Annotated in this window: 99 protein-coding genes, 7 tRNA genes, 3 rRNA genes, 1 other RNA gene and 1 pseudogene (2 of these 111 cut by a window edge); 46 read left to right on the top strand and 65 right to left on the bottom strand. The window is 62.7% G+C overall.

Annotated elements, in window-relative coordinates:
• Positions 1–1,209, top strand: the 3' portion of a protein-coding gene (speA, locus tag F8A90_RS01075; RefSeq protein ID WP_200018496.1) for a biosynthetic arginine decarboxylase. The gene continues 690 nt to the left of window position 1, outside the view; 1,209 of the gene's 1,899 nt are visible here — the last part of the coding sequence; the start codon falls outside the window, past its left edge; it ends in the stop codon at positions 1,207–1,209.
• A gap of 158 nt (positions 1,210–1,367) precedes the next feature.
• On the opposite strand, the gene F8A90_RS01070 is transcribed toward speA, so the two are convergent.
• On the bottom strand, positions 1,368–2,102 hold the full coding sequence (locus F8A90_RS01070) for a fumarylacetoacetate hydrolase family protein (protein ID WP_200018494.1): 735 nt from the start codon (positions 2,100–2,102) through the stop codon (positions 1,368–1,370).
• Between the two features lie 229 nt (positions 2,103–2,331).
• Positions 2,332–3,438: an ectoine hydroxylase gene (gene thpD / locus F8A90_RS01065; RefSeq protein ID WP_325096934.1), complete on the bottom strand. Its 1,107-nt coding sequence runs from the start codon at positions 3,436–3,438 to the stop codon at positions 2,332–2,334.
• Between the two features lie 588 nt (positions 3,439–4,026).
• Between thpD and F8A90_RS01060 the strand changes: the two genes are divergently transcribed.
• The 4 genes from F8A90_RS01060 (at position 4,027) to F8A90_RS01045 (ending at position 7,757) form a co-directional block, all read left to right on the top strand.
• Positions 4,027–4,941 (top strand): CsgG/HfaB family protein, encoded by a 915-nt coding sequence (locus F8A90_RS01060; RefSeq protein WP_233593387.1) that lies wholly within the window; start codon positions 4,027–4,029, stop codon positions 4,939–4,941.
• A gap of 19 nt (positions 4,942–4,960) precedes the next feature.
• Positions 4,961–5,824 carry a hypothetical protein gene (locus F8A90_RS01055; RefSeq protein WP_200018490.1) on the top strand — a complete coding sequence of 288 codons (864 nt, stop codon included), beginning with the start codon at positions 4,961–4,963 and terminating at the stop codon, positions 5,822–5,824.
• A 117-nt stretch (positions 5,825–5,941) separates the two neighbouring features.
• On the top strand, positions 5,942–6,325 hold the full coding sequence (locus F8A90_RS01050) for a hypothetical protein (protein WP_200018488.1): 384 nt from the start codon (positions 5,942–5,944) through the stop codon (positions 6,323–6,325).
• A 154-nt stretch (positions 6,326–6,479) separates the two neighbouring features.
• The gene (locus tag F8A90_RS01045) at positions 6,480–7,757 is read left to right on the top strand and encodes a sigma-54 interaction domain-containing protein (protein WP_325096933.1); all 1,278 of its coding nucleotides are present in this window, start codon (positions 6,480–6,482) and stop codon (positions 7,755–7,757) included.
• A 131-nt stretch (positions 7,758–7,888) separates the two neighbouring features.
• Here the strand turns inward: F8A90_RS01045 and F8A90_RS01040 are convergent.
• The 9 genes from F8A90_RS01040 to F8A90_RS01000 all read right to left on the bottom strand — a co-directional run bounded on the left by F8A90_RS01040 (position 7,889) and on the right by F8A90_RS01000 (position 13,355).
• A tRNA-Gln gene (locus F8A90_RS01040) sits at positions 7,889–7,963 on the bottom strand.
• A gap of 3 nt (positions 7,964–7,966) precedes the next feature.
• Positions 7,967–8,042 (bottom strand) — tRNA-Phe (locus tag F8A90_RS01035).
• Between the two features lie 77 nt (positions 8,043–8,119).
• Positions 8,120–8,195: transfer RNA gene (locus F8A90_RS01030), tRNA-Thr, on the bottom strand.
• A 49-nt stretch (positions 8,196–8,244) separates the two neighbouring features.
• A tRNA-Gln gene (locus tag F8A90_RS01025) sits at positions 8,245–8,319 on the bottom strand.
• A gap of 5 nt (positions 8,320–8,324) precedes the next feature.
• Positions 8,325–8,400: transfer RNA gene (locus F8A90_RS01020), tRNA-Phe, on the bottom strand.
• Between the two features lie 104 nt (positions 8,401–8,504).
• Complete coding sequence (locus F8A90_RS01015; protein WP_166019622.1) at positions 8,505–8,816, bottom strand: oxidative damage protection protein; 312 nt, start codon at positions 8,814–8,816, stop codon at positions 8,505–8,507.
• Between the two features lie 138 nt (positions 8,817–8,954).
• On the bottom strand, positions 8,955–10,124 hold the full coding sequence (mutY, locus tag F8A90_RS01010) for an A/G-specific adenine glycosylase (protein ID WP_200018485.1): 1,170 nt from the start codon (positions 10,122–10,124) through the stop codon (positions 8,955–8,957).
• 110 nt (positions 10,125–10,234) lie between these two features.
• A complete protein-coding gene (locus F8A90_RS01005; RefSeq protein ID WP_200018483.1) occupies positions 10,235–12,628 on the bottom strand; it encodes an AsmA family protein in 2,394 nt (797 codons plus the stop codon).
• A 241-nt stretch (positions 12,629–12,869) separates the two neighbouring features.
• The gene (locus F8A90_RS01000) at positions 12,870–13,355 is read right to left on the bottom strand and encodes an acetyl-CoA sensor PanZ family protein (protein WP_233593386.1); all 486 of its coding nucleotides are present in this window, start codon (positions 13,353–13,355) and stop codon (positions 12,870–12,872) included.
• 260 nt (positions 13,356–13,615) lie between these two features.
• On the opposite strand from F8A90_RS01000, the gene hisB reads away from it, so the two are divergent.
• From hisB to hisF, 4 genes are all read left to right on the top strand, one after another.
• Complete coding sequence (hisB, locus tag F8A90_RS00995) at positions 13,616–14,209, top strand: imidazoleglycerol-phosphate dehydratase HisB (RefSeq protein WP_043336716.1); 594 nt, start codon at positions 13,616–13,618, stop codon at positions 14,207–14,209.
• A gap of 85 nt (positions 14,210–14,294) precedes the next feature.
• Positions 14,295–14,936, top strand: coding sequence for an imidazole glycerol phosphate synthase subunit HisH (hisH, locus tag F8A90_RS00990; RefSeq protein ID WP_200018480.1), 642 nt, complete (start codon positions 14,295–14,297; stop codon positions 14,934–14,936).
• Between the two features lie 115 nt (positions 14,937–15,051).
• Positions 15,052–15,798: a 1-(5-phosphoribosyl)-5-[(5-phosphoribosylamino)methylideneamino]imidazole-4-carboxamide isomerase gene (gene hisA, locus F8A90_RS00985; RefSeq protein ID WP_043336722.1), complete on the top strand. Its 747-nt coding sequence runs from the start codon at positions 15,052–15,054 to the stop codon at positions 15,796–15,798.
• Positions 15,799–15,809: 11 nt separating this feature from the next.
• Entirely contained in the window at positions 15,810–16,583 is a 774-nt protein-coding gene (gene hisF / locus F8A90_RS00980) for an imidazole glycerol phosphate synthase subunit HisF (protein WP_166019618.1), read from the top strand.
• A 112-nt stretch (positions 16,584–16,695) separates the two neighbouring features.
• On the opposite strand, the gene F8A90_RS00975 is transcribed toward hisF, so the two are convergent.
• The 3 genes from F8A90_RS00975 to F8A90_RS00965 all read right to left on the bottom strand — a co-directional run bounded on the left by F8A90_RS00975 (position 16,696) and on the right by F8A90_RS00965 (position 18,693).
• Complete coding sequence (locus tag F8A90_RS00975) at positions 16,696–17,544, bottom strand: CHAD domain-containing protein (protein ID WP_200018479.1); 849 nt, start codon at positions 17,542–17,544, stop codon at positions 16,696–16,698.
• Between the two features lie 62 nt (positions 17,545–17,606).
• The gene (locus F8A90_RS00970) at positions 17,607–18,218 is read right to left on the bottom strand and encodes a YjaG family protein (RefSeq protein WP_200018478.1); all 612 of its coding nucleotides are present in this window, start codon (positions 18,216–18,218) and stop codon (positions 17,607–17,609) included.
• Positions 18,219–18,399: 181 nt separating this feature from the next.
• Positions 18,400–18,693, bottom strand: coding sequence for an MGMT family protein (locus F8A90_RS00965; RefSeq protein ID WP_200018477.1), 294 nt, complete (start codon positions 18,691–18,693; stop codon positions 18,400–18,402).
• A gap of 160 nt (positions 18,694–18,853) precedes the next feature.
• On the opposite strand from F8A90_RS00965, the gene F8A90_RS00960 reads away from it, so the two are divergent.
• Positions 18,854–19,603 carry a type 1 glutamine amidotransferase gene (locus F8A90_RS00960; RefSeq protein ID WP_200018470.1) on the top strand — a complete coding sequence of 250 codons (750 nt, stop codon included), beginning with the start codon at positions 18,854–18,856 and terminating at the stop codon, positions 19,601–19,603.
• A gap of 26 nt (positions 19,604–19,629) precedes the next feature.
• Here F8A90_RS00960 and mnmH read toward each other — a convergent pair whose 3' ends face one another.
• Both mnmH and F8A90_RS00950 read right to left on the bottom strand, forming a co-directional pair.
• Complete coding sequence (gene mnmH, locus F8A90_RS00955) at positions 19,630–20,736, bottom strand: tRNA 2-selenouridine(34) synthase MnmH (RefSeq protein WP_166019615.1); 1,107 nt, start codon at positions 20,734–20,736, stop codon at positions 19,630–19,632.
• 118 nt (positions 20,737–20,854) lie between these two features.
• Entirely contained in the window at positions 20,855–22,726 is a 1,872-nt protein-coding gene (locus F8A90_RS00950) for a SulP family inorganic anion transporter (RefSeq protein ID WP_200018468.1), read from the bottom strand.
• Between the two features lie 292 nt (positions 22,727–23,018).
• Here F8A90_RS00950 and F8A90_RS00945 point away from each other — a divergent pair, with 292 nt between their 5' ends.
• On the top strand, positions 23,019–23,663 hold the full coding sequence (locus tag F8A90_RS00945; RefSeq protein ID WP_166019613.1) for a DUF1415 domain-containing protein: 645 nt from the start codon (positions 23,019–23,021) through the stop codon (positions 23,661–23,663).
• Between the two features lie 138 nt (positions 23,664–23,801).
• Here the strand turns inward: F8A90_RS00945 and radA are convergent, their stop codons facing one another.
• The 4 genes from radA to F8A90_RS00925 form a co-directional block, all read right to left on the bottom strand.
• Positions 23,802–25,214, bottom strand: a complete 1,413-nt coding sequence (gene radA / locus F8A90_RS00940; RefSeq protein ID WP_054555212.1) for a DNA repair protein RadA — start codon at positions 25,212–25,214, stop codon at positions 23,802–23,804.
• 141 nt (positions 25,215–25,355) lie between these two features.
• A complete protein-coding gene (locus F8A90_RS00935; RefSeq protein WP_043336742.1) occupies positions 25,356–25,823 on the bottom strand; it encodes a copper resistance protein NlpE N-terminal domain-containing protein in 468 nt (155 codons plus the stop codon).
• Between the two features lie 183 nt (positions 25,824–26,006).
• Positions 26,007–27,146: an alkene reductase gene (locus F8A90_RS00930; protein ID WP_200018465.1), complete on the bottom strand. Its 1,140-nt coding sequence runs from the start codon at positions 27,144–27,146 to the stop codon at positions 26,007–26,009.
• Positions 27,143–27,403, bottom strand: a complete 261-nt coding sequence (locus tag F8A90_RS00925) for a hypothetical protein (RefSeq protein ID WP_200018463.1) — start codon at positions 27,401–27,403, stop codon at positions 27,143–27,145. Before F8A90_RS00925 ends, F8A90_RS00930 begins: the two co-directional genes overlap by 4 nt.
• 25 nt (positions 27,404–27,428) lie before the next feature.
• Here F8A90_RS00925 and hisC point away from each other — a divergent pair, with 25 nt between their 5' ends.
• Positions 27,429–28,484 carry a histidinol-phosphate transaminase gene (hisC, locus tag F8A90_RS00920; RefSeq protein ID WP_200018461.1) on the top strand — a complete coding sequence of 352 codons (1,056 nt, stop codon included), beginning with the start codon at positions 27,429–27,431 and terminating at the stop codon, positions 28,482–28,484.
• A gap of 167 nt (positions 28,485–28,651) precedes the next feature.
• Positions 28,652–29,095, top strand: coding sequence for an SMU1112c/YaeR family gloxylase I-like metalloprotein (gene gloA2, locus F8A90_RS00915; RefSeq protein ID WP_233593385.1), 444 nt, complete (start codon positions 28,652–28,654; stop codon positions 29,093–29,095).
• A 242-nt stretch (positions 29,096–29,337) separates the two neighbouring features.
• Here the strand turns inward: gloA2 and rrf are convergent.
• From rrf to tyrS, 4 genes are all read right to left on the bottom strand, one after another.
• A 5S ribosomal RNA gene (gene rrf, locus F8A90_RS00910) occupies positions 29,338–29,453 on the bottom strand.
• A gap of 137 nt (positions 29,454–29,590) precedes the next feature.
• A 23S ribosomal RNA gene (locus F8A90_RS00905) occupies positions 29,591–32,476 on the bottom strand.
• A 242-nt stretch (positions 32,477–32,718) separates the two neighbouring features.
• Positions 32,719–34,259, bottom strand: a 16S ribosomal RNA gene (locus F8A90_RS00900).
• The 16S, 23S and 5S rRNA genes sit together here, the layout of an rRNA operon.
• Positions 34,260–34,826: 567 nt before the next feature.
• A complete protein-coding gene (gene tyrS, locus F8A90_RS00895; RefSeq protein ID WP_200018459.1) occupies positions 34,827–36,035 on the bottom strand; it encodes a tyrosine--tRNA ligase in 1,209 nt (402 codons plus the stop codon).
• A 155-nt stretch (positions 36,036–36,190) separates the two neighbouring features.
• Between tyrS and F8A90_RS00890 the strand changes: the two genes are divergently transcribed.
• Positions 36,191–37,339, top strand: a complete 1,149-nt coding sequence (locus F8A90_RS00890) for an anhydro-N-acetylmuramic acid kinase (RefSeq protein ID WP_200018457.1) — start codon at positions 36,191–36,193, stop codon at positions 37,337–37,339.
• A 106-nt stretch (positions 37,340–37,445) separates the two neighbouring features.
• Here the strand turns inward: F8A90_RS00890 and F8A90_RS00885 are convergent, their stop codons facing one another.
• Both F8A90_RS00885 and F8A90_RS00880 read right to left on the bottom strand, forming a co-directional pair.
• Complete coding sequence (locus F8A90_RS00885; RefSeq protein WP_166019002.1) at positions 37,446–38,600, bottom strand: PilT/PilU family type 4a pilus ATPase; 1,155 nt, start codon at positions 38,598–38,600, stop codon at positions 37,446–37,448.
• Between the two features lie 139 nt (positions 38,601–38,739).
• Complete coding sequence (locus F8A90_RS00880) at positions 38,740–39,771, bottom strand: type IV pilus twitching motility protein PilT (RefSeq protein ID WP_166019003.1); 1,032 nt, start codon at positions 39,769–39,771, stop codon at positions 38,740–38,742.
• A gap of 195 nt (positions 39,772–39,966) precedes the next feature.
• Here F8A90_RS00880 and F8A90_RS00875 point away from each other — a divergent pair, with 195 nt between their 5' ends.
• From F8A90_RS00875 to F8A90_RS00850, 6 genes are all read left to right on the top strand, one after another.
• Positions 39,967–40,719: a YggS family pyridoxal phosphate-dependent enzyme gene (locus F8A90_RS00875; protein WP_200018455.1), complete on the top strand. Its 753-nt coding sequence runs from the start codon at positions 39,967–39,969 to the stop codon at positions 40,717–40,719.
• A gap of 88 nt (positions 40,720–40,807) precedes the next feature.
• Positions 40,808–41,650 (top strand): pyrroline-5-carboxylate reductase, encoded by an 843-nt coding sequence (gene proC, locus F8A90_RS00870; RefSeq protein WP_200018449.1) that lies wholly within the window; start codon positions 40,808–40,810, stop codon positions 41,648–41,650.
• Between the two features lie 149 nt (positions 41,651–41,799).
• Positions 41,800–42,381 (top strand): YggT family protein, encoded by a 582-nt coding sequence (locus F8A90_RS00865; protein WP_043333437.1) that lies wholly within the window; start codon positions 41,800–41,802, stop codon positions 42,379–42,381.
• A gap of 283 nt (positions 42,382–42,664) precedes the next feature.
• The gene (gene metX, locus F8A90_RS00860; protein ID WP_200018448.1) at positions 42,665–43,861 is read left to right on the top strand and encodes a homoserine O-succinyltransferase MetX; all 1,197 of its coding nucleotides are present in this window, start codon (positions 42,665–42,667) and stop codon (positions 43,859–43,861) included.
• Positions 43,854–44,468: a methionine biosynthesis protein MetW gene (gene metW, locus F8A90_RS00855; protein ID WP_200018447.1), complete on the top strand. Its 615-nt coding sequence runs from the start codon at positions 43,854–43,856 to the stop codon at positions 44,466–44,468. Before metX ends, metW begins: the two co-directional genes overlap by 8 nt.
• A 237-nt stretch (positions 44,469–44,705) precedes the next feature.
• A complete protein-coding gene (locus F8A90_RS00850; RefSeq protein WP_200018446.1) occupies positions 44,706–45,197 on the top strand; it encodes an acyl-CoA thioesterase in 492 nt (163 codons plus the stop codon).
• A 114-nt stretch (positions 45,198–45,311) separates the two neighbouring features.
• Here F8A90_RS00850 and F8A90_RS00845 read toward each other — a convergent pair whose 3' ends face one another.
• Complete coding sequence (locus tag F8A90_RS00845) at positions 45,312–46,394, bottom strand: ChaN family lipoprotein (protein ID WP_200018445.1); 1,083 nt, start codon at positions 46,392–46,394, stop codon at positions 45,312–45,314.
• A 146-nt stretch (positions 46,395–46,540) separates the two neighbouring features.
• On the opposite strand from F8A90_RS00845, the gene F8A90_RS00840 reads away from it, so the two are divergent.
• A complete protein-coding gene (locus F8A90_RS00840) occupies positions 46,541–46,912 on the top strand; it encodes a Rieske (2Fe-2S) protein (protein WP_166019010.1) in 372 nt (123 codons plus the stop codon).
• Positions 46,913–46,980: 68 nt separating this feature from the next.
• On the opposite strand, the gene sfsA is transcribed toward F8A90_RS00840, so the two are convergent.
• Together sfsA and F8A90_RS00830 are read right to left on the bottom strand one after the other, a co-directional pair.
• Positions 46,981–47,823 (bottom strand): DNA/RNA nuclease SfsA, encoded by an 843-nt coding sequence (gene sfsA / locus F8A90_RS00835; protein WP_200019814.1) that lies wholly within the window; start codon positions 47,821–47,823, stop codon positions 46,981–46,983.
• On the bottom strand, positions 47,823–49,007 hold the full coding sequence (locus F8A90_RS00830; RefSeq protein ID WP_200018443.1) for an aminotransferase class I/II-fold pyridoxal phosphate-dependent enzyme: 1,185 nt from the start codon (positions 49,005–49,007) through the stop codon (positions 47,823–47,825). Before F8A90_RS00830 ends, sfsA begins: the two co-directional genes overlap by 1 nt.
• Before the next feature lie 275 nt (positions 49,008–49,282).
• Between F8A90_RS00830 and dksA the strand changes: the two genes are divergently transcribed.
• From dksA to F8A90_RS00775, 10 genes are all read left to right on the top strand, one after another.
• Positions 49,283–49,720 carry an RNA polymerase-binding protein DksA gene (gene dksA, locus F8A90_RS00825; RefSeq protein ID WP_166019012.1) on the top strand — a complete coding sequence of 146 codons (438 nt, stop codon included), beginning with the start codon at positions 49,283–49,285 and terminating at the stop codon, positions 49,718–49,720.
• Positions 49,721–49,854: 134 nt separating this feature from the next.
• A complete protein-coding gene (gluQRS, locus tag F8A90_RS00820; RefSeq protein WP_200018441.1) occupies positions 49,855–50,790 on the top strand; it encodes a tRNA glutamyl-Q(34) synthetase GluQRS in 936 nt (311 codons plus the stop codon).
• Between the two features lie 132 nt (positions 50,791–50,922).
• Positions 50,923–52,530: a sigma-54-dependent transcriptional regulator gene (locus tag F8A90_RS00815; protein WP_233593384.1), complete on the top strand. Its 1,608-nt coding sequence runs from the start codon at positions 50,923–50,925 to the stop codon at positions 52,528–52,530.
• Between the two features lie 502 nt (positions 52,531–53,032).
• Positions 53,033–53,539 carry a hypothetical protein gene (locus tag F8A90_RS00805; protein ID WP_152965404.1) on the top strand — a complete coding sequence of 169 codons (507 nt, stop codon included), beginning with the start codon at positions 53,033–53,035 and terminating at the stop codon, positions 53,537–53,539.
• A 129-nt stretch (positions 53,540–53,668) separates the two neighbouring features.
• Positions 53,669–55,069: a polynucleotide adenylyltransferase PcnB gene (pcnB, locus tag F8A90_RS00800; RefSeq protein ID WP_043333418.1), complete on the top strand. Its 1,401-nt coding sequence runs from the start codon at positions 53,669–53,671 to the stop codon at positions 55,067–55,069.
• A gap of 46 nt (positions 55,070–55,115) precedes the next feature.
• On the top strand, positions 55,116–55,613 hold the full coding sequence (folK, locus tag F8A90_RS00795; RefSeq protein WP_200018439.1) for a 2-amino-4-hydroxy-6-hydroxymethyldihydropteridine diphosphokinase: 498 nt from the start codon (positions 55,116–55,118) through the stop codon (positions 55,611–55,613).
• 169 nt (positions 55,614–55,782) lie between these two features.
• On the top strand, positions 55,783–56,574 hold the full coding sequence (gene panB, locus F8A90_RS00790; protein WP_054556449.1) for a 3-methyl-2-oxobutanoate hydroxymethyltransferase: 792 nt from the start codon (positions 55,783–55,785) through the stop codon (positions 56,572–56,574).
• Positions 56,574–57,428 carry a pantoate--beta-alanine ligase gene (gene panC, locus F8A90_RS00785; protein WP_200018438.1) on the top strand — a complete coding sequence of 285 codons (855 nt, stop codon included), beginning with the start codon at positions 56,574–56,576 and terminating at the stop codon, positions 57,426–57,428. The genes panB and panC overlap by 1 nt, the downstream gene beginning before the upstream one ends.
• Positions 57,429–57,550: 122 nt before the next feature.
• On the top strand, positions 57,551–57,931 hold the full coding sequence (panD, locus tag F8A90_RS00780) for an aspartate 1-decarboxylase (RefSeq protein ID WP_043333409.1): 381 nt from the start codon (positions 57,551–57,553) through the stop codon (positions 57,929–57,931).
• Between the two features lie 306 nt (positions 57,932–58,237).
• The gene (locus tag F8A90_RS00775; protein WP_200018437.1) at positions 58,238–59,419 is read left to right on the top strand and encodes an acetyl-CoA C-acetyltransferase; all 1,182 of its coding nucleotides are present in this window, start codon (positions 58,238–58,240) and stop codon (positions 59,417–59,419) included.
• A 171-nt stretch (positions 59,420–59,590) separates the two neighbouring features.
• Here F8A90_RS00775 and pnp read toward each other — a convergent pair whose 3' ends face one another.
• The 15 genes from pnp to rlmE form a co-directional block, all read right to left on the bottom strand.
• Positions 59,591–61,732 (bottom strand): polyribonucleotide nucleotidyltransferase, encoded by a 2,142-nt coding sequence (pnp, locus tag F8A90_RS00770; protein WP_200018436.1) that lies wholly within the window; start codon positions 61,730–61,732, stop codon positions 59,591–59,593.
• A 248-nt stretch (positions 61,733–61,980) separates the two neighbouring features.
• Complete coding sequence (rpsO, locus tag F8A90_RS00765) at positions 61,981–62,250, bottom strand: 30S ribosomal protein S15 (RefSeq protein ID WP_024952154.1); 270 nt, start codon at positions 62,248–62,250, stop codon at positions 61,981–61,983.
• Between the two features lie 98 nt (positions 62,251–62,348).
• Complete coding sequence (truB, locus tag F8A90_RS00760; RefSeq protein WP_200018435.1) at positions 62,349–63,278, bottom strand: tRNA pseudouridine(55) synthase TruB; 930 nt, start codon at positions 63,276–63,278, stop codon at positions 62,349–62,351.
• A complete protein-coding gene (gene rbfA / locus F8A90_RS00755; protein ID WP_065392581.1) occupies positions 63,278–63,703 on the bottom strand; it encodes a 30S ribosome-binding factor RbfA in 426 nt (141 codons plus the stop codon). Before rbfA ends, truB begins: the two co-directional genes overlap by 1 nt.
• 27 nt (positions 63,704–63,730) lie before the next feature.
• A complete protein-coding gene (gene infB / locus F8A90_RS00750) occupies positions 63,731–66,175 on the bottom strand; it encodes a translation initiation factor IF-2 (protein ID WP_166019020.1) in 2,445 nt (814 codons plus the stop codon).
• 28 nt (positions 66,176–66,203) lie between these two features.
• Entirely contained in the window at positions 66,204–67,697 is a 1,494-nt protein-coding gene (nusA, locus tag F8A90_RS00745) for a transcription termination factor NusA (protein WP_054556444.1), read from the bottom strand.
• Positions 67,698–67,773: 76 nt separating this feature from the next.
• Positions 67,774–68,232: a ribosome maturation factor RimP gene (rimP, locus tag F8A90_RS00740; RefSeq protein ID WP_043333393.1), complete on the bottom strand. Its 459-nt coding sequence runs from the start codon at positions 68,230–68,232 to the stop codon at positions 67,774–67,776.
• Between the two features lie 123 nt (positions 68,233–68,355).
• Positions 68,356–68,432 (bottom strand) — tRNA-Met (locus F8A90_RS00735).
• Between the two features lie 103 nt (positions 68,433–68,535).
• Positions 68,536–68,622: transfer RNA gene (locus F8A90_RS00730), tRNA-Leu, on the bottom strand.
• A 62-nt stretch (positions 68,623–68,684) separates the two neighbouring features.
• A complete protein-coding gene (gene secG / locus F8A90_RS00725; protein WP_043333391.1) occupies positions 68,685–69,071 on the bottom strand; it encodes a preprotein translocase subunit SecG in 387 nt (128 codons plus the stop codon).
• Between the two features lie 5 nt (positions 69,072–69,076).
• A complete protein-coding gene (gene tpiA / locus F8A90_RS00720; RefSeq protein WP_200018434.1) occupies positions 69,077–69,823 on the bottom strand; it encodes a triose-phosphate isomerase in 747 nt (248 codons plus the stop codon).
• A 215-nt stretch (positions 69,824–70,038) separates the two neighbouring features.
• Complete coding sequence (glmM, locus tag F8A90_RS00715) at positions 70,039–71,388, bottom strand: phosphoglucosamine mutase (protein WP_043333386.1); 1,350 nt, start codon at positions 71,386–71,388, stop codon at positions 70,039–70,041.
• Entirely contained in the window at positions 71,385–72,227 is an 843-nt protein-coding gene (gene folP, locus F8A90_RS00710; RefSeq protein ID WP_233593383.1) for a dihydropteroate synthase, read from the bottom strand. The genes glmM and folP overlap by 4 nt, the downstream gene beginning before the upstream one ends.
• Positions 72,228–72,705: 478 nt before the next feature.
• Positions 72,706–74,706: an ATP-dependent zinc metalloprotease FtsH gene (gene ftsH / locus F8A90_RS00705; protein WP_200018433.1), complete on the bottom strand. Its 2,001-nt coding sequence runs from the start codon at positions 74,704–74,706 to the stop codon at positions 72,706–72,708.
• Positions 74,707–75,188: 482 nt separating this feature from the next.
• A complete protein-coding gene (gene rlmE / locus F8A90_RS00700; protein ID WP_225347478.1) occupies positions 75,189–75,812 on the bottom strand; it encodes a 23S rRNA (uridine(2552)-2'-O)-methyltransferase RlmE in 624 nt (207 codons plus the stop codon).
• A gap of 279 nt (positions 75,813–76,091) precedes the next feature.
• On the opposite strand from rlmE, the gene yhbY reads away from it, so the two are divergent.
• Positions 76,092–76,406, top strand: a complete 315-nt coding sequence (yhbY, locus tag F8A90_RS00695; protein ID WP_043333380.1) for a ribosome assembly RNA-binding protein YhbY — start codon at positions 76,092–76,094, stop codon at positions 76,404–76,406.
• A 106-nt stretch (positions 76,407–76,512) separates the two neighbouring features.
• Here the strand turns inward: yhbY and F8A90_RS00690 are convergent, their stop codons facing one another.
• From F8A90_RS00690 to dapB, 5 genes are all read right to left on the bottom strand, one after another.
• Entirely contained in the window at positions 76,513–76,965 is a 453-nt protein-coding gene (locus F8A90_RS00690) for a hypothetical protein (RefSeq protein ID WP_200018431.1), read from the bottom strand.
• Between the two features lie 125 nt (positions 76,966–77,090).
• Positions 77,091–77,567 (bottom strand): transcription elongation factor GreA, encoded by a 477-nt coding sequence (greA, locus tag F8A90_RS00685; RefSeq protein WP_043333374.1) that lies wholly within the window; start codon positions 77,565–77,567, stop codon positions 77,091–77,093.
• A complete protein-coding gene (gene carB / locus F8A90_RS00680; RefSeq protein ID WP_166019024.1) occupies positions 77,564–80,794 on the bottom strand; it encodes a carbamoyl-phosphate synthase large subunit in 3,231 nt (1,076 codons plus the stop codon). Before carB ends, greA begins: the two co-directional genes overlap by 4 nt.
• Before the next feature lie 67 nt (positions 80,795–80,861).
• Positions 80,862–82,007, bottom strand: coding sequence for a glutamine-hydrolyzing carbamoyl-phosphate synthase small subunit (gene carA / locus F8A90_RS00675; protein ID WP_200018429.1), 1,146 nt, complete (start codon positions 82,005–82,007; stop codon positions 80,862–80,864).
• Positions 82,008–82,608: 601 nt separating this feature from the next.
• A complete protein-coding gene (gene dapB / locus F8A90_RS00670) occupies positions 82,609–83,415 on the bottom strand; it encodes a 4-hydroxy-tetrahydrodipicolinate reductase (protein ID WP_200018427.1) in 807 nt (268 codons plus the stop codon).
• A gap of 211 nt (positions 83,416–83,626) precedes the next feature.
• Here dapB and F8A90_RS00665 point away from each other — a divergent pair, with 211 nt between their 5' ends.
• Entirely contained in the window at positions 83,627–84,655 is a 1,029-nt protein-coding gene (locus F8A90_RS00665; RefSeq protein WP_200018426.1) for an esterase-like activity of phytase family protein, read from the top strand.
• A gap of 123 nt (positions 84,656–84,778) precedes the next feature.
• Here the strand turns inward: F8A90_RS00665 and dnaJ are convergent, their stop codons facing one another.
• From dnaJ to grpE, 3 genes are all read right to left on the bottom strand, one after another.
• On the bottom strand, positions 84,779–85,930 hold the full coding sequence (gene dnaJ, locus F8A90_RS00660; protein ID WP_166019028.1) for a molecular chaperone DnaJ: 1,152 nt from the start codon (positions 85,928–85,930) through the stop codon (positions 84,779–84,781).
• 169 nt (positions 85,931–86,099) lie between these two features.
• Positions 86,100–88,022 (bottom strand): molecular chaperone DnaK, encoded by a 1,923-nt coding sequence (gene dnaK, locus F8A90_RS00655; RefSeq protein WP_166019029.1) that lies wholly within the window; start codon positions 88,020–88,022, stop codon positions 86,100–86,102.
• 204 nt (positions 88,023–88,226) lie between these two features.
• Positions 88,227–88,850: a nucleotide exchange factor GrpE gene (gene grpE, locus F8A90_RS00650; protein WP_166019030.1), complete on the bottom strand. Its 624-nt coding sequence runs from the start codon at positions 88,848–88,850 to the stop codon at positions 88,227–88,229.
• Positions 88,851–89,227: 377 nt separating this feature from the next.
• Between grpE and recN the strand changes: the two genes are divergently transcribed.
• A complete protein-coding gene (recN, locus tag F8A90_RS00645; protein ID WP_200018425.1) occupies positions 89,228–90,898 on the top strand; it encodes a DNA repair protein RecN in 1,671 nt (556 codons plus the stop codon).
• Between the two features lie 200 nt (positions 90,899–91,098).
• On the opposite strand, the gene fur is transcribed toward recN, so the two are convergent.
• Positions 91,099–91,521: a ferric iron uptake transcriptional regulator gene (fur, locus tag F8A90_RS00640; RefSeq protein ID WP_043333352.1), complete on the bottom strand. Its 423-nt coding sequence runs from the start codon at positions 91,519–91,521 to the stop codon at positions 91,099–91,101.
• A gap of 78 nt (positions 91,522–91,599) precedes the next feature.
• On the opposite strand from fur, the gene F8A90_RS00635 reads away from it, so the two are divergent.
• Complete coding sequence (locus tag F8A90_RS00635) at positions 91,600–92,028, top strand: outer membrane protein assembly factor BamE (protein ID WP_200018424.1); 429 nt, start codon at positions 91,600–91,602, stop codon at positions 92,026–92,028.
• 92 nt (positions 92,029–92,120) lie between these two features.
• Here the strand turns inward: F8A90_RS00635 and F8A90_RS00630 are convergent, their stop codons facing one another.
• Together F8A90_RS00630 and F8A90_RS00625 are read right to left on the bottom strand one after the other, a co-directional pair.
• Positions 92,121–92,432, bottom strand: coding sequence for an RnfH family protein (locus F8A90_RS00630; RefSeq protein ID WP_200018422.1), 312 nt, complete (start codon positions 92,430–92,432; stop codon positions 92,121–92,123).
• Positions 92,433–92,501: 69 nt separating this feature from the next.
• A complete protein-coding gene (locus tag F8A90_RS00625; protein WP_043333347.1) occupies positions 92,502–92,939 on the bottom strand; it encodes a type II toxin-antitoxin system RatA family toxin in 438 nt (145 codons plus the stop codon).
• 162 nt (positions 92,940–93,101) lie between these two features.
• Between F8A90_RS00625 and smpB the strand changes: the two genes are divergently transcribed.
• Positions 93,102–93,578: an SsrA-binding protein SmpB gene (gene smpB / locus F8A90_RS00620; protein WP_043333345.1), complete on the top strand. Its 477-nt coding sequence runs from the start codon at positions 93,102–93,104 to the stop codon at positions 93,576–93,578.
• A gap of 135 nt (positions 93,579–93,713) precedes the next feature.
• Positions 93,714–94,068, top strand: a transfer-messenger RNA (tmRNA) gene (gene ssrA, locus F8A90_RS00615).
• 165 nt (positions 94,069–94,233) lie between these two features.
• On the opposite strand, the gene F8A90_RS00610 is transcribed toward ssrA, so the two are convergent.
• The 4 genes from F8A90_RS00610 to F8A90_RS00595 form a co-directional block, all read right to left on the bottom strand.
• A complete protein-coding gene (locus F8A90_RS00610; protein WP_200019812.1) occupies positions 94,234–95,091 on the bottom strand; it encodes an ABC transporter ATP-binding protein in 858 nt (285 codons plus the stop codon).
• Between the two features lie 152 nt (positions 95,092–95,243).
• Positions 95,244–96,302, bottom strand: a complete 1,059-nt coding sequence (locus F8A90_RS00605; RefSeq protein ID WP_166019034.1) for a FecCD family ABC transporter permease — start codon at positions 96,300–96,302, stop codon at positions 95,244–95,246.
• A gap of 138 nt (positions 96,303–96,440) precedes the next feature.
• A complete protein-coding gene (locus tag F8A90_RS00600) occupies positions 96,441–97,409 on the bottom strand; it encodes a FecCD family ABC transporter permease (RefSeq protein ID WP_233593618.1) in 969 nt (322 codons plus the stop codon).
• Between the two features lie 176 nt (positions 97,410–97,585).
• Positions 97,586–98,551 carry an ABC transporter substrate-binding protein gene (locus tag F8A90_RS00595; RefSeq protein ID WP_233593382.1) on the bottom strand — a complete coding sequence of 322 codons (966 nt, stop codon included), beginning with the start codon at positions 98,549–98,551 and terminating at the stop codon, positions 97,586–97,588.
• Positions 98,552–99,063: 512 nt separating this feature from the next.
• Here F8A90_RS00595 and ybiO point away from each other — a divergent pair.
• Positions 99,064–101,541 carry a mechanosensitive channel protein gene (gene ybiO / locus F8A90_RS00590; RefSeq protein ID WP_200018418.1) on the top strand — a complete coding sequence of 826 codons (2,478 nt, stop codon included), beginning with the start codon at positions 99,064–99,066 and terminating at the stop codon, positions 101,539–101,541.
• A gap of 139 nt (positions 101,542–101,680) precedes the next feature.
• Here ybiO and F8A90_RS00585 read toward each other — a convergent pair whose 3' ends face one another.
• From F8A90_RS00585 to hemC, 5 genes are all read right to left on the bottom strand, one after another.
• Positions 101,681–102,265 carry a DUF2780 domain-containing protein gene (locus F8A90_RS00585; RefSeq protein ID WP_166019036.1) on the bottom strand — a complete coding sequence of 195 codons (585 nt, stop codon included), beginning with the start codon at positions 102,263–102,265 and terminating at the stop codon, positions 101,681–101,683.
• Positions 102,266–102,765: 500 nt separating this feature from the next.
• Positions 102,766–103,989, bottom strand: coding sequence for a heme biosynthesis HemY N-terminal domain-containing protein (locus F8A90_RS00580; protein ID WP_043333341.1), 1,224 nt, complete (start codon positions 103,987–103,989; stop codon positions 102,766–102,768).
• Positions 103,986–105,572, bottom strand: coding sequence for a uroporphyrinogen-III C-methyltransferase (locus F8A90_RS00575; protein WP_233593381.1), 1,587 nt, complete (start codon positions 105,570–105,572; stop codon positions 103,986–103,988). The genes F8A90_RS00580 and F8A90_RS00575 overlap by 4 nt, the downstream gene beginning before the upstream one ends.
• Positions 105,573–106,457, bottom strand: coding sequence for a uroporphyrinogen-III synthase (locus F8A90_RS00570; RefSeq protein ID WP_166019086.1), 885 nt, complete (start codon positions 106,455–106,457; stop codon positions 105,573–105,575).
• Between the two features lie 10 nt (positions 106,458–106,467).
• Entirely contained in the window at positions 106,468–107,415 is a 948-nt protein-coding gene (gene hemC / locus F8A90_RS00565; RefSeq protein WP_043333340.1) for a hydroxymethylbilane synthase, read from the bottom strand.
• Positions 107,416–107,689: 274 nt separating this feature from the next.
• Between hemC and argH the strand changes: the two genes are divergently transcribed.
• From argH to F8A90_RS00525, 8 genes and pseudogenes are all read left to right on the top strand, one after another.
• On the top strand, positions 107,690–109,084 hold the full coding sequence (gene argH, locus F8A90_RS00560) for an argininosuccinate lyase (protein ID WP_166019037.1): 1,395 nt from the start codon (positions 107,690–107,692) through the stop codon (positions 109,082–109,084).
• A 91-nt stretch (positions 109,085–109,175) separates the two neighbouring features.
• Positions 109,176–109,310 (top strand): annotated as a pseudogene (lptM, locus tag F8A90_RS17730) (LPS translocon maturation chaperone LptM); the annotation flags it as partial.
• A 138-nt stretch (positions 109,311–109,448) separates the two neighbouring features.
• The gene (gene lysA, locus F8A90_RS00550; RefSeq protein ID WP_200018414.1) at positions 109,449–110,720 is read left to right on the top strand and encodes a diaminopimelate decarboxylase; all 1,272 of its coding nucleotides are present in this window, start codon (positions 109,449–109,451) and stop codon (positions 110,718–110,720) included.
• Positions 110,720–111,550 carry a diaminopimelate epimerase gene (gene dapF / locus F8A90_RS00545; protein ID WP_200018412.1) on the top strand — a complete coding sequence of 277 codons (831 nt, stop codon included), beginning with the start codon at positions 110,720–110,722 and terminating at the stop codon, positions 111,548–111,550. The genes lysA and dapF overlap by 1 nt, the downstream gene beginning before the upstream one ends.
• 80 nt (positions 111,551–111,630) lie before the next feature.
• Complete coding sequence (locus tag F8A90_RS00540; protein ID WP_200018409.1) at positions 111,631–112,422, top strand: DUF484 family protein; 792 nt, start codon at positions 111,631–111,633, stop codon at positions 112,420–112,422.
• Complete coding sequence (locus tag F8A90_RS00535) at positions 112,419–113,513, top strand: tyrosine recombinase XerC (protein WP_200018408.1); 1,095 nt, start codon at positions 112,419–112,421, stop codon at positions 113,511–113,513. Before F8A90_RS00540 ends, F8A90_RS00535 begins: the two co-directional genes overlap by 4 nt.
• Complete coding sequence (locus tag F8A90_RS00530) at positions 113,510–114,229, top strand: HAD family hydrolase (protein ID WP_200018407.1); 720 nt, start codon at positions 113,510–113,512, stop codon at positions 114,227–114,229. Before F8A90_RS00535 ends, F8A90_RS00530 begins: the two co-directional genes overlap by 4 nt.
• A gap of 224 nt (positions 114,230–114,453) precedes the next feature.
• On the top strand, positions 114,454–114,864 hold the full coding sequence (locus F8A90_RS00525) for a hypothetical protein (protein ID WP_200018406.1): 411 nt from the start codon (positions 114,454–114,456) through the stop codon (positions 114,862–114,864).
• 138 nt (positions 114,865–115,002) lie between these two features.
• On the opposite strand, the gene yihA is transcribed toward F8A90_RS00525, so the two are convergent.
• On the bottom strand, positions 115,003–115,343 hold the 3' portion of the coding sequence (gene yihA / locus F8A90_RS00520) for a ribosome biogenesis GTP-binding protein YihA/YsxC (RefSeq protein ID WP_200018404.1). It continues 349 nt past the right edge of the window; 341 of the gene's 690 nt are visible here — the last part of the coding sequence; its start codon lies beyond the right edge, outside the window — the gene reads right to left on this strand; it ends in the stop codon at positions 115,003–115,005.

Here is a 115,343-nt window from a genome sequence, read left to right as displayed (position 1 = left end):
GTCGAGCGCCTGCGCGACGTGGATGCGCTGGATTGCCTCAAGCTGGTCCACTTCCACCTCGGCTCCCAGATCGCGGACATCAGCGACATCCAGCGCGGCCTGGCCGAGTGCGCACGCTTCTATCAGGGGCTGCATGAAGCCGGTGCCGGCGTGGAAATCGTCGATGTCGGCGGTGGCCTGGGCGTGGACTACGAAGGCACGCGCTCGGAAAGCGCCTGCTCGCTCAACTACTCGATGCGCGAATACGCCGACTATGTGGTCGGGGCGTTCCACGCGGTGTGCGAGGCGCATGATCTGCCGCATCCGCACATCATCTCCGAATCCGGCCGCGCCCTGACCGCACATCACGCGGTACTGGTGACGGACGTGATCGGCGAGGAACGTGTCGACCTGCCGCTGCCCGCACTGCGCGAGGATGATACCCAGATCGCCGCACTGTGGGCCCAGGCCGCGCGACTGGAAGGTGCGCTCGAGCCACGTGAGCTGGTGGAGATCTACCACGCCGTGGTGCATGCCCAGCATCAGGTGCAGGAGCGCTTCGTGATGGGGCTGGCGAGCATCGCCATCCGTGCCGAGGCCGAGGCCATCTACACCAACGTGTGCCGCAGCCTCGCCGGACGTCTCGATGCCCGCCAGCGTTCGCACCGCGCGGTGCTCGATGAGCTCAACGAGAAGCTGGCCGACAAGCTGTTCGTCAACTTCTCGCTGTTCCAGTCGCTGCCGGACATCTGGGGTATCGAGCAGATCTTCCCGATCCTGCCGCTGACCGGTCTCGACCGCGCGCCGACACGGCGTGGCGTGATCCAGGACATCACCTGTGACAGCGATGGCCGCATCGATACCTATGTGGATGATCAAGGCCTGGATGCCACCCTGCCGCTGCCGGAGTGGCATGCCGATGAAGAGAAGCTGCTCGGCTTCTTCATGGTCGGCGCCTATCAGGAAATCCTCGGCGATCTGCACAACCTGTTCGGCGATACCGATTCCGTGGATGCCAGCCTCGATGACGACGGCCAGTGGCAGCTGTCCCATGCCATCCAGGGCGATAGCGTGGCGCAGGTGCTGCGCTACGTGAACTTCGACCCGGAGCAGTTGGCGGCCCGCCTCGCACGTCAGCTCAAGTCATCCAATCTGAATGCGCTGGAACAGGCGGATCTGCTCGAGGACCTGAAGGCAGGCCTCGACGGCTACACCTATCTGGAGAGCTGAGCTAGAGACTCGCCTGCAAAAGAAAAGCCCCTGCCGATCTCCCGGCAGGGGCTTTTTCGTGTCTTGCACAAGCGCCTTCAGTCACTCATCGCGACTCATGGCACTTTCACTGAGCATTTGTCTACGAGTGCTGGTCGACGAGCACTTTTGACCAGGCGTCAGGCCACGCTGCGAGTGCGTGTCTCGACACGCAACATCTCACCGCTGCCATCCGGGGCGTCCAGCGCGAGTGCCAGCACCTGATCCGGATTCAACTCGCCGACGCCTTCCGGCGTGCCGGTCAGCACCACGTCGCCGGGCAACAGGGTGAAGCTGTGACTGATCTCGCTGAGCAGACGCGCAATCGGGAACAGCATCAGGCTGGTATCCGCCTGCTGGCGCTGCTCACCGTCGATGCTGAAGCGGTAATGCAGTGCCTGGAAATCGACATCGTGCAGCGCACCATCCGCATCACGCCAGCGCGGCCCTTCCAGCGCCACGAAGGCGGAGAGCGGGCAGCTGCCATCGAAGGCCTTGGCCAGCTCCCATGGCTGGCCCTTGGCCTTGAGCTTGCTCTGGCGCTCACGCAGGGTGAGGTCCAGCGCCAGCCCCATGCCGGCCAGTGCTTCCAGTGCCTCTGCTTCGCTGGCTTCGCACAATGGCTTGCCGATCAGCAGTGCCAGCTCCGCCTCGTAGTGATACTGACCACGGCGCTTCGAGATCGCCAACGGCTTATCCATCGGAGCCACGCTAGTGGCGGGCTTGATGAACAACAGCGGCTCGTTGGGCACTTCATTGCCTAGCTCCGCGGCGTGGGCTGCGTAATTGCGGCCAACACAGACCACCTTGCCGAGGTCATGAGCGAAGACGCGACCATCGCTGAAACGCGGGGTGAAACGCTGAGCAAGCGGCATGCAGAACTCCTGTCGGGGCGTGATGGAGGATCAATGAAAGATGATCGGTGAGAGATGTCTCAATCTTACGTCGCCCCGCCAGCCTGCCACTACCACACCAACGTCCGAGATTTCGCCGCCTGAGCGCAACCTGGCGTTGTGCAATTCAGTCCACTGACCTGCTCAATCCTGCGGTCTTTGGGTCTTTCGGCCTTTCGCTCGCTCACATCAGCGATCTGTCACGCGCGGCTCATTTCTCCAGTTCATCCCAGCCACCATCGAGACGGTGCGCGAGAAATTCCGGGCGCGGACGCGCGGCGGCAAAAGGCGCCTGCATCGCGTTGTCGACACGATTGTAGACGAAGAAGGCGTTGCTTCGCGGATCCGGCGACATGTTGGCATTGGAGCCATGCAGCGTATTGCAGTCGAACATCAACAGACCACCGGCGGCACCGGTCGGTGCTTCGATACCACGCTCGGCGATCAGCTCACTCAGTGCTTCGCGCGAGGGCACGCCGACCTTCTGGGTCTGCAGGGATGACTTGTGGTTGTCATCCGGCGTCTCGCCCAGGCAATGCACGAAGACTTCATGCGAGCCGGGAATCAGCATCAGCGGACCATTGAAGTGGTGATTGTCGGTCAGGATGATCGAGGCGCTGACCGCGCGCATTTCCGGCATGCCATCCTCAGCGTGCCAGGTCTCGAAGTCCGAGTGCCAGTTGAAGCCCTTGCCCTCGAAGCCCGGCTTGTAGTTGATGCGCGACTGGTGGACATAGACATCACCACCGAGAATCTGGCTCGCGCGGCTGGTCAGGCGCGGATCTTCCGCCAGCTTTCGGAAGCGCTCGGACAGGAAGTGCACGGCGAAGATGGAGCGAATCTCGCGGCTCTTGGGCTCGGTGATGGTGAAATCACGACCCTGCCACTCTTCGTTGTCGAGCAGCGCTGCCAGCTCGGTCTTCAGCGCCTCGACTTCCTCCGGTGCCAGGAATTCCGGCTCGAACAGGAAGCCATCGCGCTCGAAGCGCTTGAGCTGCTCGGCGCCCAGCGGCCCCTCATCGGCACGCGAGTGCACGACGGGCTCGCGGCGCTTCTGCCACAGGTGCTGCGGCGGCTGGCTCAGGCGCGTCGGATAGGCGTCTCGCGAGTGATCGGACCCTCGATCACTGCCCGACTTGTCGAGATAGGCTTCCGGCGCCTGATCACGGTCGGCATTGGTCTGACGGGCGTCCAGCTGCTGATTGGAGGCTTCTGCAGCGGCGCTGACGTTGCCACCATCGGTCTGCTCATGTTGGCGTTGCTTGGACGAAAGAGCAGAAGCGGCGTTGTACGAGGTCATATGGCGTGAAGCTGTCATCATGCTCTCCTTAAGGCATCAATGTCTTGCATTGAGGAAAGTGGAATCTGGCGTTCTAGCATGCGGCTTGCCCGCACTGTCCCACCTATGGGCCATACAAGAGACTTCAACCCCAAGATTCATGAAATAAGCATAGAGATCTGATCCGCAAGATCGTTAAAAGACCATCCAATCTCATATCACTCCCGCCATCACCCTTCTCAAGAAAACATGAGGCTGCCTGTGCCTCGCGGATGACAAATTCCTTCAGTCATCACCTCTCGCCAGTCCCGACTCATCCTGTCGCCACAAATGCTCATCTTCCGTGAGACAACCGGCTTAATCAGCGACTCATCACTGGCACCACGCCCGTGGTATTCCCCCTCACTTCGCTTCGCCATTTGCAAAACGCATCGCACGCAACATTGCGCATTAATGCGTAAGTGTCTGTGAAATATTGTGAAATTGTTTGGCACGTTTCGTGCCCCTTTGAAAGCACGGCAGAACAACTGATAGAGACATATCAGAGAAAAATAACGGCGCAGGATCATGCGTCACACCAGGGGAACTTCCAGCATGTTTAAGCCACGGATATGCATGGCCGCTTGCATGGCCACAGTGCTGGGGGGCTGCGCAGCTGTCGAACCGAAATTCGACAATGTCGAACCGGTCGTAGGGCCACCAGTCACCTCAAACAATACGCCATATAGCGAATGCCTCGTATCACTCAGCCGGGTGCAAGGTGCCACCAACCTGCCTGTCATCGCAGTGGGCCAGGTGACGGACAAGACAGGCCAACGCAGCTACTCCACCGTGACAGAGAGCGCTGCCGTGACCCAGGGCGTATCCGAGATGCTGATCAGTGCCCTCTACAAGACTCGCAAGGTACATCTTACCGAGCGTCTCGATGTACGAGTCCCGCTGGCAGAGCAGCAACTTTTCGAGCAGAAGGCGCTGGCTTACGCCCCCCGAAACCTCGCGGTACTGCCTTCGCATTTCGTGGTTCTCGGTGCACTGACAGAACTCAATTACAACATTTCAAGCGGCGGTTCCCGCCTGTTCGTCAGCGGAATCGGGGCCGGACTGCGCACTGCGGTCATCAACGTCGGCCTGGACCTGCGCATGGTCGATATCCGCACCTTCCGCACCGTCTATGTCACCAGCCTGCAGAAGCAGGTGGTCGGTTACGAAGTCGAAGCCGGCATCTACCGCTTCTTCGGCAATCAGTTGATCGAGTTTGATTCCGGCGCAGTGCGCAATGAGCCATTGCAGCTGGGCGTGAGATCAGTCGTGGAGATGGGCGCGTACCAGCTTCTGACTGAAGGCCTGGGACTTCCTGTACCTGCGGGACAGGAATGTGCATTGCACCCGGGACAGCATGTTGCAGATGACAATAGCAACACGCAGCAAGTGGCCGCAGCCAATACCAGCAGCAATACAGCAAGTGGCAATGAAGCAGTCGCAACACCGTTGCAAGCAGCACCCGCATCAGAAGTACCGGCAGCATCCAGCGCAGCACAATAAGTCAACATTCATGAGGAACATGACAATGACTACCTATAACAAGCTCGCAGTCGCCATCGGTCTCGTAAGCGGCATGATGATGGCAAGCCAGGCGCAGGCCTTCGATAAAGTGGACTGGGACTGGGATGGACAGGTAAATACCGATGTGGATATTGATGTCTATATTGATCCGAAAATCAAAGATCCAGGTGGCTTGGTGATGATCGAGAGCTTCCAGAAGCAGATCGGAGATGTCAGCTCCGAAGCCATCGTCAGTGATGTCAGCTACGGCGCTGCAGAAGCAGGAACGCCGAGCATCGATCTGCTCGACAGTACGAGCTCCAGCTCCTTCGCCATTTCAGGTGCCCACTCAAGCAAGCATGGCTCCAGTGCTTCCGCCGCGGCAGCAGCAGCGGCAGAGGCCAGCGTCGATGTCTACGTGACCTATGAAGGCTCGACCCCCAATCCTGACATCACCAAGCTCGAGTCCCTGGAGAATGCCGCCACTTCGGTGGGCAACAATGTCTCGGTGGATAGTGATGCCATGGTCAACCTGCACAATGAGCAGTTCTTGGCAGGCTCTGGTGGCTATTTCTTCTACCCGGGCACGGCTGAAGTCGAATCCTTGGCCAAGGTCGACAACATTCTCAACCTGAGCGTGGACAATGCCGCGACCTCCGTGGGCAACAATATGTCGGTCACTCTGGATAGCACAGATATCGATAGCGCCCTGATTGCCGACAATACCCAGATGAGCTTCGCCAACATCAGCTCAACTGCCAAAGTCAGCAACATCACTCTGGATCTGCCGCCGGCAGGCAGCTTCGATGGCCCGGTCATCAACAATGCTGCGACCTCAGTGGGTAACAACATGTCCGTCTCCGTCGGCCCCGTTACTCCGTAAATCCTCAGCAGGCAACCAACACACGCGGGGCGACCCGCGTGTGTTTCAGTACCTGCCGACGAAAGACATCTTCACGCATCAGACACTGCATCTTTCACAGATCGAAAGGAGCAAGACATGAATGCTTTTACACGTATCAGCCTGGGGGTCGTCAGCGCGGGATGCCTGCTGGCCACGACTGCCAGCGCCAACTCGCTGATGGGGCCCTTCCCCTACGACTTTCCGGCACGCAGCGCAGAAACCGCCCTGATCCTCTACGAGAGCAAGAAGGCCGGCAGCCTGGGGGAAGGGTCCGATACCAATATCGGGGAATATACCCTCAATACCGGCAGCAGCACCTCGATCGGCAACTGGCAACAGATTCAGCAGACGCTCAGCGATGGCTCTACCGGCACCATCGATGGCACTGCGGATCAATCCGCGGATGGCAGCTCTCAGACGTCGTCAACTGACTTCACCATTACCCACAACAACGAAGATGAGGAGGAAGACGCCCAATGATGCACTGCTCGGGACAGTCATCAGCGGGAAGACAGACCGTCAGATACCAGAACTCACCCTTTCAGCGTGAGTAGAGAGTTGGTCAGCCAGGCAAGCGTCGAGACTGAGAAGTCTGCCACTCAGGGGGAGCGGAAAAAACGCACTAAAAGCCGCCATGATCATCTCGCACAAGTCATTAACCTCTATATGGGTACTCGATAAACCCCCAAAACGAACACTCAACGCTGGAGAATCCAGACTCTCCGGTGAGGCTGTCACCAGAAGCAGCCCGACAATTATTCTTTCGCAGCCCGCCCGCACGAAGCGCAGGCAATGCAGAAAGACCAGCAGCAAGGGAACAACACTCATGACCGCACTGAAAGCTCATCAGGCTGCATCATCGGCTACTGCATTGAATCTGGCTGACGATATCTCCACTACCTCGCGGGTAAGGGAACTACCGGTAAAGCGACCTCGCGGTTTTGGGGAGTTTATCGGAGACTCATCGGCCATGCAGACGCTCTATCGCACTCTCATCCAGGTCGCCCACTCGGACGCTCCCATCTTCATCACCGGCGAAAGCGGCAGCGGCAAGGAATTGTGTGCCACTGCCATTCACCGCCATAGCCCGGTACGTGACGGCCCGTTCATCGCCGTCAATTGTGCCGCCATTCCGGCAGAGCTGCTGGAGTCGCAATTGTTCGGGCATGTGCGTGGGGCCTTCACGGGGGCCGTGAGCGCCCAGCAAGGGCTCGCCGTGGCGGCAGATGGGGGGACGCTGTTTCTCGATGAGATCGCGGAGCTGCCGCTGCCCTTGCAGAGCAAGCTGCTGCGCTTCCTGCAGACGGGGCAGGTAATGCCGGTGGGCGCCACGCGCACGGTAGAGGTCAATTGCCGCATCGTGTGCGCCACGCATCAGAACCCGCGGGTACTGGTCGATACCCACCGCTTCCGGGAAGACCTCTTCTATCGTCTGCACGTCATCCCGCTGAAGGTGCCGCCGCTGCGCGAGCGCGGTCAGGATATCCTGGAGATCGCCACCGGACTGTTGGGGCGCATGGCAGGCCACGAGGGCAAGCGCTTCACACGACTCAGTGCGTGCGCCGAACGTCAGCTGCTGGCCCATGACTGGCCCGGCAACGTGCGAGAGCTGGAAAACACGCTGCGGCGCGCCATCATCCTCAATGATGGTGAGGTGCTGACGGCCGACATGCTGGATCTGCCCTCCAGCACGGCGCATCGCACGTCGGTCAGCACCAACGCGTCGGAGGACAGCGAGACAACGTTGCGCCCGCTGTGGATGGTGGAACGCGAGGCGATCGAGAGCGTCATCAGCGCCTGTGATGGCAGTATCCCCCGCGCTGCGGCGATACTGGAGATCGCGCCCTCCACCATCTATCGCAAGCGCCTGAGCTGGCTGGCGATGCACCCGGAAGAGCCCACCTCGCACTGAGATGAGCGCTGGCTTGCGGTATACCAAGCCGCCGTCCAGACCTTTACTCCAGACGCAGAAAAGCCACCCCGAAGGGTGGCTTTTCTGTTGGCTGCCGAATTCATCCTGCGACTTCATCAACTAGCCAGAATTGGCTGGGGTACCAGGACTCGAACCTGGGAATGCCGATACCAAAAACCGGTGCCTTACCACTTGGCTATACCCCAATTTGGTGGCCAGAGACGGAATCGAACCGCCGACACGGGGATTTTCAATCCCCTGCTCTACCAACTGAGCTATCTGGCCAACCTGAAGACACAAAAAAAGCCGCCAAGGCGACCTCTATATCGTGTGTTCTTCGCTCATCTACAGAAGCCTGAAGATGGTGCCGGCTAAAGGAGTCGAACCCTCGACCTACTGATTACAAGTCAGTTGCTCTACCAACTGAGCTAAGCCGGCACAAAGAACTCATGATATGAGTCTTCTTACTACGTTACTGCATGTCAGCTGGCTGGGGTACCAGGACTCGAACCTGGGAATGCCGATACCAAAAACCGGTGCCTTACCACTTGGCTATACCCCAACACTTGGTGGCCAGAGACGGAATCGAACCGCCGACACGGGGATTTTCAATCCCCTGCTCTACCAACTGAGCTATCTGGCCCTTGCCAACGAGGACGTATTAAATAGAAAACCTTTCCCGACGTCAACCCTTGCTTATCAAGAATTTGGCGTCGTAATTCGCCTTCCGCCGTCCTCGCCGTCCACTCAGACTTCGTAGCCCTGTCCGCCCTGCGATTCACCCTTGGCGGCGGCATCCGTCGGCACGAAACCTTCGGCCTGGTCCGTCTCTTCGTTGTTGAAGAAGCGGTCCATCTGCTCCATCAGATAGCGACGGCTGTCGGCATCCATCATGTTGAGGTGCTTCTCGTTGATCAGACGCGTCTGCAGTGCCTGCCACTCTTCCCATGCCTGCTTCGAGACGTTGGACCAGATGTCCTGGCCCTTCTCGCCTGGCAGCGGCGGAAAATCGAGACCCGGCAGGTCCTGGTCATACTTGCGGCAATGTACGGTGCGCATGGGTAACTCCGTAAGAGAACTGGATGTCAGTGCGGATGAGCGTCGAGCCTTCGCCAGACGCCTTTACTGTTGCCTCATTCTCGCACGCCTGGACCGCTTTGCCCCAGACGTACGGCCGATGCCGACACCGACAAGGCCTCACAGGCCGAACAGATCATCCGTGCAGCGCGCCAGTAGCGCCTTGACCGGCGCCGGCAGGCCCACGGCATCCGGCGCGGCGGGGTCGACGAAACGACGGTCTGCTCCGTGTTCGCTGACGCCAGCCTCTGCCGACGGCGTCAGTTCCGCCGCTCCCAGCTGGACCGGCTGTGGCGTGATGGTCAGCCGGAAGTGGCTGAAGACATGCTCGAAACTCGCCAGTGGCGCCTCCAGATGCGCGCCGCGGGCTTCGCGGGCGACCCATTCGCGCGCGGCCTCACGGTCCTCGACCAGTGGCGGCGCCCACAGGCCGCCCCAGACCCCCGTCGGCGGACGGCGCTCCAGCAGGATCCTCCCCGCTTCATCGCTGACCAGCAACATCAGCGTCTGACGCGTCGGAATGGTCTTCTTCGGCTTGCTCTCGGGGAAGCGCTTCTCTTCGCCACGCGCATGCGCCACGCAGACTTCCTCGAAGGGGCAACGCGCGCAATCCGGCTTGCTGCCGCGCGTGCACAGGGTGGCGCCGAGATCCATCATCGCCTGGGTCCAGTCCGCCAGCCGCACCTGCGGCGTGTAGCGCTCCGCCAGCGTCCACAGTTTGCGCTCCACCGCCGGACGCCCCGGCCAGCCTTCCACGGCATGCAGGCGTGCCAGCACGCGCTTGACGTTGCCATCGAGAATCGGCGCCCGCTGTCCGGTGCTGATGCTGATGATCGCCCCGGCGGTCGAACGCCCGATGCCCGGCAAGGCCGATAGTGCCTCGACACTCTCGACCGGGAAGGCACCGTCGTGCTCATCCACGACCTGCTGAGCGGCCTTGTGCAGATTGCGCGCCCGCGCGTAGTAGCCAAGGCCCGTCCACAGGTGCAGCACGTCATCGATATCCGCCGCCGCCAGCGCCGCGACATCCGGGAAGCGCTCCATGAAGCGGGCATAGTACGGCAGCACCGTCGCGACCTGGGTCTGCTGGAGCATGATCTCCGAGACCCACACGCGGTACGGCGTGGTGTTCTCCTGCCAGGGAAGATGCTTGCGGCCATGCTCATCGAACCAGTCGAACACGCGCGCCTGAAACGCCTCGGGGCTCAGGGCGATATCTTCGAAGCCGGGCGTGGCGTGGCTCTCGGGAGCTGTCACGTCTGGCGTGGCAGCAGTGTCAGGTCGCGCCATCAAAACTTCCTCTGCTCGCGCCATGGTCGACGCCATGGCCTGGGCTCAAACGGCAGCACGCCAGCCCCGAGGAGCTGGCGTGCCGGTCTTGCTGCGAAGGGAGCGCGTGATCAGTTGAACAGCCCCTGAATCGCGCCCTTCAGCTTGTCGCTGGCGCCTTCGCCCAGCTTTTCATCAATCTTCTTGCGGGTATCTTCGTCGAGCTTTTCATCCAGCTTCTCGTTGACCTTCTCGCCCGCCTTGCGCTTGGCTTCATCCTTGGCCAGATCCGCTGCGGCACTCTGGAAGCCTTTCTGATCGAAGCCACACCACTCGCCCGGCTCACCGCTCAGGTTGCCCTGACACTGGACCGGGAAGCGCAGCTTGATCAGACGCGGATTGACCTCACAGGCCGCGTCATCCGCGCCCTCGATGAAGCGCGCCGCCACGTTGTAGTCGAAGGCCTCGGTCGGCAGGTTGAGCTGACCCTTGCCGTCCAGCGCGATGCCCGGAATCGCCAGCGCCAGATCCTGATTGCTGATCACGCCATTGGTGACCGTGAAGCTGCCCTGCGCGCGTTCCAGCGGCGTATTCGCCTTCCACTCCCGCGAGGAGGTCTTGCCACTCAGCGTCGCCACGGCAGTGCACATCTCCCTGGAGATATTGACGTCGAGCACCTCGCCATTGCGAATCTCGAAGTTGCCCTTGCCGTTCAGATTGCGCTTGATGCTGTCGATCTGATTGGTGCTGGTGGTGTAATCACCATTGAGTGTCAGGCGGCCGCGCAGGATGTCCTGCTGCTCCGGTGCCAGCGCCTTGAGGAACGGCGCGATATCCAGGTTGGTCAATTTCTCACCGAAGCTCATGCTCAGCGGCGTCTTGCGGCTGTCGATGCGCGCATTGGCCGCCAGCGAGCCGCCATAGAGGCTGGCCGTCAGGCTATCGAGCTGCTGTACACCCGGCTGGCCGGACAGCTTGGCGGTCACCTTGCTCATCTCGAGCCCCGAGGCGATCAGCGTGCCGATATCCAGTTGCCCCTGAAGACCCAACGTCTTGAGCAGTGCCACCGGCAGCAGCTCCGCGTCACCATCGGCCGCGTAGACCGGCGCGATCACGCCCGCCGTGAGTGCCTCACCCAGGCTTGCCGTCTTCTCGTCTGCGCCTGCCGGTGCCAGGTAGTCATCGAGATTGAGCGCGTCGACATCCAGATCGAAGGTGATCTGCGAGGCATCGAAGGACGAGCCGAGGCGCCCATTGATCGTGGTGTCATCCAGTGCCATCACCAGGTTGGTCAACTGCACCTGCGACATGTCGCCCTTGAACGGACTGGAGAAGGCCAGCGAGGTCAGCGCGCTGCTCTTGGCGGTCTGCGGCGCCTGTATGCCGACACGCGTCATCCACGCCTTGGGCGACAGCGGGGCCAGCTTGAACTGGCCGGTATAGCTGAGCGCATCGCCGGTGATGTCCTTGGCCTTGAGCGCCCCGCTGAGGCGCAGGTCACTGCCGGAGGTCAGCAGCAGGTTCTCGAGATTCGCCGTGCCCGCCGCCAGGTCCGCTTCGGCAGCGAAGGTGGCTTTCAGCGGCAGGGCCTTGTCACCCAGCGCGGCCTGATGGAGCGTCGCGTCAAGCTCGGCACCATCGGCCAGATACAGCTGCTTGTCGGTATCCAGCGTCAGGGTGTCGATGTCCAGCGCCACGCTCTGGTCCTTGTCACCCAGCGACGGCATGCGCGTGGTGGTATCCAGACTTACGCCAGTCAGCACATGACGGCCGCCCTGCAGGTCCAGCGCCACCTTGCCATCGAGGCTGACGGTGCTCTGAAGCTCCGGTTCACGCCCATCGGCCACGAACGACAGCTCGACCGGGAAGGCCTTGTCGGGGCTGACGTTGGAGGACGTCAACGCCACGTCGTTGAGCGTCATGTCGAGCCCGCTAGCCGCGTCCTGATAGGCGATCTGACCATTGGTGACCTGCACCGAGGCGATATCGAGATTGACCGCCATGCTGCCGGCGCCATTCTGCACCGACGGCGTCGTGTCATCCGCCAGCGCCACACCGGCGCTCTTGGCCGGCGGCAGCGCTTCATCCGCCGCGCCGCTGTCGGCGGCCGTCGCCGCATGATCGAGCAGGCTTTCCCAGTTGCCACGCCCCTGTGCATCACGCTCGAGTGCCAGCTTGAGGCCATCGAGGAAGACGCCTTCGACTTCGACTTCACCACTCAGCAGTGGCGTGAAGGACACGCCGACTTCCGCGCGGGTAAAGGAGGCAAACGGTGACTGATCACGCTCCTGCTCCGGCAGCCAGGCTTCGGCGTCCTCGACGCTGACGCCGAGACGGGGATAGAAGGACCAGTCCAGCGGGCCGTTCAGGGCCAGTTCCAGCCCCGCCTGGTCCTTGACCGCCTTGACCAGTCGCGGCTTGAGATCATTCGGATCGAGGAAGGTGGTGACATAGATCACCCCCGCCACGACCACCAACGCCAGTACCCCGACGATGGCCAGCAAGGCTCTGAACAGTGCTTTCATCTGCGTCCTCCCTTTGACACGATGAGAATTGCTGCGCTGCCCTCACTCCAGAGGGCAGCACATGGAATGGCGCTGGGGATTCGTGGCATCAGGCGATGCCCTTTCTCCCGCGTATCATCAAGTCCGAGCGCTGCGCGCCATCCTGCCGCACAGCATGACAGACTCAAGACAGAAATGATGATGACACAGCCGGTGGACAGGTCGCGTTGACGTCAGTTCCGCATCCGGCAACGCCTGGGGTTCACTCCTGCGCCAGCACGAAGCCGTCGCGGGCGGGGTCACGCACATAGCCGAGACGTGATACCAGCAGCTCGTCGGCCAGGGTCAATCCCTGACTCGGCACGACCAGCAAACGCTGGGCACTGGCCGCTTCCAGCGACAGCAGCGCCATCAGACGCGTACCGACACCGCGTCGGCGCGTGCTCCTGCGCACGCAGCAATGGCTGATCTTCCAGGCATCGCCTTCATCCTCGCAGAGTAGCGCGCCGATATGACGATCGTTGAAGAAGGCACTGCAGAAGCGGTGTCCCGCGGCGAGATTGGCCTGAATGAAGTCATCCGGGGCAAGCGGGAGGCGCTCACTGGGGGCTTCGTGATAGATACGCGACAGATCGATACGGACTTGCTCATCGGTTTGCCAGCGTGCGTGATCGATCATCTGAAGAGTGACCGGCATGGTGAGATCCTCGCCCGCGATATGAATGCCCGCCATTGTAGCGGATGCCATTGTCCTTTCTCTATAATGACGGGTCGGGCAGGCACGAAGACGACGCGTCTGCCACCGATCAAGCACCCCGCCGACGGCCCTGCGCCGTCGTCAATGCCCTGATCACGATTTCGATTGCGACATCACATGACAATAACCACATGATGCGCACTTCCCGGCCGGACTGGACACACGCCTCTCTTACCAAAGGCCCCAGACTGCGCCCAGACCCCATCGGCCTCGAAGCCGCTGATGGTGTCACCGACCGCTGGAGAGACATCATGGTAGAGCGTATCGCCGAAGTTCATCGCAACACCTCGGAAACCAAGATCCGGGTCCGCATCAATCTGGACGGTGAAGGCAAGCTGAGCGCCAACACTGGCGTGCCCTTCCTCGAACACATGATGGACCAGATCGCCCGTCACGGCGTGATCGACATCGAGGTCGACTGCGATGGCGACCTGCATATCGATGACCACCACACCGTCGAGGACATCGGTATCACCCTGGGCCAGGCCTTCGCGCAGGCGCTGGGCAACAAGGCCGGCATCCGCCGTTACGGCCATGCCTATGTGCCGCTGGATGAAGCCCTGTCTCGCGTGGTGATCGACTTCTCCGGTCGTCCGGGCCTGTTCATGCAGTGCGAGTTCACCCGCGGCAACATCGGTCGCTTCGATACCCAGCTGTTCTGGGAGTTCTTCCAGGGCTTCGTCAATCATGCCGGCGCCACCCTGCATATCGACAACCTCAAGGGCTTCAACGCCCACCACCAGGCCGAGACCATCTTCAAGGCCTTCGGTCGTGCCGTACGCATGGCGGTGGAAGAGGACGAGCGCATGGGAGGCCGTATCGCCTCCACCAAGGGCTCATTGTAAACAGGGCTCGCTGTAAACGAATGATCCGGGCGCCAGACGCCTGACATCCAGCGCCGGAGCCTGCTCCGGCCTTCGGGAGAAAGACATGACGATTGCCGTCATCGACTATGGCATGGGCAACCTGCACTCCGTCGCCAAGGCGCTTGAGCACGTGGCCGACGAGAATGTCGTGATCACCAGTGACCCGCGTGCCATCCGCGGCGCCACCCGCGTGGTGCTGCCCGGCCAGGGCGCCATCCGTGATTGCATGGGCGAGCTGGAACGCGCCGAGCTGCGCGGTCTGGTCGGCGAGCTGCTGAGCAACCACAGCAAGCCGCTGCTGGGCGTGTGTGTCGGTCAGCAGATGCTGATGGAGCGCAGCGAAGAGAACGGTGGCATCGATTGCCTCGCCTACTTCAAGGGCGACGTGAAACGCTTCGATGACCAGCAGCTGGACGAGCACGGCCAGCGTCTCAAGGTGCCGCACATGGGCTGGAACCATGTCGTGCACACCCAGGGCCACGCCCTGTGGGAAGGTATCGAGGACAACTCGCGCTTCTACTTCGTACACAGCTTCTATGTGTCGGCCAGCGAACGCTCCAAGGTCTACGGCGCGACGCACTACGCCGGTGCCGAGGCGCACGTCGCCATTGGTGAGGGCAGCCTGTTCGCGGTGCAGTTCCATCCGGAGAAGAGCGCGGCCGCCGGCCTCAAGCTGCTCGAGAACTTTGTCCGCTGGCAGCCCTGAAGGCTCGCCCGCGTGACCCTCGGCGTCTGTCTCGCGTGACGGACGCCGATACATCCGCCTTCGATATACCGACGACAATTCAGGCGTGCCGAGACACGCCGAGAGGACACCCGACATGCTGGTAATCCCCGCGATCGATCTCAAGGACGGTCAGTGCGTACGCCTGAAGCAAGGCCGCATGGAAGACTCCACCAACTACGGCGATGACCCGCTGGCGATGGCCGCGCGCTGGGTCGAGGCCGGTGGCCGTCGTCTGCATCTGGTCGATCTCAACGGTGCCTTCGAAGGCAAGCCGGTCAATGGCGACGCCGTGACACGCATCGCCCGCGCCTACCCGGAGCTGCCGATCCAGATCGGTGGTGGCATCCGTGATGCCGCGACCATCGAGCACTACCTGGAAGCCGGCGTCGGTCAGGTCATCATCGGCACCAAGGCCGTGAAGGAACCGGCCTTCGTCGCCGAGATGTGCCGCGCCTTCCCGGGCCGCATCATCGTCGGTCTCGATGCGCGTGACGGCTTCGTGGCCACCGATGGCTGGGCCGAGGTCTCCACCATCAAGGCCACCGAGCTTGCCAAGCGCTTCGCCAACGACGGCGTGTCCTCCATCGTCTACACCGACATCGCCCGCGACGGCATGATGCAGGGCGTCAACATCGAAGCCACCGTGGCGCTGGCCCGCGAAGGTGGCATCCCGGTGATCGCCTCCGGTGGCGTGACCAATCTGGATGACATCCGTGGTCTGGCCGAAGTGGCCGATCAGGGCATCCTCGGTGCCATCACCGGCCGCGCCATCTATGAAGGCAGCCTGGATATCGCCGAAGCGCAGGCGCTGTCCGACTCCATCACCGGCCGCAAGGCCTGAGGGGAGCGATCATGGCACTCGCCAAACGCATCATCCCGTGTCTGGACGTCGACGCCGGTCGTGTCGTGAAGGGCGTCAACTTCGTCGGTATCCGCGATGCCGGTGACCCGGTCGAGGTCGCCAAGCGCTACAACGAGCAAGGCGCCGACGAGATCACCTTCCTCGACATCACCGCCAGCGTCGACAACCGTGGCACTACGGTCGACATGGTCTCGCGCATCGCCGGTGAGGTGTTCATCCCGCTGACGGTGGGTGGCGGCATCCGCACCTGTGAAGACATTCGCACCATGCTGAATGCCGGCGCGGACAAGGTCTCGATCAACACCGCGGCCGTGTTCAACCCGGACTTCGTTCGTGAAGCCGCAGAACGCTTCGGCAGCCAGTGCATCGTGGTCGCCATCGATGCCAAGCGCGTCAGCGAAGAAGGCGAAGCACCGCGCTGGGAGATCTTCACCCACGGCGGCCGCAAGCCGACCGGGCTCGACGCCGTCGAGTGGGCGAAGAAGATGGTCGAGCTGGGCGCCGGCGAGCTGCTGCTGACCAGCATGGACCGCGATGGCACCAAGGCCGGTTTCGATCTCGGCGTGACGCGTGCGATCTCCGACGCCGTCAGCGTGCCGGTGATCGCCTCCGGCGGTGTCGGCACCCTCGACCATCTGGTGGATGGCGTGCTCGAAGGCGGTGCGGATGCGGTGTTGGCCGCCAGCATCTTCCACTTCGCCGAGTACACGATTCCCCAGGCCAAGGCGCACATGGCCGCACGCGGTATCGAGATGCGCCTGTAAGCACAGCCGCAGGATAATCGTTCAGGCAGAAACGCGAACGCCGCCATTTCTTCAAGGAATGGCGGCGTTCGTGTCTGTAGAGAAGCCACGTCGGTTCAGGCGAGAACAGCGCTCAGACGTAGCCCAGCTTCGCGAGCGGCTTGAGCGCCTGCGCGAGTCGCTGGTCGGCAAGCGTCATGATGTCCGCGACCAGGTGCTTCTCGGCGGCAGGCAGCATCACGCGCTCCCCGACCCACAGCGCCAGCTCAGCCAGATCATGCTGATTGCCCAGCCGTGATGCGGCCTTGTCGAGCAATTCCGGCTCACGCCGGCGCCCATGACTCGGCAACTCGAGTTCACCTGCTGCCGTCTCACCCAGTGCCTCGTGTGCCAGCGCCAGCTGGAACATGCGGTACTTGACCCATTTGCGCAGCCGATGAGATGTCTCGATCTCACGCTTGCTGACCACCTTCGCGGCCAGCTTGCTGATGCGATGACGGCTGAATTCCAGCCCGGCTCTGAGCTCCTCCACCGTCAGCGGTGCCGCCTGCCAGGCCGCTCGCTCTTCGCTCAGCAGCGTCTCGAGTGGCGCGTGATCCAGCTCGCCTTCTGGCTCGCTCAGCGAGGCACTGGTCAAGCCCGGGCGCAGCGCATCCAGCAGACGCTGACTGCGTTCATCCACCCAGGCGTAGGCGCGACCATGCGTCTTGCGCAGCATGTGCGCCTCACGCGGCCCGGCCAATGCCTTGGCGACAGCGCGTGGACGCGCCTGATGCTCACTCACCGCCGCCTTGCCCAGTGACTCACGGCGCAGTTGCCACCAGCCGCGCAGCTGCTTGCAGTCGACACGCAGTGCATGCACATCCGCCGCACTCAGCGTCGGCTGCGCGAGACGCTCACGCATGGCGTCTAGACGCGCCTGGATCACGCCATTCAGCGCTGCGTTCATCGGAGAAGAATCCTGCTGACGGGTGTCGCTCATCTGTCTCTCCAACAACGGCTGGCCAGTCATCACTGGCACCAGGATGGCCCGACTCGGGCCGCTCAATCCTGCAAGGATAGCCCTAGGTTGCTGACATCTTCATTGCGGCCCAATTGCTTGAGCGCACGCCAGTCATCGCGGGACAGCTGCGGGGCTTCGACGCTCTCGAGCACGGCATCCTGGAAATCGCGCTCATCGATCATCAACGGATGTTCGCGAATCATGGTTTCCAGCGCTTCCTGTTCGATGCCCTCACCGGCCTGCAGGTCGATCAACGCGCGCACGCCATCAGCGGACAGACGGCTGATCTTGAGCGCGGCTTCCGGCTCTTCGCTGATCAGCACATCGATGCAGGCGGTCAGCGCCATCACGGCTTCCAGGGCGCGGCGCGCGCCGAAGCTGTCATCGTCCTCGGCGGGTTCGAAGGCGGTGACCTTCTCGGCCTGCAGCGAGAAATCGATCTTGGCATCGCGCACGCGCAGCTGCTCCCAGACGAGGTCCAGCAGCTTGCGCAGCTCACGCGTGGTATCCAGCGCGCTGGCCGTGCCATTGGCTTCGGCGTAGAAACCGGCATTGGGCAGGAGTCGCTCGGTCAGCGCCGCCATGAAGGCAGTACGGCGCACGGGGGCCAGCGCATCAAGGCGCGCACGGAAACCGGATACAGGCTGAGTCATGACGGCTCTATTCTCACTTCACTATTCAATATGCGGCGTTCGCGCTGGCGTCTTGCCTGTGCCAGCCGCGATGTCACCGGAGGTCGCTATAGGGTATGCGATAGGATAGGCGAAAGGGTAGCGCCCGCGCGTGGCCGGATGAACGCGCCCCTGCTCGAGCGCTGCCATGCCGGGGCATGTCTCAAGGCCACAGGCACTCCGTCGGCACGCGGCCGGCACCATCGAACAGGATGCCTTCGCTGCGCAGCTTTTCCCGCTGGCACACCGCCCCGCCGTGCTCGGTGACCTTGAGCGAGGCATTGATCACGCGGTGCCACGGCAACTGGTGGCCATCCGGCAGGTGACGCATCGCCGAGCCGACCATGCGCGCGCTGGCGCCATCGGTCATCTTGGCGATACGCCCGTAGGTGGTGATGCGCCCTTCGGGAATCTGCGCCACCACGGTGTAGATCTGTTCGAGCAGTTCGGCCCGCATGCGGTTCTCTCCTTGTCGTGTCGCGGCTGGTTCACCGGGTGCAGGTACTAAGACATAGGGACTGAGACATAGGTGCTGAGACATAGGCACTGAGACGTAGGTAATGAGGTGCAGATACTGGGGCCTTTACGCTGACATGGCGCTCACGCATGATGAAGCCATGCACCTTTATTTCATACATCAGGGGCAACTCCCTGACACTGAACCAGATTCAGCCGCCGACACCTCAACGCTAGCGCATGACTGGCAGAGTCCGCTACGCCTCAAGGACTGGCTTTCCGGCATGGGGCACAGCTTCAACACCAGCTTCCCGCTGGCAGGCGAAGCATTGCCGGGCATCGATGACTTCCATGCGCTGGTGGTGCTGGATGGTCCGCAACGCCTGTCGAGCGCCGCACAGCCCGCCTCGCCCGCCGAACAGCAGTCGCTGCGCCTGCAGCGCAAGTTGATTCGGCGCACGCTGAACAGCAATCGCCCGCTGCTGGGGATTGGCCTGGGGGCGCGACTGATCGCCGAGCAGATGGGGGCGATCGTCTCGTCCGCCGTGGTGCCGCAGCGTCGCTGGGCCACGCTGACGCGCAGCAACGAGTGCCCGCTGGGGCTACCCGCCGAGTTCGAGGCATTGATGTGGCATGAGGAGATCTGCGGTCTGCCGGAAGACTGCGAGCTGCTGGCCAGCAGCGAGCATACGCCAGTGGCCGGCTTCAGCTGGGATGAGGGTCGCGTGGTGGCACTCAACTTCCATCCGCACATGGATGCGGCGGCCACGCAGGACCGCCTGGCCCACCATCCCGCGCCCCTGGAGGGCAATGGCGTGCAGTCACGCGAGGCGTTGCTGGAGGCCCCGAAGCGCTTTGATCGTCAGGCGGCCCTGCTGGACCGCCTACTGGTGGACTGGCTGAATGCATGAGCGCTGACCGGCGCTCGTGAAAGATGTCAGCGCTGCCAGCGGTGATTGGCGCTCCACTCACGCGCGAAGGCAAGGCTATTGTCCCAGTCGCCGACGTGCAGGAAGGTGCGCTCGTGCTTCTCGAGCTGATAGCGGTACATCGGGTCGTAATACTCGCTGAGCAGCGGTGCCAGCCAGCCTTCATGGGCAATGGGATTGCCGCGCTTGTGCTCCTGGAAGGCGATGTCCTGCATGCGCACCAGACGAGCAAGGCGCGCACTGCCCAGGCGCTTGCGCAGACGCAGCAGCGCCTGACGCAGCTGGCGCTGCATCAGGGTCCAGCCGAGAAAGTCACCATAGTGACGACTGTAGGTGGACCACAGCCCCTCGATATAGTCCTTCTGGATCTGGACCACTCGCCAATCCAGCGGCATCTCGACTCGGATCAACGGTGCCTGCTCCATCGCGCGCCAGGTGGCGAGCGGAATGTTGACGCTGCCGATGAAGCGCGACTCGTCTTCCATGATGGTCGGCGCTTCATCCTCAAGCGTGAGCATCTCGGCGGCGATGCGGTGCTCGAAGTCGATCTGGCTCGGCGCCGGGAAGGGATGGCGGCCGAAGGCCGACCCCTTGTGGCGCGCACAGCCTTCCAGGTCGATGCCATTGTCCAGCGCATGGATCAGCTCGGTCTTGGCGCAACCGGTCAGCCCGCCGATCAACAGCATCGGGGCCTGCTCGGCACGCTCATCGATATGCTGACAGAGCTGCTGACGCATGGCCTTCCAGCCGCCTTCGATACGTGGACGCTCGATCCCTGCTTCCATGAGCCACTGCTGACTGAGCTGAGAACGCATGCCGCCGCGGAAGCAGTAGAGAATCGCGTCAGGGTGCCGCTCGACGTGCTCGACCCAGGCGCGGATACGCGCGCGCTTGATCCCCCCGCTGACCAGTTGATGGCCAAGATGCACCGCCGATTCCGGGCCGACCTGCTTGTACTGCAGCCCGACGCGATGACGCTCCTCATCATCCATCAGCGGCAGATTGACGGCACCCGGCAAGGCACCAGCGGCGAACTCGACCGGCGCGCGCACATCGATCAACGGACGGCCGTCGCGAATCAGGTCGCAGCTGGCCGCCACGGTGGGCAAACTCATGGGCATCTCTCGGCAGACAGAACAGGATTGAGGCAATGGGCGGCGGCTAGCTGACTGGCCGCACCATCAAGGGGCCATATTCTATCGCAAGCGTGCAGCCGCCCCCAGCCTTGTGCTTTCACGCCAACGGTGGCGTCAGGCGCACCCCCTGCCCCGGCCCGATCCCGGCCGGACCGAACAGCTGACAATCTGGGCAGGCAGCGGGTTGATCACCGTGGGCGCGATGCGCTTCGGCGACCGAGTCGCGCAGCGAGGCGATCGCCGCCTCGGCGGTATGGAAGTAGTTCTCACGTCCCATGCGCTCGAGGAAGCCACCGCGCTCCATCACCTCCAGCGCGTACATGCGAAAGCCGCACATGCTGAGACTGCCGCCGGCATCGCGCAGGCGACGCTGCTCGATCTCGAGCATCTCGGCGCCCGCGATATCGATGAAGTTGCAGCCGGTGCCCAGCAGAATGACGTGCTTGCCGGTATAGCGCGCCAGCTTGCGCTGGACATGGTCGACCGCCCCGAAGAACAGCGATCCATCCACACGCAGAATCACCACTTCCCGGCACTGGGCCAGCTGATAACGCTCGGCATTGCGCACGCCAAGCTCCGGATGCTCCGGGTCTGGGGCCATCTCGACCAGCCGTGGCCGTGAGGTGCGGTTCAGATACAGCACCAGCGAGACCAGCACCCCGGCGAAGATGGCGAACTCCAGCGGCAACAGCAGAGTGGCGAGGAAGGTGATCACCAGCACCACCGCCTCTTCGCGGCTGACGGCCAGAATCTGGCGGATATGAGCGACTTCGACCAGGTTGGCGGCGATCACCATGATCAGGCCCGCCATCGCAGGCAACGGCAGCCAGGCGGTCACGTCAGGCACCAGCAACAGCACCGCCAGCACGATCAGCGCCGCCACCACCACCGACAGCGGGGTGCGGGCGCCGGCATCATAGTTGGCGCCGGAGCGCGTGAAGGAGCCGGAGCCGGCAAAGCACGAGAAGAAACTGCCCGCCAGATTCGACAAGCCCTGGCCGATGAACTCCTGGTTGCCATCGATACGCTGATGCGAGCGCACGCCGATGGCGCGCGCGATGGAGACCGCCTCGATCAAGCCGAGCACCGCCAGCGCGAAGGCCGCCCCGCCCAGCGAGCGCAGGGTATCAAAGCCCAGCGGTGGCAGGGAAAACGGCGGCAGGCTGCCGGACAGGGCGCCGACCATCGGGATGCCTGCCGCGCTGCCGCCGAGCAATGCCGCGACACCACAGCCGACAGCCATCGCCACCAGCATCCACGGCAGCTTGCGATTCAGCCGCCGAACCAGCACCGCCGTGAGCAAGGTGCTGAGCCCCGTGATCAGCGTGGCCCACGAGGTATCGCCAAGATGCCCGAGCAGCGCCCACCAGGTACCGAGAAAGCTCGAGGCATCGCCAAGCGCGATGCCGAACAGGTGCTTGAGCTGACTGGTGGCGATCAAGACCCCGGCACCGGCGGTAAAGCCGATCACCACCGTATGCGAGATGAGGTTGACCAGCGCCCCCATGCGCATCAGCCCCAACGACAGCTGGATGATGCCGACCATGCAGGTCAGCGCCAGCACCAGCGGCAGGTATTCAGGACTGCCCGGCGCCGCCAGGGTCGAGACGGTGCCGAACACCACCATCGAGATCGCCGCGGCCGGGCCACTGACCATATGCCGCGAACTGCCGAACAGGCCGGCGATGATCGCCACCACGATGGCGGCATACAGCCCATGCGCGGGTGGCAAGCCGGCGATCAACGCATAGGCCACCCCCTGAGGCAGCACCAGCACCGCGCCACTCAGGCCCGCGATCAGGTCAGAACGCGCATCCCCGGGCGACAGCTGACGCATCCAGCCGAGAAAGGGCAACAGTCGTAACAGACGATAGGCCGCGGCACTGGTGTGCTCAGGCCCCTCTACTCTCTCGGTAGATTCGGGAGATTCGGAGGGCGGCGAGGAAGGAGGCGGAGTATCAGCGGACAAGAAGTATCTCCGTGGCGAGGCAGGAAAGAAATCGTCAGCCGGCAGCCGCAATGCCCCTGAGCGTAGTCGGGGGGAGCTTGAAACCAGCGGTGATAAGTCTATCGCTGAAATCACTAATGAAACAGGGCTGCCACATGCCCGACAACGACCTGCGGCCCTGCAGCCCTTTCACCATGAAGACATACGTTGAAGAGAGACGATGACGAGGCATGGCGACGAGACACGGCGCTGGCCATGCCGCGCCCGAGCAGTGACAATACCCTTTCCTGACACCGCTGCGGACCCTGACGCCATGACCACCGACGCTACGCCGACCGATACCACGACTCCCGAGACGGCGGGCGGCTACACCCCGCCGCTGGATGCCAGCGAAGCCGAGGCCATCGACGCCACGCGCCAGTGGGTCGAGACGCACATCATCGCCGACAATCTGTGCCCGTTTGCCGCACGCGAGATGGCACGCAACAGCATCCAGTATGCCGTGGTGCCCGGCGCAGGGCTCGAGCGCTGCCTGCAGGCACTCGGCGATGAGCTGCTGAACCTGGACGCCAATCGCGACGCCGAGACGACGCTGGTGATCTTCAAGGACGGCTTCCGCGACTTCGATACCTACCTTGAACTGCTCGACTATGCCGAGGCGCTGCTCGAGATGCAGGGCTACGAAGGCATCTATCAGCTGGCCAGCTTCCACCCGGAATACGTGTTCGAGGATACCGAGGAAGATGACGCGGCCAACTACACCAACCGCTCGCCCTACCCGATGCTGCACCTGCTGCGCGAGAGCTCGGTCGAAGCCGCCATCAATGCCTACGCAGGCGATGTCGAAGAGGTACCGGGGCGCAATGAGGAGCTGATGCGCGAGCGCGGTGTCGAGCTTCTGGTATCACGCCTCAAGGCCTGTGCTCATGCCGCCCGCCAGGCTGACAAACAGGACTGACAAGACAAGCTGCTGAGCTTCGTGCTCGGAGAAAACCCCATACGAACAAGGCCAGCCGCGAGGCTGGCCTTGTTCGTTGTACGTAGCATCACACCACGACATACCCGTGCGGATGGTTCCCACGGAAGGCGCAAGCTGTCACAGGGCTTCCAGCGCCTGGGACAGCTTGTCGACCGCCACGATGGTCATGCCCTTGGGCGGATTCTTGGGGGCATTACCCTTGGGCACGATGGCCCGCGTGAAGCCATGCTTGGCGGCCTCGACGATGCGCTCCTGACCACTCGGCACCGGACGGATCTCACCGGACAGCCCCACCTCGCCGAACACCACCAGCTCACGCGGCAGCGGCCGGTTCTGCAGGCTCGAGACCACCGCACACAGCACGGCGAGATCCGCGCTGGTCTCGAGTACCTTGACCCCGCCGACCACGTTCAGGAAGACATCCTGATCGCCGGTGAACAGGCCGCCATGCTTGTTGAGCACTGCCAGCAGCATCGACAGACGATTGCCATCCAGGCCCACCGCGACACGTCTCGGGTTGCCCAGCGGTGAGTCATCCAGCAAGGCCTGCACTTCGATCAGGATCGGCCGCGTGCCCTCCCAGACCACCATCACCAGGCTGCCAGAGGACTGCTCCTCGCTGCGCGACAGGAAGATCGCGCTGGGGTTCTTCACCTCCTTCAAACCCAGCTCGACCATGGCGAACACGCCCAGCTCATTGACCGCGCCGAAGCGGTTCTTCTGGCCACGCAGCGTGCGGAAGCGCGAATCGCCATCGCCCTCCAGCAGCAGGGAGGCGTCGATCATGTGCTCCAGTACCTTGGGCCCGGCCAGCGAGCCGTCCTTGGTCACGTGGCCGACCAGCAGCAGCACAGTGTTGGTTCGCTTGGCGAAGCGGGTCAGCGCGGCGGCGGACTCACGCACCTGCGAGACCCCCCCCGGCGCGGATGACAGATCCTCCAGATGCATGGTCTGGATGGAGTCGATGATCAGCACCTCCGGCTTCTCGCGCTCGGCGGTGGCCAGAATAGTCTCGACGCTGGTCTCGGCCAGCATCTTGAGCCCCTGGGTCGGCAACTGCAGACGATGGGCGCGCATCGCCACCTGCGACAGCGACTCCTCGCCAGTGACGTAGAGTGAGCGCTTCTGCTGGGCAAGCTTGCAGGCGGTCTGCAGCAGCAGCGTCGACTTGCCGGCCCCCGGGTGGCCACCGAGCAACACGGCGGAACCCGGTACCAGCCCGCCGCCCAGCACGCGGTCGAACTCACCGAAGGTCGAGGAAAAACGCGGCACCTCGGCCAGCGAGACATTGGAAAGATCGGTCACGTTGTCGCTGAGCGTGCCGGCGTAGCCGCCCCGCCCATTGCTGGCGCTACGGGCAGCTCCACCAGCGACGGCACCCGCAGCGGGGGCGGCGCCGGGCAATACCGTGGCGCCGACGCGGATTTCCTGCAGGGTGTTCCACTCGCGGCAGCCGCTGCACTGGCCCTGCCACTTCGAGAATTCGCTACCGCATTCGGTACATACGAAGGCGCTCTTTGCTTTCGCCATCAGACAATCCTGTCGGGAAGAAGTGATTCTCGGCGTCGTGATGCAGTGTCGTCAGCCGCGGATTGCCAACAGCCAGACACAAGGAAGGCGGCTTGCGCCGCCCTCCTTGTGCTCACGGTCGCCTTATGGCGCACGGCACGCTTACTGGCGCTTGAGTCGCAGTGTCTCACCGTTCTGGAAACGACGCTTCTGCGGGTCGACCAGCTCCAGGGTCTGGGCATCCAGACGCAGGAAGTAGTAGGTCTGGCCTTCGCCGTCCGGCGTCAGCTCATAGACAGTCGCGTTCGGGTCCGTCACGGTACCGGACAGCACATCCCACTGACCTTCGTAATGTTCTGGATCCGGCTGCTGCGGATGATCACGATAGGTGGCATCGAGGCTGAAGGTACGCTCATCCTGGGCTGCCTCTTCGGCGCCCTTGAGGCGTACATCGAGGTCAATGCCCGTGCAACGACGACACGGCAGGGTGCCCTTGTAGACGGCAACCTGCTCGCTGGCTGTCTCGGTGGCGCTGTTGTCAGCGGCACCGTCATTGGTCTGGGCCGTTGATGCGCACCCGGCGAGACCGACCATCAGCGCGGCTCCCACCATCAGAGTCCTGATCTGCATTGAATCCTCCTTAAGGCGATGACTCGATAGCAGCATCAGCGCTATCGACGGCGAGCGGTCTACCCGCCTTGGCAGACAGGCAGACCGCTCACAAGCTTCCACGCTCAAGAATAGCGGGTATCCGCCCCGAGAGGCCACCCCCGATGGCGTTTATCGAACACCATTCGCTAAATCGTGTCGGCCTCAGCCACGGCGATCATGGCCATTGTCGAGAAACGGATAGTCGGTGTAGCCCTTGGCGCCGCCACCATAGAAGGTATCCGGATCCTGCTCGTTGAGCTCAGCCCCGAGGCGAATGCGCTCAACCAGGTCCGGGTTGGCGATATACGGGCGCCCGATGGCCACCGCATCCGCGATGCCCTCATTGATGACGCGTGCCGCGCTCTCAGCGTCATAATGGCCGCAGAAGATCAGCGCGCCCGTGACGCGCTCGCGCAGGGCACGACGGAAGTCATCGCTGAACTTGATGTCGCCACCGGCCCAGTCCGGCTCGTTGACATGCACATAGGCGATGCCACGGCTGGAGAGCTGCTCGGCCATGTAGAAGGCCATCTCTTCCGGCTCGTCATCGGTCAGGCCGAAGATCTCGATGAAGGGCGTCAGGCGGATGCCGGTACGCTCGGGGCCGAAGACTTCAGCGACGGCATCGACGACTTCCAGCGTCAGACGCGCACGGTTCTCGACCGAGCCACCGTACTGGTCAGTGCGCTGATTGGTGCCGGTGGCCATGAACTGGTTGAGCAGATAGGCATTGGCGGCATGCACCTCGATCATATCAAAACCGGCACGCTTGGCACGCACGGCGGCCTGACGATAATCCTCGATCAGCTGGGGAATCTCGTCCGTCTCCAGGGCGCGCGGCGTACTGGTAGGGTGACGTCCGCTGGAGCCATCCTCGAACTCGACGAAGCACTGGGCACCTTCACCGCGCAGGGCGCTCGGCGCGACCGGCTGCTGGCCATCCGGCTGCACCATCTCATGCGAGACACGCCCGACATGCCACAGCTGCAGCGCCATGCGCCCGCCCTTGGCATGCACCGCCTGGACGACGCCCTTCCAGCCCGCTTCCTGCTCATCGGTCCAGATACCCGGCGTGTACACATAGCCACGCGCGGTGGGCGAAATGTTGGTCGCCTCGCTGATGATCAGGCCGGCACCGGCACGCTGACCGTAATAGGCCTGCTGCAGCTCACCGGGAATGCTGTCGGGGGTACGAGCACGTGTCAGCGGTGCCATCAGGATGCGATGGGGCAGGGTCAGATCACCGATCTTGACCGGATCGAGCAGGGTGTCAGCGTAGGGGGCATTGGTGTTGGCTGTCATCGGGACTCCTTGAATTGCAGGTCTTCGCCCAGCATCCTCATCGCACGAAGTCGCGCGAGCTGGGCAAGCATGCCTGTGACATGCGGCACACCACTCGCTGCTTCAAGCACACGCATCGCACGAGAATAATGCTGGCATGGCAACAATGTGGAAATCCGCACCAGTCGCCACACTTCAGACTCAGGCGGAGAGCCTGCTGATGCTTGTACCGCGACGATCCAGCGGGCAACATGAAAAGCATCCATGACACGGGTCATGCACTGTCACCAGCGGCGAGAAATCATGAGCAAGTACTGGAGCCCACAGGTCCACGACCTGACCCCCTACGTTCCCGGCGAGCAACCGCGTGAGCAGCTGATCAAGCTGAACACCAACGAGAACCCCTATCCACCGGCACCCGCCGTGGAGCAGACGCTGCGTGAGTTCAATGCCTCTGACCTGCGCCGCTACCCGGATCCGAGCTCCAGCTCGCTGCGCGCTGCCCTGGCCGATACCTTCCATGTGGGCGCCGAGGAAGTCTTCGTCGGCAATGGCTCCGATGAGGTGCTGGCGCTGGCATTCCAGGCCTTCTTCCGTCAAGACAAGCCGCTGCTGCTACCGTCCATCAGCTACAGCTTCTACCCGGTCTATTGCCGCATGTATGGCATCGAGTCGCGCAGCATCGCGCTGACCGACAGCTGGGAAGTCGACCTGGAAGCCTTCGGCAACGACAATGGCGGCATCATCTTCGCCAACCCCAACGCCCCGACAGGCCATGGCCATGGCCGCAAGGCGATTGCCGCGCTGCTGGAGCGCAATCCGCACAGTGTCGTGCTGGTCGACGAGGCTTATGTGGACTTCGGCGGCGAAAGCGCCATCCCGCTGATCCATCAGTATCCGAATCTGGTCGTGACAGGCACTTTCTCGAAGTCGCGCAGCCTGGCGGGAATTCGTCTTGGCTATGCCGTGGCCTCGCGTGAGCTGATCGAGGGTCTGGAGCGCGTGAAGGACTCCTTCAACTCCTACCCCATCGATCGCCTGGCCGAACAGGTCGGCGTCGCCGCGCTCAGTGATCCCGACTATTTCGATGAGTGCCGCACACGGGTCATCACCACTCGCGAGCAGACGCGCGATCGCATGGCCGCACTGGGCTTCGAGATCCTGCCGTCACAGACCAACTTCGTGCTGGCGACTCACCCGACCCACGATGCCGGCAAGCTGTTCATCGGCCTTCGCGAGCAGGGCATTCTGGTCCGCCACTTCAATACCGATGCGCTACGTGACTATTTGCGCATCAGCATCGGTACCGATGCCGAGATGGATAGCCTGATCGAAGCCCTGGAAACCCTGTGTCGCTGAGATAGCGCATGGCCTGGCCAGTGATTGCTCCAATCAAAGAAGGCGCCCAGTGGGCGCCTTCTTTCATCAGGATGTCAGTCAGGAGTTCACCGTACGGCCCATCCACACAGCTCATCACACAGTTCGTCGTGCCGTTCATCGCACCGAACACTCTGCAGGAGCACAACATGACAACGGACAGTCTCGCCATGGCTTCAGACGCTACCCCGACACCCCGCCTGCCTCTGACGCGAGTCCATCACGTGGCGCTCATCACCGCTGATTACCCTCGCGCCAGGCGCTTCTATCTCGAGGTCATGGATGCGCAGGTGATCAACGAGGCCTATCGTGAGGCCCGCGACAGCTACAAGCTCGATCTGCGCCTGCCGGGCGGCGTCCAGCTGGAGCTGTTCTCCTTCCCCTCGCCGCCTGAGCGCCCCAGCTATCCGGAAGCCTGTGGGCTTCGTCACCTGGCGCTGGCGACGGAAGACATCGATACCTGTGTCGAGCTGCTGATCGCGCGTGGCGCCACGCCAGAGCCGATACGTGTCGATGAATACACCGGCGCCCGCTTCACCTTCTTGGCAGACCCTGACGGTACGCCCATCGAACTCTACGAAGTCTCGCCCTGATGTGATGGCGCACTGAAACTTCACTGGCCCTGAAGATAAAAGGCCCGAAGACAAAAGGCCCCTGTCGAAAAATCGGCAGGGGCCTTCTTGTGTCATGTGCACGTTGCCTGGGCAGAGCTTTTCTCTCGCCCACAGCTGATTCGCATGCAGGACTCTCTACGCAACTTTTCCTGCGCACATTTTTTCCGTGTACAAAGAGAACCGCCCCTGCAGCAAGGCTACAGGGGCGGTTCAGGATAAGTGCCTGACGATGACCTACTCTCACATGGAGAAACTCCACACTACCATCGGCGCTAAGCGGTTTCACTTCCGAGTTCGGCATGGGATCGGGTGGTTCACGCTCGCTATGGTCGTCAGGCGAAACGGTGGCACCTTGCGGTGCCTGAGTCTCGAGGCTTGTGGCCTCGCGACTCGCAATATGAATCATGCTGACCGATATGTCTCGATCCTGTCGCAATCCCGGCGGTTTGCCTGGGCAAACCCCTTGGGTGTTATATGGTCAAGCCTCACGGGCAATTAGTACTGGTTAGCTCAACACATTGCTGTGCTTCCACACCCAGCCTATCAACCTTGTAGTCTTCAAGGGCCCTTCAGGAGGCGCAAGGCCTCAGGGAAGTCTCATCTTGAAGGGGGCTTCCCGCTTAGATGCTTTCAGCGGTTATCCCGTCCGAACGTAGCTACCGGGCAATGCCATTGGCATGACAACCCGAACACCAGAGGTTCGTCCACTCCGGTCCTCTCGTACTAGGAGCAGCTCTTCTCAAACTTCCGACGCCCACGGCAGATAGGGACCGAACTGTCTCACGACGTTCTAAACCCAGCTCGCGTACCACTTTAAATGGCGAACAGCCATACCCTTGGGACCGACTTCAGCCCCAGGATGTGATGAGCCGACATCGAGGTGCCAAACACCGCCGTCGATGTGAACTCTTGGGCGGTATCAGCCTGTTATCCCCGGAGTACCTTTTATCCGTTGAGCGATGGCCCTTCCATACAGAACCACCGGATCACTAGAACCTACTTTCGTACCTGCTCGACGTGTCTGTCTCGCAGTCAAGCACCCTTATGCTCTTGCACTCAATGCACGATTTCCAACCGTGCTGAGGGTACCTTCGTGCTCCTCCGTTACTCTTTAGGAGGAGACCGCCCCAGTCAAACTACCCACCATACACTGTCCTCGATCCGGATAACGGACCTGAGTTAGAACGCCAATGATGTCAGGCTGGTATTTCAAGGTTGGCTCCACCGCATCTGGCGACGTGGTTTCAAAGCCTCCCAGCTATCCTACACAGACAACATCAGCATCCAGTGTAAAGCTATAGTAAAGGTTCACGGGGTCTTTCCGTCTAGCCGCGGGTACACAGCATCTTCACTGCGATTTCAATTTCACTGAGTCTCGGGTGGAGACAGCGTGGCCATCATTACGCCATTCGTGCAGGTCGGAACTTACCCGACAAGGAATTTCGCTACCTTAGGACCGTTATAGTTACGGCCGCCGTTTACCGGGGCTTCGATCAAGAGCTTCGCGTGAGCTAACCCCATCAATTAACCTTCCGGCACCGGGCAGGCGTCACACCCTATACGTCCGCTTGCGCGTTTGCAGAGTGCTGTGTTTTTAATAAACAGTTGCAGCCACCTGGTATCTTCGACCGGTAAGAGCTTACGGAGCAAGTCCTTCACTCGAACCGGTGCACCTTCTCCCGAAGTTACGGTGCCATTTTGCCTAGTTCCTTCACCCGAGTTCTCTCAAGCGCCTTGGTATTCTCTACCTGACCACCTGTGTCGGTTTGGGGTACGGTCGCATGTGATCTGAAGCTTAGAGGCTTTTCCTGGAAGCGTGGCATCGATGACTTCCTGACCGTGGTCAGTTCGTCTCGCATCTCGACCTCAGAGGAACCGGATTTGCCTGATTCCTCGGCCTACATGCTTTCACCAGGACAACCAACGCCTGGCTCACCTAGCCTTCTTCGTCCCCCCATCGCAACCACATCCGGTACGGGAATATTAACCCGTTTCCCATCGACTACGCGTTTCCGCCTCGCCTTAGGGGCCGACTCACTCTGCTCCGATTAACGTAGAACAGAAAACCTTGGTCTTCCGGCGGGGGAGTTTTTCACTCCCCTTATCGTTACTCATGTCAGCATTCGCACTCGTGATACCTCCAGCAGACTTCTCAATCCACCTTCATTGGCTTACACGACGCTCCTCTACCGCTCATCCATAAGGATGAACCCGTAGCTTCGGTACCTGATTTAGCCCCGTTATATCTTCCGCGCAGGCCGACTCGACTAGTGAGCTATTACGCTTTCTTTAAAGGATGGCTGCTTCTAAGCCAACCTCCTAGCTGTCTGAGCCTTCCCACATCGTTTCCCACTTAATCAGGATTTTGGGACCTTAGCTGACGGTCTGGGTTGTTTCCCTTTTCACAACGGACGTTAGCACCCGCTGTGTGTCTCCCACGCTGCACTCACTGGTATTCGGAGTTTGCCTCGGGTTGGTAAGTCGGGATGACCCCCTAGCCGAAACAGTGCTCTACCCCCAGCGGTGATACGTGAGGCGCTACCTAAATAGCTTTCGAGGAGAACCAGCTATCTCCGGGCTTGATTAGCCTTTCACTCCGATCCACAGCTCATCCCAGCATTTTTCAACATACTTGGGTTCGGGCCTCCAATTGATGTTACTCAATCTTCACCCTGGCCATGGATAGATCGCCCGGTTTCGGGTCTATACCCTGCGACTGGTCGCCCAGTTAAGACTCGGTTTCCCTACGCCTCCCCTATACGGTTAAGCTCGCCACAGAATATAAGTCGCTGACCCATTATACAAAAGGTACGCGGTCACACCACGAAGGTGCTCCCACTGCTTGTACGCATACGGTTTCAGGATCTATTTCACTCCCCTCGCCGGGTTCTTTTCGCCTTTCCCTCACGGTACTGGTTCACTATCGGTCAGCCAGGAGTATTTAGCCTTGGAGGATGGTCCCCCCATGTTCAGTCAAGGTTTCTCGTGCCCCGACCTACTCGATTTCACGTGACTCAGACTTCGACTACGGGACTATCACCCTGTATCGTCAGGCTTCCCAGCCTGTTCGTCTGTCAGTTGTCACGCTTAAGGGCTGGTCCCCGTTCGCTCGCCGCTACTTGGGGAATCTCGGTTGATTTCTTTTCCTCCGGGTACTTAGATGTTTCAGTTCCCCGGGTTTGCCTCTATAGGTTATGTATTGGCCTATAGATACTCACCTGATGGTGAGTGGGTTTCCCCATTCGGAAATCGTTGGGTCGCAGGGTATTTGCCACCTCGCCAACGCTTATCGCAGGCTATCACGTCCTTCATCGCCTCTGGCTGCCAAGGCATCCACCGTATGCGCTTAATCGCTTGACCATATAACCCCAAGGGGTCTGTCAAGGATCACGAATCTGTCGGACCTCTCCGACATATCGTTTTGATGGAGATGTGCTTGGCGCACATTCCATCGTCAGCATGATTCACATTGTTAAAGAGCGGCTGTTCAGAGAACAGTGAGAAGCGCGCTCTGATGAGCACGCTTGCCACTGCCGGCTAAGCCAGCAATAAGATCAGGTAATTCGTTGTGAGCACTTGCCGCGAGCAGTAGACAGTGTCGATAAGGAGGTGATCCAGCCCCAGGTTCCCCTAGGGCTACCTTGTTACGACTTCACCCCAGTCATGAACCACACCGTGGTGATCGCCCTCCCGAAGGTTAGGCTAACCACTTCTGGTGCAGTCCACTCCCATGGTGTGACGGGCGGTGTGTACAAGGCCCGGGAACGTATTCACCGTGGCATTCTGATCCACGATTACTAGCGATTCCGACTTCATGGAGTCGAGTTGCAGACTCCAATCCGGACTGAGGCAAGCTTTATGGGATTGGCTCCACGTCGCCGTATTGCAACCCTTTGTACTTGCCATTGTAGCACGTGTGTAGCCCTACCCGTAAGGGCCATGATGACTTGACGTCGTCCCCACCTTCCTCCGGTTTGTCACCGGCAGTCTCCTTAGAGTTCCCGACATTACTCGCTGGCAAATAAGGATAGGGGTTGCGCTCGTTACGGGACTTAACCCAACATTTCACAACACGAGCTGACGACAGCCATGCAGCACCTGTCTCAGAGTTCCCGAAGGCACCAATCCATCTCTGGAAAGTCCTCTGGATGTCAAGGGTAGGTAAGGTTCTTCGCGTTGCATCGAATTAAACCACATGCTCCACCGCTTGTGCGGGCCCCCGTCAATTCATTTGAGTTTTAACCTTGCGGCCGTACTCCCCAGGCGGTCAACTTATTGCGTTAGCTGCGCCACTAAGTCCTCAAGGGACCCAACGGCTAGTTGACATCGTTTACGGCGTGGACTACCAGGGTATCTAATCCTGTTTGCTACCCACGCTTTCGCACCTCAGTGTCAGTGTCAGTCCAGAAGGCCGCCTTCGCCACTGGTATTCCTCCCGATCTCTACGCATTTCACCGCTACACCGGGAATTCTACCTTCCTCTCCTGCACTCTAGCCAAGCAGTTCCAGATGCCGTTCCCAGGTTGAGCCCGGGGCTTTCACACCTGGCTGACTTAGCCACCTACGCGCGCTTTACGCCCAGTAATTCCGATTAACGCTTGCACCCTCCGTATTACCGCGGCTGCTGGCACGGAGTTAGCCGGTGCTTCTTCTGCGAGTGATGTCTTTCCTCGGGAGTATTAATCCCAAGGCGTTCTTCCTCGCTGAAAGTGCTTTACAACCCGAAGGCCTTCTTCACACACGCGGCATGGCTGGATCAGGCTTTCGCCCATTGTCCAATATTCCCCACTGCTGCCTCCCGTAGGAGTCTGGGCCGTGTCTCAGTCCCAGTGTGGCTGATCATCCTCTCAGACCAGCTACGGATCGTCGCCTTGGTGAGCCATTACCTCACCAACAAGCTAATCCGACATGGGCTCATCCGATAGCGCAAGGTCCGAAGATCCCCTGCTTTCTCCCGTAGGACGTATGCGGTATTAGCCTGAGTTTCCCCAGGTTGTCCCCCACTATCGGGCAGATTCCCATGCATTACTCACCCGTCCGCCGCTCGACGCCTTCTAGCAAGCTAGAATCGTTTCCGCTCGACTTGCATGTGTTAAGCCTGCCGCCAGCGTTCAATCTGAGCCATGATCAAACTCTTCAGTTGAAAGCTTGATAGTCTGTTAAGCAGACCAAACTTGGTTCAGAGTCAAACTTCTCGTGAGAGGCTTGCTCCGATATTTGGTGACCTTGTCACCACTCATCGGCAAGCGCTCACACGAATTACCTGATCAAATTTTTAAAGAGCTTCGCTGTTAAGCGAGGAGGCATATTCTACCCGGAACGCTTGAGAAGTCAAGCACTTGATGATGAGTCAGTCGACTGCCTCTAAGCATCATCAAGCGGTGAGGAGCGTTGCTCGATCACCTGTTCCGTAAGGAGTGCGGCGTATTCTAGCGAATCGCCCGGGATTGTCAATCGATGATTTCGAAGCGGACTTCAAAAACATCAAACAAAACAATCACCTGCAAACCTCTTTCACCGCTGGTAACGCCATGCGTCCCCGGCAGCGGATGCGTACTTTACGCACGAACCGCCGTGAGGGCAAGGGCTTTCTTGAGAGAATCTCACCGCAATGATGTCAGGCGCTCACAACGCGTTCGGCCCCACCTGATATGGTGGGGCCGAACGGGAGTCGACATACGCCAGCGTCTTCTCAGCACCTCTCAATTTCTCAGCGCGTCACGGTCACACGTGCGTAGCGCTTCTTGCCGGCCTGGATGACGATGGCAGTATCGAAAGGAGCCATATAGGAAGGCTCGACCACTTCGCCATCCACTTTCACGCGACCATTCTTGAGCATGTCCTTGGCCTGGGCACTGTTGTTGGCAAGGCCCGCGCGGTTGATGACCGCCGCGATCGGCGCCACCTCGGCGCCCTCCAGGTTGACGGTGACATCCGGCATGTCCGCCGGCAGCTCGCCGTCGGCCAGCTGATTGCCGCTGGAAAGGTGTGCCGTCGCCGCCGCGTCTTCATCGTGGAAGCGTGCCACCAGCTCGCGCGCCAGCTCCATCTTGATATCACGCGGGTTGGCGCCGTTGTCGATGCTGGCCATCAGCGCCTTGACCTCATCGAGGGGGCGCAGCGACAACAGCTCGAAGTAACGCCACATCAGCGAATCCGGCATGGAGACGATCTTGTTGAACATCTCACCCGGGCGGTCGTTGATGCCGATGTAGTTGCCCAGCGACTTGGACATCTTCTGCACGCCATCCAGACCTTCGAGAATCGGCATGGTGATCACGACCTGCGGCTCCTGGCCACGCTGGCGCTGCAGCTCACGCCCCATCAGCAGATTGAACTTCTGATCGGTGCCGCCAAGCTCGATGTCCGCTTCCAGCGCCACGGAGTCATACCCCTGGATCAGCGGGTAGAGGAACTCGTGGATGGAGATCGGCTGATTGCCGGTGTAGCGCTTGTCGAAATCGTCACGCTCGAGCATCCGCGCGACCGTGCTGGAGGCCGCCAGCTCGATCATGTCTCCCGCGGAGAGCTTGCTGATCCATTCGGAGTTGAAGGCGATGCGCGTCTTTTCCTTGTCGAGAATCTTGAAGACCTGCTCCTGATACGTCAGGGCATTGGCCTTCACGTCCTCTTCGGTCAGCGGCTTGCGCGTCACGCTCTTGCCGGTGGGGTCGCCGATACGGCCGGTGAAATCACCGATCAGGAAGATGATCTCGTGACCCAGGTCCTGCAGCTGGCGCAGCTTGTTGATCAGCACCGTATGACCGAGGTGCAGGTCCGGCGCCGTCGGATCAAAGCCCGCCTTGACCTTGAGCTTGCGCCCGGACTCGAGCTTCTTGATCAGCTCTTCCTCGACCAGTACCTCATCGGTACCGCGCTTGATGATCTCCAGCGCTTCCACTACTGACTTGTCGCTCATCCTGCCCTCTCTGACCGTTGCTGCTCCCCTCGTAACGGGGCATGTTGGCCGAGAATGTTAGCATGACGAGCATGGCATGCACCCCCTGCTGCAGGGCGGTGTGCTCACGAGCTTCACACCCCTGTTGCACGCCCCCAATGATCGGGAGACCCCCAATGGCGCTCTACCTTGGCTTGATGACCGGCACCAGCCTGGACGGACTCGATATCGCCTTGCTCGATATCGTCCCCTCCTCGCCAGACCACGAACGGATTCGCTTCATTGATGGGCTCGATCTGCCGCTGCCCGAGACACTGCGGACTCGCCTCTGGCAGCTGATGCATTGCGATGAGGCATGCTTCGCGGATCTCGCCGCCGCCGAGAAGGCGTTGGCCGAACTGGCCGCCAGCGCAGTGACGCGCTTGCTGACCCGCCAACAACTGACTGCAGAAAATGTCGCAGCCATTGGCAGCCATGGCCAGACCATCGAGCATCGTCCCTATGGCTTCAGCGATCAGCCATGCCACACACCCTACACTTTGCAGCTCGACAACCCCAGCCTGCTGGCCGAGCTGTGCGGCATCCCTGTAGTTGCTGACTTCCGCCGCCGTGATCTGGCCGCCGGCGGTCAGGCGGCCCCGCTGGCACCCGCCTTCCACGCAGCCCTGTTCAGCCAGCCAGACCAATGGCATGGGCTGCTCAACCTGGGCGGCATCGCAAACCTGACGCTACTTCCCCCTCAGGACTCCACGGCTGACGTCATCGGCTTCGATACCGGCCCAGCAAACTGCCTGCTGGACGCCTGGCATGCCCGTCATCGTGGTACCGCGGTGGATCAGGATGGTCAATGGGCCGCCAGCGGCAGGGTGATTCCTGACTTGCTCGAGAGATTGCTGTCGGCCGATTACTTTCGCCGACCGCTCCCCAAGAGCACTGGCCGCGAAGACTTCCATCTCGACTGGCTGGCACAGCACCTGACCGGCGACGAGTCACCGGCCGACGTGCAGGCCACACTTCTGAGCCTGACCGTCGAGAGCATCGCGCAGTCACTGGAGCAGACCGGCGTATCACTGGCCGCACTGACTCCCTGCGGTGGCGGGGCACGCAATGGCACCCTGCTCACGCAGCTGGAGCAGCGCCTGGCGCAAGGCGAGCAGGCGACTCCCCTCGTGTCCTGCGCTGACATGGGATGGAACGCAGACCTGCTCGAAGCCAGCGCCTTTGCCTGGCTGGCGGCGCGCAGAGTACTGGAGCGCCCCGGCAACCTGCCCAGCGTCACCGGTGCAAGCGGCCCGAGAGTATTGGGCGGTCTCTACGCTCGCTGATCCTCATCGGATACGAAAAAGCCGCCCTCTTCATCACAAGAAGGGCGGCTTTTGATTGGCCAATCACCATGCTGACATCACCGACAGCTGGCATGACCGACACGCCTCAGTCGTCATCCCCCTGCAGCGAGAAGCGACTGGCGGCATTCAGGACATCCAGCTGGGCTTCCTGGGCGCTATCGGAATCGCCGAACTTGATCATCAGGCGCAGGTCATTGGCGGAATCGGCATGCGCCAATGCCACCTCCTCAGTGATCAAGCCCTGCTGATGCAAGGCATACAACGATTGATCAAATGTCATCATGCCCTGCTGCTGCGAGCGCTTCATGACGTCCTTGATCTCGACCACCGCGCCCTTGCGGATCAGGTCGACGATCAGCGGCGAACGCAGCATCACCTCAATGGCCGGCACGCGCTGGGTGGTATTGCCACTCCTGTGAGGCAACAGCTGCTGGGCCACGATGCCCTTGAGGTTCAGCGATAGATCCATCCACACCTGCTCATGACGCTCCTCCGGGAAGAAGTGGATGATGCGATCCAGGGCCTGGTTGGCATTGTTGGCATGCAACGTCGCAAGACACAGGTGGCCTGTCTCGGCGAAGGTCAGCGCGTGTTCCATGGTCTCACGCGAGCGGATCTCACCGATCATGATCACGTCCGGCGCCTGACGCAGCGTATTGCGCAGTGCCACCTCGAAGGACTCGGTATCGATCCCCACTTCACGCTGCGTCACGATGGAGCGCTGGTGAGGGTGGATATACTCGATCGGGTCTTCGATACAGATGATATGCCCGCTCGAGGTCTGGTTGCGGTGCTGGATCATCGCTGCCAGCGAGGTCGACTTGCCGGCGCCGGTACCGCCGACGAAGATCACCAGACCACGCTTGGTCTCGGAAAGCCCCTTGATGATCTCCGGTAGCCGCAACTCTTCCAGGCTGGGAATTGACAGCTGGATACGGCGAATCACCATGCCCATCTGGCTACGCTGGTAGAAGGCACTGATCCTGAAGCGCCCGACTCCCGGCAGACTATGCGCGAAGTTGGCCTCGCGCTCTTCCTCGAAGCGCTCACGCTGCATGTCACTCATCGGCGCGAGCACCAGCTCTCTCACCTGATCGACACCCAGCTTCTTGTCACCCAGCGCCACCATGCGGCCATTGACCTTCATCTGCGGCGGCGTGCCGGTGGAGATGAACAGGTCCGAGCTGCCCTTGCTGACCATCAACTGCAGAAGTTCATGCAGCCATTCATGAGGAGTCATGAGTTGTATCCCGATATGCGCCTTGAGAGTCGCGCCCAAGGCCTCGCGCTGAAATGCCGTCCCATGAACCTGAAAAGTTGACGTGTTCCGGCCCCTGCCCCACCTACCTGCAACGTGATTGTCGGCCCTCCTGGCGAATTCAGCTCAACAAGCCCTTGGCTTTCGCCTGAGCATCTTCATTGGTCACCAGCCCTTCCGCCAGCAGACGCGTCAGCGCTGCATCCAATGTCTGCATGCCCAGGGCGCCACCGGTCTGGATGGAGGAATACATCTGCGCCACCTTGTCCTCGCGGATCAGGTTACGGATGGCAGGCGTCGCGATCATGATCTCGTGAGCCGCCACCCTGCCACCGCCAACTTTCTTGAGCAGTGTCTGGGCGATGACACCCTGCAAGGACTCGGACAGCATCGAGCGCACCATCGACTTCTCCTCGCCGGGGAAGACATCGATGATACGGTCGACGGTCTTGGTCGCGGAGGTGGTGTGCAGGGTGCCGAACACCAGGTGGCCCGTCTCGGCCGCGGTCAGTGCCAGACGGATGGTCTCGAGATCCCGCAGCTCGCCGACCAGAATGACATCCGGGTCTTCACGCAGCGCCGAACGCAGCGCGGGCGCGAAGCCGTGGGTGTCACGGTGCACTTCACGCTGGTTGACCAGACAGCGCTTGGACTGGTGCACGAATTCCACCGGGTCCTCGATGGTGAGGATGTGGTCGTACTTGTTCTCGTTGATGTAATCGACCATCGCCGCCAGCGTGGTGGATTTACCGGAGCCAGTCGGTCCGGTGACAAGAATCAGGCCACGCGGCAGCATGCACATCTTGCGGAAGGCTTCACCGAGCCCCAGATCCTCCATCGTCAGCACTTCCGAGGGGATGGTACGGAAGACGGCCCCCGCGCCACGCCCCTGATGGAAGGCGTTGACACGAAAGCGCGAGACGCCCGGCACCTCGAAGGAGAAATCGGTCTCGAGGAACTCCTCGAAGTCACGGCGCTGCTTGTCGTTCATGATCTCGTAGATCAGCGCGCGCACCTGCTTGTCATCCATTGACGGCACATTGATGCGCCGCACATCACCGTCGACACGAATCATCGGTGGCAAACCTGCGGACAGGTGAAGATCCGACGCGTTCTGTTTTGCCGAAAAAGCCAGCAGTTCGGTAATATCCATGCAGTTCCCTCGCGAAGACCGAAGCTCTTGTACCAACGAGTCTTGTGTACTCTGGTGAAAGTGTGAAGTGGCTCTTCAGTAGATAGTGCGATGGGCACCATGTCACCAGGCCTGTCACGCTCATGCTATTGATGACACGCCTGATACCGTGCCAGCCATCGCCAGGTTGTTCCGCAAATTCTGGAGCCGAGCCGCATGACCGCAGTCCCCGACGACGAAGCTTGTGTTACCCAGTGTATCCTAGAGGCCCGCGCGCGGCTGGAAAAGGCATTGCAGACAAGTAAACGCAACGCTGATTCGGCGCAAGTGCTGGCCGTCAGCAAGACCAAACCCGCCACGCTGGTGCGCGCAGCCTGGCAATCCGGCCAGCGGGCCTTCGGCGAGAACTACCTGCAGGAAGCGCTGGACAAGCAGCAGGCGCTGTCGGACCTCACCGATATCGAATGGCATTTCATCGGCCCCATCCAGTCCAACAAGACGCGCGCCATTGCCGAGCACTTCGCCTGGGTGCATACCGTGGAACGCGAGAAGATCGCACGTCGCCTGAGCGAGCAGCGCCCCGATGAGCTTGGCGCGCTCGATGTCTGCCTGCAGGTCAATATCTCCGGCGAAGCCTCCAAGGCTGGCGTGGCACCGCAGGAATTGCTGGCGCTGGCCGAGACGGTGATCGCGCTGCCCGGGCTGCGCCTGCGCGGCCTGATGGCGATTCCGGCTCCCTGCGCCGCCGATGCCAGTGAGGCCGAGCGCCGAGCGCCCTTCCGCCAGCTGCGCGAGCTGCTGGAGCGACTGCAGACACGCTTCCCCGCCACCAGCTACCCGCAGGCCCGGCTCGATACGCTCTCGATGGGCATGAGCGCGGATCTTGAGGCCGCCGTCGCCGAAGGTGCGACACTGGTACGCCTCGGCACTGCCATCTTCGGCGCACGTGACTATTCCCACGTCCACTGAGTCCTACGCTCGCTGATGCAAGCCCAACGCTCACGCAAGGCTCTCGGGCTTGCCGCCAGCCCTCCCACTGAATGATCAGGAGCACCGCATGACGCACCAGAGCACCGCTACACCGCGCACCATCGCCTTCATCGGCGCCGGCAACATGGCCAGTGCCATCTTCGGCGGCATGGTCGATGCCGGCTATCCCGCGGACCGCATCATCGCCACGGCTCGCTCGCGCGAGACACTGGATGCCCTCGAGCAGCGCTATGGCGTGAGCACGACCCAGGACAACGCCTACGCCGTCTCGCAAGCCGATGTGGTGGTGCTGGGCGTCAAGCCGCAGATGATGCATGACGTCTGCCAGGCACTGACCCCTGCGGTGCAGAACCGCAAGCCGCTGATCGTCTCGGTCGCGGCCGGCATCACCTGCGACAGCCTCGAGCGCTGGCTGGGCGGCGACCTCACCATCATCCGCTGCATGCCCAACACGCCGTCACTGGTCGGTGTCGGTGCCAGCGGTCTCTATGCCACCGCCCAGGTGACGGAGGAGCAACGCGGCTTGATGGATGAGATGCTGACTGCGGTCGGTATCGTCGAGTGGGTCGAGGAAGAAGGTCTGCTGGAAGCCGTCACCGGCATTTCCGGCTCCGGCCCGGCCTACTTCTTCCTGTTCATCGAGTCACTCGAAGCGGCAGGCATCGAGCTGGGACTGAACGCCGAGACCGCGCGCCGCCTGGCGATCCAGACCGCCCGCGGTGCCGCCGAGATGGCCTTCTCCAGCGAGCATGAGCCTGCCGAGCTGCGCCGTCGCGTGTGCTCGCCGAATGGCACCACGGAGCGCGCCATCAACAGCTTCGAGGAGGATGGGCTGCGCGATATCGTCGAGCGCGCCGCCAAGGCCTCCAGCGTGCGCGCCGCCGAGCTTGCCCGCGAGCTGGATCGCTGACAGCCTCTGCCCCACTGACAACTCCTGCAGGTCGCTGGCAGGCCGAGTCACAACAGGCCATCATGCGCTGTTCATCTGTTGTTGGCATGCTAGCGGCATGACGCGTGCACTATCGCGCGCCCACTTCTCACCGTCTTAAGGAAAGCCCCATGGGTGCTATGGGTAATATCGGACTTCAGCTGGTCACCATCCTGCTGCAACTGTTTGTCTACATTCTGATGCTGCGCTTCCTGCTGCAGCTGTCCCGCGCGGACTTCTACAACCCGGTCACCCAGTCAGTGGTCAAGGCGACCAACCCGCTAGTGGCCCCGTTGCAGGGCATCCTGCGCCCGCTGGGTCGCTTCGACATCGCCACCTTGGCCGCGGCCTTCATCGTCGTCAGCCTGGTGCTGGTCGCGATCGGCGCCCTGTTCGGTGGCGGCATGCTGCCGGTTGGTTTCATCGCGCTGACGGCGCTGGGCACCATTCTCGACAGCATCATCAACATCTACTTCTTCGCGCTGATCGCGATGATCATCCTGTCGTGGGTCGCACCGCAGGCCAACCACCCGGGCGCCATCCTGGTCCACCAGCTGGTCGATCCGATCATGAAGCCGGTGCGCAAGGTGATCCCGTCGATCGGCATGCTCGATCTGTCGCCGATCTTCGTGTTCATCGCACTCAATCTGGTCGGCAGCCTGATCAACCAGACCCTGCCGTCACTGGGCATGCTGCGCAGCGCCTTCAGTTAAGCCGGCGCTCCGCCAGCCAGGATGGCTCGCACGCGCCCAAGGGCACGCGCCCAAGGCGCAGGCCGACGAGATCAGCGCCCGCCACGGACTCCCGTAGCGGGCGCTCTTGCATCGTGTGTCACTGGATCACGCGTGCGCACGCTGTGCTAGAGTGAGCCCTCGGCCGAAGCCAGAACCACGGTGCACGAGACGCCCACAAGGCGCATCACCGCGGCTTCGCGCCCCGGACACGGGCCTTGCCCCGAACACTCTGCTGGACATGATGCTGGAAACCTTCACCACGATGCCTGATTCCCTGCCCCCGGATTCGGTCGGTCTCGTCACGCCTCAGACTGCCCACTTCGATACCCCGCTGGAGCTGGCCTGCGGCAGACGCCTCGAGCAGTACTCGCTGGTCTACGAGACCTACGGCGAGCTGAACGCGGACGCCAGCAACGCCATCCTGATCTGTCACGCCCTCACCGGCCACCATCATGCGGCTGGCTATCACGCCATGAGCGACCGCAAGCCTGGCTGGTGGGACGACTACATCGGCCCCGGCAAGCCCATTGATACCTCGCGCTTCTTCGTCATCGCGCTGAACAACATCGGCGGCTGCCACGGCAGTACCGGCCCGACCTCGATCAACCCGGAGACGGGCGAGCAATGGGGGCCTGACTTCCCATTGGTGACCGTGCCGGACTGGGTCGAGAGCCAGAAGCGCCTCGCCGAGTCTCTCGGCATCACTCGCTTCGCGGCGGTGGTCGGCGGCTCGCTGGGTGGCATGCAGGCGCTGCAGTGGGTGTTGGACCACCCTGATCGCGTCGGTCATGTCGCCATCATCGCCTGTACGCCGAAACTCTCGGCGCAGAACATCGCCTTCAATGAAGTCGCGCGTCAGGCGATTCGCTCTGACCCGGAATTCCATGACGGCTGGTACTCGCGTGTCGATGCCGTACCCAGACGCGGCCTCAAGCTGGCACGCATGGTCGGCCACATCACCTATCTTTCCGAGCATTCGATGGGCACCAAGTTCGGGCGCGACCTGCGTCAGGACCGCCTCAACTTCGGTTACGACGTCGATTTTCAGGTCGAGAGCTATCTGCGCCACCAGGGCGATACCTTCTCCACCGCCTTCGACGCCAATACCTACCTGCTGATGACCAAGGCGCTCGACTACTTCGATCCGGCCGCCACGGCAGGCGATGACCTGTCCGCGGCCATGGCGCCGATCAGCTGCCCGGTACTGGTGGTCAGCTTCACCACCGACTGGCGCTTCGCGCCGTCACGCTCTCGCGAGCTGGTCAATGCCATGATCCATGCCGGCAAGTCGGTCAGCTACGCCAACATCGACTCGCCGCACGGGCATGATGCCTTCCTGCTGCCGGGCGAACGCTACGAGGCGGTACTGGGCAACTTCCTGACTCGCGCTTACGACCACGCCTGTGGCGCGCCAGCCACGCGAAAGCCGAGCAGCACCAAGGAGACCCGCCATGCGTAACGATCTCGCCCAGATTCATGACTGGATACCCGAAGGCGCACGTGTGCTCGACCTCGCCTGTGGTGATGGCACCCTGCTGGCCTCACTGAAGGAAACCAAGCAGGTCTTCGGCTATGGCCTGGAGATCGACCCCGACAACATCAGCGCCTGTGTGGCCCGTGGCGTGAACGTCATCGAGCAGAATGTCGATGACGGCCTGGCCAACTTCGCCGACGATACCTTCGATCGCGTGGTGATGTCCCAGGCATTGCAGGTACTACGTCGCCCGGACCGTGCGCTGGAAGAGATGATGCGCGTCTCGCGTGAAGCCATCATCACCTTCCCCAACTTCGCCTACTGGCGTCACCGCCTGCACCTTGGCCTCAAGGGGCGCATGCCGGTCTCCAAGTCGCTGCCTCACGCCTGGTACGACACGCCGAACATCCACCTGTCGACCTTCGCGGACTTCGAGCGCCTGTGTCGCGCCCAGGGCCTCAAGATCATCGACCGTGCGGTCGGCAATGGCGATCACGAACCGCATCCGGCGGCGACCTGGTGGCCGAACCTGTTCGGAGAAGTGGCCATCTTCCGCGTCTGCCGCGACAACTGCCCGCCCGATCACCGCTGAGTTCAGGCGCCCTACAGCAGTCGCGCCAGGCACCGCAAGAAAACGGCCGACAGGACACTCCTGTCGGCCGTTTCGTGTCATGACACCACCAATTCTTCCGCGCCGCGATAGTGCTGCGCTATCCGGGCCATGCACAGACAGTCGCAACTAAAGTCTATATACTTTCGAGGTAAACGCAGCTGAGGATCACGGCACGCACTTCCGGTGAGGTGCGCCGGCATCCCGAGGAGAGAGTGCATGAACTTCCATACCCGCAAATGGGTCAAGCCCGAAGACCTCAACCCCAACGGCACCCTGTTCGGTGGACGTCTGCTGGCTTGGATCGATGAAGAAGCGGCCATCTACGCCATCGTCCAGCTGGGCACCTCACGCGTGGTCACCAAGTTCATGTCGGAGATCAACTTCGTCTCCAGCGCGCGTCAGGGCGACATCATCGAACTGGGCATCACCGCCAGCGCCTTCGGTCGCACCTCGATCTCGCTGTGCGTCGAGATCCGCAACAAGATCACCCGCGAGCGCATCCTGACCATCGACCGCATCGTGCTGGTCAGTGTCGATGCCGACTTCAAGCCGGTGCCCCACGGCCGCACGCGCATCACCTATATCGAAGACCGCTTCCGTGAGCAGGCCGGCAGCAACGATAGCCATGACGACGGCCACAACGATGAGACGCCGCAGAAGGCGCCGCGACGTCGTGCCGAGAGCGCGTCGGACCTCAAGAACGCCTGATCGCGTCACTGTTCAGGTCGGGCCACGCAGGTAGCACCAACGAAAAAGGCACCTCCGAGAGGTGCCTTTTTTCATGCCGGGCATTCAGCCCGCTGTTGTGTCGCTGGCTGGCCGCTAGCTGACGGTCGTCTGCATCGTTTCCCGCAGGCCTTCACAGGCATCCGCGACTGGCGCCGTCGCCGGCGTGAACCACACCAGATCATAGGCCGGTGCCGCACCGGCACTCTCCGGCAGATAGTCGGTGAGATGTGTCAGCGGTTGACCCGCGTCATCCCAGGCCACCGGCATCAGCGCCACGGACAGCGTGCTGCCATCCAGCCAGCGCGGCACGCCGATATCACGACGGGCATGACCGGAGCCGCACACCAGCAAGCTGGTGGCACCGTCGGCCGCCAGGCCCTCCAGTCGTTCTGCCATCTGCTGATCACGCGCCAGCTGCGCACGCAGCATCGCATCCAGGCGCTCTGCGCCCAGCAGGCCGCAATGGCCTTCATCCAGTGCCTCACGCTGCAGGCGCAGTACCGCTTCCGGCAGCGCCAGCGGCGGCTGTCCTGCTGCCATGCTGGCCTCCAGCTGTGCCGCCGACAGGCTGGCAGACGCCAGTGGCGCACCACTGTCCAGCGCTCCGCGCAGCAGGGGGGCGTAATCGGTGAAAGGCCAACGCGCATTCCAGGCCAGCAGCTGCTGAAGCTCGTCATCCGGCAGTCCCGCGACCGCAAGCGAGGTGCGGTTGGCCAGCGACAAGGCGGCATCCTGGGTCGTGTCCAGCATCTCCAGCGCCACACCGCCCAACTGACGCCGCGCAACCAGCGCATCGATCAACCAGCGTTCCAGCTGGTGATGGTCCGGATTGTCGTGATGCTCGCCCAGCAGCACCATCGAGTGCGCCTGACTCCAATCGACCAGCGCCGCTGGCGACAGACGACGATTGCCCTCCGCGACCAGAATGCTGCCCAGCAACGGGTGGGATGCCTTGGGGTCATGCCAGGCTGGCAGCGGGGGCAAGGGCCCGTTGGCCGGCTGAGCGGCCTGTGCGAGCGGGCTGCTCAGTGCCGTACCCAGCACGGAAAGCCCGCCCGCCGAGGCGACCATGCCGGCCAGCAACTGGCGACGGCTCACCCCGGCCGTGCGCTCAGGCGTCTCGGATTCGTTGCTGGAGCGGAAGCTGGATTTGAGCGAGCGGCGGAATAGCGACATGAAGATGACCCGGCATGGAAGGAAGCGGCAAGACACGGTAAAAGACCACAAGAGAGCGTGCCAACGCTGCCATGATACCCGATGCGAGCCCCCTCATGTCCGAAAGGCCACCAACACTACCGCAAGGGCCTTCATCCAGACTGTGCTTGAGACTGCCGCTGCCATCACTGCCCATCGGCCGCAGCATGGCACTGACACTCGATGATGGCCGTCCGGCCCTGCTGGTGATGCAGCCCGATGGTCTGCGCGCCTTCCTCGACCGCTGCCCGCACCAGGGCAGTCGAATGCTGACCGAGGACGAGACTGGCGATCCCTACATGGACGCGACCGGCGGCCTGATCCTCTGCCACCGCCATCAGGCCTGTTTCGAACCGCATCACGGCACCTGCATCAGCGGCCCCTGCGTCGGCCAACGCTTGACCGCGCTGGACATCGAGCTGGTGCACAACGATGCCTCGCCAGCACTGTTGCTGCTGTGGGAGGCCGCAGGCAGCGGTGGAGAAACGAGGGAGAAATGACGGAGAGATGATAGAGAGATTATAGAGAGAGGCGTGCGCTGACTGACAGGTTAGCGCCAGCGATCTGATCAGCCAGCAAAGCACGCGTCATGCAGTGGCAGCGCGCGCGTCAGGCCCAGTCTTGCTCGCCACAGCGGCTGGCCCGCGTCCGAGAGAGACTCCTCGAGCGTGATCTGCATGCCCAGCGCCAGCACCTCGACACCAGCGGCCTGCGCCTGGGCAAAGGCCTGTGCATAGGCCGGGTCGAGATGCGCCGCCGGTGCGACATCCTCGATCCCTTCATGCGCGACACAGAACACCAGCACGCAGCGGTGGCCTGCTGCGACCAGCGCCGCGAGGCTGGCCAGATGGCGCTGGGCACGCGTACTCACCGAGTCCGGGAAATAGCCGTGACCGTCGGATTCACGCAGCGTCAGTTGCTTGACCTCCAGATAGATCGAGGCCGCGCCCTCCTCCTTCGGCCACATCTGGAAGTCGAGCCGTGAACGCTCCGGCGTGTCATTGCCCGGCAGCAGGACCTCGACACGCGACTCGCGCTTGAGGCGCGCAAAGTCGGCGAGCCCCATGTCATGCAGCACGCTGACGCTGGCCTGCTGCAGCGCCGCCTCGACATGGGCATTGGCACGCCCGGTATGCACCGCAACCAAGGCCTCACGCCGACCGTCAGCGCCGGGCGGGGCCATGGGCAGGCGAATCAGCTCCCAGGTCCAGGCGAGCTTGCGCTTGGGGTTGTCGGACGGCGACAGCCATACCTCACAACCTTCCACGCACACCGCGCGCATCGAGCCGGTATTCGGGCAATGCGCCGTCACCACTTCACCAGCCCGCTCACCCTCGAGCAGCTCCACCTCGGCGAAGAAGCGCTTGTAGCGACGGATCAGGCGACCACGATACAGCCCCTCAAGCTCCATCAAGCCGACACTCCCGCCCGGCTGGCACGCCGCTCAAGGAAGCGCTCCATGCGGGCCAATGCCTCGCACAGACGCGCCTCATCGGCGGTGAAGGCGATACGCACATGGCGACGCCCTTTGGCCAGCGCGAAGTCCGTGCCCGGCGTGATGGCGACATTCTCTTCTTCCAGCAGTGCGCGACAGAAGGCCTCGCTGTCATCACTCAGGTGCGAGATATCCAGCCAGACGTAGAAGGCGCCCTGCGGCGGCACCGACGGCGCCAGCCCCAGGCGTTCGAGCCCGGCCAGCAGCACGCCACGACGGGCTTCCAGCACCTGCCGACGACGCTCGAGCTCTGCTTCGCATTCCGGCGTGAAGGCCGCCAGCGCCGCATGCTGGGCAGGTGTCGACGCGGCCAGGAAGACATTCTGCGCCAGGCGTGACAATGGCTCGACCGCGGCTTCCGGCGCCACCAGCCAGCCCAACCGCCAGCCTGTCATGCCGAAGTATTTCGAGAAGCTGTTGATGACGAAGGCATCGGGGCACTCTGCCAGTGCGGTGTGCGCAGGCACGCCATAGGTCAATCCCTGATAGATCTCATCCACCAGCAGGTGTGCATCTCGCGACTGGCACAGCTCGCCCAGCGCCTTCAATTCCTCGGGCGACAGCACGTGTCCGGTGGGATTGGAGGGCGATGCCACCATCACTGCCCGCGTGTTCTCGCGCCAGAAATCATCGGCAAGTTCGGCAGTCAGCTGCCAGCCACTCTCGGCATTGACGGGCACCACATCCAGCTGGGCATCCACGAGACCCATGAAGTGGCGATTGCAGGGGTAGGTCGGGTCGGCCATCAGGACGCTATCGCCACGCTCGGCGCACAGCAGCGTGGCCAGCAGCAAGGCACCGGAGGCGCCGGGCGTGATGATGATACGGGAGGGAGAGACCGTGACGCCGTGGCGACGCTGATAGTCTGCCGCGATGGCGTCACGCAGGGCCGGCAGGCCGCAGGCAGGGGTGTAGCGCGTCTGACCGGCCGCCAGTGCTGCCTGCCCGGCGGCGATCACCGGCGCAGGGGTCGGGAAGTCAGGCTCCCCCACTTCCAGATGGATGACGTCATGGCCAGCGGCCTCGCGTGCCTGGGCGGCTTCCAGCAGCGTCATCACACGAAAGGCGGCGACGGATTCAAGGCGGCGGGCAAACGGCATGACAACACTCCTCAGGATGGGAGCTTCATTCTAGGCGCCTGCCAAGGCCCATTCCCAGCCCCTTCGTGCAGGAAAATCGGTGTTTTCCGATACGCACCTGACCACTGCCCGCTACAAACTATCGTCGGAGATCGGTTGCAAACTTGTCATTTTTACGCTAAATAAGCTGATCTTCTCGCGAGGGCAGCAGTCAGGACAGCCCCCTCGCCGTGGCCAAGGAGGCAGTGCATCAGGCTGTCGACGGCCCAAGTCACCTTGCGGAATGAGGCGGTCCCATGCCCTTAGCTGAAACCAAGCCAGAAGCGCTTAAGAAATTCACCCCGTATGAGCCGGCTGCGGGTGAAGAGTACATGAACGAGAAGCAGCTAGCGCACTTCCGCCAGATCCTGATGGAGTGGAAACAGGAGCTGATGGAAGAGGTCGATCGCACCGTGCGTCACCTGCAGGAAGATGCCAACAACTATGCAGACCCTGCAGACCGTGCCACTCAGGAAGAAGGCTTCAGCCTCGAACTGAGAACGCGTGATCGCGAGCGCAAGCTGCTGAAGAAGATCAACGAAACCATCGATAACATCGATGAAGACGACTACGGCTTCTGCGAGTCCTGTGGCATCGAGATCGGGATCCGCCGCCTGGAAGCACGTCCGACCGCGACCCAGTGTGTCGACTGCAAGACGCTGGCCGAGTTGAAGGAAAAGCAGCTGGGCCGCTAAGCCCTGCTGTCGATGAAGCGACGTCAGGCCGTCGCCTCATCCCCCCATACGGGCACCCTCCTCGGAGCGGTGCCCGTATGCGTTCAGGCCCTGCTGTCTGCGAATTTCCCACCACGAAGGATGACGGAGCCCACATGCCTACCGCCTACCGTGGCCGCTTTGCCCCCACCCCTTCCGGCCCGCTGCATGCGGGCTCTCTGCTGGCCGCCGTCGCAAGCTACCTCGATGCCCGCCATCACGGCGGCGAGTGGCTGGTGCGTATCGAGGATATCGACCCGCCGCGCTGCCCCGCCGGGAGCGCCGATACCATTCTGCGCCAGCTGGATGCCTTCGGCCTGCAGCGCGATGGCGAACTCCGCCATCAGAGTCAGCGTCACGCCGCCTACGCCGAGGCACTGGAGCAACTGAAGGCCAGTGATATCGCCTACCCGTGTGACTGCTCGCGCAAGCAGTGGCGCGAGCACGCCATCTACCCCGGCTGGTGCCGCGAGCGAGCCGAACCTCCCACGGGCGAGCATGCCTGGCGACTGGATGTGCGTGCCGCAGAGCGCTTCGGCGGCCCCCGGGCCATCGCTGGCTGGCAGGACCGACTGCAGGGCGCGGTCCAGCTGGATCTCGCCGCGCTCGGCGATGTGGTGCTCAAGCGTCGCGATGGCCTGTGGGCCTATCAGCTGGCCGTGGTGGTGGATGATGCCGAGCAGGGCATCACCGATGTCGTGCGCGGGCTCGATCTGCTCGACAACAGCCCCTGGCAACGTCTGCTGCAGGCATCGCTCGACCTGCCGATGCCCCGCCTGACACATCTGCCGCTGATCACGGCCGAGAATGGCCAGAAGCTCTCCAAACAGAATCTGGCGCCGGCCCTGCCAGAAGACGCCAGCGCGATTCGAACGCTGCTGCACCACACCCTGACGCTGCTCGGCCAGGCGCCGCCCTCCGAACTGGCGACCGCCAGCCCCGCGGAGCAACTCGCCCACGCCATTCCTCGCTGGTCACTCGCGGCAGTCGGTACCGCGCCGTCACTCAGTGCGGCCACGGCTCCAATGCCAAGGGCTGCCGAGAGTCGCTGAGAGCCGACATGACATGCACTCGGGACACCTGACAACAGCCACGATTGTCGGATTGCCTCCCCTGTGCGAACAGGACAGACTCGAACGACAGTCATTCCCTCATGCACACCCTCAGGCGAGCGACATCACCCCATGGCCCGGATTCTGATCGTCGAAAAGGAAGGTGCTTCGCGCAACACGCTGCAGCATCTGCTGGAGCGCGAGGGTCACGACGTGGTGCAGGCCAGCGGCCTGGAGGATGCCCGTCTGCAGCACCCCGCCGACTTCGCGCTGGTGATCTGCGACAGCGAACTGGCCGGAGAGCACGCCGACCCGATCCTGCGCGCCAGCCGGCCAACTCCCGTGCTGCTGCTGGCCGACAACCCCAGCCTGCACGCCGCCATCGGCTGCCTGAAGGCGGGGGCAGCCGACTATCTGCCCAAGCCGTTCGATCAGCAGGCCTTCGCGCGCAGCGTGCGAGATGCGCTGTCGCTGCCACGCCAGGGGGTGCCGAGTACCGCGCCTACTCCGCCCCAGGCGCATGCTGGTACGGCCAAGCCGGTGGAGATGATTGGCCATTGTCGCGCCATGCAACAGGTCTACACCCGCATCCGCAAGGTTGCGCCCGCCGATGTCACCGTGCTGGTGCTCGGTGAATCCGGCACCGGCAAGGAGCTGGTCGCGCGCGCCATTCACCGCCAGAGCGAACGCCATCAGGCACCACTGATCTGCGTCAACTGCGCCGCCATTCCCGAAACGCTGATCGAGTCCGAACTGTTCGGCCATGAAAAAGGCGCCTTCACCGGCGCCACCAGCTCGCGCACCGGTCTGATCGAAGCCGCCGACGGTGGCACACTGTTTCTGGATGAGATCGGCGAACTGCCGCTGGATGCCCAGGCGAGACTGTTGCGAGTGCTGCAGGAGGGCGAGATTCGCCGCGTAGGGGCCATCGAGACACGCTACGTCGACATCCGCCTCATCGCCGCGACCCACCGCAACCTGCATCAGCTATCGGCCAGCGGCGAGTTCCGCCTCGACCTCTACTACCGCCTGAACGTGATGGAGATCGACCTGCCGCCTCTGCGTGAGCGCGGCGATGACGTACTGGAACTGGCCGAGCATCTGCTGGCTGGCATCGCACGCAAGCATGGTCGTGATGGCATGCGACTCTCTCAGCGGGCGCGTCAGGAAATCCATCATTACGCCTGGCCCGGCAATGTCCGTGAGCTGGAAAACGCCCTCGAGCGTGGCGTCATCCTGGCGGAGCGCCGCATCATCGCCCCAGAGGACCTCGGCCTGCGCACGCCCGCAGGGCAGCCGCTTCAGACAGCGCCCGCCGCAACGGCAGCCCCAATGGCCCCGCCCACGGCTCCGGCCCCGAAGACAGCGGGCAAAGGGGCGGCGAAAGGAGCAATGCAAGGGTCGATGAACAGCACAGTGAAAGGCGCCGCCAGAGACGCAAGTCCCGAGACGGCCTCAGCGCCTGTCACAGGTCAGCCCGCGACCAGTCAACAAGACACGGGCCAGCCACCGCCTGCGGCCACCCCACGCAGCGGCCTCTCGGTGGTCGGCGATGCCGGCGAGGAGGAAGACCTCTCGCTGGAGGATTACTTCCAGCACTTCGTGCTCGAGCATCAGGACCACATGAGCGAGACCGAGCTCGCACGCCGCCTCGGCATCAGTCGCAAGAACCTCTGGGAGCGACGCCAGCGCCTGGGCATTCCACGTCGCAAGGGCCGCCGCAGCTCTCCCGCAAGCTGACGCTGGCGTACTGAATCCGGAGCGGCGCTGGAGCACGGAAGTCACTGCACTCAAGACCCTGCACTCAAGACCCTGCACTCAAGACCCTGCACTCAAGACCCTGCACTCAAGACCCTGCACCATGCGGGTGCCATCCCGAGCGGGCAACCCGCCTGCGCCGCCATCTTGCCTGCCACGAATCCACGCATCATCGCGGGCATCGCTAGACTTTAGTGTCGAAAAGCCTGCAAAAAATCCAGCTCAATCATTAGCTTGCAAGGCACTTCGTTAGACCTTCGCACCAATTGTTACCATCGACCCCAAATCATGACCCCAACCAGCGCACCAATGGGCACGTCAGGTAACACCTCGCACCTCTCTACACCTCACGTCTCAGCGACCTATGTCTAAATGACTGAATTGCTGGTTTTTTTTAAGCTGTGGCACATCCGATGCAATAACACGGTCAAGAAAAAGAACAACCGGAAATACGAAGCGCGCCCAACAACAACAAGAACGCGCAATGCTTCGAAAACCCTCGACACCAACAAGAACAATACCCGTCGAGCGCGTGACATTGATGATGAACCGCATGCCTCACTACATGAGTGGTGACAGGCAGGAGCCAAAACAAGAACAAACGGCCGCAGTTCATCATCCGCCGATCCAACAACAACAAGATATCGGCAGTCCGGAATCTACTGACCAGGACGCGACGAATCCGGCCTCGAGCACCAACAAGAACAACAGGCTCGACCCCGGATCACCCCCGAAACAACAACAACTCGCGGGGGGAGGCTACTCAGCCGTCGGTGAATGGAAGATTGTTTTGAATACGAGATGGTCACCGAACAGACAGCCAGACAACAACAACATGATCTGCAACACGAAGGATCTGTCTGCATTGATTTGTGACTGTGGTGCGTATTCAGGGCGATGCGCCATCACGAAAAAGAACATCCGCTCAAGGATGCGTGTACCCTACCTGCAAGGGAGACCGAGTGATCGGTCTCCCTTTTTCCTTGTCTGAGAGGTGATTTTCGCCTCGTCAGACGCCTTGAAGTGCAGAGTCGGCCCCTGGATGGCAGACCGGCGCTTTGCCAAGGTATCTGCCCTCGGCTACACTGGGCGGCCTGCCACGCACGAGTCGAATCGCTGCATGCTCAAAGGATTTACCCGCTTTCTACAACGCCCCGGTGACCGCTTGAAGACGCTTTTCAATGCAACTGACGCGCCCGCGGCCCCATTGCCCAGCCTGCGTGTGATACCGCGGGATGAGCATCCCGTGTCCCGCCGCCAGCTCAGCGAGAATGCGCTGAAGGTACTCTATCGCCTGCAAAGCGGTGGATATCAGGCCTATCTGGTCGGTGGCTGTATCCGTGATGCCCTGCTCGGACAACGCCCCAAGGACTTCGACGTGGCCACCAACGCCACGCCGGAACAGGTCCGCGAGCTGTTCCGCAATGCCCGCATCATCGGCCGTCGTTTCCGTATCGTGCACGTGCGCTTCGGTCGTGAGGTGATCGAGGTCACCACCTTCCGCGGCAAGCCGGCCGATAGCACGCCAAGCCAGCATACCCAGCAGTCGGAAGACGGCATGCTGCTGCGCGACAACGTCTTCGGCTCCATCGAGGAGGACGCGCTACGCCGCGACTTCACGATCAATGCCCTCTATTACGACGTGTCCGACTTCACGATCCACGACTGGGCCAATGGCGTACGCGACATCGAAGCGCGCATGATCCGCCTGATCGGTGATCCGGAAACACGCTATCGCGAAGATCCGGTGCGCATGCTGCGTGCCGTCCGCTTCGCCGGCAAGCTGGACTTTGACATCGAGGAGGCCACGGCCGAACCGATGTACGAACTGGCCCCGCTGCTGCTGCAGATTCCGCCGGCGCGCATGTTCGAGGAAGTGCTCAAGCTGTTCATGTCCGGCTATGCACTGGAAACCTTCCATCTCCTGCGTGAGTTTGGTCTGTTCCAGATGCTGTTCCCCGAGACGGAAGAGAGCTTCGCGCATTATCACTGGTCCATGCCGCTGATCGAGAAGGCACTGGCCAGCACGGACGATCGCATCCGCGAAGACAAGCCGGTCACGCCGGCCTTCCTGTATGCCGCCCTGCTGTGGCCGGGCGTCAAGGCGCGTACCGACCAGCTGATCGCCAGTGGCATGCCCGACATTCCGGCAGCCCACCAGGCAGCCCAGCAGGCGATCGCTCGCCAGCTCAACCATACCTCGATCCCGAAGCGCTTCAGCATTCCGATGCGCGAGATCTGGGACATGCAGGCCAAGTTGCCGCGTCGCCGTGGCAAACGCGCCTTCCAGACCCGTGAGCATCCGCGCTTCCGCGCCGCCTACGACTTCCTGCTGCTGCGCGAATTCGCCGGTGAAGTGAAGCCGGGGCTGGGCAAGTGGTGGACCGACTTCCAGGAAGTCGATGCTCGCACCCAGGTCACGATGATCGAAGGTGTCTCCGATGAAGGCCCCGCCGGCAGCAAGCCGGTCGGCACCAAGCGTCGCGGCAAGCGTCGGCGCAATGGCCGCGGCCAGGGCTAAGCAGTGGCTCGCCTGAGCCACTGCCGTCTCCACGCAGGAACTGTGCATGATTTCGACAGCCTTGATTGGCCTCGGTGCCAATCTTGACGATCCGCGCGCTCAACTGGAGCGCGCGCTTGAGGCTCTCGACCGGCTGCCGCTGACCCGCTGCACGCGACATTCTCGCCTGTATGCCAGCAAGCCGGTCGGCCCGCAGGACCAGCCCGACTTCGTCAACGCCGTCGCCGAGCTGACGACCCGCCTGTCTCCCCTCGCCCTGCTTGATCAACTGCAAGCCCTCGAACAGCAGCATCGTCGCGTGCGGCTGCGTCATTGGGGTCCTCGCACGTTGGATCTGGACCTGCTGCTCTTCAATGACAGCAGGATCTCGACATCGCGTCTCGTCGTGCCCCATCGCGAAATGCTCAAACGTGGTTTCGTGATGCGTCCGTTGGCTGACCTGCTGGGCCCGCAGCGCCTCAGCGTACTGGGCGAGGAAAATCTCGAAACACTGGCGTCTCGAGTTGAGGGCGATGACTTGCTCCCCCTCGGACCTCAGGAGTAGAGTTTCGCCATCTTGTTACCGTCGTGCCCACTTTGGCCTATGCGGTAACACTTTCTGGTAACACCGGCCCGTGTCGCCCGCAGTCCGCCCTCGGCGGCCTTCTCGCGATCGCGGCTGCTCGACGCCACGGGCAGCCGCGTCATACGCGCCGCAACGAGTAAGCGTCCCGATGAAAAACGTCACCCTGAGCACCCTGCGCCGCCTCAAGGCCGATGGTGAGACGTTCAGTTGCCTCACCGCCTACGATGCCACCTTTGCTCATCTTGCCAGCGATGCCGGTATTGAAGTGCTGCTGGTCGGCGACTCTCTCGGCATGGTCCTGCAGGGCCATACCAGTACCCTGCCCGTCACCATCGATGACATCTGCTACCACACCGCCGCCGTGGCACGTGGCAAGCAAGGCAGCCTGCTGATGGCCGACCTGCCCTTCATGAGCAATGCCAGCACCGACATCCTGCTCGATCATGCGGCGCGTCTGATGCGGGCCGGTGCCGAGATGGTCAAGGTCGAAGGCGAAGCCTGGCTGGCCGATGCCGTCACCGCGCTCGTCCAGCGTGGCGTGCCGGTCTGCGTGCATATGGGCCTCACACCCCAGCACGTGCATGCCTTCGGCGGCTACAAGGTACAGGGTCGCGACGAGGCACGTGCCGAGCAGATCATCGCCGATGCGCGCACGCTGGAAGCCGCGGGCGCCGCGATCATCCTGCTCGAATGCGTGCCGTCCGAGCTGGCCGCGCGCATTCGTGATGCCGTCGAGGTGCCGGTGATCGGCATCGGGGCCGGCGTGGACGTCGATGGCCAGATTCTGGTCATGCACGACATGCTCGATCTGACGCCCGGCCGCAAGCCGCGCTTCGTCAAGAATTTCATGAGTGATGCCGGCAGCGTGCAGGAGGCCTTCGCGGCCTACCACCAGGCGGTCAAGACGCGCAGCTTCCCGGCGCCGGAGCACGGCTTCTGATGAAAACCGTCTCCCAGATCAACGTCCTGCGCGAGCAACTCGCCCAGGCACGCCGCGATGGCCTGCGTATCGCGCTGGTGCCGACCATGGGCAACCTGCATGCCGGACACCTGTCACTGGTCCATGAAGCGCGTCGCCATGCCGACATGGTCGTCGCGAGCATCTTCGTCAATCCGCTGCAGTTCGGCCCCGGCGAAGACCTCGACAGCTATCCGCGCACCCTCGAAGCCGACCAGAATGCGCTGGCCGCAGAAGGATGTGACCTGCTGTTCGCCCCTTCGACGGCAGAACTCTACCCCGCCGGCCGCGACGGGCTGTGCAACGTGCAGGTGCCGGGTGTTTCCGAAGGCCTGTGCGGCGGCAATCGTCCGGGTCACTTCGATGGCGTCGCCACCGTCGTCAGCATCCTGTTCAATCTGGTACGTCCTGAAGTCGCCTGTTTCGGCGAGAAGGACTTCCAGCAGCTGGCCGTGATCCGCAAGCTCAACCGCGACCTGCACTTCGGCATCGAGATCATCGGCGTGCCCATCGTGCGTGCCGAGGATGGGCTGGCGCTGTCATCACGCAACGGCTACCTGAGTGAGCAGGAGCGCGCCATCGCGCCGCGTCTCAAGCAGTGCCTCGATGCCCTGAAGGCTCGCCTTGAGCAGGGCGTGGCGCGTGATGTGGCGCTGCGCGAGGCACTGGCCGCCATCAGCGAGAGCGGCTTCAAGCCGGACTACCTCGAGCTGCGCCGCGCGGCTGATCTGGGGGCGGTCGAGGATGACACACGCGAGGCGGTGATTCTGGTCGCCGCGCACCTGGGCCGTACGCGCCTGCTCGATAACCTGAAGGTCGCCTTGCCGGTGGCCTGATGCCTGATTAGACTGCGCCGCCTTGCACCCTGGCGTGGCACTGTCCGCCACGCCATACGCGCCAGGGCCCTGGTCCCAGGGCCTTGATCTGCGCCCGGCGGCGCTCAACTGGAGACATCCTGATGCAAGCCATCATGCTCAAGGCCAAGCTGCACATGGCCCGCGTGACTCACGCCGTCCTCAACTACGAGGGCTCCTGCGCCATCGATGGCGACCTGCTCGACATGGCAGGCATTCGTGAGTACGAACAGATCCAGATCTACAACGTGGACAACGGCAAGCGCTTCACCACCTATGCCATTCGCGGCGAAGAAGGCTCGAAGATCATTTCGGTGAACGGTGCCGCAGCCCACCAGGCCGACGTCGGCGACCGCGTGATCATCTGCGCCTTCGCCCATTACGCCGAGAGCGAACTGGACGCGCACAAGCCCTCCATGGTCTATCTGATGGAAGGCAACGAAGTCAGCCATACGGCCAACGCCATCCCGGTCCAGATGGCCTGAGCATCCCTTGCTGCCGGTTGCTCCACGTCCTGAAGGCTTGAGCTTTCAGGTATCGAGCCTTCCGCGAACGCTCCAACACGACGCCAGCCCCTGCCTGCCAGAGCGCTGGCGTCGTGCCGTCTGGACAGGCGATACGTATGGCTAAAGGCTGACACTGGAGATGCCCTTTGGCGATTGCCGCACCGCACAATACTGCCTTATGCTGGAATCTCACCTCAGCAGGACTGCGCCTCGCCCGCTTGATGGTATGGCCATAGTCGCAGCCAATTGACTCAGACAGTCTCGCAAGAGAACAGGAGCGTTCAGATGCAGGATGTGGTGATCGTAGCAGCCCGTCGTACCGCCGTAGGCGCCTTCGGTGGCAGCCTGGCTGGCATTTCCGCCGCGGATCTCGGCGCACATGTCATCAAGGATATCCTCGCCAGCACGGGTGTCAGTGGCGATCAGGTCGATGAAGTACTTCTGGGTCAGGTGCTGACAGCAGGATGCGGTCAGAACCCGGCACGTCAGGCGGTCATCAAGGCAGGCTTGCCGGAAGGCGTACCCGCCATGACCATCAACAAGGTCTGCGGGTCTGGCCTCAAGGCGCTGCACCTGGCCACCCAGGCCATCCGCTGCGGCGATGCCGAGCTGATTCTGGCCGGTGGGCAGGAAAACATGTCCCTGTCTCCGCACGTGCTACCCAACTCGCGTGACGGCAAGCGCATGGGCGACTGGAAGGCGATCGACTCCATGGTCCACGACGGTCTGTGGGATGCCTTCAATGACATCCACATGGGCATCACCGCCGAGAATCTGGCCGAGAAATACGAGATCACTCGTGAAGCCCAGGACGCCTTCGCGGCCGCTTCTCAGCAGAAGGCCTGCGCAGCCATTGAAGCTGGCCGCTTCAAGGGCCAGATCGTTCCGGTCGAGATCCCGCAGCGCAAGGGCGATCCGATCATCTTCGATACCGACGAGAACCCGCGTGCCGGCACCACGGCCGAAAAACTCGCGGGCATGCGCCCGGCCTTCAAGAAGGACGGCACCGTCACCGCCGGCAACGCCTCGGCGCTCAACGATGGCGCTGCCGTGGTCATGCTGTGCTCCGCCGACAAGGCACGCGAGCTGGGCCTGACGCCGCTGGCGACCATCAAGGCTTACTCCAACGCGGGTGTTGATCCGAAGATCATGGGCATCGGGCCGGCGCCGGCGACTCGCCTGTGCCTCAAGAAGGCTGGCTGGAGCCTGGAAGATCTCGATCTGATCGAAGCCAACGAAGCCTTCGCCGCCCAGGCCCTGTCGGTCAACAAGGAGCTGGGCTGGGATGTGGACAAGGTCAACGTCAATGGCGGCGCCATTGCCCTCGGCCACCCGATCGGCGCCTCCGGCTGCCGTGTGCTGGTCTCGCTGGTGCACGAGATGATCGAGCGTGATGCCAAGAAGGGTCTGGCGACCCTGTGCATCGGTGGCGGTCAGGGTGTCGCGCTGGCCATTGAACGCAGCTGATAGCTCACATATCTGCACCCCCGCCTGAAACCTCCCTGCTCGCGCAATCTTGAGCAGGGAGATATGCAAAAGCCCCCACCAGTGAACTGGCGGGGGCTTTTTCTTGCCCAAAGGGCTCACCTCTCATGCAGAGCAGGCAAGACCGGGGCGGGGACTATTCGCGATGATCGGTCAGTCCTGGGCGGCGGCCTCTTCAGCCTGAGCAGCGGCAAAGGCCGCCTTCTCTTCTTCGCTGATCTCTTTCAACGACAGCTTGACGCGATTGCGGTTGTCGATATCGAGCACCTTGACCACCACCTCATCGCCTTCGTTGAGGTAGTCGCGTACGTCATTGACCCGCTCCTCGACGATCTGCGAGATGTGCAGCAGACCATCGGTGCCCGGCATGAAGGTGATGAAGGCACCGAAATCGGCGATGCGTGCCACCTTGCCGGCGTAGAGCTTGCCGATCTCGGCCTCGGCAATGATGCCCTCCACGTACTTGGCAGCCGCCTGCGCCTGCGCCTTGTGCTCGGCATAGATGCGCACGCTGCCATCGTCGTCGAGATCGACATTGGCGCCGGTCTCTTCACAGATCTTGCGGATGGTGGAGCCGCCCTTGCCGATCACGTCACGTACCTTGCTGGGTGCGATCTTCAGCGACAGCATCGCCGGGGCATTGTCCGAGACTTCCTGGCGGCTGGCGGCCAGCACCTCATTCATCTGCGCGAGGATGGTCAGACGTGCCTCGAGGGCCTGCTCCAGTGCCTGCTCAAGAATCTCCTCGTCGATCCCTTCGATCTTGATGTCCATCTGCAGCGCGGTAACGCCTTCCGCGGTACCCGCGACCTTGAAGTCCATGTCGCCGAGGTGGTCCTCATCGCCGAGGATATCGGTCAGTATCGCGACGCCATTGGCGTCCTTGACCAACCCCATGGCGATACCCGCTACCGGTGCCTTGAGCGGCACACCGGCGTCCATCAGCGCGAGCGAAGCCCCACACACGGATGCCATCGAGCTCGAGCCATTGGATTCGGTGATCTCGGAGACGACGCGTATCGCGTAGGGGAAGGCCTGCAGCGACGGCAGCATGGATTCGATGCCCCGACGCGCCAGACGCCCATGACCGATCTCACGCCGCTTGGGCGCGCCGATGAAGCCCGTCTCGCCGACGCAGTAAGGCGGGAAGTTGTAGTGCAGCATGAAGCGGTCCTGCTTCTCGCCGGACAGCCCTTCGATCAGCTGTGAGTCGCGCGTGGTCCCCAGGGTGGCAGTGGCGATCGCCTGGGTCTCGCCGCGGGTGAACAGTGCCGAGCCATGTGCCTTGGGCAACACGCCCACCGCCATATCCAGCGGTCGCACGGTGCGCGTATCACGACCGTCGATACGCGGCTCACCGGCGATCACACGCTGACGCACGATACGCTTCTCTAGCGCCGCGAAGGCCGTGGCGACGGCCTCGACACTGAAGCGTGCATCATCCTCGGCGCCCAGCAGGTCGATGGCCTGCGCCTTGAGCGCCGACAGGCTGTCCTGACGCGCCATCTTGTCACTCAGGCGATAGGCATCACCGATCTGGGTGGCGAAGCTCTGCTCCAGCGCCTCGACCAGCACGCGGTCGAGCTTCTGCGGCACCCACGCCCATTTGGGACGATTGACCTTGGCGGCGAACGTCTCGATCCCCGTGATGGCCTTCTGCATCTCGTGATGACCATAGAGCACGGCGCCGAGCATCTCGTCTTCCAGCAGCTCCTGCGCTTCGGACTCGACCATCAACACGGCCTTCTCGGTGCCCGCCACCACCATGTCCAGCTCGGAATGCGCCAGTTCGCTGTAGCCGGGATTCAAAAAGTAGCCGCGCTGCTCGCTGAAGCCGACGCGCGCCGCGCCCACGGGGCCAGCGAAAGGCACCCCGGAGATGCAAAGCGCTGCAGAGGTGCCGAGCAATGCCGCGATGTCAGGGTCGACATTGCGTTCCGCCGACATCACCGTGCAGACCACCTGCACCTCGTTCATGAAGCCTTCGGGAAACAGCGGGCGCATCGGGCGGTCGATCAAGCGTGAGGTCAGGGTTTCCTTTTCGGTGGGACGCCCTTCGCGCTTGAGGAAGCCGCCGGGGATACGCCCCGCCGCGTAGGCCTTCTCCTGATAGTGGACCGACAACGGAAAGAAGGACTGGCCGGGTTTCGGCGACGCCTTGGCCACCACGGTGCACAACACCGAGGTATTGCCCATGGTCACCATCACGCTACCGGTCGCCTGACGCGCGATGCGGCCGGTCTCGAGGGTGATGGTGTCATTACCGTACTGGAAGCTGTGCGTTACCGGGTTCACGGCGCATGTCCTTTAATCTGATAGTCATCGATGCCAGGCGCTCATGGTAAAGCGCACCATAGGCAATGAAAAGCGGGTTGATCCCACGCGACAAGCGGGCTGCAGCGCGAGTCGAGCCTCTGATCTGAAGCCCGGATCACCTCGGTATCAGGCACAAAAAAACCGACACCGCCCGCAGGCAGTGTCGGTTTTCCTGTGCCCACCGGGGGCCCGCCATGCACCGAAGTGCATGGCGGCAACATCGCTGATCAGCGACGCAGACCCAGACGCTGGATCAGAGCGGTGTAACGCTCGAAGTCCTTGCGCTTGAGGTAGTCAAGCAGCTTGCGGCGCTGGTTGACCATGCGGATCAGACCACGACGGGAGTGGTGATCCTGCTTGTTGGCCTTGAAGTGACCCTGCAGGCCATCAATGTTGGCGCTCAGCAGAGCAACCTGAACTTCCGGGGAACCGGTGTCGTTCTCGCCACGGCCGAATTCGGTAACGATCTCAGCCTTCTTCTCAGCGGTAAGTGCCATCTGTCTCTCCAGTAAGCAATATGCTTGATAGATTAGAAATGTCGAAGACCACGCATATTTGCAGTCTTCATGCGGCTTGCGGCGAGGCCGCAATCAGCTCACCCAGCCGCCGCCTCGACGGCAGAACTGAGCAGTCGGCGAGGAGCGATGACGCCCTCCGCCGCAATCCGGACCAGCCCGAGCAACTGCTGGTCCTGATACACACGAGCCAGGGAGTCCACTTCCAGCGACCCTGTCGTCGTTTCAGCCTGTTGACCACGCAATATCATCCGCGCCATCTCGGCAGTGATGTCGAGACGCGGGAGATGATCGAGCAGGATGTCGACAGGTAACAGGACGCCTTCACGTGCCTGCTGGTCAGCCAGCGCCTCGAGGCGCTCGAAATCCAGCATGGCATCACCCGTGAACGGGCCTGTCTTGAGACGACGCAGTGCCGTGAGGTGGGCTCCACAGCCCAGCGCCTCGCCGATATCCTCGGCCAGACTGCGTATGTAGGTACCCTTACTGACCGCCACTTCGATCTCGATGCCATCGGAGTGCCGCGCAAGAAGCGCCATATTGTAGATGGTAACGCGACGGACTGCACGCTCGATTTCAATCCCCTGGCGCGCCAGCTCATAGAGCGGACGTCCCTGGTGCTTGAGCGCGGAGTACATCGGCGGTACCTGATCTATTTCGCCACGGAACCTGTCCAGCACCGCGTCCAACCTGGCCTGCGCAAGCTCGGGAATCTCCCGCTCGCGAATCACCGTGCCTTCCGCATCACCGGTATCGGTGACCTGGCCAAACTTGATCCGTGCCCGATAGACCTTGTCTGCCTCGAGAAGATGCGAGGAGAACTTGGTCGCTTCCCCGAAGCAGACCGGCAACAAGCCGGTCGCCATCGGGTCGAGCGTGCCGGTATGACCGGCCTTCTGCGCCTGGTAGAGGCGGCGAGCCTTCTGAAGCGCATAGTTGCTGGACATGCCCTTGGGCTTGTCCAGCAACAGAACGCCATCGATCGGCAAGCCGCGACGACGACGCGCCATCAGGCGTCCGGCGTGGTGCCCGGGGCACCATCTTCGCTGTCGTCATCACCACGTTCTGCACTGCGCTTGCGGTCGTCGGCGACCGCCGTATTGATCAGTGAAGACAGGTGATGGCCACGAACGACGCTCTCATCGTAATGAAAGCGCAATTCCGGCACGTGGCGCAGCTGAATGGTGCGCGCCAGCTGGGAGCGCAGGAAACCTGCCGCGCGCTTGAGCACGGCGAGGTTTTCCTTGATGCGTTCCGGGCTGTCGTCACCCAGCAGGGTCACGTAGACATCGGAGTAGGACAGGTCGCGGCTGACCTTGGCGGCGCTGACCGTCAGCATGCCAAGGCGCGGGTCCTTGACCTCACGCTGAATCAGCAGCGCGAGCTCTTGCTGGATCTGGTCCGCCACGCGGTCAGTACGGCTGTATTCACGCATCCGTGATCTCTCCTTGCAGGGGCGCTATCAGAGCGTGCGCTCGACCTGGATCTGGTCGAACACCTCGATCTTGTCGCCAACCTGCACGTCGTTGTAGTTCTTGACGCCGATACCACATTCCATGCCGTTGCGGACTTCGTTGACGTCATCCTTGAAGCGACGCAGGGATTCCAGCTCGCCTTCATAGATGACCACGTTGTCACGCAGCACGCGGATGCGCTTGGAGCGGTACATGTTGCCTTCGACAACCATACAACCGGCGATCGCGCCGATCTTCGGTGCCTTGAAGACATCGCGCACTTCGGCAACACCGACGATCTGCTCGCGGAATTCCGGTGCCAGCATGCCAGTCATGGCCAGCTTGACCTCGTCGATCAGCTGGTAGATGACGCTGTAGTAGCGCAGATCCAGACCTTCACGCTCGACGATCTCACGCGCGGAGGCGTCAGCACGGACGTTGAAGCCGACCAGGATCGCTTCGGAAGCGAGTGCCAAGTTGGCATCGGTACCGGTGATACCACCGACACCGGAAGAGACCACGGCCACCTTGACTTCTTCGGTGGAGAGTTCTTCCAGCGCGCCACGGATGGCTTCCAGAGACCCCTGCACGTCGGCCTTGAGGACGACGTTGACCTTGGCGACTTCGTCCTGACCCATCTGGGAGAACATGTTCTCCAGCTTGGCCTTCTGCTGACGCGCCAGACGCACTTCGCGGTACTTGCCCTGACGGAAGTTGGCGACTTCACGTGCCTTCTTCTCATCCGGGACCACGGTGAACTCTTCACCGGCGTCCGGCGTGCCACCCAGACCCTGGATCTCGACCGGCATGGCCGGACCCGCGGAATCGACCTGCTTGCCGAGTTCGTTGATCAGTGCACGCACACGGCCGTAATGCAGACCGGCGAGGACGATATCGCCCTTCTTCAGCGTACCGTTCTGGACCAGCACGGTCGCGACCGGACCACGGCCCTTGTCGAGACGGGACTCGACCACGACGCCTTTACCCGGCGCGGACGGCACGGCCTGAAGCTCGAGAACTTCGGAAACCAGCAGGACACCTTCGAGCAGCGCGTCGATGTTCTCGCCAGTCTTGGCGGAAACGTGGACGAACTGGGTATCACCACCCCATTCCTCGGAGATGACACCGTGCTGGGACAGCTCATTCTTGACGCGGTCCGGATCAGCACCCGGCTTGTCGATCTTGTTCACCGCCACGACCATCGGGACACCCGCGGCCTTGGAGTGCTCGACAGCCTCGATGGTCTGCGGCATCACGCCATCATCGGCAGCCACCACCAGGATGACGACGTCGGTCGCCTTGGCACCACGAGCACGCATGGCGGTGAACGCCGCGTGGCCCGGGGTATCCAGGAAGGTGATGTCACCGTTGTCGTGTTCGACGTGGTAGGCACCGATGTGCTGGGTGATACCACCCGCTTCACCTGTGGCGACCTTGGTGCGGCGGATGTAATCCAGCAGCGAGGTCTTGCCGTGGTCAACGTGACCCATGACGGTAACGACCGGCGCGCGGGTGATCTGCTCACCTTCGTAGGAGATGCCTTCGAGAACGGCTGTCTCGAGTGCGTCATCCTTGATCAGCTTGGGCGTGTGGCCCATTTCCTCGACCACGATGGTCGCGGTTTCCTGATCGATCGTCTGGTTGATGGTGACCGCAGCGCCCATGTTGAACATGGTCTTGATCACTTCAGACGCCTTGACGGCCATCTTGTCAGCGAGGTCTGCCACTGAGATGGACTCAGGGATGGAGACTTCACGGACGAAGGTCTGGACCGGCTTCGGCGGCTGACGGTTGGCATCACGGCCACCACGACGACCACCGCGACGCTCGGCGCGCTTGACCTTCTTGGCCCCGCCACGCTTGCGTTCGCTACGGTCTTCACGGGCTTCGCGACGATCACGTGATTCATCACGCGGCGCAGCCTTGGCGCGACGCGGTGCATCACCACGCGGCTCCTTCGGCGGCGCGTTGACTTCCGGCGCAGCGTCGGCGGACGGTGCAGCGGCAGCAGCCGGTGCACTCTGACGCGGACGCTCTTCGCGACGGTTGTCATTGCCACGACGCTCTTCGCGCTGCGGTGCCGCAGCCGGCTTGTCCGCAACGGCAGCTGCCGGTGCAGCAGCGGCCGGTGCTTCTGCAGCCTGCTCTTCGCCCTCTTTGACGTAGGTACGCTTCTTGCGCACCTGCACCTCGATGGACTTGCCGCGACCGCTACCCGTGTTGATGCGAGACTTGGTCTTGCGGGTCAGGGTAATGCGGTTCTTGGGCGCTGCCGGAGCGGCGCCACCACCGTGGCTCTTGGTGAGGTGATCAAGCAGCTTCTGCTTGTCGACCTCAGAGACGGCGTCGTTCTCTGACTTGTGCTTCAGACCCGCTTCATGCATCTGTTCCAGTAGGCGGGCTGACTCGCGGCCCACCTTCTTGGCGAATTCTTTGACTGTCATTTCTGACATGTACGACCCTCCTGAGCCCGTGACCTAGTTACTGTTCGCTTGCGAACCAGGGCGCGCGGGCGGTCATGATCAACGCCGCTGCTCGCTCTTCGTCGACGCCTTCGATGTCTTTCAGATCATCGATGGCCTGCTCGGCAAGGTCTTCCATGGTGACGATACCCTTGCTGGCCAGGATGTATGCCAGATGACTCTCCATGCCTTCCATGTTGAGCAGGTCTTCGGCCGGCTGTGCGCCGTCCAGTTGCTCTTCAGTGGCGATGGCGAGATTCAGCAGTTCATCCTTGGCCCGAGCGCGCAGCTCCTCGACCAGATCCTGGTCAAAGCCCTCGACCTCGAGCATTTCCTCGAGCGGGACATAGGCGATTTCCTCGAGTGAGGTGAAGCCCTCGTCCACCAGGACACGGGCTAGATCCTCTTCGATCTCGAGATGAGTGATGAAATATTCGACAAAACTGTCGATTTCCTGCTCGCGCTTGCCCTCGGCTTCCGCCTCGGTCATGACGTTGAGCTGCCAACCGGTCAGCTCACTGGCCAGACGAACGTTCTGACCGCTGCGACCGATGGCCTGAGCCAGGTTGTCCGCAGCGACAGCGACATCCATGGAATGGGTGTCTTCGTCGACCAGAATGGAACCGACATCTGCCGGCGCCATGGCGTTGATGACGAGCTGGGCAGGATTGTCATCCCACAGGATGATATCCACGCGTTCGTTACGCAGTTCATTGGACACGGCCTGCACGCGTGAACCACGCATGCCGACGCAGGCACCGATCGGATCGATGCGCTTGTCGTTGCTCTTGACCGCGATCTTGGCGCGCGAGCCCGGATCACGGGCAGCACCCTTGATCTCGATCAGCTGCTCGGCGATTTCCGGGACTTCGATCTTGAACAACTCGATGATCAGCTCAGGACGCGTACGCGACAGAATCAGCTGAGAACCACGAGCATCCGCGTCGACTTTCCACAGCAGGGCACGCACCCGCTCGTTCAAGCGGTAGCGCTCGCCGTGAATCATCTCACCGCGCGGCAGGAAGCCTTCGGCGTTGTCGCCCAGATCGATGATGAGGCCATCACGTGTCGTCTTCTTGACGATACCCGCGACCAGCTCACCTTCACGCTCGGCGTAAAGGCGCACCACTTCCGCACGCTCGGCCTCGCGCACCTTCTGCACGATGACCTGCTTGGCGGTCTGTGCAGCGATACGACCGAACGCTTCGGATTCGATCTGCTTCTCGACCACGGCACCCAGCGCCAGCGGCTCTTCGCGCTGTTCGGCGATGCTGGCCTTGATCTCGTAGTCCGGCGTCTCGAACTCGTCGTCTTCGACGACGGTCCAGCGACGGTAGGTCGCGTAATCACCGGTGACACGATCGATCTTGACGCGGATATCCGCCTCTTCCTGATCGAAACGCTTGCGTGACGCCGAAGCCAATGCCGCTTCGACGGCTTCGAAAATCACATCCCGCGGCACGCCTTTCTCGTTGGAGATGGCGTCAACGACCAGCAGAATCTCTTTGCTCATGACTTTGCCTCGCCAGAAACCTGTCCTTGCGCATCGACCCGGGCTCGCAACGCGAGCGGTGTGCCGACAACGTCAGTTATTTGAACTGCGGCACAATGCGTGCCTGGTCGATGCTTTCAATGGGAAAGCAGTATTCTTCTTCATCGACCCGGATCACGACATCACCGTCTTCGGTGCCAGTCACCAGCCCCTGGAACTTGCGCTGGCCATCGAAAGCCTGGCGAAGTCGCAGTGCCACCACGTGACCGATGTAGCGCTCGTACTGGTCAAGCGTGAACAACGGACGATCCATGCCTGGAGACGAGACTTCAAGCTGGAACTGACCGGTAATGGGGTCTTCGACATCCAGTACGGCACCCACCTGACGACTGACGTTTGCGCAGTTGTCCACGGTAATGCCATCGGGATGGTCGATATAGATCACCAGACGGGACTGCTTGCCTTGGGAGAGATAGTCGATACCCCAGAGCTCGAAGCCCAGAGCAGAGACGACTGGATCGATAAGCGCGTTAAGCGCAGCGTCCTTGGTTGACACAGACGAGGCTCCTACAGCAGTTGCATCAGGCACCTGACCGGGAGTAGAGAAGAGAGCTAGGTGGCTGATTGGCACTGGTGCTAACAAAAAGCCCCTTCATAGGAAGGGGCCTTTCAAGAAACTTGGTAGCGGGGACCGGATTTGAACCGATGACCTTCGGGTTATGAGCCCGACGAGCTACCAGACTGCTCCACCCCGCAACAATAGTCGGACGATGGTAATGTCACCGAAAAAGGAGGTCAAGGAATGACGTCTTTCCAAGGTGGCAGAGTTGCGTCCAGACTGCCAATCGATCTAACAAGATGGTGCCGAAGGGGGGACTTGAACCCCCACGACCATAAGGTCACTACCCCCTCAAGATAGCGTGTCTACCAATTCCACCACTTCGGCACGGGGGCGGGTATCGCCTGAGACGTTACCCGGAAGAATTCAAAGTTAACGCCTTGAATTCCTTAGAGTGCTGGTTGGTCTGCGTTGCCGCTTTCCTCAAGCACTGGCGACGTATTCTCCACACTTTCCTCGGAGTCGTCAAGTGATGGCAGTGAATTTTTCTGCTGCTCGATCACGCTGGCATTCGGAATGCCCGCTTCGACTGACGGCTGGTTGGCGTTGGACGCGAACCAGGCCAGTGTCAGAGAGGTCGCGAAGAAGCCCGCGGCCAGAACACCCGTGAAGCGCGCGAGGAAGTTGCCGCTACCGCTGGACCCGAAAACGGTCTGGGAAGCACCACCGCCACCAAAGGCAGCGCCAGCTTCGGCCCCCTTGCCCTGCTGGAGAAGGACGAGCACGATCAGCGCGACCGCGAGTACCACATGGACCATCAGAACGGCTACTTGCATGAGATTCAACCTGCAGACTGGCAAATGGCTAGGAATTCGTCGATCTGGAGCGAGGCACCGCCCACGAGACCGCCGTCGATATCCGGCTGCGCAAGCAGCTCGGCGGCATTGGCAGCTTTCATGCTACCGCCGTACAACAATTGCATTGCCTCGGCGAGCGAGGCAGACCACTCGGCCAGGCGCGCGCGAATGGCCGCATGGACCTCCTGCGCCTGCTGTGGCGAAGCGGTGCGTCCGGTACCAATGGCCCAGACGGGCTCATAGGCGACAACCAGACGCGTGCGCGCATCAGCGGAGAGCGAGGAGAACACCGCCTCCAGCTGTCCCAGCACGACGCGCTCCGTGTCACCGGCTTCACGCTCCTCAAGCGTCTCACCGACGCACAGCACCGGTGTGAGGCCTGCAGCAAGCGCTGCCTCGACACGTGCCAGTACCGCCGCATCGTCTTCAGCATACAGGCTTCGACGCTCCGAGTGGCCGACCAGCACCATCGCGGCACCGACATCCTTGAGCATCTGACCCGCCACTTCGCCGGTAAAGGCACCCTCGCTCGCCGGGTTCAGCGTCTGCCCCGCCAGCGCCACGCTCACAGGCATGCTCGCGCGAGCGACGCTCAGATAAGGGAAAGGCACTGCCAGCGCCACCTGAATGCCCTGCGGCAGCGAAGCCGCCTGCAGGCCCCGGGCAAACTCATCGACCAGGGCAAGATCACCATTCATCTTCCAGTTTCCGGCAATCAGCGGTGTACGCATGTGCTTCTCCCTTGTGAGCAGTGCGAGGATGGTAATGGAGCCGCCCTTGACTGACAACCTTCGCGACCCCTGTCAAGCCCCGTGATCCGGCACGATCAGGCTCGGGGCAACTGCCATGAACGACAACAGGCGCACTCGGCGCCTGTTGTCGTTCTGTGCAACCCGCCCACTCGGCGACGTTAACCGTCGCCCCGGCGAGCTGTCCTGTCAGCGCATCACGCCGACATGCTGGATTCGACCGTCGCAGCGATCTGACCCGCCAGCGCATCGACATCGAAGTGCGGACGCCCTTCGACCATGACGCGAATCAGCGGTTCCGTGCCACTGGGACGCAGCAACACGCGACCTTCGTTGCCCAGCGTCTGCTCCACTTCGACCACCGCAGCCTGCACGGCATCCGCCGCCATCAGCGCCTTGTTGTCGCAGCCCGGCGCCAGACGCACATTGATCAGCGCTTGAGGGGCCTTTTCGAAGCCGACCAGCAATTCGCTGAGTGAGCATTCTTCGCGCGCCATGATCGCCAGCACCTGCAGCGCCGAGACGATGCCATCACCGGTGCTCTGGATATGGCTGCAGACGATGTGACCGGAGGATTCGCCACCCAGCTGCCAGCCATTGGCCTCCAGACGCTCGATGACATAGCGGTCACCGACCTTGGCGCGCTCGAAGGGAATTCCCAGGCCTTCCAACGCAGCTGCCAGACCGAAGTTGGACATCAGAGTGCCGACGACACCACCACCCAGCACACCGCGCTCGTGACGATCACGCGCGATCATGTAGAGGATGTCATCGCCATCGATGACCCGGCCATCGGCATCGACCAGGATCAGGCGGTCACCATCACCATCGAAGGCCACACCGAGATCGGCGCCCTGCTCGATGACGGCCGCGCGCAGCGCCTGCGGGTGCGTGGAGCCGACACCCTGATTGATGTTGAGGCCATCCGGCTCGCCCCCGATGACGCTGACCTTGGCACCCAGCTCGCGGAAGACGTTTGGCGCGATGTGATAGGTCGCACCATGCGCGCAATCCAGCACCACCTTCATGCCGTGAAGGCCCAGGCGACCCGGCAGCGTGGACTTGCAGAATTCGATATAGCGGCCGGCCGCATCCTGGATGCGTGACGCCTTGCCCAGGCTGTCCGGGCCGACGATCACGATGTCGCGGTCCAGCTCGGCTTCGATCTCGGCTTCCAGCGCATCATCCAGCTTGGTGCCGGCAGCGGAGAAGAACTTGATGCCGTTGTCCGGATAGGCGTTGTGGGAGGCCGAGATGACGATGCCGGCATCGGCGCGGAAGGTGCGCGTCAGATAGGCGATCCCCGGCGTCGGCATCGGGCCGAGCAGGGAAACATCGACGCCCGCTGCCGAAAGGCCGGACTCGAGCGCGGATTCGAACATGTAGCCCGAGATGCGCGTATCCTTGCCGATCAATACCTTGCCGCGGCCGTGACGGGCAAATACCCGTCCCGCCGCCCAGCCCAGCTTGAGCATGAAGTCTGGCGTGATAGGGAATTCCCCCACCGTGCCGCGAATGCCATCCGTACCAAAATAACGTCGACTCATCGTATCGTGCCTTCCTGTAGCACGGCCCATGCCATGTCGACAGCGTCGACAGTCGGGGCCACGTCGTGAACGCGAAACAGCCTGGCCCCGTCACGAACGGCCAGGGCCGTCAGTGCCAGGTTACCAGCCAAGCGATCCTCCACCGCGCGCCCGAGGGCATTGCCGATCATGCTCTTGCGTGACGTGCCGATCAGCAGCGGGAGGTTGAATTCATGTAACTGCGCCATGCGGTGATACAGGCGCAGATTGTCTTGCAGTGACTTGCCGAAGCCGAAGCCGGGGTCCAGCAGCAGTCGCTCACGCGCGATACCCGCCGCCCCACAGGCCGCGATACGCTCTGCCAGAAACGTCCGGACTTCCTGCTCGATGGACTGAGCGTAATGCGTATCCTGCTGCATGGTGTCCGGCTCGCCGCGCATGTGCATCAGACAGACAGGCAGCCCGCTGTCAGCGGCCGCCTCGAGCGCGCCGTCTCGATTCAGCGCACGCACGTCATTGATCATGCCTGCCCCCAGCCGTGCGGTTTCGCGCATGACGTGCGGGTTGCTGGTATCGATGCTCACCAACGCGCCCAGCTCGCTCACCAGCCGCTCCACCACCGGGCAGACCCGCTCAAGCTCTTCTTCGGTACTGACCGGCGTCGCCCCGGGTCGTGTCGACTCACCGCCGACATCGATCATCGCGGCACCATCGGCCAGCATCTGCTCGGCATTGCGCAGCGCGGCGTCCAGGGTCGCGCTGCGACCGCCATCCGAGAAGGAGTCCGGCGTCACGTTGAGAATCCCCATCACCCGCGGACGCGAGAGATCGAGAAGGTGTCCGGCGCACTCCAATGACATCAGATGACCCACTCGAGGCTCGAGAGGCGTACTCAAGGCAGAATTCGTCATGGCATACCATGCAGGCGAGAGGGGGGACGAAGGTGTCTTCGCAGCCCGGTCAGAAATGATTGCGCACCACTTTAAAGAGCCAGATCATGGCGCGCAAGGCGTGGAATGGCCGCCACACGGGGCGTCAGCAGATGGCAACGCCATTGGCTCAGGCCTTTCACCCCGCGCTCATCACGGCGCTGACAATGCCCGTGCAGAGACATGAGTCAACGCCGCCACGCCACGGCGTAGGCCACTCATCAGCAGCACCTTAACTTTACCAACGTCATTGCTGCAGCGGTTCAAACCACCATTGCTGCAGACAAGAAAACGCCCAACTGGCAAGCCAGTCGGGCGTTCTTCCTTTCAGAGGCGCAGACGTCGCATGTGATATCGGGCGCCCCTTATGCCTACATTGGGCCTAGTTCAGGCCTAGATCAGGCGTACATCAATGACCGCTCGGACCACCCAGCGGATCAGACGGGCGACGGCGATTGCCGTCGTCGTCTTCACTGCCATCAGCGTCATCATCGGCCTTGGGAGCTTCCGGCGCTTCCGCCTTCGGAGTGTCGGCAACCGGGGCCACCAGGCCACCGTCACCACCGCTTGCCGGGCCACCCCAGTCCTTCGGCGGACGCGGCGTACGGCCGGCCATGATGTCCGCCAGCTGCTCGGCATCGATGGTCTCATAGGTCATCAGCGCTTCGGTCATCGCATCCAGCTTGTCGCGATTCTCTTCCAGGATCTGCTGCGCCTTGGCGTAGCACTCGTCGATGATACGACGCACTTCCTTGTCGAGACGCGAGGTGGTGTCACCAGACTTCAGCTTGCCGCCACCCTGACCCGGGCCACCGAGGAACTGATGGGACTCGTCCTCATCGTACATGATCGGGCCCATCTCGCTTGAGAGCCCCCACTTGGCGACCATGTTGTGGGCAAGTTCGGTTGCACGCTTGATGTCATTGGAGGCGCCGGTGGTGACACCGTTCGGCCCCAGCGTCATCTCTTCAGCGATACGACCGCCGAACAGCGAGCAGATCTGGCTGATGATCTGCTGACGCGAGTAGCTGTAGCGATCCTCCTCCGGCAGGAACATCGTCACACCCAGCGCGCGGCCGCGCGGAATGATCGACACCTTGTAGACCGGATCATGCTCGGGCATCACCAGGCCGATGATGGCGTGGCCAGACTCGTGATAGGCCGTGTTGCGCTTCTCCTTCTCGGACATGACCATCGATTTGCGCTCGGCGCCCATCATGATCTTGTCCTTGGCCAGCTCGAGCTCTTCCATGCCGACCAGACGCTTGTTGCGACGCGCGGCAAACAGGGCGGCTTCATTGACCAGGTTGGCGAGATCTGCACCGGAGAAGCCCGGCGTACCACGTGCAATGTTGACCGGCACGACGTCGTCGCCCATCGGCACCTTGCGCAGGTGAACGCCAAGGATGTGTTCGCGACCACGGATATCCGGCAGACCCACCATGACCTGACGGTCGAAGCGACCAGGACGCAGCAGTGCGGGGTCAAGCACGTCAGGACGGTTGGTCGCGGCGATGACGATGATGCCGTCATTCGCCTCGAAGCCATCCATCTCGACCAGCAGCTGGTTCAGTGTCTGCTCACGTTCATCGTGACCACCGCCCATGCCGGAACCACGATGACGACCGACGGCGTCGATCTCATCGATGAAGATGATGCACGGCGCCTGCTTCTTGGCCTGCTCGAACATGTCACGCACACGGGACGCACCGACACCGACGAACATCTCGACGAAGTCAGAACCGGAGATGCTGAAGAACGGCACCTTGGCTTCGCCGGCGATCGCCTTGGCGAGCAGGGTCTTGCCGGTACCCGGCGGGCCCACCATCAGGACACCGCGCGGAATCTGACCGCCAAGACGCTGGAACTTGCTGGGGTCCTTGAGGAAGTCGACCAGCTCCTCGACTTCTTCCTTCGCTTCGTCACAGCCCGCGACGTCGCTGAAGGTGGTCTTGATCTGGTCCTGGCTCAACAGCTTGGCCTTGGACTTGCCGAAGCTCATCGGGCCACCCTTGCCGGCACCGCCGCCCTGCATCTGGCGCATGAAGAACATGAAGATGGCCAGAATGATCAGAATCGGGAAGCTGGCGATCAACAGGCGTGTCCACAGCGACTGCTGCTCAGGCTTCTTGCCGATGACCTCCACCTTGTTGGCAAGCAGGTCATCCATCAGCTTGGGATCGGACGCCGCCGGCCGGATGGTGGTGAAGCTGGAGCCGTCGGCCCGCTCACCCTCAATGGTGTAACCATCGATGGTCACACTCTTGATCCGGTCGTTCTGCACCTGCTGGACGAACTGTGAATAGTTCATCGCCTGCGGCGAGGTATCGACGCTGAAGTTGTTGAACACCGTCAGCAGCACTGCTGCGATGATCAACCAGAGAATCAGGTTCTTCGCCATGTCGTTCAAGGGGACACCCTCATTGCATGAATCTGTCTTGGCATGCCGTGAATACTCCGACTGCCGTCTTGTGGTGGCCTGCCATGCTATCTGATCGTGCCTGCGGGGTATCAAGTCAGCGCAACGCGCCACTTCGCCTACCGAGTCACTCAAAGCTTGCCGTGCATTGTGCTACTTGCCTGCCAGTATCGATAAGGCATTGAAACCCACCGAACTGTCACCGGCCCATCGTACTCAAGACCCAATGATATCGACACTACACCAGATGGGGGCTGGCAACCATTGCTTAAAGCCCGACAATGGACTATTGCGCCGATAGACAGCCTGCATCAGCCAGCGCCTGCGACTCGCCCGGACACATTGGCGCCAGTCTAGGGGAGCATCGCATGGCTCGCCTTAACCCGCGATGAAGCATGCGACCCGCAACGTGGAAATCTCGCCACCGCGAGCCAGTGCCTGCCGCGCGCAGCGGCATGCAAGAACACCGACCGTCAGCCCTTGAAACCCTGACCGAGCAGATAGACTTCGCGTGAGCGTGCACGCGACGCTTCCGGCTTGCGGGTCACGACCTTCTTGAAGCTGCCACGCATGTCCTTCAGATAGGCATCGAAGCCCTCGCCCTGGAAGACCTTGACCAGGAAATTGCCGCCCGGCTTGAGGGTCTGACGCGCCAGATCCAGCGCCAGCTCGACCAGATACATGCCGGCAGGTTGATCGATTGCGCTCATGCCGCTCATGTTGGGCGCCATGTCGGAGATGACGAGGTCTACCGGGCGGTCACCGAGGGTAGCCAGAATCTGGTTCAACACGGCCTCTTCGGTGAAGTCGCCCTGAATGAAGTCGACACCGGCCAGAGCGTCCATCTCGAGAATGTCGGAGGCGATGACCACGCCCTCCATGCCGACGCGGTCAGCGGCGATCTGGCTCCAGCCACCGGGGGCTGCGCCGAGGTCGATGACGGTGGCACCCGGCTTGAGCAGGCGGTCCTTGTCATCGATTTCAATCAACTTGTAGCTGGCACGGGAACGATAACCATCGGCCCAGCTGCGCTGGACATAGGCGTCATCAAAGTGTTCCTTCATCCAGCCAGCACTGCTCTTGCTGGGGTGAGCCACGTTGTCACCTGGAATGTCGGGGAAAAATCGAATACTGGCGGGAGATCGCGCGGGGAATAACGACGACACGAAAGGCGTGGCAGCTTGCGCACGGGTCGTGTCATGAGCGTCGTCATGGAGTAGAATGGCGGGTCCTGCGCGCGGTTCCGCCCGTGGGCACAGACATTGCCTGCGCAACAGACGGGTTCACACCCCTGGATTTCAAGCCCTGGAGTCGACCCTGTCTTTCGCTACGCTCCCCGCTCCCATCGGACGCCAACAGGGAAACTTTACGATACCATGAGCTTGTCACAGTCACAAAAGAAAGCATTTCGCAGCATCGGGCACCATCTTGACCCGATCGTCACCGTCTCGGAAAACGGCCTTTCCGAAGGCGTCGTGACCGAACTGGAGCGCGCACTGCACGATCACGAACTGATCAAGCTGAAGCTGGCGATCAACGATCGCGAAGCCCGCGGCGAGGTGGCTCGCCACCTGTGCAGCGAAACCGGTGCGACCCTGATCCAGAGCATCGGCAAGATCGCCCTGCTGTATCGCCGCAACCCGCAGGCCAAGCCGAAGCTGTCGAACGTACAACGCTTCAGCGAGAAGTAAGCCGCCGGGCCCAGGCCTGACGAGGCTCACCTCGCACGCCACGCCTGTCGCAGACAGAAACGCCGCCCTCATCGAGGGCGGCGTTTCCGTTTTCTGTTGCTGACAATCACGACCTGACGCGCTGATTCAGCTCGAAGGTGATGTCGTCCAGCGCCCGCTGGGTGACCTGATGACGCTTGAGTGTCGTCTGTCTGGACTCCCCCTCACCGTTGCCGGCATCGCGATACTTGATGATCAGCGTCTTCTTGTCGAAGGTGAAATCCTCGATCAGCTCATAATCGATCTTGCGACACCCCATGAGTGGTGACGGCCGCAGATAAAGCGACTGATTGCCGAAGTGCGCCAGCGGCACCACCAGGTGGAAAACTCCCCTCGCCAACAGGGCACTCCCCAGGACCAATGACGGCGTCAACAGCGCCGAGTCCCCGGTGTACCGATAGGCAAACGACTGGGAGACCACATATGCCACCCCGAACAGCATGAACCCGAGCACCATGAAGATGGCCACCATGGAGATTGCCATGACGCGCTTTTCCGGCTGACGTCCCTGTACTTCCATTACTCCCTCCCTGAAGGATTTCGTGCCCGCAGGCAAGAAAACAGCCCTGCCGGGATGACCGGCAGGGCTGTCACGACATCAGGATCTGACGAATCAGAGGCGATGCACTTCAGATGTGACGTGCTTCAGATGTGATGCACTTCGGAGATTTCATACTCCACATCGCCACCCGGGGTACGCACGACCACGACATCCCCTTCTTCCTTGCCGATCAGCGCTCGCGCGATCGGAGAGGTGACGGAGATCTTGCCGTCCTTAATGCTGGCTTCATCTTCGCCAACGATGCGATAGCGCACTTCGCTATCATCATCGAGGTTCATCAGGTCGACCGTGGTGCCGAAGATCACCTTGCCGGTCTTCGGCAACTTGGTGACATCGATCACCTGGGACATGGAGAGCTTGGACTCGATCTCCTGGATACGCCCCTCGATGAAACCCTGCTGTTCACGCGCGGCGTGGTACTCGGCATTCTCCTTGAGATCGCCGTGCTCACGGGCTTCCGCGATGTCAGCGATGACCCGGGGACGCTCAGTGCCCTTTAGGTGCTCGAGCTCCTTGCGAAGGCGATCTTCGCCCTCGACGGTCATCGGACTTCTACTCATATCATGACTCCTGCATGCATATCCTGGAGACGACGGACCTTGACGTCGTTGCCGTAGGCAAGCGCCATGCACACGGCATTGGCACCCGCCAGCGTCGTGGCGTAGGGCACCTTGTGCGCCAGCGCCGTGCGACGGATCACGGACGAGTCATTGATGGCCTGACGTCCCTCTGTGGTGTTGACGATATAGGCGATCTCGCCGTTCTTGATCATGTCGACGATATGCGGCCGCCCTTCGAACACCTTGTTGACGGGTTCAACCTCGAGGCCGGCAGCGGCGATCACCTCTGCCGTGCCACGGGTAGCACAAAGCGTAAAGCCTAATGTTACCAGAGAGCGGGCCACCTCGATAACGCCCGCCTTGTCGAACTCACGCACGGACAGGAAAGCCTTGCGATCGCCAGTCAGGGCCGGGATGGCTTCACCGGCACCCAGCTGCGCCTTGTAGAAGGCTTCCGCGAAGGTATCGCCGGAGCCCATCACTTCGCCGGTGGACTTCATTTCCGGCGACAGGATCGGGTCGACCCCCGGGAACTTGGCGAACGGCAGCACCGCTTCCTTCACACTGTAGAAGGTCGGCACGATTTCCTGGGTAAAGCCGATCTCTTCCAGGGTCTGGCCGGCCATGCAGCGCGCGGCGATCTGCGCCAGCGACTGGCCGATGCACTTGGAGACGAATGGCACGGTACGTGAAGCGCGCGGGTTGACCTCGATGACGTAGATCACGCCATCCTGCCAGGCCAGCTGCACGTTCATCAGGCCGACGACGTTGAGTTCCAGCGCCATGCGCTTGACCTGCTCGCGCATCTCTTCCTGGACGTCTGCCGGCAGCGAGTACGGCGGCAGTGCACACGCGGAATCACCGGAGTGGATACCGGCCTGCTCGATGTGCTGCATGATGGCGCCGATCACGACCTGCTTGCCGTCGGACACCGCGTCGATGTCGACCTCGATGGCCGCGTTCAGGAAGTGGTCCAGCAGCACCGGCGAGTCATTGGAGACCTTGACCGCGTGGGTCATGTAGTTCTCGAGCTCGGCGGCGGAGTAGACGATTTCCATCGCGCGGCCGCCCAGTACGTAGCTCGGGCGCACCACCAGCGGGTAGCCGATGACCTCGGCCTTGACGAAGGCCTCCTCGAAGCTGCGCGCGGTGGCGTTTTCCGGCTGGATGAGACCGAGCTTCTCGATCATCTGCTGGAAACGCTCGCGGTCTTCGGCGCGGTCGATGGCGTCCGGCGTGGTACCGATGATCGGCACACCGGCGGCTTCGAGCTCACGCGCCAGCTTCAGCGGCGTCTGACCACCGAACTGGACGATGACACCGACCGGCTGTTCCTTGTCGGCGATCTCCAGCACGTCTTCCAGGGTGACCGGCTCGAAGTAGAGGCGATCGGAAGTGTCGTAGTCGGTCGAGACCGTTTCCGGATTGCAGTTGACCATGATGGTCTCGTAGCCGTCCGCGCGCATGGCGAGGGAGGCGTGGACACAGCAATAGTCGAACTCGATGCCCTGGCCGATACGGTTCGGACCGCCACCCAGCACCATGATCTTCTTCTTGTCGCTGACTTCCGCCTCGCACTCTTCCTCATAGGTGGAGTACATGTAGGCGGTGTCGGACGCGAATTCGGCGGCACAGGTGTCGACGCGCTTGTAGACCGGACGGATGCCCTGCTTCTGACGGTGCTTGCGGAAGGCCTTCTCGGACACGCCCATCAGACGCGCCAGGCGCGCATCGCTGAAGCCCTTGCGCTTGAGACGGAACAGACGATCGGCGTCCATCTCGCCCAGCGAGCTTGCGGCCACTGCGCCTTCCTGAGCGATCAGGTCGGCCAGCTGCACCAGGTACCAGCGGTCGATGTTGGTGAGGCGGAAGATCTCTTCGATATCGAGACCGGCACGCATGGCATCGGCGATGTAGAAGATACGCTCGGCACCGGCAGCCTGCAGCTCGCCCTTGATACGCGCCATGTTCTCGTCGCTGAAGTTCTCGACGATCGGATCGAGACCATCAACGCCGGTCTCCATGCCACGCAGGGCCTTCTGCAGGGATTCCTGGAAGGTACGGCCGATGGCCATGACTTCGCCGACCGACTTCATCTGCGTGGTCAGGCGGTCATTGGCCTGCGGGAACTTCTCGAAGGTGAAGCGCGGAATCTTGGTGACGACGTAATCGATGGACGGCTCGAAGGACGCCGGCGTCTTGCCACCGGTGATATCGTTCTGCAGCTCGTCCAGGGTGTAGCCGACTGCCAGCTTGGCGGCGATCTTGGCGATCGGGAAACCGGTCGCCTTGGAAGCCAGCGCCGAGGAACGCGACACGCGCGGGTTCATCTCGATCACGACCATGCGACCAGTGTCCGGGCAGATGCCGAACTGGACGTTGGAACCGCCGGTCTCGACGCCGATCTCACGCAGAACGGCCAGCGATGCATCACGCATCAGCTGGTATTCCTTGTCGGTCAGGGTCTGGGCCGGGGCGACAGTGATGGAGTCGCCGGTGTGCACGCCCATCGGGTCGAAGTTCTCAATGGCACAGACGATGATGCAGTTGTCGTTCTTGTCACGAACGACCTCCATCTCATATTCCTTCCAGCCCAGCAGCGATTCGTCGATCAACAGCTCGCGGGTCGGCGACAGCTCGAAGCCGCGATGGCAGATCTCTTCGAATTCTTCACGGTTGTACGCCACGCCGCCGCCGGAGCCGCCCATGGTGAAGCTGGGACGGATGATGGACGGGAAGCCCAGCTCGGCCTGGATTTCCCAGGCCTCTTCCATGGAGTGCGCGACCTTGGCCTTCGGGCACGCCAGACCGATCTTCTTCATCGCCTTGTCGAAGCGATCACGGTCTTCGGCCTTGTCGATGGTGTCGGCGTTGGCACCGATCATCTCGACACCGTACTGCTCGAGCACGCCTTCGCGCTCCAGCGCCAGCGCACAGTTCAGCGCAGTCTGGCCGCCCATGGTCGGCAGGATGGCGTCCGGGCGCTCCTTCTCGATGATGCGCGCCACGGTTTCCCAGGTGATCGGCTCGATATAGGTCGCATCGGCCATCACCGGGTCGGTCATGATGGTTGCCGGGTTGGAGTTGACCAGGATGACCCGGTAACCCTCTTCACGCAGGGCCTTGCAGGCCTGTGCGCCGGAATAGTCGAACTCGCACGCCTGGCCGATGACGATGGGGCCGGCGCCGATGATCAGGATGCTGTTTAGGTCTGTACGTTTCGGCATGTCTCTTCCCGCAATGATCTGGTGACTGAACTCAACGATGGATCAGGCCCTCGGGCCTGCGCTCGGCTCAGCGTCGCGCGCGCATCATCTCGATGAAACGATCGAACAGCGGGGCGACGTCCTGCGGGCCGGGACTGGCTTCCGGGTGACCCTGGAAGCTGAAGGCCGGGCGGTCGGTGCGCTCGATGCCCTGCAGGCTACCGTCAAACAGCGACTTGTGCGTCGCGCGCAGGCTGCTCGGCATGCCCGCTTCATCCACTGCGAAGCCGTGGTTCTGGCTGGTGATCATCACCACACCGCTGTCGAGGTCCTGTACCGGGTGGTTGGCACCGTGATGACCGTGGCCCATCTTGACCGTGGTCGCGCCGGAGGCCAGTGCCAGCAGCTGGTGACCCAGGCAGATGCCGAAGACCGGCGTGTCGGTCTCGAGCACTTCACGAATCGCGGTGATGGCGTAGTCGCAGGGCTCGGGGTCGCCCGGGCCGTTGGACAGGAAGACGCCATCCGGGTTGAGCGCCAGCACCTCAGCGGCAGGCGTCTGAGCCGGCACGACGGTCAGGCGGCAGCCGCGGGATGCCAGCATGCGCAGGATGTTGTGCTTGACGCCGTAGTCGTAGGCGACCACGTGGAAGGGACGCTCGGACTCACGGGTATCAGCGTAGCCTTCGCCCAGTGTCCATTCGCCTTCGTGCCACTCGAACTGCTCGCTGCAGGAGGCTTCCTTGGCCAGGTCCATGCCCTTCAGACCCGGGAAGGCGCGTGCCGCTTCCAGCGCGCGTTCGACGGCATCATCACCCTGGGCATCTTCACCGGCGAGGATGGCACCGTTCAGGGAGCCCTTCTCGCGCAGGATGCGCGTCAGGCGACGCGTATCGATGTCAGCGATGCCGACGACATTCTCGTCGCGCAGGTACTGATCGAGGGAGCGAGTGGAACGGAAGTTGCTGGCCAGCAGCGGGAGGTCGCGGATGACCAGGCCGGCGGCCGCGACATGATCGGACTCGGTATCCTCGTCGTTGATGCCGGTATTGCCGATGTGCGGATACGTCAGAGTGACGATCTGTCGGGTGTAGGAGGGATCGGTCAGGATTTCCTGGTAGCCGGTCATGGCGGTGTTGAACACCACCTCGCCGCTGGTCTGCCCATCAGCACCGATGGCGCTGCCGTGAAATACACTGCCGTCTTCCAAGGCCAGTATCGCGGGTTTGATCAACGCAACGTCCTCCCCATAGTGTCCACTTTCCTGCCCGGAATCCGCGGTCGAACACCGGACATGCTGCTTGATTATCGTGCTCGGCATTCGCCGAGCCTGTGTCCCGCTGCCGACTTCTGCCGAGAGTCTGTCACTGGACAGACGTGCGCCAGAAGCGGCAAATTCAGGTTGCAAAAAAGCGGGACGAAACCGAAAAATCAGGTTTCATCCCGCTTGTTATCATTCTTCGGAATGCTGCTGGCCCGAGCGCTGCCAAAACGGCAACCAATAGGGCGGCCAAGAACGTGGCCAAATTGGGTAGAGATTACCGGAATCCTTGAGTGCTGACCACCCCGCGCATGCCCCGCCAACAGGCGACAAGGCCCACGATACGGTCGTTTCGTCGCTGCGGTCAGCTTGACGAAACCCTTGGCCAAGCCAGGACACTGCACACCGCTTGTAAAGCGAAGCAGTCCAGCGGCACAAGGCGGCCCTGGTGGCTCACACTTGCGCCGCATCCTGCCCACCGAGACAGCTTTCAAGAAATTCTCCTGAATGTCGCCAGACTGTCATCTCAGCGCTTCGCTCTCCATTTCGCTCCCCACGTTGCTCTCCACTTCGCTCACTTGAGCCCCAGCACATCCTGCATGTCATAACGGCCGACTTCACGCCCTGACAACCATTCGGCTGCACGTGCCGCGCCCTTGGCGAACGTCATGCGGCTGGACGCCTTGTGGGTGATCTCGATGCGCTCGCCTTCGGTGGCGAACATCACGGTGTGCTCACCGACGATGTCACCGGCACGCACGGTGGCGAAGCCGATTTCCTTGTCGGTACGCGGGCCGCACTGACCTTCACGCGCGAAGACACCGTGGGTGGCGAGGTCACGCCCGATGGCATGTGCCACGGCTTCGCCCATCGCCAGCGCCGTGCCGGAGGGGGCATCGACCTTGTGACGGTGGTGCGCCTCGATGATCTCGATGTCGTAGCCGGCATCGCCCAAGGCACGCGCGGCGGTCTCCAGCAGCTTGAGGGTCAGGTTGACGCCGGAACTCATGTTGGCCGCGAACACGAAGGGCACGCTGTCACGGTAGCCATCCAGCTGCTCGAGCTGCTCCGGCGTGAAACCGGTCGTGCCGATCACCATGCGCTTGCCGTGCTTGGCACACAGCGCCAGATTGGCCAGCGTCACTTGCGGTGCGGTGAAGTCGATCACCACATCGAAGTCATCCACCACGGCAGCCAGACTGTCGCTGGCGACCACGCCCAGACGGCCTTGACCCGCCAGCTCACCGATGTCGACGCCCGCCAGGGAGCTGCCGGATTCGACGATGCCCGCCGCCAGCGACAGACCTTCCACTGCACCGACGGCCTCGACCAACGTGCGTCCCATGCGTCCGGCGACGCCCATGATTGCGATACGGGTCATGCTGACTCCTGCCTGTTGTGGGTCTTGAGGGTGACAGCCCGCGAGAATGCCCCGAGCGTGCCACCGGTACTGTGCCGACGAGTATATCAGCCGCCTGCAGCGTTGGCTGACGTCATGTATTTGTGCCGGTTACGCGCTAGAGTAGCCTCGTACCAAGTTGTCTCCTGTTGATCGTCATTTTTCTCATCACTGCTCAGTCTCCGGAGTCAGCATGCCTGCACGCCAATCCATCGCCTCGCGCCGCTGGCGCATGCTTCAGACCATCGCTGCCACCACGGCGCTTGCCGGCCTGTTGAGCGCCTGCGGCGTTCACCCGCGCCCCTACACGCTGGCATCGCCGGAACAGAAGAGCGAGTTCCCGGAAATCCAGTGGTGCGGCACGCTCAGGTTGCCGGGCAAGTGGTTGGATGACACTCCCGTCGGTGGCCTGTCGGACATCGGCTGGGATCAGGACGAGTCACTGCTGTATGCCGTGTCGGACCGCGGCTGGCTGCATCGTCTGCGCCTCGCCTTCCGCCATGGTGAGTTGGTCGGGGCCAAGGCGCTCAATACCTACACCCTGCGCGACGAGACCGATGTCTCGCTGCGCGGCACCCTCAGTGACGCCGAAGGCCTGCAGCTGCTACGCGCGAACAATGACCGCCGCGGCGACTCCCGCCTGGTGATCAGCTTCGAGCAGCAGCCACGCGTCGAACACTTCCTGCCCAGCGGCCTTGCCGTCAATGAGCCCTTCACCCCGATGGGCGCGCGTGGTGCGGCACCCAACAACGGCATGGAAGCCCTGACCCTGCATCCGAAATACGGTCTGCTCGCCGGGCTGGAAGCCACGCCGGAGGGCATGAGCGAGGGCATGACGCGCATCTTCAGCCTCGATGACAAGCACGAGTGGAGCTACCCGCTGGCCAGCGATACCGGCTCGAGTCTGACCGCGATGGAGATGCTGCCCGATGGTGACATGCTGATGCTGGAGCGCGCCTTCTCGCCACCCTTCCCACTGGTGATCAGTCTGCGCCGCGCGCACCTCGGCGAACCCGGCACCCAGGCCGAGGTGCGCACCCTGGCACGCCTGTCGAGTGGCGATGGCTGGTCGCTGGACAACTTCGAAGGACTGACGCACCTGGAAGGCAATCGCTTCCTGATGATCTCGGATGACAATTTCAGCAGCTTCCAGACCACGCTGCTGAGCTGCTTTGCCGTCATCGAACCCGAGGCCTTCACGGCTGAAACGGCGCCGGAATAGTCGCATCCCGGACTGAGCTACCAGGCCTGAAACGCGAGAGCCCCGCACTCGATGAATCGAGTGCGGGGCTCTCTTGCATGAAGGCCATCCACGGGACTGGCCCGCGGACGGCAAGGCAGATGCCTAGGGCTTCATGTCTTCGAAGAACTTCTTCACGCCATCGAAGAAGCTGTTCTCCTTCGGTGAATGGCTCTTGCCGGTATCACCGAGGCTCTGCTGGAACTGACGCAGCAGCTCCTTCTGCTCTTCATTCAGGCTGACCGGGGTCTCGATGACCACCTTGCACAACAGGTCCCCGGCGGGGCCGCCGCGCACCGGCTTGACACCCTTGCCGCGCAGACGGAACAGCTTGCCGGTCTGGGTCTCGGCCGGAATCTTCAGCACGACACGTCCGTCGAGAGTAGGCACGTTGAGCTCGCCGCCCAGCGCCGCATCGACGAAGCTGATCGGCACTTCACACTGCAGGTGACGACCATCGCGCTTGAAGATATCGTGCTCGCGCAGGTTGACCTGCACATACAGATCACCTGACGGCCCGCCGTTGACACCGCCCTCGCCTTCGCCGTTCAGACGGATACGATCGCCGGTGTCGACGCCCGGCGGAATCTTGACCGAGAGGGTCTTGGATTCCTGGACGCGGCCTTCGCCGTGACACTTGCGACACGGCACGCTGATCTTCTCGCCACGACCGTGGCAGGTCGGACACGCCTGCTCGACCGCGAAGAAGCCCTGCTGCATGCGCACCTTGCCCATGCCATTGCAGGTCGGGCAGGTTTCCTTGCTGGAACCCGGCTCGGCACCATCGCCATCGCAGTGGCCACAGGCGGCCAGACGCGGCACGCGGATATCGACCGTGGTACCGGCAACCGCCGATTCCAGATCGAGATCCAGGTTGTAACGCAGGTCGCTGCCGCGCTGCGGAGCGTTCGGGTTGCGACGACCACCGCCGCCACCGAAGATGTCACCGAAGACATCGCCGAACACATCGCCGAAGCCGCCGGCACCACCACCGCCAAAGCCGCCGCCACCGAAGCCACCGCCGCCCTGACCATCGACACCGGCATGACCGAACTGGTCATAGGCGGCGCGCTTGTCAGCATCGGACAGCACTTCGTAGGCTTCAGAGACTTCACGGAACTTCTCGGCCGAAGTTTCATCATCCGGGTTACGGTCCGGGTGATGCTTCTGGGCCAGGCGTCGGTACGCCTTCTTGATGTCCTTGGTGTCGGCGCCACGCTCGACACCAAGCACTTCGTAATAATCACGCTTGGACATGGATCAGGTCCGCCTGGATTGCTGGCAGCCTGAGGCTGCCGGTCTGTTCTGGAATGCCGGTTGTCACCGGTGGCTTGCGGCCAGCGCAAGGCGCCACCGATGCAAACGACAACGCGGGACACCTTCACAAGGCTCCCGCGCTGTCATCAGACGTCGTTCAAGAAATCCCTCAGGACTTCTTGTCGTCGTTGACTTCCTCGTACTCGGCGTCAACCACGTCGTCGTCCTGCTTCTTGCCAGCCTGACCTTCGGCAGCCTGCTCACCCTGGGCGCCCTGCTCGGCGTAGAGCTTCTGCGCCAGGTTGCCGGACGCTTCGGTCAGTGCATCCAGCTTGGCCTGGATCGCATCCTTGTCGTCGCCTTTCAGGGCTTCTTCCAGCTCGGAGATCGCCGTCTCGATGGCTTCCTTCTCGCTGGCTTCGGCCTTGTCACCGGCTTCGGTCAGGGTCTTCTTGGTCGCGTGAATCATGCCGTCGGCCTGATTGCGCAGCTGGACCATTTCCTCGAACTTCTTGTCTTCGTCGGCGTTGGCTTCCGCGTCACGCACCATCTGTTCGATCTCTTCGTCGGACAGGCCGCCGGAAGACTTGATGACGATGGACTGTTCCTTGCCGGTCGCCTTGTCCTTGGCGGACACGTTCAGGATACCGTTGGCATCCAGGTCGAAGGCGACTTCGATCTGCGGCACGCCGCGCGGTGCCGGCGGAATGTCGGCCAGGTCGAAGCGACCCAGAGACTTGTTCTGCGCGGCCTGCTTGCGCTCACCCTGCAGGACGTGGATGGTCACCGCGCCCTGGTTGTCGTCAGCGGTGGAGAACACCTGAGACTTCTTGGTCGGGATGGTGGTGTTCTTCTCGATCAGCGGCGTCAGCACGCCACCCATGGTCTCGATACCAAGGGTCAGCGGCGTCACGTCCAGCAGCAGCACGTCCTTGACGTCGCCACCCAGCACGCCGCCCTGGATACCAGCACCGACAGCGACCGCTTCATCCGGGTTGACGTCCTTGCGCGCTTCCTTGCCGAAGAACTCGGCCACCTTGGACTGCACCAGCGGCATACGGGTCTGACCACCGACCAGGATGACGTCGTCGATCTCGGAGGCGGACAGGCCAGCGTCGGACAGTGCGGTCTGGCACGGCTTCAGAGAGCGTGCGACCAGGTCGTCGACCAGAGACTCGAGCTTGGAACGGGTCACCTTGACGTTCAGGTGCTTCGGACCGGTATTGTCAGCCGTGATGTACGGCAGGTTCACGTCGGTCTGCTGCGCGCTGGACAGCTCGATCTTGGCCTTCTCGGCGGCTTCCTTCAGACGCTGCATGGCGAGGTTGTCGCCGGACAGATCGATACCGCTGTCTGCCTTGAACTGGTCAACCAGGTAGTTGATCAGGTGCATGTCGAAATCTTCACCACCCAGGAAGGTGTCGCCGTTGGTGGCGAGCACTTCGAACTGGGTCTCACCGTCGACGTCGGCGACTTCGATGATGGAGATATCGAAGGTACCGCCGCCCAGGTCGTAGACCGCGATGGTCTTGTCGCCACGAGACTTGTCCATGCCGTAGGCGAGGGCTGCGGCAGTCGGCTCGTTGATGATGCGCTTGACGTCGAGACCCGCGATGCGGCCGGCGTCCTTGGTCGCCTGACGCTGGGAGTCGTTGAAGTAGGCCGGCACGGTGATGACGGCTTCGGTGACTTCTTCACCGAGGTAGTCTTCCGCAGTCTTCTTCATCTTCTTGAGGATTTCCGCACTGATCTGCGGCGGTGCCATCTTCTTGTCTTTCACCTGCACCCAGGCGTCGCCGTTGTCGGCTTCGACAATCTTGTACGGCACCATCTTGATGTCTTTCTGAACCACATCATCCTTGAACTTGCGACCGATCAGGCGCTTGACCGCGAAGAGAGTGTTCTCCGGGTTGGTCACTGCCTGACGCTTGGCCGACTGGCCGACCAGAATCTCGTTGTCGTCGGTGTAAGCGATGATGGACGGTGTGGTGCGACCGCCTTCAGCGTTTTCGATGACCTTGGTTTTCTCGCCGTCGAGCACTGCCACACAGGAGTTGGTAGTCCCCAAGTCAATACCGATGATGCGTCCCATAATCGTATACCTCGAATCTGTTGCTAGCCTGAAAGATAAGTCTGGATATCGGCACCTTGTGTCGGTGCCTGAACTTGTTTCTCTAGATGGGGTCGCGTGTCAGGGTTTCAAGACCCGGCCGGGCAAATTTTCCCGGGCCGGATCGCCCTGAGCCCCCCACAGGGCGCGATCCAACGCCGATCGGGCGTCGAGAGCGCGCAGGCCTCAGGAGGCCTTGCTGACTGCCACCATCGCCGGACGCACCAGGCGGCCATTGAGGGTGTAACCCTTCTGCATCACGTCGATGACGCTGTTCGGCTCCGCGTCCGGGGACGGCACCATGGCGACAGCCTGATGGTATTCCGGATCGAAGGGCTCGCCGTGCGGATCCAGCTGCTCGACGCCTGACTTGTTCAGGGCATCCAACTGCATTTTCAAGGTCATCTCGATGCCTTCGACGTGGGTCTTGGCCGCTTCGTCATCGGACATGGATTCCAGCGCCTTCTCGAGGGAATCCACCACCGGCAGCATTTCCTTGACGAACTTCTCCAGCGCGAACTTGCGCGCCTTCTCGGCGTCCTGCTCGGCACGACGGCGCGCGTTCTGCGCATCGGCAGCCGCACGCAGCGCCTGGTCCTTGGCTTCCTTGACGGCCTGCTCAAGCTCTTCGACCTGAGCGGCCAGCATCTCGGCCTCCGGGTTGTCCACCAGAGTGCCTTCGGCGCCGGTATCGTCGGCATCCAGTACGTTGTCGATCACTTCACCTTCCGGCGTTTCCGGCTGCGGCTCGGCATCGCGAGCGGCACGCTGAAGCTCTTCATCCATCGGGGTCTGCGGGTCCTGAGCCATGCTGATCTCCTGCGGGCCGACGTCTGTGCGCCATTGCCCTGATTCGTGGCCTGCTGAGTCTGTCGCGAAGCATCACGCGCACTGGGCTGACAGACAGGCCATGAGTTGCCTTGAGAGGCAGCAAGGCCAGGCCATTGCTGCCGACTGAAAGTGTCAGTGCCTCTATATGGGGACAGCACATCGCTTCTCAAGCCTTGCCGCGGGCTTTTCTCACCACTGAGTCCGGCATGGATTGAAGGCCACCCGAACGTGCTGTATAAAAAGCCATGTTCACTGTATAAACATACTGTATGGCGACACCGTAGCCCGCCCATCGAGTCCGGGTCCGCTGATGTTCTCCCAGCACGGCGTACGTCAAAGCCCCCTCGGAGGTAGTCATGCTGCTGCAACTCGCCATCCAAGATTTTGCCATCGTCGAAACGCTGGAACTCGATTTCCGCCGTGGCATGACCGCCATCACCGGCGAGACCGGTGCCGGCAAGTCCATCCTGCTCGGCGCCCTTGGCCTGTGCCTGGGCGAGCGCGCCGATGCCGGCAGCGTACGGCATGGCGCCGACCGCGCCGACCTCATCGCGCGTTTCGATATCAGTGACCTTGGCGACGCCCGTCAGTGGCTGGATGAGCGCGAACTGGGCAGCGATGACTGCCTGCTGCGTCGTGTCATCACTGCCAGCGGCCGCTCCAAGGCCTGGATCAACGGCACGCCCTGTACCATCGCCGACCTGCGCGAGCTGGGCGAGCACCTGATCGACATCCACTCCCAGCACGCCCACCACTCCCTGCTCAAGGAAGAGACGCATCTGCGTCAGCTCGACGAATATGCGGGCCTGGAGACTCAGGCTGCCCAGTTGCGCGAGGACTTCCGCCACTGGCAGGAGGCGCACCGGCGCCTCAAGCGCATGAGCAATGATGGCGATGAGGTGCGTGCACGTCGCCAGCTGCTGCGCTACCAGGTCGAGGAGCTCGATGAACTGGCGCTGTGCGAAGGGGAACTGGAAGCCCTGGAGCAGGAGCAGGAAACGCTGGCCAATGCCGAGCAGATTCTGGCCGAGGCGCAGTCCGCCGCCGAGTGCTGTGATCACGATGAAGAAGGTGCGTTGTCACGCCTCAATCAGGCCCTGGCCCGCCTGGCGCATCTGCCGGGCAACGAGCACGGCTCACTGGCCAGTGCGCTGGGCATGCTCGAGGAAGCGCGCATCCAGATAGAAGAAGCGGCGCGTGAGCTGCACCGCTTCGTGGAAGTCACCGAACTCGACCCCGAGCGCCTCGCCTTCGTCGATGAGCGCCTGAGCCGCATTCATCAGATCGCGCGCAAGCATCATGTGATGCCGGACGAGCTGCATGGCCTTCATCAGCGCCTGAGCGAAGAACTCGACGGCCTGGGTGGCGATGAGGAAGCCATTGAAGCCTTGCGCGAAGAAGTGGCTCAGCGTCGTGAGGCCTGGAAGGGGCTGGCGAGTGAAGTGAGCGCCAGACGCGCCACCGCCGCCCCGCAGCTGGCCAGCGACATCCAGGACCAGCTGGCCTTCCTTGGCATGGGCAAGGCCACCTTCGAGGTCGCCATCGAGGCGCGGGAGCGCCCGCAGCCGGAAGGCATGGAGCGTATCCACTTCCGCATCAGCGCCAACCCGGGCCAGCCGCCACGTGCGCTGGCCAAGGTCGCCTCCGGCGGTGAGCTGTCGCGTGTGTCGCTCGCCATCCAGGTCGTGGCCGCCAGCCGCTCGACCATCCCCAGCCTGGTCTTCGATGAAGTCGATGTCGGCATCTCCGGCGCCACCGCCGAGATCGTCGGCCAGCTGCTGCGTCGATTGGGCGACAAGGGCCAGGTGCTGACCGTCACGCACCTGCCGCAGGTCGCCGCACAGGCGCATCAGCACCTGCATATAGAGAAGCAGGCCGAGAAGGACACGACCCGCACCCATATGGCACTGCTGGATGAAAGCGGCCGCGTGCGCGAGCTGGCACGCATGCTGGGCGGCATCCACCTCTCCGAGCAGACCCTCGCCCATGCCCGCGAGATGCTCGGCGCTGCCGACAGCCGCCACTGAGCGCTGTCGTCAAAGTCGCCGTTCATGCACTGCCAGCGACGTCCATTCGTCCAATGATGCTCCTCAACAAGACGAACGCCAGAGTCATGGATCGAGAAAACATGAACGCCAGATACACGAACGGCCGCCCTCAGGGGCGGCCGTTCGTGTATCTGGCCGGAGAAGGCTCGCCGGCCACGTCATCCCTGACGCAACCCGCGTCAGCTATCGCTCTTGTCACCCTTGGGGCGCACGTAGAGCACTAGCGCATGTTCGACCAGCTCATAGCCGTGCTCCTCGACGATCTCGCGCTGACGGCGCTCGATCTCGGGATCACAGAACTCTATGATCTCGCCGCTGTCCAGACATACCATGTGGTCATGGTGTTCTTCCTGGGACAGTTCGAAGACGGCGTGACCGCCATCGAAGTTGTGACGCATCACCAGTCCCGCTGTTTCAAACTGGGTGAGCACACGATAAACCGTCGCCAGACCGACATCTTCGCCAGCCTCAAGCAACGCCTTGTACACGTCCTCGGCACTCAGGTGTCGATCCGTCGATTTCTCGAGGATCTGCAGGATCTTGACTCGCGGTAGGGTTACCTTGAGTCCCGCCTTGCGCAGTTCATGGTTCTGATCGGCCATGCTGGGGTACTCTTCGCAGTCGCTTGATGTATCAGGTATGATCGGCCAAGGCAAAACGATAGGGAATCTTCAGGGCAAATGCAAAACTTGATCAAAACAGTCGCCTTTTGCAGCGCCCTGTCGCTGCTCACCGGGTGCAGCTACTTCAGCGTCTACAAGCGCGACCTTCCTCAGGGCAACCTGATCAAGCCGGAAATGGTCGAGCAATTGAAGCCGGGCATGAGCCGCGAACAGGTCATCTACGTGATGGGCTCACCGCTGCTGACCGCCCCCTTCAGTGAGGATAGCTGGGATTACGTCTATCGCCTCAAGAAAGCGGATGGCGAAATCATCAACAAGCGCGTGACGTTGACCTTCGCAGGCGACTCACTCTCCAAAATCGACAAGAGTGGCGACATCGACCAGGAAACCGTCATCGTGCCGGACCTGGACATCGACCCTCGCGCGGCACAGCCTAACCGTGCTGAATCCAAGGCAGGCGCAGCCGACCTGCCTGAAGAGCGTTGATCACTGTCCTCTTCACTCAGTGACAAGCCAGAAAAACAGCGGGGCACCTCTCAAGGTGCCCCGCTGTTTTTGATGCTCACCTGCGCCTCGTCTCATTGACCGGCGCGAGCAGCCTTGTCGGCGCGCCGCTTGCGCGCAAGCTTGGGGTCGGTGATCAAGGCGCGATAGACCTCGACCCTATCCCCCGCGTCCAGCATATGCTCATCGGGCTTGCGCAGCGCCTTGCCGAAGATGCCCAGGTCCGCCTCGAGAAACACCTCGGCGGCAATCGTCGGAAAGTGCTGCTCCAGGCGCGCCATGCGCACGGCCTCGCGTGCCGTGGTGCCGGGGGCGACCGCCAGCGAGACGATCTTCTGCTTGTCGGGCAGCGCATAGGCCACCTCGACCGTGATTCTGTCTGTCATGTCTGCTCCTGTGCTCTCGCCACCTTTATATCACCTGCGCGGCGCTCCACCCTGGCCAACGGCCATGTGTCAGCGCTGGGTGTAGATCTGGTCAGCGCGGCGCGTGAAGGCCTCGACCATCTGAGCGGCGACCTGACTGAACAGCTTGCCGAACGCCATGCCCAGCAGGCGATTGCTGAACTCGAAGTCCATCTCCAGCGAGACCTTGCAGGCATCTTCGCCCAGCGGCGTGAACAGCCAGGTCCCCTGCAGACGCTTGAAGGGGCCATCGACCAGGTTCAGCTCAATCCGCTCGGGGGCATACAGGTCATTGCGCGTGACGAAGCTCTGCTGCATGCCTGCCTTGGACAGGGTGAGCCTGCCCTTGAGATGGTCCTCATCACGTTCCAGCAATTCCGCGTTGCTGCAGCCGGACAGGAATTCGGGATAACGCTCGAAATCATTGACCAGATCGAACATTGCCCGGGCCGAATGCCGCACCAGGGCAGACCGGTTGACCGTAGGCATCTAGCTCTCCGCTGACTTGGATACGCAGCATGCGTATCATGAACAATGGGCCGGCGCATGAAGTGCCGTCTGGCCTTGAATGGTAACACGCCTCCCCCCATCCAGAAGGATGTGCCATATCCACACTGGATGACGGCAGGCGCACACGACAAATGAGGCAACATGGGCAAGAAAAAGAAACCCGAACAGGGCGGCAACCTGATCGCCCAGAACAAGAAGGCACGCCACGAGTACCACATCGAGGAAACCTTCGAAGCGGGTCTGGTACTGGCAGGCTGGGAAGTGAAGGCGCTGCGCGCAGGCAAGGGCCAGCTGACCGACACCTATATCGTGATCAAGAATGCCGAAGCCTGGCTGCTGGGCTGCCACATCCACCCGCTGGAAACCGCCAACACCCACGCGGTGGCGGACCCGCAGCGCACGCGCAAGCTGCTGTTGCACAAGAAGCAGATCGCACGCATCTTCTCGCGCACCCAGGACAAGGGCCACACCTGTGTGCCGGTCAAGCTGTACTGGAAGAATGCGATCGTGAAGTGCGAGATCGCGCTGGTGGAGGGCAAGAAGCTGCACGACAAGCGCGCCACCGAGAAAGACCGTGACTGGAACCGTCAGAAAGCCCGTATCCTGCGCGACCGCTGAGGACAGCGTGAGGAGGCTCACGCCAGCAAGCTACTGTCAGGTCAGAAATTTTCCTGAACGCTTGAACTGGCGTAGCACAGTCCCCACCTGTTATGATGAAGACGTAGCAACGCAGTAAAGTGGTAACACTGTTATGGGGGCGTTCTGGCATTCGACGCTGGTGGCAAACCCTGAGGTGCATGCCGAGATCGTAACGTATCTCGTAAATAAAACGTTGCAAATATATAGTCGCAAACGACGACAACTACGCTCTAGCTGCATAAGCTGCTCATGATACCGTTGCGCCTGTTCAAGGTGGATTGAGAACGAGCCCGTATAAACAGGATCGTCTTGGCCGACGTCTCTAAGGTCGAGATTAAAACTCAGAGAATCGCATTGCTGTAGCCTGTTCATTGGCGGCAGTGGTGTTAAATCAAATAATGAAACTAAGCATGTAGAGCCGAAGGCGGAGTGCCGGCGGACACGGGTTCGACTCCCGTCGCCTCCACCATATCCGTGACAGAAAGGCCTCCCTTCGGGGAGGCCTTTCTGTTTCTGGGCGTTCTATTCCGGCTGGCCTATTCTGCCAGGCAGACCACTCTCTCAGGCCTGCTCAAGGCCAGGCAGCGGCTACGCAGGCGTCACGGCGCCTGCCATAGCCACCGCCTCGGGCTCATCAGGTCGCACTGCCACTCAGACGCTCGCTGGTGCGGCGTACGCCGATCAGCAGCGGTGTGCCGGTGTCCGGATCGGGGATCAAACGACACTCGACGCCATAGAGCTTGCGCACCAGCTCCGGCGTCACCACCTCGGCGGGCGCGCCCTCGGCAATCACGTGGCCGGCGTGCATGGCCACGATGTGGTCGGCATAGCGGCAGGCGCTGGCCAGATCATGCACCACCATCACGATGGTCTTGCCCTCCTCATGGGCCAGACGCTGGATCAGCTCGAAGACCTCGATCTGGTGGCCGAGATCCAGCGCCGAGGTCGGCTCATCCAGCAGCAGCAAGGGTGTCTGCTGTGCCAGCGCCATGGCGATCCAGGCGCGCTGACGCTGCCCACCGGACATCGACGCCAGCTCACGGTCCGCCAGGCGCTCGATATCGGCGGCGGCCATCGCCTCGGCCACCAGGCGCTGATCCTCCTCAGACCACTGACTCAGCGCCCCCTGATAGGGCTGGCGGCCGAAGCGCACCAGCTCATGCACCGTCACCCCCTCGGGCGAGTGCGTCTCCTGGGGCAGCAGGGCGATACGCTGTGCCACTTCACGCCGCTTGTAGGCATGAATGTCCTTGCCCTCCAGCAGCACCGCGCCTGACTCAGGCAATTGCAGGCGAGCCAGCCCTGCCAGCAGTGTCGACTTGCCGCAGCCGTTGGGGCCGACGATCGCGGTCACCTTGCCGTCGGGCAGCCCCAGGGTCAGCGAGTCGATCACGGTGACATGGCGCTGGCGCGCCCCGTAGCCCAGCGACAGCTCTTTCGCTCGCAGGGTATCGGTGGTAGCCGCGGCGTGGCGATCGGCCGGGGAATTCATCGCTCGCGGATCAAGCATCGTCTCAGCGCTCATGGCGCACTCTCCTGATACATCATCGGCCGCTAAAACATCATCAGCCGCTGAAACTTGTCGTACGACGCTGAGCGGCAAGGGTTGGCCCTGGCCGCTCAGCAGGAAAATAGGGGCAACGCCTAGCGTGGGCTGCGCAGCAGTATCCACAGCAGATAAGGGCTGCCGACCACGGCCATCACGATACCCACCGGGATTTCCAGCGGCGACAGCAGGGTGCGACCGGCGAGGTCTGCCAGCACCATCACCAGCGCGCCGGCCAGCGCCGAAGCCAGCAGCGGCACGCCCTTGTGACGCGACAGATAGCGTGCGATCTCGGGCCCCACCAGTGCCACCATGCCTACCGGCCCGGCCACTGCAACGGCCGCCGCCGTCAACACGACCGACAGCCACAGCGTGATCAGGCGCACTCGCGAGACCGGCTGTCCCAGCCCCGTCGCCACGCGGTCAGTGAAACGCAGCGTATTCAGCCCGCGCCCCAGCCACAGCGCGATCGGCACGCCGATCAGCAGTGCCAGCCCCAGCCAGGTGAGCGAATCGGCGTCACGCGCGTTGAGGCTGCCGACCGTCCACGGGTAGGCACTGTTGGCGACATCGATGGAGACTCTTGCCAGCATCAGCTGTGTCCCGGCACCGAACAGCGCTCCGACCCCGATACCGGCCACCAGGAAGCGATAACCGCGCGTGCCGATGCCACCGGAGAGCCCGAAGGCCAGCGCAGTGGCGATCACGGCGCCGCTCAACGCCATCACCGGCGGCGCCAGCGAGATGCCCATCCCCACTACGGAAGCCACCGCGAAGGCGGTCGCACCGTTGTCGATGCCGATGATGCCGGGTGTCGCCAGACGGTTGCCGGCCAGGGTCTGCATCAGACAGCCCGCCAGCGAGAAGGCAGCGCCCGTGGCGATACCAGCCAGCAGGCGCGGCAGACGTAGTTCCTGTACCACGAAGACGGTGGCGAACTCGCCGTGCCCGAAGGCCGCCTTGAAGGCATCCCACGGCCCAAGGCCGGCACTGCCCAGCATCAGCGAGGCGACACTGGCCATCAGCAGCGCCAGCAGCAGTATTCCGGCCGCCAGCAACGGTGCACGCAACAGCAGCAGGGACAGCTTGCCATGTCGCCACCAGAGCGTGCCGGTGGGGGCCGAGCGAAGGGGATCAAGCGGTGAAGGTCTAGACATCATCGATTCCAAACAAGGCCCTGTCAGGACAACGCCTGACAGGGCCGGTCGATTCAAGCAATGAGGCGATGGCGCCGGCATGCGCGCCAACCTGGCCTCCATCATCGTTCACGCCGCAAGCGCCAGAGGCACCAGCCACTACAGGGCGGGCAGACGACGGGCACGCACCACGGCGATCAGCACGGGCGCGCCCATCAGGGTCGTCAGCACCCCCAGCGGCAGCTCCGAAGGCGGCACGACCAGCCGCGAGACCACATCGGCGCTCAGCAGCATGGTCACCCCCAGCGGCAGGCACAGCCACAGCGTGCGCCGCACATCAGCGCCGCAAAGCGCTCGCGCCACATAGGGCACGGCGAGGCCGACGAAGGCCACCGGCCCTGCCAAGGCCGTCGAGGCACCGACCAGCAGCGCCACCACCAGGATCGCGACCTTGCGCACGCGCTTGGGATGATGGCCCAGACCACTGGCGACCTGCTCACCCAGCACCATCGCGGAGAGCGGCCGAGCCAGCCACAGCGTCAGCAGCACCGCGAGCAGGATGCTGGGCAGGCTGCTGTACAGCGCCTCCAGCGAGCGTCCGGCCAGACTGCCGATCACCCAGAAGCGGATCTCGTCGGCCGCGCGCTGGTCGATCAGCAAGGCCAGAGACGTCAGCGCCACCAGCAGGCTCGACAATGCCGCCCCGGCCAGCACCAGGCGCACCGGGTCCTGACGTGCGCCGCTCATCCGCACGGTGCTCATCACGAACAGGCAACCCAGCAGCGCACCACTCTGCGCCACCATCACATGCATGCCGGTCGCTTCCATCCCCAGCAACAAGGCCACGGCCACGGCAAAGGAGGCCCCGGCACTCACGCCCAGCAAGCCCGGCTCCGCCAGCGGATTGCGTGCTACTACCTGCATCAGGGCACCACCACAGGCGAGCATCATGCCGACCACCATGCCGATCAGGGTACGCGGCGCGCGCAGCTCGAGCACCACGAAGCGCGCCTGATCACTGCCCTGTCCGGCCAGCACCTGCAGCGCCTGCCAGGGGCCGACATCGCCAGCCCCCCACAGCAGGCTGGCCAGACAGGTCAGTAGGGCGCTCAGGCAGGCCAGTGGCATCACCTGACGCAACGCAAGACGCCCGGAGACCTTGTGGGTCATCCGGGCGGCATATGCGCGTGGCCTGCGGACCTGGGGAGAGGTCTCTTCAGCCTGCATACCACCTCCCGCGTCGCGGTTGCGGGAGGTCCCCTGCCTGCGCAGGGGTCAAACGTCGTGCACCGACATGACTGCGACTAGCCATCATCGCGCGCCCGATCGATGTCCTTCAGCAGTGCTTCTGCTGCCAGCGGGCCGCTGGCGCTGGTCCACAGCTGGCCATTCACGCCGACCAGACTGTCGCGATCCGCTGTCTCGAGTCGCTGGAAGGCCGGTTCTGCCGCCAAGGCCTCTACCGCCGCATCAGAGGAATCGTCCATGGTGGCGAGGAAGATGGTCTGCGCATCGATGCGCGCCATGTTCTCGTCGCTGAGCGGATCGGAATGCGGGCGTCCCGGCTTGACCAGATCACCACCGACCAGCTCATAGCCGCTGGCCGCTATCAGGCCGGTCGCGAACAGCTGGTCGGACATCGCCATCAGGCCACCCGGCATGCGACGCACCAGGCTGGCGGTTTGCGGGGTGGTCATCTCGGCCTTCAGACGCGCGGCATGCGCGTCGATGGCGGCCAGACGTGTCTCGAGTTCCGCTTCGGCCGTCTCGCCCAGCGCCTCGGCATAGACGCGACTCTGCTCCTTCCAGCCCTGCTGGCTCAGCGCTGAAGCGCTCGGCACGATGGTTGGCGCCAGACGTGACATCAGCTGGTACTGGGTCTTGTCGAGGCCCGGCGGCGCCAGGATCAGGTCCGGCTTGAGCGCGACGATCGCCTCGAGATTGAATTCACGTGGCGTACCGATGATCTTGATGTCCGGCACCTGCGACTGGATATAGCTCGCCACGCCATCACCGCCACGCGTGGTCACGGCACCCAGCGGCGTCACCTGACTGGCGACAGCCACATCCAGCGCGCCTTCGTACAGGGTGACGACACGCTGCGGCGTGCCTTCGATATCCAGCTCACCGTAGGCCGTCTCGACACTGCGTGCCTCGGCAGACAGGGAAGCCCCCATCAGCGCTACCGCCAAGGTCGCCATCAGGCCCTGTTTGAACCATGCAGGCCGGGTCATGCCACGAGCAGTAAAAGCAGTCGACGAGACGGTCATGCAGTACTCCGAAATGAAGGAAATGATCTCGCACTCAAGCGAAGGCAGACGTGGCCCTACGCAGGGCGATACCGCAAGGCCCTCTGTGCGCATGACTATCACACCTGAACAACGAATAATAATCAATCGCAACAATACCGACTCATCCTGCAACTCACCACACCAGTTCATGCAACGCGACATTGCAACATCCTGCGTGGCAGCAAATCCCGGTTCTCCCCCGACCAGCGCCAGAAGACCTTGAAGGATGGCGGCGCCTGCCGCAGGCTGTGCGCAAGAATGTCTCTGGCGGAGGCCCCGCAGGGGTTGGGATAGCACCAAGTGCCCCGATAACTGAGGGATGGACTCTCGCTCGGCGTGCGCGCAGGACGCGCGTGACGCCCCTTCAACATCTACCTGACAGATCCTCGCGTTATCGATGGGACGCTTGCGAGCCTCTGATGCATATCCGGAGCCTGCTCTCGCTTTCTACCCCGACGCCTCACACACTCACCGACATGGAGAAGCCATCTGTGGCGATTCCGACACCCCCGCACTCCCCTCCCGCCCTTGCTGCCTCACGCCAACCGGACTCATGGCTACCTGCCTGGCTGATGTCCGGCATGATGATGCTGTTGATGGTGTTGAGCCTCGGGTTCAGCAGCCTGTCCCATGCCGCCCCGACCGACGATGGCAGCGGCGATGGCAGCGGCGATGGCGCGACATCTTCCTATGAGAGCCTGGCCACGCTGCTGGAAGACCCCAGTCAGCGCGAGGCCCTGATCGAAGGCCTGCGACAGCTGGACAGCAAGGCAAGTGAGCAGGCCGTCGAGGTGGCGGGGGAAGACGTCACCCTGAGCGAGGACTCGCCGTCACTCTCGCGCCAGCTTGCCGAGATCAGCCAGGACCTGGTCGCGGAGCTGTCCGCCACGCTGGACCGGATGATGGAGACACTCAGCGGCATCGGGAGCGAAGACGCCAGCAGTATCGACTGGGAGCACTTCACGACCGAAGCCACCAGTCTGGGACTGGTGGTCATCTCGACCATCGGGCTGTTCCTGATACTGCGTCGGCTGGCCCGTCCGCTCTTCGGGCGCGTCAGCCAGTGGTCACTGGATGGCCAGCATCGCAGCCCGCTGCTGCGCACCCTGCTGGCGGTGCTCATCGCGGCAGTGGTGGACATCGCGGTCATCGGTCTCGCCTTCCTCGGCGGCTATCTGCTCGCCATCTTCGCCTATGGCGAACAGGGCGTGATCGGTCAGCGAGAGTCGATGTTCCTCAACGCCTACCTGGTGATCGAGCTGGTCAAGGCCTTGATGCGCATGCTGTTCTCCTCGGGCTTCAAGGGCCTGCGCCTGTTCCCGATGCGTGATGAGGTCGCACGCTACTGGAATCGCTCGCTGGCGATGCTGGCCGGCTTCATCGGCTATGGCATTCTCGTCGTGGTTCCGATGGTCAACAACAACCTGGCGCCAGCCGTGGGCAGCTTCGTCAACCTGCTGATCATGGCCGTGACACTTGTCTGGGCCATCGTCGTCATCACGCGCAATCGCATCATCTTGCGTGACCGTCTTCTGAATCAGGCACAGGAAACCCGCAACAGCCTGGTCGCGATAGCCCTGCGTATCCTGGCCAGCACCTGGCATCTCTTCGCACTGGCCTACTTCATCACGCTGTTCGTGATCTCGCAGACCACACCGGAAACTGCCCTGCCCTTCATGATGGGGGCGACGCTCAAGACACTGTGTGCCATCGGGGGCGGCTACCTGCTGTCCCAGGTGCTTACCCAGTTGATCGGCAAGCGCATCCAGGTCTCCGACAAGCTGCGCGGTCAGCTGCCGATGCTCGAGAAGCGCCTCAACTCCTACATCCCGACCGCGCTGCGCATCATGCGCGCCATCATCGTCATCGTGGTAATCGGCATGGTGCTGAATGCCTGGCACATCGTGGCACTGGGTGAGTGGCTGGCGACGGATGCCGGTGCCCTGCTGCTGTCACGTATCTTCCATGTGCTGTTCATTCTCGCCTTCGCGGTCGTGATCTGGGTCGGCATCGCCAGCATGATCGAGCACAAGCTCAATCCCGATACCGGCAAGGGCAAGCCGTCCTCACGCGTGGAAACCCTGCTGGCGCTGTTCCGCAATGCCATCGCCATCGCGATGATCGTCTTCACCGCGATGATCGTGCTGTCGGAGATCGGCATCGACATCGCGCCGCTGCTGGCCGGTGCCGGTGTGCTGGGTCTGGCGATCGGTTTCGGCGCCCAGAAAATGGTGCAGGACATCATCACCGGCGTGTTCATCCAGCTGGAGAACGCCATCAACACGGGTGACGTGGTCACCGCCGGCGGCGTGACCGGTACCGCGGAACGCCTGACCATCCGCTCGGTGGGTATCCGCGACCTGTCCGGCACCTTCCATATCGTGCCGTTCTCGTCGGTGGATACCGTCTCCAACTACATGCGTGACTTCGCCTACCATGTCGGCGAATACGGTATCTCCTATCGCGAGAATGTCGACCACGCCATCGTGCACCTGCGTGCGGCCTTCGATGAGCTGCAGGAAGGCAGCTATGGTCCGGAGATTCTCGAGCCGGTCACCATCGCCGGCGTCTCGGCCCTGGCCGACAGCTCGGTCAACATCCGCGTGATGATCAAGACCAGCCCGGGCAACCAGTGGGCCATCGGCCGCGAGTACAACAAGCTCGTGAAGCAGCACTTCGATGCAGCCGGCATCGAGATCCCGTTCCCGCACATGACCATGTACTTCGGTCAGGACAAGGACGGTGGCGCGCCGCCGGCCAACGTGCGCACCATGCAGGCACCGTTCGTGATCGATGGCTCCGCCGCCGGTCAGCCGAAGACCCCCGAGCAGCGCGAGGCCGCCGCCAAGGTTGCCAAGCGTCGCGAGGAGAACCCGCTGACCCGCCATGCCACCAAGGATGGCGAAGTCGTGGATGCCGAGGAACAGCGCATCCGTCAGACCACCCAACCGGATGCCGACGGCGACTGATCAAGCGTAAGCGGTATTCCGACACGGCTGCCTACGAAGGCAGCCGTCCTGAAACGAAAACGCCCCCGAGCCAGTGGCTCGGGGGCGTTTTCATGTGCGGGCATAAAACGCTGCCTCACACCTCATGCGCGAGGCTGGCTCAGGAGCCGGTGCCCCACATGCTGGACAGCGAGCTCAGCAGCGTCGAGCTGACGCCTTCGCCGCCCATGTAGCTGAGCAGCACCGGCGCGAACTGGGAGACCATGCTGCTGTCCATGCCCAGCGCGGAGAAGGCGCTATCCAGAGACGCGCTGTCATCGACATTGCCGACGGTGCTGGCCAAAGCCTTGGCATTGTCGTTGCCGCTCAGGCTCGCCAGGCTGGAGAGCGTGGACAGCGAGCTGCTGCTGGTCAGGCTGGACAGCTGCGGCACTTCGGTGGACAGCTCGGAGGTCGCGCTGGTGCCAAGCTGGGACTGGGCCAGGGCCAGCATGGCAGCAGAGCCACCCAGCGCCTGAGTGGAGGACACACCCAGCTGGGAGGTCAGGCTGGACATCAGGTCGGCTGCCGGCAGGGACTGACCTGTCTGGCTGCTCAGCATGCTGCTGGCGAGGCTCATCATGGAGCTGGACGAGCTGGAGGAGCTGGCGGCGTTGCTGGAAGAGCTGTTACCGGTAGCGGCACAACCGGCCAGTGATACGGCCAGTACAGAGGCGCCCATCAGGGCCAGGGACTTATGCAACATGCAGACTCCATCATCGCTTGGGGAAACGGACCGGACTCGGCCCGTAGATGCACCACGTGCATGGGTGCATCCGACACGCAGAATCATCGCACGGAGGAATCGCTTCCAGCCAGCGCCATACGATCACGCTCTGGCCATGCAGGCCCGGACGCATCGTTGCCGGATCAGCAACGAGAAATCCGGCACCGGCCATGCCCACGCCAATATGCACCCGCCGATACCTCACAGCGGCGTGCTGACAGGAAGTAAGCTTGGGAGAGAATGCCCACAGCGCCCGTCATACGGGCAAAAAGAAGGGCATCCCGTCACACAGCGTGTGAGCCTGGATACCCCGGAGAGAAACCTGCATCACCGGCCGACAACGCGACCGGTGCAATTGGGCAATACCTTTCATCAAACAAGGAAACATCGTGCAAGCCGCCGAGTGTCCTGTCCGCCCGCTCTCATGACGCCTGTCATGCCTTGGTTGGCACGGACTGGCTGGCACTCGGCGCCGCTCCTCAGGCGTTGTCCTTGCTCGGCTGCGGCAGGGCCGGCAGTGAGCGATCCAACAGTTCGACGCTCTGGCGGTAGTAGAGCTGACTCTTGTTGTGCTCGCCAAGGTTGGCGAATAGACGGGCGAGTTCAGCACACACCGTACCGCTCGGACGCTGGCGCTGGCTAGCCTCGAAGTACTCCTGAGCCTTGCCCCAGCTGGCGTTGCGCAGTGCCAGACGGCCCAACGACAGCAGCAGGTCCGGATCATTCGGACGCTCCTGCAGCCACTTCTCGGCATACACCAGCTGACGCGGTGCATCCACGTCCAGCAGGCCGTAGCGCAGCACCAGACGCGAATCCCAGCACTCCTTGAGGGAGTGGCGCAGCAGGCGCTCGGCCAGACCCTCCTGACCACCGGCGATCAGCGCCTCGGCGTAGAGCGCGACCAGATTCACGTCGGTACGCAGGTGATCCGGCATGTCGGCCCACAGATTGCGCACGCGCTCGATGTCTTCCGGATTGCGCGCGGCCTGTTGGATCAGCGCCACATAGGCACGCTGTTCCAGTTCCTTCTTCTCCTCGGGGGAGATGAGGTCCTGCTTATCGAGACGCGGCATCAGACGACGCAGACCATCCCAGTCATTGACCGCCAGATAGGCCTGCTTGAGCAGCTTGAGCACCTGCGGGTGCTCGCCCAGCTGCTTGTCGAGACGCGTCAGGGTCGCCAGCGCCTGTTCATGCTGCTGGCGGTCCAGCATCAGCTGTGCCTGCACCAGCCCCACGGCACTCTCGGAGCCCTGGGTGGACTCATGCGCCCGCTTGAGCAGCGTGTCCGCCTGCTCGAAGCGTCCCTGATAGTGCGCGGCCAGAGCGGCGGACAGGTAGTTGACCAGCGGCGTGCTGGAATCTTCCGCTGAGTGGGTCAGCGACTTCTCGGCCCGCTTCCAGCGGCCTTCGGCCAGCGCCACCAGCCCCCGCACGGTCTTGCGCGTGGCATTGCGATGACGGGTACGGCTGTTCCACACCTTGAGGCGGGAGAACGGATGCGCGAAGCGCGACAGCAGGCGCAGACCGAAGTGCAGCACCACGAAGCCCGCGAACAGCAGGATCAAGCCGAACCAGAAGGAGGTCTGGACCGAGGTATCGCCGACGCGAATCAGCCAGTAGCCCGGGAAGGCCTGCATCAGTTGCCCGAACAGGGCACCGATGGCCAGCCCGATGATGATCAGCAGTATCAGGACTCTCATGCGTTGCCACCCCCTTGCTGGGCGCGACGCTCGATCAGCTCACGCAGCTTGCTCAGAGAGGCGGAGATGTCAGGCAGCTCCGGACGGATGGTCTTGCTCTTGAGCTCTTCCAGCTTGGCGACGGCATTCTGCACGCCATCGGTCTTGGTGTCGTAGTAACCATTGACCAAGGTGATGGCCTTGTCGATGGCGGCCTGGTAGAGCTTCGGCTCTTCCTTGAGCAGCGCCAGCTGCGCCTGCTCCAGCACCAGACGCACGTTCTGACGCAGGTAGGATTCCTGCTCCGGCGTGATCAGGGCTTCCAGGGCCTCGTCATGACGACGCACGGTGACCAGGTCCTTCAGCTCGTTGCCGAAACGGGCCAGCTGCTGCTGCCAACCACCTGTCGGCGCTGCGTCGTTCTCGACCTTGGCGGCGATCTCGGCCACATCCTGCTTGAGCGGCAGACGTGCCAGCTGTTCCTGCTCGGCGAGCAGCGCCAGATAGATACCGCTGCGATCGACGCGCGGCACGCTGTCCAGGCTGGCCAGTTCGGACTGGATGGCCTTGCGCACCGGCAGCAGCGCCGGGTTGTTGGCCGCCGCGATGCGCGCATCGGCGTTCTCGAGCAGCGCATCGGCACCATTCACGTCGCGCTCCAGCTGCAGACGCTGGTTGGCGAGACGCAGCAGGTACTCGGCTTCCGCGTAGTGCCAGTCACGCGCGTCCGTCTGCTGGGACTTGCTGAGCTCCTCGAGCACCTTGTTGAGGGCCTGCTCGGTGTCCTGGCTTTCGCTGGACAGGCGCTTGTCGAGCTCGCTGACGCGGGATTCATTCTTCTCGAGCGTGCTCGACAGGCCATCGACCTTGCTGGAGACCTGGCCGACCTGCTGAGTCACGCTCTCGTTGACCTGCTTGTCGAGGCCCTGGGCATCCGGCAGCGCATTCAGACGCTGCCAGCCGAGCCACGCCAGCACCGCGACCACGATGGCCAGCACGATGACGAGAACCAGCGCGATGCTGCCGGCCTTGCTCTTCTTGCCCTGCGGCTCGCCGGGCGGCGGCGTGCCGGGCGCCGCCGCGCCGGGCGCCGTCGCGCCACCCAGGCCTGCACCACCGGCGCTGGCCGTCTTGCCAGCCGGCGTGGAGGGCTTGCCGGGAGACGCCTTGCTGGAAGAGGCCTTGCCAGCACTCGGCTTGGCGGCAGACGCCTCTTTTGCGGATTCGCTACGTTCCGCAAGCGGCGATTTAGCGCCGGAAGGCGTCGATGCGTTGTCGTCTGAAGTCTGGCTCACGGGCGTGGACTCACTGGCAGTGGAGGATGAGGTTGAAGAGGAGGAGCTGCCCTGCCCCTTGCCACGCCCACGACGATTGCGCCCACCTCGCGAGCGGCGCTCGCGCGGGGCATCAGCCGTGTCGGATGACGAGGAAGAGGACGAACGGGAGGCCTCGGCGCCAGGGCGGCCAGAGGCAGTGTCATCGGCGGAAACGCCGGGAGCGGAAGAAGCATCTGATGCGCGAGCGGCAGCATCCTTGTCGCCCGACTTGCCGGGCGTCATGCCGGCAGAGCCGTTATCTTCCTGATCGTGTTCTCGGTTGCTCATCTACGCTTGCCCTTTTCCGGATTCTTGGGAATCGATGGCCTCACGCGGACCAGGCGCAGTGGCGCCGGTCACTGCATGGCGAGTCTTGCTGAAGGGGGCGCAGGCGCGAAGTACTGCCTGCGTCAGGGCCCCGGGTGAAGCGTCCTCGGCGACCGTCACGCGCTCGAAACCATGAGCGTGTGCCAGTGTAGCCAAACGGTGGCTCGACACGATTAGCGGTTGGTGCAAGGCCTGCGGCGTCACCGACGCCATCACCGTCTCGAGCAGTTCATTGCTGGTCACCACCATTGCATCATACGCGCCCGCCGCCAGACGGCCAGCCTGTTGCGGCGACAAAGCCAACGGAAGGCGTCGATAAAGTGCCAGCCGCGTGACCTGGGCACCCCGTGCCACCAGCGTCTCTTCCAGCAGCGGACGCCCGCCTTCACCGGCCACCAGCAACCAGCGCTGCCCCGCAAGCGCCCTGAGCGACGGCAGCGACAGCAGAGCCTCGCTGGTGGTACCGACCGGCGCATCACGCTCGGCATGCTCACCACGAGTGGCGCGCGGCGGGACACGCACCGGCACGCCCAGCCGCGAATGCAGCACTTCGGCCGTGGCCGCGCCGACGGCATAGAAGCTGACGCCTTCGGGCAGCTGTGGCCACCACTCCTCCAGCCAATCGGCCAGATAGCCGGCGGCCTGGGGCGAGATCACGATCACGCCGCGATACAGATCGACGTCGATGATCGCCTGGCGCGCGGCGGGTTCCAGCGGCAAGGCCTCGAGCGCCATCAGCTTGAGGCACTCCACCGCGCAGCCGGCCTCGCTCAGCATCGCATCGAGAACCGCTCCGCGCGAGCCCGGCCGCGTCGTCAACACCTCAAGACGCGACGCCTTCGCCATTGCTGACACCTCAGCCACGAGCGTCGCCGTAGACCGCCGCCAGAATCTCGCCGGCACCCTGGGAGAGCAGATCTTCGGCGACGGCGACGCCCAGCGCCTCCGGCGCATCGGACGGACCACGCGCTTCGGCGCGCAGGATGACCGTCCCGTCGGGGTTGCCGACCAGGGCGCGCAGCCACAGTTGGCTACCACCTTCCTCGAGCACGGCATAGCCGCCGATCGGCACCTGACAGCCACCTTCCAGGTGCGTGTTCATGGCGCGCTCGGCCAGCACGCAACGACTGGAGTCTTCATGGGCCAGCGGCTCGAGCAGCGCAAGAATCTCCTCGTCTTGCAGGTTGCACTCGATGCCGAGCGCACCCTGACCACAGGCCGGCAGGCAGGTCTCGGCGTCCATCTCGGCGGTGATGCGCGCATCCAGCTCGAGGCGCTGCAGGCCGGAAGTGGCCAGGATGATGGCGTCGAACTCGCCGGCATCCAGCTTGCCGAGACGCGTCTGGACATTGCCGCGCAGGCTCAGCACTTCCAGGTCCGGGCGTGCCGCCTTGGCCTGCAGACCACGGCGCAGACTGGAGGTCCCCAGGCGCGCGCCCTGCGGCAGGGCATCGAAGTTGGCACAGGTGTTGGACACGAAGGCGTCGGTCGGGGCGTGTCGCTCGAGAATCACCGCCAGACCCAGCGACTCCGGGAAATGCATCGGCACGTCCTTCATGGAGTGCACGGCGATATCGGCGCGACCGTCGAGCATCGCCTCTTCCAGCTCCTTCACGAACAGCCCCTTGCCGCCGATCTTGGCCAGCGGGGTGTCGAGAATCTTGTCACCGCGCGTCGACATCGGCACCAGCTCGACGCTCAAGCCAGGATGCAGGGCCTCGAGACGCGCCTTGACGTGTTCGGCCTGCCACAGGGCGAGCAGGCTCTTGCGGGTCGCGATACGCAGAATCTCACGGCGGGGCACGGCATTCTCCTTGCTGGCGCGCAACGCACGCCATCTGATTCGAATTTGTTGAGCAAACATGACTGACGAACAGCGCTGCCCTCTGATGACACTTATCATAAAGCCAGTCACCTCAGGGGGAAAATCCGTGGCACGCTTTCTGCGATCCGCCGGACTGGCTGCGGCCCCTCGCCCACGCGCAGGAGTCTGGTACACTCCAAGGTCAACGATACCGGCTGCGCGACCGTGCACCGGACGCCGAACTCTGGACACGTCACCACAATTCGAGATCCCGATGAGCGAATCTACCAATCAGTCCTGGGGCGGCCGCTTCAGCGAGCCGACCGATGCCTTCGTGGCACGTTTCACCGCCTCCGTCGATTTTGATCAGCGCATGGCGCAGCACGACATCCAGGGCTCCATCGCCCACGCCACCATGCTGGCTGGTGTCGGCGTGCTGAGCGAAGAAGAACGCGACGTCATCATCGCGGGACTGAAGGAAATCAGTGAAGAGATCGCGCGGGGCGAATTCGAGTGGTCCGTGGCACTGGAAGATGTGCACATGAACATCGAGGCACGCCTGACCGCCAAGATCGGCATCACTGGCAAGAAGCTGCACACCGGCCGTTCACGCAACGACCAGGTCGCCACCGACATCCGCCTCTATCTGCGTGACGAGATCGATGCCATCGACGCCGAACTGACGCGTCTGCGCGAAGGCATGCTGGGACTGGCCGAGCAGGAAGCCGACACCATCATGCCGGGCTTCACTCACCTGCAGAGCGCCCAGCCGGTCACCTTCGGTCACCACCTGCTGGCGTGGCAGGAAATGGTCGCCCGCGACCAGGACCGCCTGCGTGACTGCCGCGTACGCATGAACGTGCTGCCGTTGGGCGCCGCGGCACTGGCCGGCACCACCTTCCCCATCGACCGGCACGTCACCAGCGAGCTGCTCGGCTTCGACCGTCCGACCGAGAACAGCCTCGATTCCGTCAGCGATCGTGACTTCGCCATCGAATTCACCAGCTTCGCCAGTCTGCTGATGATGCACCTGTCACGCATGAGCGAAGAACTGGTGCTGTGGACCAGCGCCCAGTTCGACTTCATCGACCTGCCGGACCGCTTCTGCACCGGCTCCTCCATCATGCCGCAGAAGAAGAACCCGGACGTGCCGGAGCTGGTGCGCGGCAAGACCGGCCGTGTCTATGGCCATCTGATGAGCCTTTTGACCCTGATGAAGTCCCAGCCGCTGGCGTACAACAAGGACAATCAGGAAGACAAGGAGCCGCTGTTCGATACCATCGATACCGTGCGCGGCAGCCTGCGTGCCTTCGCCGACATGATCCCGGCGATCCGCGCCAAGTCCGACAACATGTACGCCTCGGCCAGCAAGGGCTTCGCCACCGCGACCGACCTGGCGGACTACCTGGTGCGCAAGGGCGTCGCCTTCCGTGATGCCCACGAGATCGTCGGCAAGTCCGTCGCCTTCGGCATCGAGCAGCAGCGTGACCTGTCCGAGATGACCCTGGAAGAGCTCCAGCAGTTCTCCGACACCATCGAGCAGGACGTCTTCGACGTGCTGACGCTGGAAGGCTCCGTCGCGGCGCGCAATCACATCGGTGGTACCGCGCCGAACCAGGTCCGCGCTGCCGTGCAGCGTGCGCGTGACGCCCTGGCCTCGCGCGCCTGATCATCCTCTTTCGGGCCTGGTCGCCACTCATGCTACCGGGCCCGCATCGCTCTATCGCTTGCTGCCAGGAGGCCGCCCGATGCGTCATCTGATGAGCCAGTCCGCCCGTCATACCCTTCGCACCCTCGCGGCGCTGCTGCTGGGTGCTGGCCTGCTGGCCGGCTGCGGCCAGAAAGGCCCGCTCTATCTGCCGGCGGACGCCGATGCCGGTGGCCAGCGTGCCGAAGCTCCCGCGCCGGCACCTGACGACGCCTCCGGGACAGAGAGCACCGCCGCTGCCGAGACTTCCGACAGCGACGCCTGAGCCCCCTTATTCATCTCCGGCGGGTGATGCCCGCCGGCGCGACATCTTGCAGGCCGGATCATGGATCACTTCGTTTATCAGGATGGCGTGCTGCACGCCGAAGACGTCTCGCTCGTCACGCTCGCCGAGCAGTTCGGTACGCCGTGCTACGTCTACAGCCGTGCCACGCTCGAGCGCCACTTCAAGGCCTATCAGGATGCGCTGGGCGACCACCCGCATCTCATCTGCTATGCCGTGAAGGCCAATTCCAACCTGGCGGTGCTCAACGTGCTGGCACGTCTGGGCGCTGGCTTTGACATCGTCTCCGCCGGTGAGCTGGAGCGTGTCATCAAGGCCGGCGGCGATCCCGCCAAGGTAGTGTTCTCCGGCGTCGCCAAGCAGGCAGGCGAGATGGAGCGTGCGCTGGAGCTGGGCATCAAGTGCTTCAACGTCGAGTCGCTGCCGGAGCTTGAGCGCCTCAACGCCGTCGCAGGCCGTCTCGGGCGCGTCGCGCCGGTGTCACTGCGCATCAATCCCGACGTCGATGCCGGCACTCACCCGTACATCTCCACTGGCCTCAAGGCCAACAAGTTCGGCATTCCGGTCGAACAGGCGCTGGAGGTCTACGAGATCGCCAACGCCATGGAGCACGTGCAGGTGGTCGGTGCCGACTGCCATATCGGCTCCCAGCTGACCGAGCTGGCGCCCTTCCTCGATTCCCTCGAACGCCTGCTGGTCCTGCTGGATCGCCTCCGGGAACGCGGCATCGTCATCGAGCACCTCGACCTCGGCGGCGGACTCGGCGTGCCCTACCAGAACGAGACTCCGCCGGAGCCCTTCGCCTACGCCAGCGCCCTGCTGGAGCGTCTGGCCCGCTATGAGCACGGCAGCGAGATGACGCTGCTGTTCGAACCGGGCCGCTCCATCGCCGCCAACGCCGGCGTGCTGCTGACCCGTGTCGAATACCTCAAGCCCGGTGAAGAGAAGAACTTCGCCATCATCGATGCCGGCATGAATGACCTGATCCGCCCGTCGCTGTACCAGGCGTGGCAGAACATCGTCACCGTCGATACGCGCGAGACGCGCAAGTCCGCCAGCTACGATGTGGTCGGCCCGGTCTGCGAGACCGGTGACTTCCTCGGCAAGGACCGCGAACTGGCCATCGCGCCGGGCGATCTGCTCGCCGTGCGCTCTTCCGGTGCCTACGGCTTCGTGATGGCCTCGAGCTACAACAGCCGCTGCCGTCCTGCCGAGGTGATGGTCGATGGCACCGAGATGCACCTGGTGCGTCGTCGCGAGCGCCTCGAAGAACTGTGGACCGGTGAGCAACTGCTGCCGGAAGGTGATGCCTGATGCTGGTGAACTTCACCAAGATGCACGGACTGGGCAATGACTTCATGGTCATTGACCTGATCTCGCAGCGCAGTCGCCTGCGCGATGCCGATATCCGCCGTCTGGCGGACCGCAACTTCGGCATCGGCTTCGACCAGCTGCTGGTGGTCGAGCCGCCCCGCGACCCGGACATGGACTTCCGCTATCGCATCTACAATGCCGATGGCAGTGAAGTCGAGAACTGCGGCAACGGGGCGCGCTGCTTCGCGCGCTTCGTGCGTGAACAGCGCCTGACCACCAAGCGCGAGATTCGCGTCGAGACGGCCGGCGGCCCGCTGACCCTGGTCGTGGCCGAAGATGGTCGTGTGCGCGTCGACATGGGCGCGCCGCGCTTCGCCCCCGCCGCGCTGCCCTTCGAGGCCGAGGCTGACCTGCCGGTACACACCCTGGATGTCGAGGGCGAGACGCTGGAAATCGGCGTCGTCTCGATGGGCAACCCCCACGCGGTGCTGCTGGTCGAGAGTGTCGAACAGGCCCCCGTGCTGACGCTCGGCCCACTGATCGAGGCGCATCCGCGCTTCGCCAAGCGCGTCAATGCCGGCTTCCTCGAGGTCGTCACGCCCCATGAAGCGCGCCTGCGTGTCCTCGAGCGCGGCGTCGGCGAGACGCTGGCCTGTGGCACCGGCGCCTGTGCAGCGGTCGCTTCCGGCATTCGCCGTGGCCTGCTGGCAAGCCCGGTCAACGTCACGCTGCCCGGCGGCACCCTGAGCATCGAATGGGGTGGCGACGGTCAGCCGGTATTCATGACCGGCCCCGCCGAGACCGTCTTCGAAGGCCGCATCATCCTGTAGATCGCCAGCCCCAGCCGAGTGACGCTGCCGGAAACATGGCCGACAGCGTCCCGCTGCCAACCGTCCGCAAGGAGTCCCACATGGCCGAGTCACCCGCGTCACGTCGCCCGCGCACGCTGGACCCGGATCGGGTCGCCGAATGGCTGGCCACGCATCCCGATTTCTTCGAGGGGCGTGAAGGGTTGCTGCAACGCATGCGGGTGCCACACCCGGAAGCGCGCGGCGGCAGCATCTCGTTGCTGGAGCGGCTGGTGCATGATCTGCGTGGGCGGACCGATCAGGCAGAAGAGCGCCTCGAGGAGCTGTTGACCGCCGCACGCGACAACGAGAGCCGCTATCAGCGTCTGCGTCAGCTGGTGCTGGATCTGCTCGATGCCGAGTCCGATGATGCGCTGGCCGAAACGCTGGCCACGCGTCTCAGCGAGCTGTTCGACATCGCGGCCGTCTGTCTGTGGCAGCGCGATGCCGGTGCTTCGGCACAGCCACCGCGCCAGGCGCTCGATGATGCGCGCGGCGAGCAGTTCGAGCGGCTGCTCGAGGGACGCGCCAGCCGCTGCCTGGCCATGCCGCGCACGCGCTGGGAAGCCCTGCTGCCCGACCATCAATGGCCACTCGGCGCCGAATGCGCAGACCTCGTCGATACCAGTCAGGCCGATGCCACGCGCGGCTCCGCCGTCATCGTGCGCCTGACCCGTGGCGAGTGCCTGGGCTATCTGGTGGTGGCGAGTGCCGATGCCGAGCAGTTCCGTGCCGGACTCGATACCCTGTTTCCCGAGTACCTCGGTGACGTGCTGGCCCGCTGCCTGGGCCGTGATGCCTCGGACCAGGCGCCACTGCGCTCCTCGAGCCGTGACGACCAGGCCAGCCGATGAGCCGCCTCGAGTCGGTCCACGGCGCCTCGGTCATCGACACATCCGCCGATGGCACCTCAGCGAGCAACGCCGAGCGTGTTGCCGCCGAGCAGGCGCTGTCCGCGACCTGTCGGGAATTTCTGGCCGAGCTTGCCCTCGACAGCAGCCACGCGACCGTCAACGCCTACGCGCGTGATCTGCAGGCGTTGACCGCCTTCATGCTGCGCCCCGCAGCGGACAGCAGTGCCGCTCATGCAAAGGACGCGCCGCCCCTGCCGCAGGATTGGCAGACGCTGGACGTACCGACGCTCAGGCGTTTTCTGGGTGCCGAGCGCAGTCGTGGCCTCGCGCCACGCTCATTGGCGCGGCGACGCGCGGCGATCAGCCGTTTCTGTGGCTGGTTGGTCGAGCAGGATGTACTGCCACACAACCCGGCGGGACTGGTGCAGACCCCGCGCCTGCCCGACCACCTGCCACGCCCGGTGGATATCGACAGTCTGGCGCGCTTTCTCGACTGCCCGCATGACGGCACGCCGCTGGCGATCCGCGATCAGGCAATGCTGGAACTGCTCTACGGCGCAGGCTTGCGTCTCTCGGAGCTGGTCAGCCTCGACCTCGTCATGCTGGAAACCCGCCGCCTGCGCGTGCGCGGCAAGGGCGACAAGCCCCGCCAGCTGCCGATCGGCTCACGCGCTCGCCAGGCGCTGGATGCCTGGCTGGTGGTGCGTGGCCAGCTCGCCGCCCAGGACGAGCCGGCACTGTTCGTTGGCCAGCAGGGGCGGCGCCTCGGCCAGCGTGGCGTCCAACTCAGGCTGGTGACGCAGGCGAAAGAACGCGGCCTGCCCGAGCATCTGCATCCGCACCGCCTGCGCCACTCCTTCGCCAGTCATCTGCTTGAATCCAGCGGCGACCTGCGCGCCGTGCAGGAGCTGCTGGGCCATGCCCACCTCTCGACCACCCAGGTCTACACGCGCCTCGACTGGCAGCAACTGGCCAGCGCCTATGATCAGGCCCACCCTCGTGCCCGCCGCCAGCGCGGATCAGAGACGCCAACGTCAGACACCGACGTTGCCTCCCCTATTGATACTCCACTCAAGGATGACACTCTGTGACGCCTGCCAATGCGCCTCGCCTGACGGCCTTGACCTTCGATCTCGATGACACCCTGTGGGCCAATCGCGCGGTGATGGAGCGCGCCGAGGCCGAGCATTACGCCTGGCTGGATGGCGAGATCGGGCATGCCAATGATTTCCCCCTCGAGGAATATACCCGCCGCCGCATGGCGCTGGGGCTGGAGCACCCGCTGCGCCGCGGTGACTTCACCTGGCTGCGCCGCGAGGCCATGCACGCCATGCTGCGCGATGCCGGGCATGATGATGAGCAGGCGGGCCACTGGTCGCGCGCCGCCATCGAGCGCTTCCTGGCGCTGCGCCACGAATTGACGCCCTTCCCGGAAGCCAGCGAGCTGCTCGACTCCCTCGCCCGCGATTACCGCCTTGGTGCCATCACCAACGGCAATGTCGATCTGGCTCGCCTCGCGCTGGACCATCATTTCGAGTTCAGCATCGCCGCCGGCGAATGGCTGGCGCCCAAACCGGATGCGCGCCCCTTCCTCGCCGCCATGGCACGCCTGGGCAGCCGCCCCTCCACCACCCTGCATGTCGGTGATTCCTGGAAGGAAGATGCCTTGCCTGCCACGCGACTGGGCATGCAGGCCGCCTGGATCGACGTCAAGGGCCAGGGAGCCCCGGGCCCCGTCCCGGCAGGCGTACATGTCATCTCGCATGTCCGCGAACTGCCGGCGCTGATTGCACGCCTGAATGACTGAATGACTGAGTGAGTGAGTGACCCACGGCTGAGGCTCAAGGTGTGGCGCGGCTGATGCATCTGGTGTGCCCGATGGCTGAGTGAATTAAAACTTGTACAAAAATGACGCATCAACCATATTTCATGTACAAGTTTTCCAGCGCCGTCGACATTGAACCCTGTCTGGGGTTACTGAGTCTGCGCTGGGAGATGCCTGCCACCTCGACGTCAACAGGAGAGGCCAGCATGAGCACCCACTCACTCCCGCGCTACCGTGTGTCATCTTCCTCTCTCCGGAGGCCGCCCCTGCATGGTGAAGACGAGCAGCGCGCGCCGATCATGACACCCTCGCGACAGACCAGCCGCGCCCTGCTGAAAGGCGTCGCCATCGTGCTGGCATCGGCGTTGCTGGTCATCGTGGCGGTCTACGGTGGACGTGCCAGCCTCGCGACGTTGCAAACCGACGTGCAGGAGGCGCCGGCAGTCTCCCCACAGGAGGCCATGCGCAGCCTGCTCGTCCCCGGCGAGGCCGTGACGATGCCTGAAGTCGTCGAGCCCGCGGCAAAGGCCCCGCATATTCTCTCGGCGCCCAGGGAGACGAGCTCTCTGACCCGCCTTGACCCCATTTCCAGCGCGCCGCGCAGCCTGTTCATGTGAGTGGGCCCCGGGGAAGCGCAAACGCGCAGCTGTGAGTGACAGCGTGCCTGTCGTAACGCAAACGGCCACCCCGAGGGGTGGCCGTTTCGTCATGCAAGGTGGCGCAGTTCGAGGCTTCGCCCAAACCGCCTTGCCTCTTCAGTCGCCGAAGGGGTCCTGCGGTGCCTCATCGCCTGCCATCTCTTCCACGCCGTCCATCACCGACGGGTCCGCCAGCCACTCGTCGAGCTTGGCATGTACCTGCTCCACACCGGAATACTTCAGCGACGAGAACAGCTGCACGGTGACCAGGTCTTCCCACTCCTTGAGCGCGTGACGTACCTTCTGCAGGCTTGCCGCAGCAGGCCCGCGCTTCAGCTTGTCCGCCTTGGTCAGCAGGATATGCACCGGCATCCTGGCCTCGTCGGCCCAGCCCAGCATCATCTGGTCGAATTCGGACAGCGGATGGCGCACATCCATCAGCAGCACCAGCCCCCGCA

The sequence above is a fragment of the Cobetia sp. cqz5-12 genome, from assembly GCF_016495405.1.
Classification (GTDB): domain Bacteria; phylum Pseudomonadota; class Gammaproteobacteria; order Pseudomonadales; family Halomonadaceae; genus Cobetia.
This window is presented reverse-complemented; position numbering and strand designations above follow the sequence as displayed.

What these genes read in the sequence shown, in the direction of transcription:
- F8A90_RS01070 (WP_200018494.1), bottom strand. Translation starts at nt 2,102, where the DNA reads ATGCCGCTTGCTCAGCGTTTCACCCCGCGTTTCAGCGATGGTCGCGTC.
- thpD (WP_325096934.1), bottom strand. Translation starts at nt 3,438, where the DNA reads ATGACAGCTTCACGCCATATGACCTCGTACAACGCCGCTTCTGCTCTT.
- F8A90_RS01060 (WP_233593387.1), top strand. Translation starts at nt 4,027, where the DNA reads ATGGCCACAGTGCTGGGGGGCTGCGCAGCTGTCGAACCGAAATTCGAC.
- F8A90_RS01055 (WP_200018490.1), top strand. Translation starts at nt 4,961, where the DNA reads ATGACAATGACTACCTATAACAAGCTCGCAGTCGCCATCGGTCTCGTA.
- F8A90_RS01050 (WP_200018488.1), top strand. Translation starts at nt 5,942, where the DNA reads ATGAATGCTTTTACACGTATCAGCCTGGGGGTCGTCAGCGCGGGATGC.
- F8A90_RS01045 (WP_325096933.1), top strand. Translation starts at nt 6,480, where the DNA reads ATGATCATCTCGCACAAGTCATTAACCTCTATATGGGTACTCGATAAA.
- F8A90_RS01015 (WP_166019622.1), bottom strand. Translation starts at nt 8,816, where the DNA reads ATGCGCACCGTACATTGCCGCAAGTATGACCAGGACCTGCCGGGTCTC.
- mutY (WP_200018485.1), bottom strand. Translation starts at nt 10,124, where the DNA reads ATGGCGCGACCTGACACTGCTGCCACGCCAGACGTGACAGCTCCCGAG.
- F8A90_RS01005 (WP_200018483.1), bottom strand. Translation starts at nt 12,628, where the DNA reads ATGAAAGCACTGTTCAGAGCCTTGCTGGCCATCGTCGGGGTACTGGCG.
- F8A90_RS01000 (WP_233593386.1), bottom strand. Translation starts at nt 13,355, where the DNA reads ATGGCATCCGCTACAATGGCGGGCATTCATATCGCGGGCGAGGATCTC.
- hisB (WP_043336716.1), top strand. Translation starts at nt 13,616, where the DNA reads ATGGTAGAGCGTATCGCCGAAGTTCATCGCAACACCTCGGAAACCAAG.
- hisH (WP_200018480.1), top strand. Translation starts at nt 14,295, where the DNA reads ATGACGATTGCCGTCATCGACTATGGCATGGGCAACCTGCACTCCGTC.
- hisA (WP_043336722.1), top strand. Translation starts at nt 15,052, where the DNA reads ATGCTGGTAATCCCCGCGATCGATCTCAAGGACGGTCAGTGCGTACGC.
- hisF (WP_166019618.1), top strand. Translation starts at nt 15,810, where the DNA reads ATGGCACTCGCCAAACGCATCATCCCGTGTCTGGACGTCGACGCCGGT.
- F8A90_RS00975 (WP_200018479.1), bottom strand. Translation starts at nt 17,544, where the DNA reads ATGAGCGACACCCGTCAGCAGGATTCTTCTCCGATGAACGCAGCGCTG.
- F8A90_RS00970 (WP_200018478.1), bottom strand. Translation starts at nt 18,218, where the DNA reads ATGACTCAGCCTGTATCCGGTTTCCGTGCGCGCCTTGATGCGCTGGCC.
- F8A90_RS00965 (WP_200018477.1), bottom strand. Translation starts at nt 18,693, where the DNA reads ATGCGGGCCGAACTGCTCGAACAGATCTACACCGTGGTGGCGCAGATT.
- F8A90_RS00960 (WP_200018470.1), top strand. Translation starts at nt 18,854, where the DNA reads ATGCACCTTTATTTCATACATCAGGGGCAACTCCCTGACACTGAACCA.
- mnmH (WP_166019615.1), bottom strand. Translation starts at nt 20,736, where the DNA reads ATGAGTTTGCCCACCGTGGCGGCCAGCTGCGACCTGATTCGCGACGGC.
- F8A90_RS00945 (WP_166019613.1), top strand. Translation starts at nt 23,019, where the DNA reads ATGACCACCGACGCTACGCCGACCGATACCACGACTCCCGAGACGGCG.
- radA (WP_054555212.1), bottom strand. Translation starts at nt 25,214, where the DNA reads ATGGCGAAAGCAAAGAGCGCCTTCGTATGTACCGAATGCGGTAGCGAA.
- F8A90_RS00935 (WP_043336742.1), bottom strand. Translation starts at nt 25,823, where the DNA reads ATGCAGATCAGGACTCTGATGGTGGGAGCCGCGCTGATGGTCGGTCTC.
- F8A90_RS00930 (WP_200018465.1), bottom strand. Translation starts at nt 27,146, where the DNA reads ATGACAGCCAACACCAATGCCCCCTACGCTGACACCCTGCTCGATCCG.
- F8A90_RS00925 (WP_200018463.1), bottom strand. Translation starts at nt 27,403, where the DNA reads ATGACCCGTGTCATGGATGCTTTTCATGTTGCCCGCTGGATCGTCGCG.
- hisC (WP_200018461.1), top strand. Translation starts at nt 27,429, where the DNA reads ATGAGCAAGTACTGGAGCCCACAGGTCCACGACCTGACCCCCTACGTT.
- gloA2 (WP_233593385.1), top strand. Translation starts at nt 28,652, where the DNA reads ATGACAACGGACAGTCTCGCCATGGCTTCAGACGCTACCCCGACACCC.
- tyrS (WP_200018459.1), bottom strand. Translation starts at nt 36,035, where the DNA reads ATGAGCGACAAGTCAGTAGTGGAAGCGCTGGAGATCATCAAGCGCGGT.
- F8A90_RS00890 (WP_200018457.1), top strand. Translation starts at nt 36,191, where the DNA reads ATGGCGCTCTACCTTGGCTTGATGACCGGCACCAGCCTGGACGGACTC.
- F8A90_RS00885 (WP_166019002.1), bottom strand. Translation starts at nt 38,600, where the DNA reads ATGACTCCTCATGAATGGCTGCATGAACTTCTGCAGTTGATGGTCAGC.
- F8A90_RS00880 (WP_166019003.1), bottom strand. Translation starts at nt 39,771, where the DNA reads ATGGATATTACCGAACTGCTGGCTTTTTCGGCAAAACAGAACGCGTCG.
- F8A90_RS00875 (WP_200018455.1), top strand. Translation starts at nt 39,967, where the DNA reads ATGACCGCAGTCCCCGACGACGAAGCTTGTGTTACCCAGTGTATCCTA.
- proC (WP_200018449.1), top strand. Translation starts at nt 40,808, where the DNA reads ATGACGCACCAGAGCACCGCTACACCGCGCACCATCGCCTTCATCGGC.
- F8A90_RS00865 (WP_043333437.1), top strand. Translation starts at nt 41,800, where the DNA reads ATGGGTGCTATGGGTAATATCGGACTTCAGCTGGTCACCATCCTGCTG.
- metX (WP_200018448.1), top strand. Translation starts at nt 42,665, where the DNA reads ATGCCTGATTCCCTGCCCCCGGATTCGGTCGGTCTCGTCACGCCTCAG.
- metW (WP_200018447.1), top strand. Translation starts at nt 43,854, where the DNA reads ATGCGTAACGATCTCGCCCAGATTCATGACTGGATACCCGAAGGCGCA.
- F8A90_RS00850 (WP_200018446.1), top strand. Translation starts at nt 44,706, where the DNA reads ATGAACTTCCATACCCGCAAATGGGTCAAGCCCGAAGACCTCAACCCC.
- F8A90_RS00845 (WP_200018445.1), bottom strand. Translation starts at nt 46,394, where the DNA reads ATGTCGCTATTCCGCCGCTCGCTCAAATCCAGCTTCCGCTCCAGCAAC.
- sfsA (WP_200019814.1), bottom strand. Translation starts at nt 47,823, where the DNA reads ATGGAGCTTGAGGGGCTGTATCGTGGTCGCCTGATCCGTCGCTACAAG.
- F8A90_RS00830 (WP_200018443.1), bottom strand. Translation starts at nt 49,007, where the DNA reads ATGCCGTTTGCCCGCCGCCTTGAATCCGTCGCCGCCTTTCGTGTGATG.
- dksA (WP_166019012.1), top strand. Translation starts at nt 49,283, where the DNA reads ATGCCCTTAGCTGAAACCAAGCCAGAAGCGCTTAAGAAATTCACCCCG.
- gluQRS (WP_200018441.1), top strand. Translation starts at nt 49,855, where the DNA reads ATGCCTACCGCCTACCGTGGCCGCTTTGCCCCCACCCCTTCCGGCCCG.
- F8A90_RS00815 (WP_233593384.1), top strand. Translation starts at nt 50,923, where the DNA reads ATGGCCCGGATTCTGATCGTCGAAAAGGAAGGTGCTTCGCGCAACACG.
- F8A90_RS00805 (WP_152965404.1), top strand. Translation starts at nt 53,033, where the DNA reads ATGCTTCGAAAACCCTCGACACCAACAAGAACAATACCCGTCGAGCGC.
- pcnB (WP_043333418.1), top strand. Translation starts at nt 53,669, where the DNA reads ATGCTCAAAGGATTTACCCGCTTTCTACAACGCCCCGGTGACCGCTTG.
- folK (WP_200018439.1), top strand. Translation starts at nt 55,116, where the DNA reads ATGATTTCGACAGCCTTGATTGGCCTCGGTGCCAATCTTGACGATCCG.
- panB (WP_054556449.1), top strand. Translation starts at nt 55,783, where the DNA reads ATGAAAAACGTCACCCTGAGCACCCTGCGCCGCCTCAAGGCCGATGGT.
- panC (WP_200018438.1), top strand. Translation starts at nt 56,574, where the DNA reads ATGAAAACCGTCTCCCAGATCAACGTCCTGCGCGAGCAACTCGCCCAG.
- panD (WP_043333409.1), top strand. Translation starts at nt 57,551, where the DNA reads ATGCAAGCCATCATGCTCAAGGCCAAGCTGCACATGGCCCGCGTGACT.
- F8A90_RS00775 (WP_200018437.1), top strand. Translation starts at nt 58,238, where the DNA reads ATGCAGGATGTGGTGATCGTAGCAGCCCGTCGTACCGCCGTAGGCGCC.
- rpsO (WP_024952154.1), bottom strand. Translation starts at nt 62,250, where the DNA reads ATGGCACTTACCGCTGAGAAGAAGGCTGAGATCGTTACCGAATTCGGC.
- truB (WP_200018435.1), bottom strand. Translation starts at nt 63,278, where the DNA reads ATGGCGCGTCGTCGTCGCGGCTTGCCGATCGATGGCGTTCTGTTGCTG.
- rbfA (WP_065392581.1), bottom strand. Translation starts at nt 63,703, where the DNA reads ATGCGTGAATACAGCCGTACTGACCGCGTGGCGGACCAGATCCAGCAA.
- infB (WP_166019020.1), bottom strand. Translation starts at nt 66,175, where the DNA reads ATGTCAGAAATGACAGTCAAAGAATTCGCCAAGAAGGTGGGCCGCGAG.
- nusA (WP_054556444.1), bottom strand. Translation starts at nt 67,697, where the DNA reads ATGAGCAAAGAGATTCTGCTGGTCGTTGACGCCATCTCCAACGAGAAA.
- secG (WP_043333391.1), bottom strand. Translation starts at nt 69,071, where the DNA reads ATGCAAGTAGCCGTTCTGATGGTCCATGTGGTACTCGCGGTCGCGCTG.
- tpiA (WP_200018434.1), bottom strand. Translation starts at nt 69,823, where the DNA reads ATGCGTACACCGCTGATTGCCGGAAACTGGAAGATGAATGGTGATCTT.
- glmM (WP_043333386.1), bottom strand. Translation starts at nt 71,388, where the DNA reads ATGAGTCGACGTTATTTTGGTACGGATGGCATTCGCGGCACGGTGGGG.
- folP (WP_233593383.1), bottom strand. Translation starts at nt 72,227, where the DNA reads ATGTCATTGGAGTGCGCCGGACACCTTCTCGATCTCTCGCGTCCGCGG.
- yhbY (WP_043333380.1), top strand. Translation starts at nt 76,092, where the DNA reads ATGAGCTTGTCACAGTCACAAAAGAAAGCATTTCGCAGCATCGGGCAC.
- F8A90_RS00690 (WP_200018431.1), bottom strand. Translation starts at nt 76,965, where the DNA reads ATGGAAGTACAGGGACGTCAGCCGGAAAAGCGCGTCATGGCAATCTCC.
- greA (WP_043333374.1), bottom strand. Translation starts at nt 77,567, where the DNA reads ATGAGTAGAAGTCCGATGACCGTCGAGGGCGAAGATCGCCTTCGCAAG.
- carB (WP_166019024.1), bottom strand. Translation starts at nt 80,794, where the DNA reads ATGCCGAAACGTACAGACCTAAACAGCATCCTGATCATCGGCGCCGGC.
- dapB (WP_200018427.1), bottom strand. Translation starts at nt 83,415, where the DNA reads ATGACCCGTATCGCAATCATGGGCGTCGCCGGACGCATGGGACGCACG.
- F8A90_RS00665 (WP_200018426.1), top strand. Translation starts at nt 83,627, where the DNA reads ATGCCTGCACGCCAATCCATCGCCTCGCGCCGCTGGCGCATGCTTCAG.
- dnaJ (WP_166019028.1), bottom strand. Translation starts at nt 85,930, where the DNA reads ATGTCCAAGCGTGATTATTACGAAGTGCTTGGTGTCGAGCGTGGCGCC.
- dnaK (WP_166019029.1), bottom strand. Translation starts at nt 88,022, where the DNA reads ATGGGACGCATCATCGGTATTGACTTGGGGACTACCAACTCCTGTGTG.
- grpE (WP_166019030.1), bottom strand. Translation starts at nt 88,850, where the DNA reads ATGGCTCAGGACCCGCAGACCCCGATGGATGAAGAGCTTCAGCGTGCC.
- recN (WP_200018425.1), top strand. Translation starts at nt 89,228, where the DNA reads ATGCTGCTGCAACTCGCCATCCAAGATTTTGCCATCGTCGAAACGCTG.
- fur (WP_043333352.1), bottom strand. Translation starts at nt 91,521, where the DNA reads ATGGCCGATCAGAACCATGAACTGCGCAAGGCGGGACTCAAGGTAACC.
- F8A90_RS00635 (WP_200018424.1), top strand. Translation starts at nt 91,600, where the DNA reads ATGCAAAACTTGATCAAAACAGTCGCCTTTTGCAGCGCCCTGTCGCTG.
- F8A90_RS00630 (WP_200018422.1), bottom strand. Translation starts at nt 92,432, where the DNA reads ATGACAGACAGAATCACGGTCGAGGTGGCCTATGCGCTGCCCGACAAG.
- F8A90_RS00625 (WP_043333347.1), bottom strand. Translation starts at nt 92,939, where the DNA reads ATGCCTACGGTCAACCGGTCTGCCCTGGTGCGGCATTCGGCCCGGGCA.
- smpB (WP_043333345.1), top strand. Translation starts at nt 93,102, where the DNA reads ATGGGCAAGAAAAAGAAACCCGAACAGGGCGGCAACCTGATCGCCCAG.
- F8A90_RS00610 (WP_200019812.1), bottom strand. Translation starts at nt 95,091, where the DNA reads ATGAATTCCCCGGCCGATCGCCACGCCGCGGCTACCACCGATACCCTG.
- F8A90_RS00605 (WP_166019034.1), bottom strand. Translation starts at nt 96,302, where the DNA reads ATGTCTAGACCTTCACCGCTTGATCCCCTTCGCTCGGCCCCCACCGGC.
- F8A90_RS00600 (WP_233593618.1), bottom strand. Translation starts at nt 97,409, where the DNA reads ATGCCACTGGCCTGCCTGAGCGCCCTACTGACCTGTCTGGCCAGCCTG.
- F8A90_RS00595 (WP_233593382.1), bottom strand. Translation starts at nt 98,551, where the DNA reads ATGACCGTCTCGTCGACTGCTTTTACTGCTCGTGGCATGACCCGGCCT.
- F8A90_RS00585 (WP_166019036.1), bottom strand. Translation starts at nt 102,265, where the DNA reads ATGTTGCATAAGTCCCTGGCCCTGATGGGCGCCTCTGTACTGGCCGTA.
- F8A90_RS00580 (WP_043333341.1), bottom strand. Translation starts at nt 103,989, where the DNA reads ATGAGAGTCCTGATACTGCTGATCATCATCGGGCTGGCCATCGGTGCC.
- F8A90_RS00575 (WP_233593381.1), bottom strand. Translation starts at nt 105,572, where the DNA reads ATGAGCAACCGAGAACACGATCAGGAAGATAACGGCTCTGCCGGCATG.
- F8A90_RS00570 (WP_166019086.1), bottom strand. Translation starts at nt 106,457, where the DNA reads ATGGCGAAGGCGTCGCGTCTTGAGGTGTTGACGACGCGGCCGGGCTCG.
- argH (WP_166019037.1), top strand. Translation starts at nt 107,690, where the DNA reads ATGAGCGAATCTACCAATCAGTCCTGGGGCGGCCGCTTCAGCGAGCCG.
- lysA (WP_200018414.1), top strand. Translation starts at nt 109,449, where the DNA reads ATGGATCACTTCGTTTATCAGGATGGCGTGCTGCACGCCGAAGACGTC.
- dapF (WP_200018412.1), top strand. Translation starts at nt 110,720, where the DNA reads ATGCTGGTGAACTTCACCAAGATGCACGGACTGGGCAATGACTTCATG.
- F8A90_RS00540 (WP_200018409.1), top strand. Translation starts at nt 111,631, where the DNA reads ATGGCCGAGTCACCCGCGTCACGTCGCCCGCGCACGCTGGACCCGGAT.
- F8A90_RS00535 (WP_200018408.1), top strand. Translation starts at nt 112,419, where the DNA reads ATGAGCCGCCTCGAGTCGGTCCACGGCGCCTCGGTCATCGACACATCC.
- F8A90_RS00525 (WP_200018406.1), top strand. Translation starts at nt 114,454, where the DNA reads ATGAGCACCCACTCACTCCCGCGCTACCGTGTGTCATCTTCCTCTCTC.